The sequence below is a fragment of the uncultured Marinococcus sp. genome (assembly GCF_947493875.1).
Taxonomy (GTDB): Bacteria; Bacillota; Bacilli; order Bacillales; family Marinococcaceae; genus Marinococcus.
In genome coordinates this window covers 111,682-227,024 of the sequence record NZ_CANLSU010000005.1, presented here as the reverse complement: position 1 = coordinate 227,024, position 115,343 = coordinate 111,682, and the positions used below count along the sequence as shown (strand labels likewise).

Annotated in this window: 104 protein-coding genes (2 of these 104 only partly in view); 59 read left to right on the top strand and 45 right to left on the bottom strand. The window is 51.0% G+C overall.

Annotated features, from left to right (window positions below; genetic code table 11):
* Positions 1–749: the 3' portion of a hypothetical protein gene (locus Q0757_RS11580; RefSeq protein ID WP_298787469.1), read on the top strand. 286 nt of this gene lie to the left of the window's left edge; only the last 749 of its 1,035 coding nucleotides appear in the window; its start codon lies off the left edge, out of view; the stop codon is at positions 747–749.
* A 71-nt stretch (positions 750–820) separates the two neighbouring features.
* Here the strand turns inward: Q0757_RS11580 and Q0757_RS11575 are convergent, their stop codons facing one another.
* Positions 821–1,306, bottom strand: coding sequence for a cupin domain-containing protein (locus Q0757_RS11575; protein WP_298787467.1), 486 nt, complete (start codon positions 1,304–1,306; stop codon positions 821–823).
* 117 nt (positions 1,307–1,423) lie between these two features.
* Between Q0757_RS11575 and Q0757_RS11570 the strand changes: the two genes are divergently transcribed.
* The gene (locus Q0757_RS11570) at positions 1,424–2,680 is read left to right on the top strand and encodes a cytochrome P450 (RefSeq protein WP_298787464.1); all 1,257 of its coding nucleotides are present in this window, start codon (positions 1,424–1,426) and stop codon (positions 2,678–2,680) included.
* 18 nt (positions 2,681–2,698) lie between these two features.
* Positions 2,699–3,859, top strand: coding sequence for a lactate 2-monooxygenase (locus Q0757_RS11565; RefSeq protein WP_298787462.1), 1,161 nt, complete (start codon positions 2,699–2,701; stop codon positions 3,857–3,859).
* Positions 3,860–3,905: 46 nt separating this feature from the next.
* On the opposite strand, the gene Q0757_RS11560 is transcribed toward Q0757_RS11565, so the two are convergent.
* Positions 3,906–5,345 carry a DUF2254 domain-containing protein gene (locus Q0757_RS11560; RefSeq protein WP_298787604.1) on the bottom strand — a complete coding sequence of 480 codons (1,440 nt, stop codon included), beginning with the start codon at positions 5,343–5,345 and terminating at the stop codon, positions 3,906–3,908.
* 169 nt (positions 5,346–5,514) lie between these two features.
* Here Q0757_RS11560 and Q0757_RS11555 point away from each other — a divergent pair, with 169 nt between their 5' ends.
* The 3 genes from Q0757_RS11555 to Q0757_RS11545 all read left to right on the top strand — a co-directional run bounded on the left by Q0757_RS11555 (position 5,515) and on the right by Q0757_RS11545 (position 8,438).
* Positions 5,515–6,303: a carbon-nitrogen family hydrolase gene (locus Q0757_RS11555; RefSeq protein ID WP_298787460.1), complete on the top strand. Its 789-nt coding sequence runs from the start codon at positions 5,515–5,517 to the stop codon at positions 6,301–6,303.
* A 42-nt stretch (positions 6,304–6,345) separates the two neighbouring features.
* The gene (locus tag Q0757_RS11550) at positions 6,346–7,563 is read left to right on the top strand and encodes an NRAMP family divalent metal transporter (protein ID WP_298787458.1); all 1,218 of its coding nucleotides are present in this window, start codon (positions 6,346–6,348) and stop codon (positions 7,561–7,563) included.
* 494 nt (positions 7,564–8,057) lie between these two features.
* Positions 8,058–8,438, top strand: a complete 381-nt coding sequence (locus Q0757_RS11545; protein WP_298787456.1) for a DUF488 domain-containing protein — start codon at positions 8,058–8,060, stop codon at positions 8,436–8,438.
* Positions 8,439–8,455: 17 nt separating this feature from the next.
* On the opposite strand, the gene Q0757_RS11540 is transcribed toward Q0757_RS11545, so the two are convergent.
* The 5 genes from Q0757_RS11540 to Q0757_RS11520 all read right to left on the bottom strand — a co-directional run bounded on the left by Q0757_RS11540 (position 8,456) and on the right by Q0757_RS11520 (position 12,374).
* On the bottom strand, positions 8,456–9,346 hold the full coding sequence (locus tag Q0757_RS11540; RefSeq protein WP_298787455.1) for an alpha/beta hydrolase: 891 nt from the start codon (positions 9,344–9,346) through the stop codon (positions 8,456–8,458).
* 121 nt (positions 9,347–9,467) lie between these two features.
* On the bottom strand, positions 9,468–9,938 hold the full coding sequence (locus Q0757_RS11535) for a thioesterase family protein (protein ID WP_298787454.1): 471 nt from the start codon (positions 9,936–9,938) through the stop codon (positions 9,468–9,470).
* Positions 9,928–10,899, bottom strand: a complete 972-nt coding sequence (locus Q0757_RS11530; protein ID WP_298787452.1) for a 3-hydroxyacyl-CoA dehydrogenase NAD-binding domain-containing protein — start codon at positions 10,897–10,899, stop codon at positions 9,928–9,930. Before Q0757_RS11530 ends, Q0757_RS11535 begins: the two co-directional genes overlap by 11 nt.
* 18 nt (positions 10,900–10,917) lie before the next feature.
* A complete protein-coding gene (locus Q0757_RS11525) occupies positions 10,918–11,799 on the bottom strand; it encodes a 3-keto-5-aminohexanoate cleavage protein (RefSeq protein ID WP_298787450.1) in 882 nt (293 codons plus the stop codon).
* A complete protein-coding gene (locus Q0757_RS11520) occupies positions 11,799–12,374 on the bottom strand; it encodes a GbsR/MarR family transcriptional regulator (protein ID WP_298787448.1) in 576 nt (191 codons plus the stop codon). The genes Q0757_RS11525 and Q0757_RS11520 overlap by 1 nt, the downstream gene beginning before the upstream one ends.
* A gap of 272 nt (positions 12,375–12,646) precedes the next feature.
* On the opposite strand from Q0757_RS11520, the gene Q0757_RS11515 reads away from it, so the two are divergent.
* From Q0757_RS11515 to Q0757_RS11490, 6 genes are all read left to right on the top strand, one after another.
* The gene (locus Q0757_RS11515) at positions 12,647–14,128 is read left to right on the top strand and encodes a BCCT family transporter (RefSeq protein ID WP_298787446.1); all 1,482 of its coding nucleotides are present in this window, start codon (positions 12,647–12,649) and stop codon (positions 14,126–14,128) included.
* A 91-nt stretch (positions 14,129–14,219) separates the two neighbouring features.
* Complete coding sequence (locus tag Q0757_RS11510; protein ID WP_298787444.1) at positions 14,220–15,059, top strand: YitT family protein; 840 nt, start codon at positions 14,220–14,222, stop codon at positions 15,057–15,059.
* Positions 15,060–15,071: 12 nt separating this feature from the next.
* Positions 15,072–16,616 carry a CocE/NonD family hydrolase gene (locus Q0757_RS11505; RefSeq protein WP_298787442.1) on the top strand — a complete coding sequence of 515 codons (1,545 nt, stop codon included), beginning with the start codon at positions 15,072–15,074 and terminating at the stop codon, positions 16,614–16,616.
* A 71-nt stretch (positions 16,617–16,687) separates the two neighbouring features.
* A complete protein-coding gene (locus Q0757_RS11500; RefSeq protein WP_298787440.1) occupies positions 16,688–17,140 on the top strand; it encodes a universal stress protein in 453 nt (150 codons plus the stop codon).
* Between the two features lie 153 nt (positions 17,141–17,293).
* Positions 17,294–18,340 (top strand): HD-GYP domain-containing protein, encoded by a 1,047-nt coding sequence (locus Q0757_RS11495; RefSeq protein ID WP_298787438.1) that lies wholly within the window; start codon positions 17,294–17,296, stop codon positions 18,338–18,340.
* A gap of 356 nt (positions 18,341–18,696) precedes the next feature.
* Positions 18,697–19,383, top strand: coding sequence for a peptidoglycan-binding protein (locus tag Q0757_RS11490; protein WP_298787436.1), 687 nt, complete (start codon positions 18,697–18,699; stop codon positions 19,381–19,383).
* Positions 19,384–19,548: 165 nt separating this feature from the next.
* Here Q0757_RS11490 and Q0757_RS11485 read toward each other — a convergent pair whose 3' ends face one another.
* Complete coding sequence (locus tag Q0757_RS11485; protein WP_298787434.1) at positions 19,549–20,109, bottom strand: hypothetical protein; 561 nt, start codon at positions 20,107–20,109, stop codon at positions 19,549–19,551.
* Between the two features lie 202 nt (positions 20,110–20,311).
* Here Q0757_RS11485 and Q0757_RS11480 point away from each other — a divergent pair, with 202 nt between their 5' ends.
* Entirely contained in the window at positions 20,312–21,403 is a 1,092-nt protein-coding gene (locus tag Q0757_RS11480; RefSeq protein WP_298787432.1) for a Xaa-Pro peptidase family protein, read from the top strand.
* 61 nt (positions 21,404–21,464) lie between these two features.
* On the opposite strand, the gene Q0757_RS11475 is transcribed toward Q0757_RS11480, so the two are convergent.
* On the bottom strand, positions 21,465–22,457 hold the full coding sequence (locus tag Q0757_RS11475) for an alpha/beta hydrolase (protein ID WP_298787430.1): 993 nt from the start codon (positions 22,455–22,457) through the stop codon (positions 21,465–21,467).
* Between the two features lie 184 nt (positions 22,458–22,641).
* On the opposite strand from Q0757_RS11475, the gene Q0757_RS11470 reads away from it, so the two are divergent.
* Positions 22,642–23,544, top strand: coding sequence for a cation diffusion facilitator family transporter (locus Q0757_RS11470; protein WP_298787428.1), 903 nt, complete (start codon positions 22,642–22,644; stop codon positions 23,542–23,544).
* Between the two features lie 60 nt (positions 23,545–23,604).
* Here Q0757_RS11470 and Q0757_RS11465 read toward each other — a convergent pair whose 3' ends face one another.
* Both Q0757_RS11465 and Q0757_RS11460 read right to left on the bottom strand, forming a co-directional pair.
* A complete protein-coding gene (locus Q0757_RS11465) occupies positions 23,605–24,495 on the bottom strand; it encodes an alpha/beta hydrolase (protein ID WP_298787426.1) in 891 nt (296 codons plus the stop codon).
* A 95-nt stretch (positions 24,496–24,590) separates the two neighbouring features.
* Complete coding sequence (locus Q0757_RS11460; protein ID WP_298787424.1) at positions 24,591–24,893, bottom strand: hypothetical protein; 303 nt, start codon at positions 24,891–24,893, stop codon at positions 24,591–24,593.
* Positions 24,894–25,216: 323 nt separating this feature from the next.
* Here Q0757_RS11460 and Q0757_RS11455 point away from each other — a divergent pair, with 323 nt between their 5' ends.
* Positions 25,217–26,713, top strand: a complete 1,497-nt coding sequence (locus Q0757_RS11455; RefSeq protein WP_298787602.1) for a potassium/proton antiporter — start codon at positions 25,217–25,219, stop codon at positions 26,711–26,713.
* 59 nt (positions 26,714–26,772) lie between these two features.
* Entirely contained in the window at positions 26,773–27,834 is a 1,062-nt protein-coding gene (locus Q0757_RS11450; RefSeq protein WP_298787422.1) for an AEC family transporter, read from the top strand.
* 55 nt (positions 27,835–27,889) lie between these two features.
* Here Q0757_RS11450 and Q0757_RS11445 read toward each other — a convergent pair whose 3' ends face one another.
* Positions 27,890–29,455: a cation acetate symporter gene (locus Q0757_RS11445; RefSeq protein ID WP_298787419.1), complete on the bottom strand. Its 1,566-nt coding sequence runs from the start codon at positions 29,453–29,455 to the stop codon at positions 27,890–27,892.
* Entirely contained in the window at positions 29,452–29,763 is a 312-nt protein-coding gene (locus Q0757_RS11440; RefSeq protein ID WP_298787600.1) for a DUF485 domain-containing protein, read from the bottom strand. Before Q0757_RS11440 ends, Q0757_RS11445 begins: the two co-directional genes overlap by 4 nt.
* Positions 29,764–30,113: 350 nt before the next feature.
* On the opposite strand from Q0757_RS11440, the gene Q0757_RS11435 reads away from it, so the two are divergent.
* The 6 genes from Q0757_RS11435 (at position 30,114) to Q0757_RS11410 (ending at position 35,881) form a co-directional block, all read left to right on the top strand.
* Positions 30,114–30,473: a Na-translocating system protein MpsC family protein gene (locus tag Q0757_RS11435; RefSeq protein ID WP_298787416.1), complete on the top strand. Its 360-nt coding sequence runs from the start codon at positions 30,114–30,116 to the stop codon at positions 30,471–30,473.
* Positions 30,474–30,683: 210 nt separating this feature from the next.
* Positions 30,684–31,685 carry an XdhC family protein gene (locus Q0757_RS11430; RefSeq protein WP_298787414.1) on the top strand — a complete coding sequence of 334 codons (1,002 nt, stop codon included), beginning with the start codon at positions 30,684–30,686 and terminating at the stop codon, positions 31,683–31,685.
* A complete protein-coding gene (locus Q0757_RS11425; RefSeq protein WP_298787412.1) occupies positions 31,682–32,284 on the top strand; it encodes a nucleotidyltransferase family protein in 603 nt (200 codons plus the stop codon). The genes Q0757_RS11430 and Q0757_RS11425 overlap by 4 nt, the downstream gene beginning before the upstream one ends.
* Positions 32,260–33,126: a xanthine dehydrogenase family protein subunit M gene (locus Q0757_RS11420; protein ID WP_298787410.1), complete on the top strand. Its 867-nt coding sequence runs from the start codon at positions 32,260–32,262 to the stop codon at positions 33,124–33,126. The genes Q0757_RS11425 and Q0757_RS11420 overlap by 25 nt, the downstream gene beginning before the upstream one ends.
* The gene (gene pucD, locus Q0757_RS11415) at positions 33,123–35,399 is read left to right on the top strand and encodes a xanthine dehydrogenase subunit D (protein WP_298787408.1); all 2,277 of its coding nucleotides are present in this window, start codon (positions 33,123–33,125) and stop codon (positions 35,397–35,399) included. The genes Q0757_RS11420 and pucD overlap by 4 nt, the downstream gene beginning before the upstream one ends.
* Positions 35,366–35,881 (top strand): (2Fe-2S)-binding protein, encoded by a 516-nt coding sequence (locus Q0757_RS11410; protein WP_298787406.1) that lies wholly within the window; start codon positions 35,366–35,368, stop codon positions 35,879–35,881. The genes pucD and Q0757_RS11410 overlap by 34 nt, the downstream gene beginning before the upstream one ends.
* Before the next feature lie 98 nt (positions 35,882–35,979).
* Here the strand turns inward: Q0757_RS11410 and Q0757_RS11405 are convergent, their stop codons facing one another.
* Positions 35,980–36,186 carry a hypothetical protein gene (locus Q0757_RS11405; RefSeq protein ID WP_298787404.1) on the bottom strand — a complete coding sequence of 69 codons (207 nt, stop codon included), beginning with the start codon at positions 36,184–36,186 and terminating at the stop codon, positions 35,980–35,982.
* Between the two features lie 779 nt (positions 36,187–36,965).
* On the opposite strand from Q0757_RS11405, the gene Q0757_RS11400 reads away from it, so the two are divergent.
* Positions 36,966–37,394 (top strand): small multi-drug export protein, encoded by a 429-nt coding sequence (locus Q0757_RS11400; RefSeq protein ID WP_298787402.1) that lies wholly within the window; start codon positions 36,966–36,968, stop codon positions 37,392–37,394.
* A 62-nt stretch (positions 37,395–37,456) separates the two neighbouring features.
* Here Q0757_RS11400 and Q0757_RS11395 read toward each other — a convergent pair whose 3' ends face one another.
* The 3 genes from Q0757_RS11395 to Q0757_RS11385 form a co-directional block, all read right to left on the bottom strand.
* Entirely contained in the window at positions 37,457–38,563 is a 1,107-nt protein-coding gene (locus Q0757_RS11395; RefSeq protein WP_298787400.1) for an AI-2E family transporter, read from the bottom strand.
* A gap of 173 nt (positions 38,564–38,736) precedes the next feature.
* Positions 38,737–39,861, bottom strand: coding sequence for an ABC transporter ATP-binding protein (ugpC, locus tag Q0757_RS11390; protein WP_298787398.1), 1,125 nt, complete (start codon positions 39,859–39,861; stop codon positions 38,737–38,739).
* Positions 39,862–40,279: 418 nt separating this feature from the next.
* Positions 40,280–41,014 carry an SDR family oxidoreductase gene (locus Q0757_RS11385; RefSeq protein ID WP_298787396.1) on the bottom strand — a complete coding sequence of 245 codons (735 nt, stop codon included), beginning with the start codon at positions 41,012–41,014 and terminating at the stop codon, positions 40,280–40,282.
* A 110-nt stretch (positions 41,015–41,124) separates the two neighbouring features.
* Between Q0757_RS11385 and Q0757_RS11380 the strand changes: the two genes are divergently transcribed.
* From Q0757_RS11380 to Q0757_RS11360, 5 genes are read left to right on the top strand one after another with little or no spacing between them, the layout of a single operon-like run.
* On the top strand, positions 41,125–41,835 hold the full coding sequence (locus Q0757_RS11380) for a GntR family transcriptional regulator (RefSeq protein ID WP_298787395.1): 711 nt from the start codon (positions 41,125–41,127) through the stop codon (positions 41,833–41,835).
* A complete protein-coding gene (locus tag Q0757_RS11375) occupies positions 41,828–43,012 on the top strand; it encodes an amidase (protein WP_298787393.1) in 1,185 nt (394 codons plus the stop codon). The genes Q0757_RS11380 and Q0757_RS11375 overlap by 8 nt, the downstream gene beginning before the upstream one ends.
* Before the next feature lie 14 nt (positions 43,013–43,026).
* Positions 43,027–44,640 (top strand): gamma-glutamyltransferase family protein, encoded by a 1,614-nt coding sequence (locus Q0757_RS11370; RefSeq protein WP_298787391.1) that lies wholly within the window; start codon positions 43,027–43,029, stop codon positions 44,638–44,640.
* Positions 44,641–44,663: 23 nt separating this feature from the next.
* Complete coding sequence (locus tag Q0757_RS11365; RefSeq protein WP_298787390.1) at positions 44,664–45,221, top strand: chromate transporter; 558 nt, start codon at positions 44,664–44,666, stop codon at positions 45,219–45,221.
* A complete protein-coding gene (locus tag Q0757_RS11360) occupies positions 45,218–45,748 on the top strand; it encodes a chromate transporter (protein ID WP_298787389.1) in 531 nt (176 codons plus the stop codon). The genes Q0757_RS11365 and Q0757_RS11360 overlap by 4 nt, the downstream gene beginning before the upstream one ends.
* Here Q0757_RS11360 and Q0757_RS11355 read toward each other — a convergent pair.
* A complete protein-coding gene (locus Q0757_RS11355) occupies positions 45,740–46,381 on the bottom strand; it encodes a class I SAM-dependent methyltransferase (RefSeq protein WP_298787387.1) in 642 nt (213 codons plus the stop codon). The two genes, Q0757_RS11360 and Q0757_RS11355, sit on opposite strands and share 9 nt — an antisense overlap.
* 37 nt (positions 46,382–46,418) lie before the next feature.
* A complete protein-coding gene (gene manA, locus Q0757_RS11350) occupies positions 46,419–47,387 on the bottom strand; it encodes a mannose-6-phosphate isomerase, class I (RefSeq protein ID WP_298787385.1) in 969 nt (322 codons plus the stop codon).
* A gap of 1,031 nt (positions 47,388–48,418) precedes the next feature.
* Here manA and Q0757_RS11345 point away from each other — a divergent pair.
* The 3 genes from Q0757_RS11345 (at position 48,419) to Q0757_RS11335 (ending at position 51,091) form a co-directional block, all read left to right on the top strand.
* The gene (locus Q0757_RS11345; protein WP_298787383.1) at positions 48,419–49,117 is read left to right on the top strand and encodes a response regulator transcription factor; all 699 of its coding nucleotides are present in this window, start codon (positions 48,419–48,421) and stop codon (positions 49,115–49,117) included.
* The gene (locus Q0757_RS11340; RefSeq protein WP_298787381.1) at positions 49,101–50,576 is read left to right on the top strand and encodes a HAMP domain-containing sensor histidine kinase; all 1,476 of its coding nucleotides are present in this window, start codon (positions 49,101–49,103) and stop codon (positions 50,574–50,576) included. The genes Q0757_RS11345 and Q0757_RS11340 overlap by 17 nt, the downstream gene beginning before the upstream one ends.
* 86 nt (positions 50,577–50,662) lie before the next feature.
* The gene (locus tag Q0757_RS11335) at positions 50,663–51,091 is read left to right on the top strand and encodes a hypothetical protein (protein WP_298787380.1); all 429 of its coding nucleotides are present in this window, start codon (positions 50,663–50,665) and stop codon (positions 51,089–51,091) included.
* A gap of 47 nt (positions 51,092–51,138) precedes the next feature.
* Here Q0757_RS11335 and Q0757_RS11330 read toward each other — a convergent pair whose 3' ends face one another.
* Positions 51,139–51,429: a DUF3892 domain-containing protein gene (locus Q0757_RS11330; protein ID WP_298787378.1), complete on the bottom strand. Its 291-nt coding sequence runs from the start codon at positions 51,427–51,429 to the stop codon at positions 51,139–51,141.
* A gap of 147 nt (positions 51,430–51,576) precedes the next feature.
* On the bottom strand, positions 51,577–53,070 hold the full coding sequence (locus Q0757_RS11325) for a UDP-N-acetylmuramoyl-L-alanyl-D-glutamate--2,6-diaminopimelate ligase (RefSeq protein ID WP_298787376.1): 1,494 nt from the start codon (positions 53,068–53,070) through the stop codon (positions 51,577–51,579).
* A 181-nt stretch (positions 53,071–53,251) separates the two neighbouring features.
* Here Q0757_RS11325 and Q0757_RS11320 point away from each other — a divergent pair, with 181 nt between their 5' ends.
* From Q0757_RS11320 to Q0757_RS11295, 6 genes are all read left to right on the top strand, one after another.
* Entirely contained in the window at positions 53,252–54,853 is a 1,602-nt protein-coding gene (locus Q0757_RS11320) for a sensor histidine kinase (protein WP_298787374.1), read from the top strand.
* Positions 54,846–55,526, top strand: coding sequence for a response regulator (locus tag Q0757_RS11315; protein ID WP_298787372.1), 681 nt, complete (start codon positions 54,846–54,848; stop codon positions 55,524–55,526). Before Q0757_RS11320 ends, Q0757_RS11315 begins: the two co-directional genes overlap by 8 nt.
* A 151-nt stretch (positions 55,527–55,677) precedes the next feature.
* On the top strand, positions 55,678–56,655 hold the full coding sequence (locus Q0757_RS11310) for a tripartite tricarboxylate transporter substrate binding protein (protein WP_298787370.1): 978 nt from the start codon (positions 55,678–55,680) through the stop codon (positions 56,653–56,655).
* A 15-nt stretch (positions 56,656–56,670) separates the two neighbouring features.
* Positions 56,671–57,129 carry a tripartite tricarboxylate transporter TctB family protein gene (locus Q0757_RS11305; protein WP_298787368.1) on the top strand — a complete coding sequence of 153 codons (459 nt, stop codon included), beginning with the start codon at positions 56,671–56,673 and terminating at the stop codon, positions 57,127–57,129.
* An 18-nt stretch (positions 57,130–57,147) separates the two neighbouring features.
* Positions 57,148–58,641, top strand: coding sequence for a tripartite tricarboxylate transporter permease (locus tag Q0757_RS11300; RefSeq protein WP_298787367.1), 1,494 nt, complete (start codon positions 57,148–57,150; stop codon positions 58,639–58,641).
* 95 nt (positions 58,642–58,736) lie between these two features.
* Positions 58,737–59,531, top strand: coding sequence for a PhzF family phenazine biosynthesis protein (locus Q0757_RS11295; RefSeq protein WP_298787365.1), 795 nt, complete (start codon positions 58,737–58,739; stop codon positions 59,529–59,531).
* 63 nt (positions 59,532–59,594) lie between these two features.
* Here Q0757_RS11295 and Q0757_RS11290 read toward each other — a convergent pair whose 3' ends face one another.
* Both Q0757_RS11290 and Q0757_RS11285 read right to left on the bottom strand, forming a co-directional pair.
* Positions 59,595–60,170 (bottom strand): UbiX family flavin prenyltransferase, encoded by a 576-nt coding sequence (locus tag Q0757_RS11290; protein ID WP_298787363.1) that lies wholly within the window; start codon positions 60,168–60,170, stop codon positions 59,595–59,597.
* 110 nt (positions 60,171–60,280) lie between these two features.
* The gene (locus tag Q0757_RS11285; protein WP_366139536.1) at positions 60,281–61,048 is read right to left on the bottom strand and encodes an SDR family NAD(P)-dependent oxidoreductase; all 768 of its coding nucleotides are present in this window, start codon (positions 61,046–61,048) and stop codon (positions 60,281–60,283) included.
* A gap of 305 nt (positions 61,049–61,353) precedes the next feature.
* Between Q0757_RS11285 and Q0757_RS11280 the strand changes: the two genes are divergently transcribed.
* The 12 genes from Q0757_RS11280 (at position 61,354) to Q0757_RS11225 (ending at position 77,195) form a co-directional block, all read left to right on the top strand.
* Positions 61,354–62,748 (top strand): NCS1 family transporter, encoded by a 1,395-nt coding sequence (locus Q0757_RS11280; RefSeq protein ID WP_298787361.1) that lies wholly within the window; start codon positions 61,354–61,356, stop codon positions 62,746–62,748.
* An 87-nt stretch (positions 62,749–62,835) separates the two neighbouring features.
* On the top strand, positions 62,836–63,429 hold the full coding sequence (locus Q0757_RS11275; protein ID WP_298787359.1) for a transglutaminase family protein: 594 nt from the start codon (positions 62,836–62,838) through the stop codon (positions 63,427–63,429).
* Positions 63,430–63,646: 217 nt separating this feature from the next.
* Positions 63,647–65,056, top strand: a complete 1,410-nt coding sequence (locus tag Q0757_RS11270; protein WP_298787357.1) for a cytochrome ubiquinol oxidase subunit I — start codon at positions 63,647–63,649, stop codon at positions 65,054–65,056.
* Positions 65,043–66,053 carry a cytochrome d ubiquinol oxidase subunit II gene (cydB, locus tag Q0757_RS11265; RefSeq protein ID WP_298787355.1) on the top strand — a complete coding sequence of 337 codons (1,011 nt, stop codon included), beginning with the start codon at positions 65,043–65,045 and terminating at the stop codon, positions 66,051–66,053. Before Q0757_RS11270 ends, cydB begins: the two co-directional genes overlap by 14 nt.
* Positions 66,053–67,768 (top strand): thiol reductant ABC exporter subunit CydD, encoded by a 1,716-nt coding sequence (gene cydD / locus Q0757_RS11260; RefSeq protein WP_298787353.1) that lies wholly within the window; start codon positions 66,053–66,055, stop codon positions 67,766–67,768. The genes cydB and cydD overlap by 1 nt, the downstream gene beginning before the upstream one ends.
* Complete coding sequence (gene cydC, locus Q0757_RS11255) at positions 67,765–69,513, top strand: thiol reductant ABC exporter subunit CydC (protein ID WP_298787351.1); 1,749 nt, start codon at positions 67,765–67,767, stop codon at positions 69,511–69,513. The genes cydD and cydC overlap by 4 nt, the downstream gene beginning before the upstream one ends.
* Positions 69,514–69,651: 138 nt before the next feature.
* Positions 69,652–70,926, top strand: coding sequence for a PrsW family glutamic-type intramembrane protease (locus tag Q0757_RS11250; protein WP_298787349.1), 1,275 nt, complete (start codon positions 69,652–69,654; stop codon positions 70,924–70,926).
* 15 nt (positions 70,927–70,941) lie between these two features.
* A complete protein-coding gene (nei, locus tag Q0757_RS11245) occupies positions 70,942–71,763 on the top strand; it encodes an endonuclease VIII (protein WP_298787347.1) in 822 nt (273 codons plus the stop codon).
* Positions 71,764–71,861: 98 nt separating this feature from the next.
* Positions 71,862–73,463: a DcuS/MalK family sensor histidine kinase gene (dcuS, locus tag Q0757_RS11240; RefSeq protein WP_298787596.1), complete on the top strand. Its 1,602-nt coding sequence runs from the start codon at positions 71,862–71,864 to the stop codon at positions 73,461–73,463.
* 1 nt (position 73,464) lies between these two features.
* Positions 73,465–74,175, top strand: coding sequence for a response regulator (locus tag Q0757_RS11235; RefSeq protein ID WP_298787345.1), 711 nt, complete (start codon positions 73,465–73,467; stop codon positions 74,173–74,175).
* A gap of 134 nt (positions 74,176–74,309) precedes the next feature.
* Entirely contained in the window at positions 74,310–76,016 is a 1,707-nt protein-coding gene (locus Q0757_RS11230) for an SLC13 family permease (RefSeq protein ID WP_298787343.1), read from the top strand.
* A 12-nt stretch (positions 76,017–76,028) separates the two neighbouring features.
* Positions 76,029–77,195 (top strand): mandelate racemase/muconate lactonizing enzyme family protein, encoded by a 1,167-nt coding sequence (locus Q0757_RS11225; RefSeq protein ID WP_298787340.1) that lies wholly within the window; start codon positions 76,029–76,031, stop codon positions 77,193–77,195.
* Positions 77,196–77,239: 44 nt separating this feature from the next.
* Here the strand turns inward: Q0757_RS11225 and Q0757_RS11220 are convergent, their stop codons facing one another.
* The 3 genes from Q0757_RS11220 to Q0757_RS11210 are packed head-to-tail and all read right to left on the bottom strand — an operon-like array spanning position 77,240 to position 80,352.
* Positions 77,240–78,388 (bottom strand): thiolase family protein, encoded by a 1,149-nt coding sequence (locus Q0757_RS11220; RefSeq protein ID WP_298787338.1) that lies wholly within the window; start codon positions 78,386–78,388, stop codon positions 77,240–77,242.
* Positions 78,378–79,796, bottom strand: a complete 1,419-nt coding sequence (locus Q0757_RS11215) for an AMP-binding protein (protein WP_298787337.1) — start codon at positions 79,794–79,796, stop codon at positions 78,378–78,380. Before Q0757_RS11215 ends, Q0757_RS11220 begins: the two co-directional genes overlap by 11 nt.
* Before the next feature lie 19 nt (positions 79,797–79,815).
* On the bottom strand, positions 79,816–80,352 hold the full coding sequence (locus Q0757_RS11210) for a biotin transporter BioY (RefSeq protein WP_298787335.1): 537 nt from the start codon (positions 80,350–80,352) through the stop codon (positions 79,816–79,818).
* A gap of 220 nt (positions 80,353–80,572) precedes the next feature.
* On the opposite strand from Q0757_RS11210, the gene Q0757_RS11205 reads away from it, so the two are divergent.
* On the top strand, positions 80,573–82,195 hold the full coding sequence (locus tag Q0757_RS11205) for a PucR family transcriptional regulator (RefSeq protein ID WP_298787333.1): 1,623 nt from the start codon (positions 80,573–80,575) through the stop codon (positions 82,193–82,195).
* Between the two features lie 40 nt (positions 82,196–82,235).
* On the opposite strand, the gene Q0757_RS11200 is transcribed toward Q0757_RS11205, so the two are convergent.
* The 7 genes from Q0757_RS11200 to Q0757_RS11170 all read right to left on the bottom strand — a co-directional run bounded on the left by Q0757_RS11200 (position 82,236) and on the right by Q0757_RS11170 (position 90,676).
* Positions 82,236–82,463: a hypothetical protein gene (locus Q0757_RS11200; RefSeq protein WP_298787332.1), complete on the bottom strand. Its 228-nt coding sequence runs from the start codon at positions 82,461–82,463 to the stop codon at positions 82,236–82,238.
* Positions 82,464–82,477: 14 nt separating this feature from the next.
* Positions 82,478–83,947, bottom strand: a complete 1,470-nt coding sequence (locus Q0757_RS11195; RefSeq protein ID WP_298787331.1) for an NCS1 family transporter — start codon at positions 83,945–83,947, stop codon at positions 82,478–82,480.
* Positions 83,948–84,073: 126 nt separating this feature from the next.
* On the bottom strand, positions 84,074–85,495 hold the full coding sequence (hydA, locus tag Q0757_RS11190; RefSeq protein WP_298787329.1) for a dihydropyrimidinase: 1,422 nt from the start codon (positions 85,493–85,495) through the stop codon (positions 84,074–84,076).
* 15 nt (positions 85,496–85,510) lie between these two features.
* The gene (preA, locus tag Q0757_RS11185; protein ID WP_298787327.1) at positions 85,511–86,788 is read right to left on the bottom strand and encodes an NAD-dependent dihydropyrimidine dehydrogenase subunit PreA; all 1,278 of its coding nucleotides are present in this window, start codon (positions 86,786–86,788) and stop codon (positions 85,511–85,513) included.
* 25 nt (positions 86,789–86,813) lie between these two features.
* A complete protein-coding gene (locus tag Q0757_RS11180) occupies positions 86,814–88,187 on the bottom strand; it encodes an NAD(P)-dependent oxidoreductase (protein WP_298787325.1) in 1,374 nt (457 codons plus the stop codon).
* A gap of 20 nt (positions 88,188–88,207) precedes the next feature.
* Positions 88,208–89,095, bottom strand: coding sequence for a nitrilase-related carbon-nitrogen hydrolase (locus tag Q0757_RS11175; RefSeq protein WP_298787323.1), 888 nt, complete (start codon positions 89,093–89,095; stop codon positions 88,208–88,210).
* A gap of 204 nt (positions 89,096–89,299) precedes the next feature.
* Positions 89,300–90,676, bottom strand: coding sequence for an aminotransferase (locus tag Q0757_RS11170; protein ID WP_298787320.1), 1,377 nt, complete (start codon positions 90,674–90,676; stop codon positions 89,300–89,302).
* Positions 90,677–90,849: 173 nt separating this feature from the next.
* Between Q0757_RS11170 and Q0757_RS11165 the strand changes: the two genes are divergently transcribed.
* Positions 90,850–92,130 carry a Zn-dependent hydrolase gene (locus tag Q0757_RS11165; RefSeq protein WP_298787319.1) on the top strand — a complete coding sequence of 427 codons (1,281 nt, stop codon included), beginning with the start codon at positions 90,850–90,852 and terminating at the stop codon, positions 92,128–92,130.
* 29 nt (positions 92,131–92,159) lie between these two features.
* On the opposite strand, the gene Q0757_RS11160 is transcribed toward Q0757_RS11165, so the two are convergent.
* The 5 genes from Q0757_RS11160 to Q0757_RS11140 form a co-directional block, all read right to left on the bottom strand.
* A complete protein-coding gene (locus tag Q0757_RS11160; RefSeq protein ID WP_298787317.1) occupies positions 92,160–93,644 on the bottom strand; it encodes a tripartite tricarboxylate transporter permease in 1,485 nt (494 codons plus the stop codon).
* A 16-nt stretch (positions 93,645–93,660) separates the two neighbouring features.
* Positions 93,661–94,119 (bottom strand): tripartite tricarboxylate transporter TctB family protein, encoded by a 459-nt coding sequence (locus tag Q0757_RS11155; RefSeq protein ID WP_298787315.1) that lies wholly within the window; start codon positions 94,117–94,119, stop codon positions 93,661–93,663.
* A gap of 75 nt (positions 94,120–94,194) precedes the next feature.
* Positions 94,195–95,232: a tripartite tricarboxylate transporter substrate binding protein gene (locus Q0757_RS11150; protein ID WP_298787313.1), complete on the bottom strand. Its 1,038-nt coding sequence runs from the start codon at positions 95,230–95,232 to the stop codon at positions 94,195–94,197.
* A gap of 167 nt (positions 95,233–95,399) precedes the next feature.
* Complete coding sequence (locus Q0757_RS11145; protein ID WP_298787311.1) at positions 95,400–96,080, bottom strand: response regulator; 681 nt, start codon at positions 96,078–96,080, stop codon at positions 95,400–95,402.
* Positions 96,080–97,654, bottom strand: a complete 1,575-nt coding sequence (locus tag Q0757_RS11140) for a sensor histidine kinase (protein ID WP_298787309.1) — start codon at positions 97,652–97,654, stop codon at positions 96,080–96,082. Before Q0757_RS11140 ends, Q0757_RS11145 begins: the two co-directional genes overlap by 1 nt.
* Positions 97,655–97,801: 147 nt before the next feature.
* On the opposite strand from Q0757_RS11140, the gene Q0757_RS11135 reads away from it, so the two are divergent.
* The 3 genes from Q0757_RS11135 to Q0757_RS11125 all read left to right on the top strand — a co-directional run bounded on the left by Q0757_RS11135 (position 97,802) and on the right by Q0757_RS11125 (position 102,678).
* Entirely contained in the window at positions 97,802–98,803 is a 1,002-nt protein-coding gene (locus Q0757_RS11135) for a zinc-dependent alcohol dehydrogenase family protein (RefSeq protein WP_298787307.1), read from the top strand.
* A complete protein-coding gene (locus Q0757_RS11130) occupies positions 98,751–101,105 on the top strand; it encodes an ATP-dependent helicase (RefSeq protein ID WP_298787305.1) in 2,355 nt (784 codons plus the stop codon). Before Q0757_RS11135 ends, Q0757_RS11130 begins: the two co-directional genes overlap by 53 nt.
* Positions 101,106–101,199: 94 nt before the next feature.
* Complete coding sequence (locus Q0757_RS11125; protein ID WP_298787303.1) at positions 101,200–102,678, top strand: aldehyde dehydrogenase family protein; 1,479 nt, start codon at positions 101,200–101,202, stop codon at positions 102,676–102,678.
* Between the two features lie 43 nt (positions 102,679–102,721).
* On the opposite strand, the gene Q0757_RS11120 is transcribed toward Q0757_RS11125, so the two are convergent.
* Both Q0757_RS11120 and Q0757_RS11115 read right to left on the bottom strand, forming a co-directional pair.
* On the bottom strand, positions 102,722–103,966 hold the full coding sequence (locus Q0757_RS11120; protein WP_298787301.1) for an MFS transporter: 1,245 nt from the start codon (positions 103,964–103,966) through the stop codon (positions 102,722–102,724).
* A gap of 63 nt (positions 103,967–104,029) precedes the next feature.
* Entirely contained in the window at positions 104,030–104,653 is a 624-nt protein-coding gene (locus Q0757_RS11115) for a winged helix-turn-helix domain-containing protein (RefSeq protein ID WP_298787299.1), read from the bottom strand.
* 93 nt (positions 104,654–104,746) lie between these two features.
* On the opposite strand from Q0757_RS11115, the gene Q0757_RS11110 reads away from it, so the two are divergent.
* Positions 104,747–105,265 (top strand): GrpB family protein, encoded by a 519-nt coding sequence (locus tag Q0757_RS11110; RefSeq protein WP_298787297.1) that lies wholly within the window; start codon positions 104,747–104,749, stop codon positions 105,263–105,265.
* 299 nt (positions 105,266–105,564) lie between these two features.
* Here the strand turns inward: Q0757_RS11110 and Q0757_RS11105 are convergent, their stop codons facing one another.
* Positions 105,565–107,175 carry an FAD-dependent monooxygenase gene (locus tag Q0757_RS11105; protein WP_298787296.1) on the bottom strand — a complete coding sequence of 537 codons (1,611 nt, stop codon included), beginning with the start codon at positions 107,173–107,175 and terminating at the stop codon, positions 105,565–105,567.
* A gap of 163 nt (positions 107,176–107,338) precedes the next feature.
* On the opposite strand from Q0757_RS11105, the gene tenA reads away from it, so the two are divergent.
* On the top strand, positions 107,339–108,010 hold the full coding sequence (tenA, locus tag Q0757_RS11100; protein WP_298787294.1) for a thiaminase II: 672 nt from the start codon (positions 107,339–107,341) through the stop codon (positions 108,008–108,010).
* Positions 108,011–108,039: 29 nt separating this feature from the next.
* On the opposite strand, the gene egtD is transcribed toward tenA, so the two are convergent.
* From egtD to Q0757_RS11080, 4 genes are all read right to left on the bottom strand, one after another.
* A complete protein-coding gene (gene egtD, locus Q0757_RS11095; RefSeq protein ID WP_298787292.1) occupies positions 108,040–108,996 on the bottom strand; it encodes an L-histidine N(alpha)-methyltransferase in 957 nt (318 codons plus the stop codon).
* Between the two features lie 2 nt (positions 108,997–108,998).
* The gene (egtB, locus tag Q0757_RS11090) at positions 108,999–110,255 is read right to left on the bottom strand and encodes an ergothioneine biosynthesis protein EgtB (RefSeq protein ID WP_298787594.1); all 1,257 of its coding nucleotides are present in this window, start codon (positions 110,253–110,255) and stop codon (positions 108,999–109,001) included.
* A 151-nt stretch (positions 110,256–110,406) separates the two neighbouring features.
* Positions 110,407–111,291, bottom strand: a complete 885-nt coding sequence (locus Q0757_RS11085; protein ID WP_298787290.1) for an SDR family NAD(P)-dependent oxidoreductase — start codon at positions 111,289–111,291, stop codon at positions 110,407–110,409.
* Between the two features lie 77 nt (positions 111,292–111,368).
* Positions 111,369–113,312 (bottom strand): aconitate hydratase, encoded by a 1,944-nt coding sequence (locus Q0757_RS11080; protein ID WP_298787288.1) that lies wholly within the window; start codon positions 113,310–113,312, stop codon positions 111,369–111,371.
* Between the two features lie 226 nt (positions 113,313–113,538).
* Between Q0757_RS11080 and htpX the strand changes: the two genes are divergently transcribed.
* The 3 genes from htpX to rarD all read left to right on the top strand — a co-directional run.
* The gene (htpX, locus tag Q0757_RS11075) at positions 113,539–114,438 is read left to right on the top strand and encodes a protease HtpX (RefSeq protein WP_298787286.1); all 900 of its coding nucleotides are present in this window, start codon (positions 113,539–113,541) and stop codon (positions 114,436–114,438) included.
* Between the two features lie 186 nt (positions 114,439–114,624).
* Positions 114,625–115,194, top strand: a complete 570-nt coding sequence (locus tag Q0757_RS11070) for a copper resistance protein CopC (protein ID WP_298787284.1) — start codon at positions 114,625–114,627, stop codon at positions 115,192–115,194.
* Between the two features lie 112 nt (positions 115,195–115,306).
* On the top strand, positions 115,307–115,343 hold the beginning of the coding sequence (gene rarD, locus Q0757_RS11065) for an EamA family transporter RarD (protein ID WP_298787283.1). The gene runs 884 nt beyond the window's last position; only the first 37 of its 921 coding nucleotides appear in the window; the start codon lies at positions 115,307–115,309; the stop codon falls past the right edge of the window.

Sequence of the window (115,343 nt, the reverse complement as noted above, 5' to 3'; positions counted from 1 at the left end):
AACACCATAATTCGTTTAATAACGAAGACCAACAGTTGCTTCTTTGGGTGAATAAAGCGCCTATTGATGAAGCATATTATGAAAAAATCACAAAAGAGTTAACGGCGATTAATGAACAACGAGATAATAAGATTATGTTTATAGCGGTAACGTTTAAAGAAATTTGTGATAAAGCAGTAGAAATAACACAAAATCAGCAATTTGGATTGGGAGAAGTAGTGGAGGATTACGCAGCTTTTTGTAATGAAGCGGGACTGATTGATAATTCACACACTAAAATGAGAGTAGTTTTGGCCAGCAAATCTCTGAAGCAAAACATGGAGCACGGAGTGTACTACGCCCCTTCATCCCGGGGCTATCAGAAGCATAAGTACTTAGGTTTGTATGGAAACAAAGCAGTGCGCAGCATCGGCCAAATCACAAACAGTGCCGATATAGAATACGATGAAGCTACCTGTGAACTCTCGGTAATTGCGACGCAAATTGGAGATATTACTGAGGCGCAAAAAAGTATTGTTAAACAAGTTATTCAAGAAGCGAAACGAGAGCAGGGCTTCTTAATTGCCAAGGACCACCGTTTTTTCTTTGTCGATAGGTTTGAAGAAACAGAATACAAAAAACCAACTCCAGGCGGGCTTATGGGGCAGCGATATTTTGATTTGGCAGATCTCCCAGGATTTACTTCTGAATTAAGCACAAAAGAAATAGCTGAATTGTTGGATAATAAAGTATGGGAGATGAAAAACTAAATCCTCCAAAGCGCAAGTTATTAAACTTAAGCCCGCACAGATAAGGTATGTGCGGGCTTTTTTGTGTTTTATCATGTCAGCCGCTTAATGACCTCCCGGTGTTCGGGATAAGCGGTGGTGAGCTCATCGCGTGCAAGCAGCTCAAAGTCGGCAAACTCAAAGCCGGGAACGACGACACAGCTGACCAGCGCGAACTGCTCCGGGGTACGGACTTCAGCGCCGAAAATGACGCCCTTCGGTACGACACCCTGGAGCACCTCGCCATCTGCGGGATTTGGACCAAGCGTTAGGATGCCATGGCTCCCGCTGTCCGGGTGAATCATATGCACGTCAAGAGGAGCACCGGTGTGGTAGTACCACATTTCATCTGACTCCAGTCGGTGCAGGCGCGACGGTTCACCAGAGCGGACGAGAAAATGAATACTCGTATACCTGGCACGGTTTCTTCCGTCAGCTGTCGTAATAGTTTCATCCGATTTCATTGTCTGCCGGAAAAAGCCGCCCTCTGGGTGCGGCTCCAGCTGAAGCTGGTTAATCCAATCGTTGGCAGTGGACACGGGGACCCCTCCTTTTATGTGCAGTTTTCAGTATAATAAACGTTCGCCGGTTTGAACATGCTGCGTACTGGAAACATATACTGTAAATCTGAATTCCAATGGAGGGCGGCACATACTATGCCAGAATCAAAGCAGATACCGCGCGAAGAAGGCATTGAGCATACGCTGGATTTTTTGAAGGAAGGGTATTTGTTTGTTTCCAACCGCAGCCACGGCTTTCAGTCCAATATTTTTGAAACAAGGCTGCTTGGCGAGCCCGTGATCTGTATGCGGGGCGAAGAAGAAGGACGGCTGTTTTACGATGAAAGTAAATTCCGACGCGACGGCGCAGCTCCCAAACGGATATTAAAGACGCTGTTCGGGGAAGGCGGCGTACAGACGCTCGACGGAGAGGCCCATAAACACCGGAAAGCAGCGTTCATGTCGCTGATGAGCGGGGAACGCCTTGAGGAAATGCGCCGGCTGGCCCGGCAGCGCTGGGAGGAAGCGCTCACCCGTTGGGAGCGGCGGGAAGAAATTGTGCTGTACGATGAGGCATTGACGCTGCTGTTTCAGGCCGCCTGCGACTGGGCCGGGGTGCCATTTCGGCAGAATGAAGCGGACGAAAAAGCACAGATGCTCCGGCTGATGATTGAGTCGACATCCTCCATCGGTCCGAACCACTGGAAAGGACGGAGGGCCCGCGCCCGGATGGAAGAGTGGGCCAAGGAGCTTGTAACAGACGTACGGGAAGGTAAGCTTCATCCGCCGGAGCAGACGGCGCTTTATGTATTCGCCTGGCACCGGGAACTGGACGGAGAGCTGCTGGACACGCATACGGCGGCGGTGGAGGTGCTGAACATCGTCCGGCCGATTGTGGCGGTGGCGATCTATGTGGATTTCACCGCCCTTGCCGTGTATCAGCATCCGTTGGCCCGGGAAAGGCTGGCATCGAAAGACGAACTGGAGCTGAAGATGTTTGTGCAGGAGGTACGTCGCTTTTATCCGTTTTTCCCCTTCGTGCCGGCCAGAGTACGGGACGGCTTTACCTGGGAGGGCTACGCCTTTCCAAAAAACCGGCTCGTGCTGCTGGATCTGTACGGAACGAATCATCATCCGGATCTTTGGGACAATCCGGAGAAATTTGATCCCGCCCGTTTTAAGGAGTGGAAGGAGAGCCCGTTCAGCTTTATCCCCCAGGGCGGCGGTGACTACGACTACGGGCACCGCTGCGCAGGAGAATGGATTACAGTGGAGATTATGAAAGAAAGCCTGGATTACCTGGCCAACCGGATGACGTACGAAATTCCGGAGCAGGACGTGAGCTACAGCTTTAACGACATGCCGACGCTGCCGCACAGCAAAATAGTCATGAAGCACGTAACCCGGAAGTAAACAGAAAGGAAGGATGCTATGGCCGGCTACGGCAACGACGTCCAGTTTAAGATTTACCACCCGGAGACAAAAAAGCAGGAGCTGCCCGTATCGTTTGAAGACTGGGAGCAGCAGGCCAGGGAGCAGCTTGCAGACGGTCCGTACCACTACATTGCCGACGGAGCCGGGAGCGGAAACACCGCTGACGAAAACCGGCGGGCCCTCGATAGCTGGCGGCTGCTGCCGCGGATGATGGTAAACACGGAAGAGCGGGATTTGTCGGTGCAGTTGTTTGGGGAGCAAATCCCGTTTCCAGCACTGATGGCGCCGATCGGGGTGCAGACGATTGCCCATGAAGAAGGGGAGCTCGCGGCCGCCCGGGCGGCGAAGCGAATCGGCGTACCGTACGTGGCAAGCACCGCCTCGTCGTTTACGATGGAGCGTATTGCCGAGGAGCTTGGCGATACGCCGAAATGGTTTCAGCTGTACTGGGGCAAGGACGAAGACGTAACAGCAAGCTTTCTGCAGCGGGCCGAGCAGGCCGGCTATACGGCGCTTGTCGCAACGCTTGATACGCAGATGCTCAGCTGGCGGGAGAAGGATCTGGAAAACGGGTATCTGCCGTTTCTGCAGGCGGAAGGCATTGCCAATTACCTGTCGGATCCGGCATTTCGTGCGAAGCTGGAGCAGCCTCCCGAGGAGGATATAGCAGCAGCGGTGCAGCAGTTTGTGGAGATCTTTACAAATGCTGCGCTGTCCTGGGAGGACCTGGCCTTCTTACGCCGGCAGACGGATCTGCCAATTATTCTAAAAGGCGTGCTGGACCCGGAGGATGTAAAAAAAGCTCTTGATTACGATATTAATGGATTAATTGTATCCAACCACGGCGGTCGGCAGGTGGACGGGGCCGTGGCAGCGCTTGATATGCTGCCGGAAATGGTGGAAGCAGCCGGCGGAAGGGTACCGGTGCTGATGGACAGCGGTATCCGCCGCGGTGCGGATGTCATTAAAGCGCTGGCGCTTGGCGCAGAAGCCGTGCTGGTCGGACGTCCGTACATTTACGGCCTGGCCGTGGACGGGGAAAACGGTGCCTGTGAAGTGATGCAAAATCTTTTGGCTGATACCGATCTAACCATGGGACTGACCGGCCGTGCGCGTATTCAAGATATCGACCGTTCGCTGCTCCGACGGCAAAAGTGAGTAGAAAAAACTCCCGGCAAAAGCAATTGTCGGGAGTTTTTCCTGTTTATGAACCTTTTCCCTCTCCATACGAGGCGGGGAGTGTGCCTTTTTCGATAAATTCCTGCACGAGCTTCTGGAAGGTCTGCGGGTCACGGGCTTCAACAGAAAGCGTACGCAGATGAGTGTAAAAAGAGCGCTGCTCGAATTCATAGGCGAATTTCTCCGCGAACGACTGGGCGACCACCTGGCCATAGCTCCAGCAGATTGGTTTTTTATCCTGTGGCAGTGAACGGGCAAGAAGCACGAGTGTCTCAAGCAGCATGTTGGTCAGCACGGGATCGTTTTTAACATACACGCTGATGTGCCCAAACGCTGTGTACAGATAATCGGAAAAATACTCCTGCTTCATAACGACACGCAGCGTATTTTCCCCGTCGGATAAATACGGCGTAAAGGAGGTTACTTTGGCGATGGACAGAAGCAGGTCAATCAGCTGGTAGAGCGTGTCCTTCAGCGTCCCGGGCTCGTCGTTTGAGACCGCCTTTACGGCAATATCCTTCAGCTTCTGAACGCCGAAGCTGAGATCCTGGATTTCGTTCTGCCGGTCCCCGAGAAACAGCATGCGCCGGTATTTCTGTTCATCGATTTCTTCGACCGGAGTTTCCTCGGTCTTCCAGTAGGAAAAAAGCGTCAGGTCCGGAAGCAGAAAATCACCTATGCTACAGTGCAGTTGGAGAACGATGCCGTCCTTCTGTGCTTCCTGGATCAGTTTGCCAAAATCAATAATCTGCAGGTACCCGGACGTTTCGCAGGCCACCTTCTGCGCCTTCTCCTGCTGTTTTTGCGGAAGATAGGAAAGCCGGAGGTGATCCGGATTGTCGGCCCGGTATTTTTCCAGATCGTAGTGGAGCGTGTTTAAAATCCGTTCCTCGGACTGCTTTTTCATATCCGTGGTAATACTCGGTGCCTGCATCCATTTGGTGGCGTGATTAATAAATAAAATAAAGTTCAGCACGGAAAAGGCGGTCGCGAGCAACCCGGCAATCGGGAAAATGGTGTACTGGCTGATCGATGAGTCCAAAAAGAAAAATACGATCAACAGGTAGAAAAAACAAAGGTTAAAAATGCCGATGGCGTGCTGGGTGCGGCGGTTGGAAATGAAATTGATCAGCACCCGTGGCGTAAACTGGTTCGACATATTGGTCAGCACCATCAGCATTGAGTTAAAGGTGAACGCGTTGAGCGTCAAAACCCCGGAGAGCATCGTACTGTACATCGTCTGAGTGAGCGAGTATTCCGTGGTAAACGCCGAAAGAAGCGTCCAGCCGGGCCGCAGGCTGAACTCGATCCAAAATGAAATAATCGATAAAAATACCGCAATGAAAATATAAACAGCCGGAAGTACCCAGAGGCTGGCGCGTGTTTCATGCCAGCGCTGGCGCGAAGACATGCTGAGCAGCCGCTTGACTGGTGCCGGCATCATACGAAACAGCATATGAAGCATCGGTTTCACCCGCTTTCTTTTCTAGGATTTGTATTATTTCTGCTACAGTTAAGCATAAAGGTTTCCGGCGGGAAATGATATGAGTGCCGGAGAATCGATCCTGTTTCTCGGGCAGCGCCCGGTGGTATATTGAAACGTAACAGGATACATAACCAAGAGGAGGAAAACGATGAATATTGCAGTTTACCAAATGGATATTGTAGCGGGAGACCCGGAAGCAAACCGGCAAAAAGTACAGCGGTGGCTCGGGGAGCAGGAGCTCGGCGGTGTAGACCTGGTCATGCTTCCGGAAATGTGGACGACGGCGTATACGCTCCCGGAGCTTCGTGACATTGCGGAGGATCCTGCGGACAGCGAAACGATCCGCTTTTTACAGGACGCAGCTAAGCGCTATCACGTTCATATCATGGGAGGGTCGATTGCAGTTAAGCAAAACGGGAAGGTGTACAACCGGGCCATTGTGATTAATAACAACGGGGAACTTGTTTATGATTATGACAAAATGCATCTCGTGCCGATGCTGAACGAGCCGGCCTATTTAAGTGGCGGACGTGAGCCGGTGAGAGTGTTTGAGCTGGGCGGTGTCAAAATGGGAGTGGTGATCTGCTATGACCTCCGCTTTCCGGAAATCATCCGGAGTCTCGCCCTGCAGGGATGCGAGCTGCTGTTTATCCCGGCGGAATGGCCGGACAGCCGCCGGAGTCACTGGGACGTGCTGAGTATGGCGCGGGCGGTGGAAAACCAAATGTATGTCGTGACGTGCAACCGTCCGGGCTCCTACGACGGCATTACGTTTGCGGGCTCCTCGGCGTTTATTGACCCGTGGGGAAATGTGCTGCAGAAGGGCAGCGTGGAGCGCGAGGAAACGCTCCAGGAAACCCTGGACCTGTCCAACGTGTCCGATGTCCGCAAAAACGTACCCGTTTTCGACAGCCGGGTGCCGGACTTGTACGAATAAAGAAGAAAGCAGCCTATGATAGAAGAAAGGCGGCGGTGAATGATGAGTCAAAACCAAAGCGATCTGTTGAAAAAAGGCGTACAGCGGAGGGTGCTGTGGGGAGCTATTTTTTTAATGGCGACCTCCTCCATCGGCCCGGCATTCTTAACGCAGACGACCGAATTCACGTCCCAGTTTCTGGCGAGCTTTGCCTTTGCCATTTTAGCATCGATTATTATTGATATAGGCGCTCAGTTAAACATCTGGCGGGTGCTGGTGGTTTCCGGAAAACGGGGACAGGACGTGGCAAACATGGTGTTTCCTGGGCTCGGCTATCTGGTTGCAGCACTCATCGTACTCGGCGGTATTGCCTTTAACATTGGGAACGTAGCCGGAGCAGGTCTTGGTATTAACGTGCTGTTTGGCATTTCCCCGGAGGTGGGGGCAGTGATTACCGGCGTGATTGCAATTATCATTTTTACCGTAAAGAGCGCAGAAAAAGTGGTGGATATTCTGATTCCGATTCTGGGTGTAGTGATGATCGTCATGGTAGGCTATGTCATGATCACGACGAACCCGCCGGTTGGGGAAGCCGTGGTTCGCAGCGTGTTCCCGGAGGATTACGCAGCACTCGTGCTTCCGGTCGTAACGCTTGTCGGCGGCACCGTGGGCGGCTATATTACCTTTGCCGGTGCTCACCGGCTGATCGACCGGGGCTTTCAGGGAAGAGAAGCCCTGCCGCTTGTCACAAGAGCCGCGAATTTTGGCATTCTAACGACCGGGGTTATGAGAGTGCTTTTATTCCTTGCTGTGCTGGGTGTTGTGTCCGCAGGGTATACGCTTGATGAAGGTAACCCGGCAGCCTCCGTATTCCAGATCGCTCTTGGCAACGTCGGATATAAAATATTCGGCGTGGTGCTCTGGTCCGCTGCGATCAGCTCCGTGATAGGGTCGGCATATACGAGTGTTTCATTTATCCGTTCCTTTCACCCGCAGCTCGAAAAGTATTATAAATGGCTGATCATCGGCTTTATTGCTTTTTCCACGATAGTGTTCGCTATTGTTGGCGAACCGGTCACATTGTTAATCGTCGCCGGCGCTTTAAACGGGTTAATTCTTCCGTTAACCCTCGGATCGGTGCTTTTGGCTTCCAGAAAAAAGTCCATTGTCGGGGATTACAGGCACCCGGCCTGGATGCTCATATTCGGAATAGTGGCAGTGCTGGTTACCCTGGTGGCAGGGTTTCTATCGCTTCAGGGAATTGCGGATCTGTGGCAGTAGAATTTAAAATGAAGTGCTTTTAAGGTTGGGGCCGGAGGAGCTTGAATAGCTTCATCCGCCTGTGATATAATTTATTTAACAAAAAAACGGCCCGTGCGTGAACACGGACCGCCAGCAGCAGTACTGACCCTTCAAAGGGGTCGGCCATGGGAGAAAATAAACCACAAGAGCCGTTCAACTCAAAGGTGGTTTATTTTTTTTGCTTAAAATAGTCTGCTAACATCACGCTTGCGTAGATCGCTGTTAAAATAGAAGCGGCTACGGTTACGGCGTCTATTAGCATCACGGCATCCCCCCTTTCGTGAGGGAGTGCCGACCACCTTTGAGTTACAGTATGCTGTTACTATAATAGTATCAAAGGCCAATCGATATTTCGAATATTAATGGAAATAAAAACTGGTTTTAAATGGACCGAATTTTTTCGCTTGCACGTTTGCCCGCCTCCCCGGAAAGGGAAAAGACGTTTCATATTATACAAAAGAAGGATGGTATCAATGCCAATATACTGCAAGCGGCTCCATAAGAAAGCAGATACGGACGACGGCTACCGGATTTTCGTTGAGAAGGAATGGCCGAATGAAGTCGAAGAGGTGCGTGCCGATATTCATGAATGGGTCGACGGCGTCGCTCCGTCAAAGGAACTCCAGAAGGCGCTCGATGAAGAGCCGAAAAAGTTCGAGAGCTTCAAGGAAGCGTACAAGGCAGAGCTTGAGCAGGATGAGCTTAAACGCGAAGAAATGCAGCGCCTGAAAGAAATTGTGAGGATGCAGGACAAGGACGTGACGCTCGTATTTTCGTCGGAGGACGTAAAACGAAATCACGCCTGGGTACTGAAGGAAATTCTTGACCAGCAGCCCGCGCATCCAAGAGAATAGATAATACGAAAGCCCGCCTACAGGAGGCGGGCCTGAAGCGTGGAGACGACGAGTCCCCACGCTTTTTTTGCGGTACTTTTTCGTCCCACATGGGTAAATGCATGAAGCGTCTTCGGAAACATCCGATACTCTGCGGGCACGCCTTCCCGTTTTAAGCGCTTCGCGTACCGGAAGGCTTCCTGGGCCAGGGAGTCGTATTCCGGTGTGAACACGAGCGTCGGTGGCAACCCGGCGAGCGATACCGCCCGAAGCGGGGAAATATACGGGTGCGCGGCACTCTGGCTCGTTTCCAGGTAGCTTGCTGGAAACAGGTCTGCTACAAAAATCGGGATCGCTCCCGGAAAGGACGGTTTTTCGCGAGGGTCGGTCGCAAGGTCAAGAATTGGCGAGTCTAAAATTTGAACCGCGGGCATCGGCGCCCCGGTGTCGCGCAAAAGCAGCAGCGTTGATGCTGCGATGTTGCCGCCGGCGCTGTGTCCGCCGAGGGCAAAACGCTCCATATTCAGCCCGAGCCGTTCCTCCCGGGCGTGCAGCCAGGTGAGCACGTCCCGGACTTCAAACATAGAAAACGGAAACCGGCTGCGCGGAGCCAGGTGGTAATCAATATTTACCACTACGCACGGCGTGCGTTCGGCCACATGCCGGCCCCAGCCTTCGTCATCGGCATAGCTGCCCATGAAAAAGCCGCCGCCATGCAGATTCACAAACACTGGGAGAGCTGTGCCTTCGGCTGCTTCCGGATAATAGAGGTGGACGGGCGTTGCGCCGGCGGCCGTTTCGACGATGTAGGAATCGGTGCGGACCGTATCTGCCGCGGGCGGGGTAATGTGGGTCGGCGAATAGCGGCGCATTTGTATTTGAAACGCGCGCAAAAGCGCGGTTAACAGGTAGGTTCTCCATACAGGCATCCGTGCCACTCCTTTCTTCTCTCTACATGCCTATTCCTTCCAGGGCCCGTTGTTAAGCTGACAATTGCCCAATATAAAAAATCAGCCGGCGTTCCCTCGGAGAATACCGGCTGATGCTGCGTTATTTTCGTTTAATCCCAATCGAGCGCCCGGCTTTGGCCGGCCAGTTCTCCGGAAAAAGAACCGGGAGGCCGGTAAAGCCCTGCTGCAGCGCTTCGGGAAACGGGGCGGGACGTCCGGCGGACTGGTCCATTCCCATGACCATCTGTTCACTTGTGGCGATTGTTTCGTTCTGGTCGTTCAGCATTTCAAACCACAGATGCAGCCGCTTAGTGTCCTGGTCGAGGATCGCGGCTGATACAGCGAGCGGCTGGTCCTGGCGGGCTTCCGCCAGGTACATCAGGTGCGTTTCGAGGGTGAATACGGTGTACTGCTCCTGTTCGATAAAGCGGGCGGTCAGGCCGGTGCCCTCAAGCAGCGCGTCCAGCGCGCGGCTGAACACAGCAGCGTAAGCCGCATCGTTCATGTGCCCGTTGTAGTCCACCCATTCCTTGTCCACGCGGCCGTTCCAGACTGTGCGGTTATCTGTCATGGCTCTCGACCTTTTCTGCCGGCCAGTAGCTGCCTTCGTGCAGCAGGTTCATCAGCTTTAAAAGAAACTCATCGCGTCGCTCTTCAAGCTCGGCGACGCTTTTGTCGCCGGACTGCTCCTTGGTTCCTTCGATGACTTTTTCACTCAGCTCCGGGGTGAGCTCCGGTGCTTCGAGCTTGGTCCATGGCGCTTTCAGAGCCGGGCCGAACTGTTCAAGCATGTGGGTCATGCCTTTGTCCCCACCGGCCAGATGGAAGGTCAAGAAAGGTCCCATCAGTGCCCAGCGGAGACCGGCGCCGTAGACGATCGCTTTGTCGACTTCCTCGGTGGTGGCGTGGCCATCGTTCACAATATGAAGGGCTTCCCGCCAGAGGGCTTCCATCAGGCGGTCGGCAATATGGCCGTCCACCTCGCCCTTCATCGCAAGCGGCTTCATGCCGGCAAGCTCATATATCACCTGCGCACGCTCCATTTCGGCACTCGTCGTCTGCTCGCCGCCGGAAAGCTCCACAAGCGGAAGCAGGTACACGGGATGAAACGGGTGGGCAACGATGACGCGCTCCGGATGGTGGGTGCAGTCGGTCTGCAGTGTTGTCGGCTTGTAGCCGGATGTGCTTGAGGCAATGATGGCTTCGGCCGGCGCGTGTTCATCAATCTGGGCGAGCACGCTTCGTTTGATGTCCTCGCGCTCGGGTACGTTTTCCTGAACAAGGGCAGCGTTCGAGACAGCATCTGTAATATCAGTCGTAAATGTAAGCTTATCGATGGAGGCATCGTCGTGCATGCCATTTTCCTTCAGCTTCGGCCACAACGACGTGACGGTGCTGCGGGTTTTTTCTTCGGCGCCGTCCGCCGGATCACAGGCGATAACGTGAAAGCCGTGCGCGAGGAAACGGGCGATCCAGCCGTTTCCGATCACGCCGGTTCCGACGACGGCAATAGTAGTTGTTGTTGGATTCATGAGGTCCTCCTAAGGATTTTAAGATTGTTTCGTCAGGCCGAGCGTATCGCGTGCTTCCTGCGGGGTCATTGGTTCTACGTTCAGCGTCTGCAGCAGCTGCACGGCTTTATCGACGAGCTGGGCGTTCGTTCCGAGCACACCTTTTTCAAGGTAAAGATTGTCCTCGAGGCCGACACGGACGTTGCCGCCAAGAAGAGCCGCCTGGGCGACCATCGGAATCTGCATGCGGCCGATACCGAACGCGGACCAGTTGGCGCCCTCCGGCAGGTGATGCCTCATGTGAAGCATTGTTTCCGCATCAGCTTCTGCGCCCCACGGAATGCCGAGGCAGAACTGATAGAGCGGATCGCCGTCCACGAGGCCTTCGCGGACAAGCTGGTTGGCAAAGCGGACGTGGCCGGTATCAAAGCACTCCATTTCCGCCTTCACGCCGCTCTGCTGAATCAGCGATGCCTGCTCACGCAGCCAGCCGGCCGGGCCGAGGTATACCTGGTCGCCGAAGTTCAGGCTGCCGCAGTCGAGGGTGCATATTTCCGGAAGATATTTTCCGACCGGAAGGTGGCGCTCCTCCGGTGTCTGTATAAAGGTGCCGTCGCCGCCGGTGGCCGGGTGCTTCTGGTCGGGAACAAAATCGCCGCCGCCTCCGGCTGTAAGGTTCAGCACGACGTCGGTGTCGCTTTCGCGGACGCGCTCTACGACCTCCTGGAAGAGGGCGGGGTCAAAGCTGTAGGCTCCTGTTTTTGGATCGCGCACGTGAATGTGGGCGACTGCGGCTCCTGCCTTGGCTGCTTCGATGGCGTCACGGGCGATAGCTTCCGGTGTTACGGGAACATGCTGGCTTTTGTCTGTCGTTTCTCCGGCGCCGGTAACGGCGCTTGTAATAATTGTTTTCTGGCCCATTATTTATCTTCTCCTTTATCATTTCTCTCTATTGGAACAGCGTCGAAAATATCTCCGCTTTCGAAAAATTCGACGAGACGGCTGATCCAGTTATAATATGCGACCCATTCGTCGAGCTCTTTACGGAGCTCGGTAATTTTCTGGTCTACCTCTGGTGAACCGTCGCTCGCAGCAGCGATCTCGTCGATTTCGCGCTGCAGCTTGTTGGCAAACTGTCGGTTTTTGCTGATCACTTCCCGCCAGTTTGTGGTAAACAGGGACACAAACGTCTGCACATAGTCATTTTCCACATTGTAATGCTCCTTGCGGCTGCCTTTTACATGCTCTTTTTCTGCAATGTTTAAGGAAATCATCTGCCGCATCACCTGGCTCATCCGGGTCTTGCTCATTCCGGTCGCTTCGGCCAGGTCATCGAGCGTCATCGGCTCGCGGTTCATATAAATGATGCCGAGCAGCCGGCCGATCGTGGATGATACGCCAAACGTATTCATATTGTCGGAAATGCGGTCGGCAATCTGCCGTTCGGTTTCATTCAATTGTTCAAGCAGCTGGCTTTTATCCCCTGAGGCACTCATGGCGCTCCCCCTTTATCATTCCTTCTCTGTTTTCCACGCGTCTAACTGTATCATGTTTCAAAAAAAAGACAAAAACGCAGGTTGGGCTCACTAATGGCGAAAAAGGGAGGAAATATAAGATACTGAACTATAAACTCTGTGCAATAAAAATTGCATAGATTTTATGGAGGTTTTTGCGGGCTTACGCGTTTTTTCTTTTCAAAGGGCTTTCTCTATAATGAAGGACGTTGTGAACGAGTGCAGCGGAAAGACTATGGAGGAGGTACATACATATGAGAAATATGACGACGGTTTTAAAAGTGTCGATCATTCTTATCCTATTATTCTTAGCGTTCGGCGTATTTTTTACTGCGCAGCTTGAAGCAGCAATGACTGCTGCCCAGGCGTTTGTATTTGTGCATTTTGGCTGGTATTTTCAGATTTTAGTGACGCTTCTGTTAATTTTCGCCGTCTACCTGGGATTCAGTAAATACGGAAAGGTACGGCTTGGTAAACCGGATGAAAAGCCCGAGTTTAACCGGCTTACCTGGTTTACGATGCTGTTTTCTGCCGGTATTGGGATCGGGCTGCTCTTTTACGGGGTATCCGAACCGATCGGGCACTTTTCAAGTCCGCCAAACGGTGAGGGCGGCGCAGAAGGTGATGCCATCCGCGGCGTTTCCTCGACGTGGCTTCACTGGGGGCTGCACGCCTGGGCGATCTATGCGCTGGTAGCGCTGGCGCTCGCTCTGCAGCAGTTCCGCTACCAGGCACCGGGACTGATGAGTACGACGCTCCGGCCGGTGCTCGGCAAATATGCGTACGGCCCGGTTGCAAATATTGTTGATATTATTGCCGTATTTGCTACATTATTTGGGGTCGCCGCCTCGCTCGGGCTCGGATCCCAGCAGATTAACGCCGGGCTGCAGTTTATTTTCGGCGTGCCGTATAATCTCGGCGTGCAGTTCATTATCATGACGATTGTGACGATTATCTTCGTAACGTCAGCAAGCACGGGGATTCAGCGCGGCATCAAGTATTTAAGTAATATCAATTTGAGCCTGACCGGCATCCTGCTGTTGTTTATGCTGATCGCGGGACCGACGCTCTTTTTAATTAACATGTTTGCTTCCGGCCTGTCCGATTACGTACAGAACTTCCTCGGCTGGGGACTGCGGATGGATCCGATCGATGAGCAGGAAGCAGCGTGGACGCAGAACTGGACCGTTTTCTACTGGGCCTGGTGGATTTCGTGGACGCCGTTTGTCGGCATGTTTGTCGCCCGGATTTCGCGGGGACGGACAATTCGTGAATTTATGGCCGGGGTACTGCTCGTGCCGTCAATCGTTTCGTTCTTCTGGTTCAGCACGCTCGGCGGAAGTGCGATCTTCCTCGAGCTGTTTGAAGGACGCGAGGTATCATCGCAGTCGCTCGAAACGGCACTGTTTTATGTGCTTGAAACGTATCCGCTCGGAGGCATTATGTCCGTGTTTGCTATCATCGTGGTGACGATTTTCTTTGTAACCACCGCAGACTCTGCGACGTTTGTGCTCGGGATGCAGACGACCGGGGGCAGTCTGAACCCGCCGGTGTCGATCAAAATCATGTGGGGCATCTTCTTCGTTTCCGTTACTGCGATTCTACTGGTGGTCGGCGGCCTGAGTGCTTTCCAGACCGCGATTGTGGTCAGCGCGCTGCCGCTGTCGGTCATAGTTATTTTAATGTGCGTAGGTATTGTCAAGACCTTAAACCTCGACCAGAAACGCGGAAGATAAGCGCGGGCAGGAACGCAGGCTGCGTTCCTGCTCTTTTTTGCGTTATAATATAGTTTTGTCTGAGAATATATATGTGGGGGGAAAAGAATTTATGAAAAATATAATGTACATTATTATCGGCACCCTGCTGTTTGCGCTCGCGGTGACACAGCTTGCGATGCCAAATTCCATTGCCGAGGGCGGCATTGTCGGGATGTCTCTTTTAATCTATTACGGACTCGACATCTCGCCGAGTATTTCGACACCAATCATTTTTATTCTGCTGCTCGGTATCGGGATTCGTTACCTGCCGCGCCACATGGTGTATAAAACAATTTTTAACGTGGCGCTGTTTTCATTCTTCATCTGGATTTTTGAAGGGGTGTACGCCCAGCCGATGGAGGATCCGCTGCTTGCTGCGATTTTCGCCGGGGCGATCACCGGCGTCGGCTTCGGCTTTATTTATCAGGCCGGAAGCTCCGTCGGAGGCACATCCATTATCGCCCGTGCCTTTAACCAGCAGCTCGGCTGGGATCTGACCGGCATGACGCTCGTTCTGGACGCGCTCGTCGTGATTGCAGGGATTTTCATTATCGGGCCGGTGTCTACGATGTACACCCTGATTACGCTCTACATCGGGAAGGTTGTCACCGACTTTGTGCTCGGCGGCTTTGACTCGAAAAAAGCGCTCAACGTGGTATCCCCGTACTCCGAACAGATCTCGGAGCGGATTACGAAGGAGCTTGCCTCGAGTGCAACCGTTTTTGACGGCAGGGGAGAGTACATGAAAGAACAGCGCCGTGTGCTGTATATTGTGATTCACTCGCACCGTCTGCTTCGCCTGAAACGGGTGATTAAAGAAGTGGATCCGAATGCGTTCATTGTCGTGCACAACGTGAAGGACGTATCGGGCGGCACGTTTTCGATCGGCCACGAGGAAGTACGTTCGTAAAGGAGGATGGCGATGCGTATTGAAAAGCAGGCGGAAAGTCGGATGCGCGACGGAACCGTGCTGCGCGCAGACGTGTACCGCCCGGACGGGGACGGAAGCTGGCCGGCTCTTTTGCTCCGGCTCCCGTATGACAAAACGACCCGCCACTACCGGGAAACATTCGTTGATGCCGGGCGCCTGACAGCGGCCGGCTACGTGGTCGTTATTCAGGACGTGCGCGGCCGGTTTGCCTCCGACGGAGCGTTTTATCCATTTATATATGAAGCCGACGACGGCTATGATGCGGTGGAATGGGCGGCCCGTTTCCCGGGGGTGAACGGGAACGTCGGCATGATCGGTATGTCGTATCACGGCTTCACCCAGGTGGCAGCGGCTGCCGGACAGCCGCCGTCGCTGCAGGCAATAGCGCCGATGATGGCGTTTGCGGATGGCTGGAGCACGATGCGGGGGAGCCGGGGCGTGTTTGAGCTCGGCAAATGGCAGTCATGGGTCGCCGGGTCCATGCTTCCGGATCACCTGGAGCGGGTGGAAGGATACGCCGGCCCGGCACGTATCAGCGGGTATATTGAAGATCTGCCGGGCTGGCTCGGGAAAGGAGATCCGCTCACGTGGCCTCCGGTCACAGCTGCCGGCCTGCCGGGGTACTATAAAGACTTTCTGCTTGGAGACGTTTCTGCAGAAAGCAGGCAATACATGCAGGCAGCTCCGGAGAGCATTAATGTGCCGGCGCTGTTTCTGGCCGGATGGTACGACTGCTTTCTTGAAGAGACTATCGATTTGTATCAAAGAACGGCCGGGCCGGCGGAGCTCTGGATCGGTCCGTGGACGCACGAAGACCAGAGCGGCGAGGCAGGCGATGTGTTTTTCCCGGACGCCCGGATCGACTTGACCGGACTGTTTCTGCAGTGGTTTGACCGTTGGCTGAAGGACGAAAAAAAGCCGCCCCGGGACCCGGTGCACTATTACGTCATGCACGCCGGCGACTGGCGAAGCGGCGCGCAAACACCGGAGGGAGAGGCGGAGTCGGTGTTTTACCTGCACCCAGACGGCCTGCTGTCCGCGGAAGCACCGAAGCAGGAGGCGCCCGGCCGGCGAGCGCGGCATGATCCGGATCACCCGGTGCCGACTAGCGGCGGAAATATTTTAATGAGTGGATTTCCGGCGGGAAGCTTTGACCAGCAGGATATACAGGCGCGGAGCGACGTGCTGGTGTATACGGGTGCGCCGCTGCAAAGCGACTGGGAAATGCTCGGCACCGTGCAGGCGCACCTGCGGATGACATTGAGCCGCCCGGGCCTTCCGATCGGCCTGCGGATAAGCGATGTAAAGCCGGACGGGAGTGCATGGAACGTGGTGGATACTGTGCAGGCCGGGGAGCACACTATCGATATCGGCAGAACGGCGTACCGGTTTTCGGCGGGGAACCGATTGCGTCTGGAAATCTATTTAAGCAGTTTTCCGCGCATTGAAAGCGGGACGAGCCCCGACTGGGCGAAAATCCATGGTACCTCGCAGCTACACGTATCTGCCGGAACGTCTCCTGTTTTCCAGGATTGATGCATACATTTTCCGGTAGATGGGAATAGCGTAATACGCATTCCATATACTTAATAAGGAGGCGTATAAATATGGAACTATATAAAAACATTTTAATTGGCGTACACCCAACGACAGGAGCGCCGGAGCATGTCGTACAAAAAGGCTGTGATCTAGCCGAGCTTCACGGAGCGAACCTTTATTTAGCTGCGATGGTCGAGGAAAAAGGCTACGGCCCGTTTGCCCGCTATGAAGAGGATGTCTTAAAAAAAGCGGAAAAAGAAGCAACCGAAACACTTCACACAGTGAAGCAGAAAGCAGAGTCTCACGGGCACGGAAAGCTCGATGCGAAGCTGATTGTCGAGCACGGAGCTCCGACGCAGACGCTTCTGCAGCGGGTAGTGCCGGATTATCAGATTGATCTGGTGCTGCTCCCGCAGACGAGCAAGAATAAAATGGATCGTACGCTGATGGGCAGCTTCTCGGAAGCGGTCGTCCGTTCGGCCAGCTGCGATATATTGATCGTAGACAGCAAGGAAGAATAGAAGTATCCGCCGGAAGCCAGGGGCTTCCGGCTTTTCTTATAATAATTTGCATATTACATATTGATTTTAATAAGCAACTAAAGTACTGTGAATATATACCTAATATGCGGTCGGAATACTTGAATATTAATACGACAACGGGCGGTGGAGATCATGACGGAGAGGCTGATCAAAGACTTAAGGCCGGAGGACGTGTTGGAGGAGGATGTATATAAAGGAAACGCGCTGGCGTTGAAAAAGGGAATGGTATTAACGAAGGAATGGATCGATAAGCTGCAAAGGTGGGGAATTGAAAAAGTAGAAGTTCATCAGGCTGGTGAAGCGGCCGAACACAATCAGGAAGGAAAGCAGTTAAGTGATCAGGAATTAAAGCGTCTGTTTTTGGACAACGTGATTGGCCTCGGCAATGAATATCGGTTTGGTTTTGCACTGAATGATCTGCGCCGCTATGAATGGCTGGAAAATATGTTCTGCTCGGTAATGAAAATGCCAAAAGTAAAAACGCTGATGGACAAAATAAAGGAGTGGGACCTGTATACGTACCAGCACTCATTTGACGTGTTTATATTAGGAACTCTTCTGGCCTATGAGTTGGACTTTCCGAACATGAGAGAGATAGCGGTGGGCTGTCTGCTGCATGATGTGGGCAAGCTGAAGGTGCCACAGGAAATACTATGGAAAAATGGAGCTTTAAACGGCCAGGAAATGGGGATCGTTCAGGCACATACGCTGCATGGATACACGCTGCTTAAAGAGTGGGAATTTTCAGAACGCGTAGCGCTGATGGCTCTTGATCATCATGAGCGCTTGAATGGCAGGGGTTATCCCCGTGCTCTTGATGAGGAGAAGATACAGGAGCTGGCCAGATTGATTGGTGTGGTGGACATTTTTTCAGCATTATCACTCGATCGTCCGTACAGAGAAGCGCTGAGCCCCCATAAAGCCCTGCGCATTATTGTGAATGAAGAGAGTGTGGACATGAATTATGTGGCCCGGCTGTGTGAAAGCCTGGAAATTTTCCCGACAGGAGCCACGGTGGAGCTTTCAGACGACCGTATTGCCACAGTTATTAAAATTGATGATAAACTCCCAACCTTTCCTCTGCTTAAGGAAGAAGGCACATCAAAGGTGTTTTACGTGCCAACAAACCGCAAGCTCCGCATCAGGCGCATGCTGGTCAGGCAGCAGGCGGGGGATTAGCTGATCCTTTTCAGGGGCAGCTTTTTTTATTTCGAAGCTGCTGGCAGCTGTTATCATGGAAAAAAGCAAAACTCCTGTAATAGTTGGCAAAAAGGATTAGTAATAGAAGAAATAAATCAGCGTAAAGTCTATGCGCTTGAAGGGTCGGCATAAAGCAGCTGTAAGTCCCCAGTAATGGGAAAACTGCTGAAAATAAGAAAAACAGAGGAATTGTTACGGGAATTTATCAACCATTAGTAATAATTACATAGAAATTACAATGTAATTACAATTAACTAATAAGCTTGAAGTCCCCCATGCTGGTTCGTTATAGTTCTTGCTGTGAGAGAAATTCAAACAGTTGGGGGTATTCATATATGTTTTCTGTACGTCAATCGATGAAGTGGGCCGGTGGTTTCGCACTCGGAACAGGACTTATGGCAGCGGCACCGGCCGTGTCGGACGCAGCAGACTTATTAAATAAAGGAGACCGCGGGGACGATGTGTCCGAAGCACAGTCTGTTCTCGAGGATGAAGGCTATTACGATTACGCCGTAGACGGTATTTACGGGCCGATCACAGACAGCGCCGTACGCAGCTTCCAGCGTGATCAGGGACTCGTAGTGGACGGCATTATCGGACCGAACACCCGCGCAGCGCTCGATGACGTGGACGGCGGCGAAGCAGTGAAGGCAGCCTCTACATCCGAATCCTCTGAAAGCGAAAGCAGCAGCTCTTCAGAAGCATCCACCAGCAGCGATGCAGACAGCGGCGGTGAGACCATGACGATGGAAGCTACCGCCTACACGGCTGAATGTGCCGGCTGCAGCGGCATCACTGCAACAGGCGTTAACCTGAACAACGACCGCGACGCCAACGTAATTGCCGTAGACCCGGACGTGATTCCGCTTGGCTCCACCGTGAAGGTCGAAGGCATGGGCACGTATGAAGCAGCCGACACTGGCGGTGCGATCAATAACGACCGCATCGACATCCACGTACCGACGAAATCCGATGCTTATGCATTCGGGCGTCAGGACGTAGAAGTAACAGTAGTAGACTAATCAATGGATAAGCACTACCCGTCTTCCTCCTAAAGGAAGGCGGGTTTTTTACGGTCTGAGGCCATAAAAAAAAGAGCACCGCCAGTGCTCCTGTTAAACAGCCTTCATATAGAGCTGTGCGCCAACTTTATATTATTGAAGAAAATTTTCTGTTGCGGGCTTTGCTTACAGTGTTTTAATATCGGAGGATTCAAAGTCGTTTAAGCGGAACATGCAGTAGGCGAGGGTGAGAAATTCCGGCGTTGTCACGCAGGAATCCTGAATTTTATTGACGGAGGCTGAAACCTTCCAGCCGGAGTTTTTAAATGTAATCGTAGCGACAGTTGCTTTTTCGCACCGTACGATCAGCTGCTCATGGCGGGTCTGGTAGATTTCGAGCTGTTCATCATTAATGCTTCCCTTTACATGAAAACGAAAGTAAGGGAAAAATATCTGGTCGCGCAGTTCGATTTCCTTTTCTCCGCTGCATGGCTGAAACATATAATGGTAGCGGAGGCGCCGGTGCATCTTGCCTTTTTTCACACCCATGGCCATCCGCGTACGGCCGTAAGTATCCTTAAACCGGTAGGCGTCCCCGGTACGCATATGATCGGTGTTAACTTCGATGGATTTGGCGTCGGCACGCTCAAGCAGGCCGACGGTTTCCCCTCCGTGGTTGTAAACTGGAACTGAATTGCGGGAGGAAAAGAAAAGTATATCGTTAAAGATCCATTCCTGGTTCTGCATAGATGCTGTCCCCCCTTTATGGTTTGCGCGGCATGCGCGAAACCACCCCGCTGTTTTATCTATGTATGTGTACGCAGTCAAAAAGGCAGTCGTTTCACTTATCACTTTTTCCCTTTTTTTCCTTTGGGCAAACCCTGGTAAAGGAAACGACTGGAAACCATCTGAAAAATTATGCGATACTAAAGAAAAAGGAGGCTGAAAAATGATAACGGTAATTGAAGCATGGACCAGGGAGTTAGCAGCACGGGAGGAGGACGCAGCCGTTCTCACGAATCCGGCTGATATTTACTATGCGAGTGGCTTTTATTCGGATCCGCATGAACGGCTGTTGCTGCTTATTCTTTTTCAGGAGGGAGAGCCGGTGCTCGTCTGTCCGGAAATGGAAAGAGCGCTGGTGGAAAAAAGCGGGTGGCACGGAAGCATTGTTACCTACACGGACAGCGAGGATCCATGGGTAATTGTGAAAAAAGCACTTCACAGGCAGATGCCTAATCCTTTCCGGATGGCATTACAAAAAAACCATTTGTCCGTGGCCCGGTTCGAAAAGCTGCAGCAGATTTACCCGGGCGTCCACTACACAGACTTTGAGCACGTGGTTGTGAAGAGCCGCCAGGTGAAATCGCCGGAGGAGCTGAAGCAGATTCAGCACGCAGTGGATATTACTGAACGGGCGATTGAAACCGTTGCGGAAGGACTTTGGGAAGGAGTGACCGAACGGGAGGTCGTTCATCAGCTTGAAGAGGTGATGAAAAAGCAGGGAGCAGACGGGGCAGCGTTTGATACGATCGTCCTGTTCGGAGAAAAAAGCGCCTATCCGCACGGTGTTCCTTCAGAAGCCCGGCTGCAAAAAGGGGACCTGATTCTGGTGGATCTCGGTGCGCGGTACGGACGATTCTGCGCCGACATGACACGAACGTGGGTGTTCGGCGGAGCTGATGAAGTGACGCAGGAACGCCTGGAGCTCGTGTCGGAAGCGAAAGCAGCGGCGATAGATGCATGCCGTCACGGCGGAAGAATTGGGGACGTGGACAAAGCCGCCCGGGACGTGCTGACAGAAGCCGGCTTCGGCGATCATTTTATCACCCGTGTCGGTCACGGCCTCGGTATGGATGTGCACGAGGCACCGTCGATTCACGGCAGCAACGACGAACTGCTTGAAGCCGGGATGGTGCTTACCATTGAGCCGGGCATTTATATTGAAGGCTGGGGCGGCATCCGTCTGGAGGACGATGTGGTCGTCAGCGAACACGGCGGGGAGATCATGAACCGCCTCGGGACGCTGTTAAACATGTAGTACTCGATACACAAAAAGGGGGCCTGAGCGCTATTTATGCGCAGCAGGCCCCTTTCATCGTTTACGTACGACTGTACGTATCAATAAAAGCAGTCAGGGAACGGAACGTCTGCCGGGCGGCAGGCTGATCCATTTTAAATTGATATTCGTGTTCGACCGGTGTTTCATCCTTATCGTAAAAAATGTCCCGGACGGGTACGCGGCGGCTTAACAGAGCGGCGAGCCGGCGTCCCTGGGTATCGAAGGAGTTTTTATTGCCATCTGTAATAAAGGTCGGCGCGAATTTTTCCGGCGGGCGCTGCAGCATCGATATTTCCGTCAGTGCTGGAGCGTCCTCCCAGTTGTACGTGCCAATGTACGACCAGCCGATACGCTTGAACAGGAAGCGGTTGAACCAGCCGAGCGGTGCGCCGGCGATCTGACGAAGGTCATAAGGACCGCAGAAGAGCAGCACTCCTTTAATATAAATTGGATCAATATGCCGTCTTACCGGCACCCATGGGGAGTACCCCTCGTTCAGCTGGATGGCCGCATACTGGGAAACGATCTGTGCGCCCGCAGAGTCGCCGGCGAAAAAAATATTGGTCAGGTCGATGCCGTAGTCATCGGCGTGCCGTTTAATATAGCGGTACGCTTCATCCAGCTGGATTAATGGCGCCGGATAGGCGGCGGCCGGGGCGAGTGCGTAATTAATATTGATCACATTGTAGCCGGAGGCAGCCAGATAGGTGGCGTATTTGGAAGCATCCTGCTTGTCGCCTGCGACGTAAGCGCCGCCGTGCATCCAAAAAACGACCGGCGTTTTTTCTTCTTTTTTCGTTGTTAAAATGACATCCAGCCGCCCGTTACGGTATTGGGATTCGTAGTCAATATCCTGGTACTGGACCGTTTGTTCGGCTGCTTCGGCAAAGTCGGGGGCTTCAGTTTCAAGCCCGCCCTTAAAGGCCTGTTTTACGTACCAGGCGGCCGGCCGCGGTGAAAAGAATGCATAGGCAGCGGCTGCAGCGATCAGCCCGCAGGCGCCAAGGCCTGCCTGTTTGACTAGTTTGTGCATAAACATCTTCTCCTTGTGTAGGTTTTATAAACGTTAACTTCTACGTACGTTACTGTATTCCCTTCTAAAGAAAAATTTAGACATTTTATTATTCAAAAGAATGTTTGAATAAAAGAGTGAAAGTGGTATAATATAATCAAAAGATGATTTGAATATAGAAGGAAAGAAACAGGGAGGAGACACTATGTCGCATGAAGGACACAGCCATGATCATGGAACAACAAACCAAACGGCCCTGAAGTGGTCATTTATTTTAATTACTGTTTTTATGGTCATCGAAGTGATCGGGGGCCTGTGGACGAACAGTCTGGCGCTGCTTTCTGACGCAGGGCATATGCTGAGTGATTCAGCGGCGCTCGGCCTCAGCTTTGCAGCCATATGGTACGGCAGCCGCAGTGCGACCTCGTCGAAAACTTACGGCTACCGCCGTTTTGAAGTGCTGGCTGCATTTATTAACGGTCTCGCGCTGATGGTGATTGCCGTTTATATTACGTACGAGGGCATTCAGCGTTTAATGGATCCGCCGTCTGTGGTGAGCACGGGAATGCTCATCGTGGCCACCATCGGTCTGATCGTCAATATTGTGGTGGCCCGCATTCTTCACAGCGGAGACAATCATGAAAATTTAAACGTCCGGAGCGCGTTTCTGCACGTGCTTGGAGATCTGCTCGGCTCCGTCGGTGCCATTATAGCGGCGATTTTAATCATGCTGTTTGGCTGGAGCCTCGCCGACCCGATCGCAAGCATGATTGTTGCGTTGCTTGTCTTCATCAGTGGTCTGCGTGTGCTGCGGGACTCGGTGCACGTACTCATGGAAGGGGCGCCGGAGGGAATCGATACGAAGCAGATAAAAGAACAGCTGCTGACCGTCGATCATGTGAAGGATATCCACGATCTGCACGTCTGGTCGATCACGTCAGACTTCCCGGCTCTCAGCTGCCATTTGGTCGTTAAAGAAGGCACGAGCCAGCAGGAGGCGCTGAAAAATGCCAACGAGCTGCTGCACAGGGAGCACGGCATTCATCACACGACGATCCAGATCGACATGGAAAACCGCGACATCTGTGAGGATACGATCTGTAACTAAAAAAGCCGCCCCGGTGAAGGGCGGCGCATGAACCGGCCGTTATCAAACGGGCGGTTTCTTTTATTTAAAGGCACGCTTGAGCGCGTGGATAATCGTAGCCCACGCTTCGAGCGCGGTTTCTTCGTTCCCCATATGCGTAAATCCGTGGCTGGTCGCAGAAAATGGATAATGCTGCACCGCGACGCCGGCTTTTTCCAGGCGGCTCACGTACTGGGCCGCTTCTCTTGCGAGCGAATCGTATTCAGCAGTAATGACGAGCGCCGGGGGCAGGCCTTCGAGTTGTTCAGCATATAACGGCGAAACGTAAGGGTGACGGGCGTCCTGTGGTGTCTGCAGGTAGCTGTCGTTAAAAATCTGCGCAATATAAGGCGGAATGGCAGTGGAATACGACGGCTTTTCGTAGGGATCCGTCTGCAGGTCGAGGACGGGATAGTCAAGAATCTGCAGCTTCGGCAGCCTGTGGCCGGTATCACGCAGCATCATGCTCGCCGTGGCGGCAAGATTGCCCCCGGCGCTGTGGCCGCCGAGCACGTAGTTGTCCATCTGCAGCGAAAGGCGCCCGGCTTGCGCGGTCAGCCATTCGACAATTTCAAACACCTCAAGCACCGGAGCCGGGAAGCGGGTCTTTGGCGCCAGGTGGTAGTCAATGTTTACCACCACGCAGGAGACCTCAGCGGCAATGTATCTGCACCAGCCCGCATCTTCACCGGAGCTGCCCATCACAAAGCCCCCTCCGTGCAGATTGATATACACCGGAAGCTTTTTGGAAACGTCCGCGATCGGGTAATAAATATGTACCGGCGTGGCTCCAGGGGTCGTTTCGACCAGATAGGAGAAGGTGCTGACCGAATCAGCCGGAGGCGGGGTAATATACGACTGGGACTGCTGGCTGACGCGTTTTTGAAAAGAGCGCAGCATTGCTGCCTGCGTAGACGTTTTCCATTTGGCCATAAGTAACTGCTTCCTTTCCTGAAAAGTATTAAAAGACGTATTCCTGTTTTCAGGCAGAAATAAACAAAACACGCCTATGTGAGGCGTGCCCCGCTTTAAATTTCTTTTTCGCGTTGATATCCAAAGGCTTCAACAAGCAGCCAGATGCCGGTGAGAATGTGCATAAACATACCAACAATTGGAATATAGGCGACGACGGAAGTGATAATGCCCAGGATGTTGCCGGTTTTCTTTTGCTTATCATAGATAGACGCAATAAGAGCGATAATATGGGCAACAAGCATAATCTGCAGCGGCAGGTACCCTGTGCCGACAATGATGATTCCGCCGATAATCGGTATACCGAGAAACAGTTCAATCCCGCCGGTGACCCATTTGAGTATCCGGGACGTTTCCATGAATAGTTGCCTCCTTTTGGTGTGCGTATACTACTATACGTCCTTTCCCTGTAAAAGGTTTCGTTACGCATACAAACGTAAAAGGGCTGATTGCTATGGATAATAAAAAATCAATGTTAAAATAAAAAGAGTATATTATTATGTACCATTTTCCCCGTTAGACGCAGGAAGTGTTCTGCGTTCTTCAGTATCAATTCCCGACGCGCGCTTTCTGAAGCAGCGGTTTTCTTTTCCGCAGCCGGCGCGTATGCTCTCCTATCAGAACACCGTAAAACTATAAAACATAACGCATGCAAAGGCATGTGTCATGAAAGGAACGAAACATATTGGATTTTTTGGAAGCAAACGATGGAGTCGTTCTGCTTGTCGGTTTACTGCTGGTGGCCGGCATTGTTGTGGCTAAATTTTCGAACCGGCTCGGGCTGCCGGCCCTTGTGCTGTTTATTCTGATCGGCATGCTGATCGGAAGCGACGGCCTGGAAATCGTTTATTTTGATAATGCCGAAGTAGCCCAGCTGGTCGGTATATTTGCCCTCGTGATTATTCTGTTTGAGGGCGGACTTCAGACAAAATGGTCTACGGTGCGCCGGGTGGCGGTGCCGTCCATTTCGCTTGCGACCGCAGGCGTGGTAATTACTTCCCTGTGTGTGGGGGGTGCGGCGTACCTGCTGCTCGACTTTACCTGGTATGAAGCACTTCTTCTCGGGTCCATTGTCGGATCCACCGATGCGGCAGCCGTGTTTGCTGCTCTGAAGGAGAGAAATATTAAAGCCAAGCTCGGGGCAACACTTGAAGCCGAGTCGGGGACGAACGACCCGATGGCTGTTTTTTTAACAATATCTTTTATTGAACTGCTTACAAATGCGGATGCCAACATCTGGATGCTCATTCCGTCATTTTTCTGGCAGATCGGCGCCGGCATTATTCTGGGTCTGCTGTTCGGCCGCTTCGCTTCGTTTGCGATTAACCATATCGGCCTTGAATCAAGTGGTCTGTACCCGATCTTTTCGGTGGCCTTTGCGCTTCTGGCTTACAGTGTGACGGCGGCAGTTGGAGCGAGCGGGTTTTTGGCTGTATACATAGCTGCGCTTGTAATCGGCAACTCCGAGCTTACGTTCCGCTATTCGATCTTTCAGTTTAATGAAGGATTCGCCTGGATGAGTCAGATTCTGATGTTTATTATTCTCGGTCTGCTTGCTTTTCCAGGCCAGGTGTTTACGGCAGACGTGATGCTTGCCGGTATTGCGCTCTCCTTTGTTCTGATGTTTGTCGCACGGCCGCTCGCTGTCTTTATATCTACGGCATTTCTCGGCTATACAATGAAGGAGCGGACCTTTTTATCCTGGGCGGGGCTTCGCGGGGCGGTGCCGATCGTGCTCGCAACATTCCCTGTCGTCGCTGATCTTGACAATGCCCAGCTGATTTTTAACCTCGTATTTTTTATCGTATTGACGTCCGCGCTCATTCAGGGCTCAAGCATTTCCTACGTGGCGAAGCTGCTGCACCTGGTTGGCCCGAAAAAAGAAATACCGTACCACTCCATCGAGCTCGTCAGCATGGGATCGGCAAATGCGGAAATGGTGCAGTTTGAAGCGAGCGAGGAATCGGCGATTGTCGGAAAACAGCTGTATGAAATCAATTTTCCAAATGACGCGACTGTAAGCGCCATGGTGCGTAACGATGAACTCGTAACGCCAGGCGGAAACACCGAGATCCAGGAAGGGGACTTTCTGTACATTCTCGTATCCAGACAGCAAAAGGACGATCTGCGTCGCCTGTTGAATCGCAAGAAGCATCCGGAGCCTAAGACGACCTCGTAACGGCCTGCTGCCTTCCAGATGGAGGGCGGCTTTTTTGCGGGAAAAGAGGAAGCGTTTGCATGAAATTTATTAATACAGCAAGCTTTCATTCGTTTTCATTCGAGTCGATTTATATTAAGATAGAACACGTGCAGATTCAGGAAAATTATGAAAGAACCGAGGCGAGACAAATGTCTATTATTGATATAATAACGCCGGTGTTTATGATGACTGTATTGATAGCAATCGGTGTGATCACCTCTAAAGTGATTGATGTGTCGGTGGAAACGCGCCGTTTTATTTCCTTTGTAGCTATTAATTTCGCGCTTCCGGCCGTGATTATGTACAGCATCTTTCAGCTCGAGTTCAACAGCTCCACATGGTCGTCATTTGCAATGATCTACGCATGTGCGCTCGGGCTCACGTGGACAGGCATGGCTGTCGGCTACGGCGTTGGCCGTTTTTTTCATTATACAGACATAGAAGCGCGGCAGCTGGCAATTGTTGCGGGCTGCAGCAATTCGGGCTTTATCGGCATTCCGCTCATTACGATTTTGTTTGGTCCCGAAGCAGGGTCCTATGCAGCAGTCTATGATGCCGGCACGACGACGAGCGTATTTACTATTGGCATCCTGCTGTTAAAGCCGGGGCGGTTTTCGTTCAAACAGCTTACATCGATTTTAAACACGCCGTTTCTAACGCTTGTATGCTCTGTGCTGCTTGCATCTGCGGGATTGGTGCTGCCAATGATATTTCTTGAAACGGTAAATACCATTTCCGGACTCGCGGCTCCGCTTGCGATGATTTTGATCGGTCTGCTCATACCAACCATTACTTCAGCCAATTGGAAGATGGTGAAAACAGGGTACAAGCGTTTCATTGGCTCCGCTGTAATCGTAAAGGTGCTTGCCGTTCCAGCGGTCGCCTGTCTACTAGTATGGCTGCTTCCAATTCCGGAGATTCTCGGTAAAATTATTATTGTGCAGTCATCCATGCCGACCATCACGCTGGCAGCTGTGCTGTTTGAACGCTACGTGCACGGAAGGTCTAACCAGCTCGGGATTGTCGCATTAATCGCAACGACCATCTTCAGCCTGCTCATGCTTCCACTAACCGTATTCATTGCCCAGCAGATTGCCTGAGTAAAATTGAAGAACGCAAAAAAACACCGGAGCAGATCCGGTGTTTTTTGTATGGTTAATCTTCACCTTTTTTTATGGCGCGACCCTGAAGGTCGTATTCGCGGTAGCCGGTGTTAGCTTTAAATAGTACCTTGTCGTAACGCCCGGATTCCGCTTCCTTGGAAACAAGCGTACCGATCCAGCCGCCAAGAAAGCCGAGCGGTACGGATACGATCGCCGGGTTTGTGAGCGGAAAGATCGCCTGGGCGGCAATGAATGCGCTGCCGTCAGGGTTCATGACGTTCGGGCTGATAATTACCAGTCCGACGGAGCTGATCAGACCGACTGCAATCGCGGTAATCGCTCCATTCGTATTAAAGCGTCTCCAGTAAATCGTGTACACAATAACCGGCAGATTCGCGCTGGCGGCTACACAGAAGGCGAGTGCCACGAGAAAGGCAACGTTTAAGTTCTGCGCGAAAATCGCAAGTGCAATGGAAAGCACGGCCACTGTCAGTGAAGCAGTACGGGCTGCAACTACCTCCTCACGCTCGGTCACTTTGCCTTTTTTAACAATCTGTCCGTACAGGTCGTGGGCAAAGGCACTGGCTCCGGAAAGAACGAGGCCTGCCACAACGGCGAGAATCGTCGCGAAGGCTACGGCACAGACAAAGGAGAACAGCAGATCGCCGCCGAGAGCCTGGGCAAGAAGCGGTGCAGCCATGTTTCCGGCCGGGTTGGCAGCAATAATGTCGGAGCGGCCGACAAAAATGGCAGCGCCAAAGCCTAAACAGACCGTTAAGACGTAAAAGATACCAACAATCCATGTAGCTGTAACAACCGAACTACGGGCTGTTTTCGCGTCCTTTACAGTAAAGAAACGCATCAGAATATGTGGAAGACCGGCTGTACCAAGTACGAGTGCAATCATGAGGGATAAGGAGTCAAGCGGAAGCTTATCCTGCTGTCCCGGGTTCAGGAAATTAGTTCCGGCAGGTGTTGCCTGGCCAGCTTCCCGGAACATGGCAATGACGTTAAAGTTGAACTGCCATAAAACCATAATGGAAATGATCAGTGTACCAATCATCAGTAGTACAGCTTTGGTAATCTGCACCCAACTGGTGGCGGTCATGCCGCCAAACAGTACATAAATGGTCATCATAATGCCGACGAGAATAACGGCCCATGTGTATGGAAGCCCGAACAGAAGCTGGATTAATGCCCCCGCCCCGACGAGCTGGGCAATCATGTAAAAAATAACGATGGTGATGGTACTGAAGGCTGCGGCACCGCGAATTTTTTTAGCATCAAAGCGGGCGTTCAGCATATCAGCAAGTGTGTACTGGCCGAGGTTACGAAGCGGTTCAGCGACCACAAACATAACAACGAGGTAAGCTACTAAGTAACCAATGCTGAAAAGAAAGCCGTCAAAGCCGTATAGGGCAATGGCGCCGGCAATCCCTAAAAAGGAAGCGGCTGATAAGTAGTCCCCTGAAATCGCGAGGCCGTTCTGCCAGCCGGTCAGGCCGCCACCGGCGGTGTAAAAGTCACTGGCTGAGCTGGTTTTTTTCGCTGAAAAGTACGTAATAACGAGGGTAAGGCTGACAATTATAAGAAATAGTGTAATGACTGTTGCATTCATGAATGATCCCCCTTCGCCTTGCGTTCTTCTTCTTCGATGATTGCTTCGGCATCTTTATCAAATTTTGAGGATTTACGTACGTAAAGAATACAAAGCGTCCAGGTCATGGCAAACTGCGCAAACGCGAGTACCCATGCCCAGGTGATTGGTCCGATCGCCGAATTGTTCAGCACATCCGACGTAAGAATTAAAACCGGAAGAGCCAGGTAAAATAGCAGGAAGAACACCGTTAACGGTGCGATGAATTTTCTTTTTTTCGACATGAGGTTTTTAAAAGCAGGGTTTTCCACGGCCTCGGAATATTTCACTCCTCCGCCAGAGGTAAAGGTTTCGTTAGTCGTATCAGATTCTTTTTTGACAGCCACATTTTTTCCTCCTTTTTCAAATAAAGTTCAGTCAGCGCAAGTAAGATAAAAGTATCGGCAACAACGACATGCAGCAGAAAGGAAGGAGACAAATTAAACTTATAATATGAAAGCGCTTCCGTCAATCGAAAATGTCAGAAAAAATCCAAAATTGTTGCATAACAGTAGATGAGGAACACAAATTAGTTCAAAACTACTAGTTAATAATTCGGGTGATAAAAAATCTTTCATGAAAATAGGCTGGGACCGCGTTATTCGTTATAATAAGTCATGAACGAAAGGACGGGGTAAGTGTGTGGGAAGAACAGTTTGGGAGTGAAAAATGGCTCAAGCAGCAAATCGCTCAGTTGTACAACAGCGTGAACCAGGAGATGTATGATGTTGGAGTGAAAACGTTAAAGGTGGAGCTGTTACAGCACAAGTGCATTATTTTTGGGGAACACAAAAGAGTGCCCGCGCTGCGGGCGCTCGAACAGCGTAATGAAGCCCTGACCAGCCAGGTGGACGCGGCGCTGGTGGACGAATTTAAGAAGCGGCTGCATCAGTTGCTTGTCCAGGAGCTGGGCCTTCCGGTGCGTACTGTACTGAAGGATTTTGATCCTGTCTCCGGGGCTGCGGCGACCGTCATTTACCTGGAAGAAAAAAAGCGTTAGATTATATGACATTCTTCCTTACAAGCAGCCTGGATATAAGTAAAATAAATACAAACAGTTAAGAAGAGGATCTGCTGTAGACCGGCAGCTCTTCTCTTTCCATCCAGACGGAGGCTTGATTCCTGTTAGACGGGAATGAAGAGGCCGGAGAAACGCAGGAGCAGATACCTGTGCCTTTCTCCGGCTTTTTTTATAAAAGGAGCGAGATGCATGGACCATTTGCATGATATTATTCCGCAGCTTTCTGCAGATGAAAAACAAATAATGGCGACGATTACGAATGTGGAAGGATCGGCGTACCGCAAGGAAGGCACGGCCATGCTGCTGCAAACAGATGGAGATTCTATCGGCATGCTGAGTTCCGGCTGCCTTGAAGGGGACCTCCATCACCGGATTGACGACGTGCATGCTGAAGGTGCGCAGGTGGTTTCGTATGACATGAGGGGCTACGGAGAGCTTTCCTGGGGAGAAGGCACAGGGTGCAATGGAGTGATTGAAGTACTGCTGGAGCCGGTGACGGAAGAGCTGGCTGCGTCTATGCGCAGAATGCACGATGCCGTAAACCAGGGAGAAACAGTGCTGAGGTGGGCCACGACCGAAGGCAGCGGGTGGTTCATCCGCGGCGCGGAACCGGACGGACAGACAGTGCAGCTAGCCGGGCAGGCAGCTGCCATGAAGCGCGGAAGCGGCCGTTCTTCCATTTCAGACAGCCGGGGTGAAAAAATATTTGTCCAGACGATCCGCCCGAGGCCAAGACTGTTTGTTTTCGGCGCCGGACCGGATGCGCGTCCGCTCATGCAAATGGCGGTGCGCTGCCGATACGAGGTTACGGCTCTTGACTGGCGCCCGGCCGCTCTTGAGAAAGTAAAAAATGAGATTCCGGAGGCCAAAAGGGCACTCGGATACCCTCATGAATGGTGGGCAGAAACAGCGTTTCGCTCCGGAGACATGGCGGTGATTATGACTCATCATTTTGAAAGGGACAGGGAGGCGTTGATGCATCTTTTGCAGCAGCCAATGGCATATATCGGTGTACTCGGTTCAAAGACAAGAACAAAGCGCCTGCTGCAGACAGAGACTCTGCCGGAGATGGTTACAACTCCGATTGGTTTGTCCATTGGAGCAGAAGGGCCTGAAGAAATTGCGGTGAGCGTGATCAGCCAGCTGATAGCTCTTCAAAACGCCGTAAAAACCGGAGAGGTGATGGCATGAAAACAGCAGTGATTTATTTAGCAGCCGGGAAAAGCTCCCGCATGGGCCACAATAAACTCGAAAAACCGTGGAAAAATACGACGCTCGGAAGCAGTGCGCTGCAGCAGGTGCTAAAGAGCAGGGCAGAGGAAGTTATCGTCGTGACGAATCAGTCTGTATGGATAGATAACAGAATATTCGAACAAAACAAGCGGACGGTACGTCTGGCGGCCAGTCCGCAGGCTGTGAAAGGGCAGGCGTATTCCCTCCGGACGGGAGTGAACGAAGCGGTTCGTATCGGGGCAGAAGCGGCCCTCGTCGTACTCGCTGATCAGCCCGGCCTGAGAGCGGAGACGATCGACCGGTTAATAGCGCAGGCGAAAACGCAGACGTGCGATTTCACCGGTATATGGACCGGGCATCATTACCAGCCGCCTATGCTGTTTAAAAAACAGATGTTTGCTGCTCTGCAGAGCGTGGAGGGTGACCGCGGGGCCGCTTCTATTCTGCGGAAGGAGCACACGTGGACAGGAAGCCCGTACGTGGGCTTTCAGCAGCTCGAACAGCTTGACGTTGACACCGAGGAGGAATATAGATGGATGCTGCACACAAGCCAGTAACACCGGTGGTATGGATGCCCGAAACGGTGCAGGAAGCGTTTGCACTTTATCAGGAGCATTCCCCGGATGCGGAATGGATTGCCGGAGGCACATGGCGGCAGGTCGAGCGGGAAAAGGGAAAAGCGTTCGCCGGCAACGTGATTGTACTTGAGCGTATTTTCGGGCTTGCGTCCTGGCAGGAAGAAGAAAAGTACGTGCGTATCGGTGCCTGTATGACCCTCGAACAGTTAATAGAGGAGCCGGTCATTTCCCGGGAAATACTGGGGGAGGCGATGCGGCGGATTGCTGCTCCGGCTGTGCGCACGCGAGGCACTATCGGAGGCAACATTATGTACGGACACGGAGACATCCTGCCGGCGCTGATTGCGATGCAGGCGGAGCTTGAAATCTGGAACGGGGAGTCATATGCCCGTATTCCGGTGGAGGAAGCAGCTTCCTATGACGGTGTATTTTTATTAACGGCTGTGCTGCTGCCAAAAACGCCGGAAGCCGGGTCGGATGAATTGCATTTTTTTGAAAAAATCGGCCGCCGGGAAGCCTTCACCGCATCGCTTCTTGCTGTGAGCGGCTGCGTCCGCAGGCAGGAGAACGGAAGTGCATGGGCGAGGCTGGCGTTAGTAGGCGGAAAAGACGCCCCGGTGCGGCTTCGCCGTGCAGAAGCATGTGTGGCCGAACCAGGGTGGACTCCGGAAGCGTTCTTCGAAGCGCTTGCAGCTGATTATCAGCCGGAGGATGAACCATTTTCTTCAGGAAACTACCGTCTGCAGGCAGCCGCTCATTTATTTTTATCCCACCTGTGGCTCGACGGTAAGGCAGAAAAGGGAGGCGTGCATAAAACATGAAACAGCCAGAGCATCAGCGCCGGCCGGACGCTGCACCGAAGGTAACCGGATCCTTAAAATATTTAACCGACCGCTTTGAAGAAAATATGCTGATCGGAAAGGTGCTGCGAAGCGAGTACCCGCATGCCCGTATCAAAAATATCGATACGTCAGCGGCTGAAGCGGTTCCGGGTGTTCATGCGGTGCTGACCCATCATGACGTACCGGGGTTAAATCGCTTTGGTATCGTTATACCGGACCAGCCCGTATTTTGTGAAGACAAAGTACGCTATACAGGGGATGCAGTGGCCGCGGTGGCAGCAGAATCAGCGGAAGCGGCAGATCAGGCTCTGGCCGCTGTAGCAGTGGAATACGAGCCGCTGCCTGTGCTTGATGCGGTCGAAAAAGCGCTGGCTCCCGAAGCGGTGCAGCTGCATGAAGCTGGGAACATCCTGCATGAAGCTTCCTATACACGCGGGGATCTGCAGGAGGGCTTTGCGGAATGCACCTGTATTGTCGAAGAAACGTACCAGCTCCCCCGTCAGATGCACGGCTACATGGAAACAGAAGGCGGACTGGTTGTCCCGGAAAAAGACGGAGGCATTTCCGTATACATGGCTACGCAGCACGGATTTAAAGACCGCTTTCAGCTGTCGAGAATTCTGGACGCCCCGGAAGAGAAAATACGCATCATTTCGAGTCCGATCGGCGGATCATTTGGCGGCAAGGATGAGCTGAATCTGCAGCCTTACGGAGCAATGCTGGCACTGAAAACAGGCCGTCCTGTCCGGCTGCACAACACCCGGGAGGAGTCGGTGCGGGCAGGATTGAAGCGACACCCGATGGCGATTACGATGCGGACCGGAGCAGATGCAGGCGGCCGCGTCCTGGCGCATGAAACGACAATTCATGCGGATACTGGGGCTTATGCCACACTTGGTCCGGCGATTCTGGAATTTGCTGTTGAGCATGCAAGCGGGCTGTATCCGATCCCAAACATTACGACCACCGGAGTTTCCGTGTTCACCAATAACGGTGTTGCCGGTGAGTTTCGCGGGTTTGGCGGCAATCAGGTCACGTTTGCGCTTGAGGGGCAGATGGACCGGCTGGCTGAAAAGCTTGAAATGAAGGGAACGGAGCTGCGTGCCAGAAATATGAGGAAGCCCTCCGATGCCGGTCCGCTCGGCCAGGGAATTGCTCCGACGGATGGCGGACAGATGATACTTGAAGATGTCACCGCCTGGCAGCAGCTGCCGCTGAGTAACACAGAAGAAACTCCGTGGGTGAAAAATGGCCGGGGAGGCGCGGTCTCGATGCATGGAGGCGGTCTTGGCTACGGACGGCTGGATCCTTCCGGCGGGCGGCTTGCCCTCACAAAGGAAGGAAAGCTTGAAGCTGCTTTCGGATTTGAAGAATGCGGCCAGGGCATTGTAGCGGTAATTGAAAAGGTGATGAAGGACACATTTTCCTGCAAAAAAGAGGATATAGAAATTACGATCGGTGATACGAACAAAGTGCCGGTCTCGGGGTCAACGACCGCTTCACGCGGAACGAGCATGGTTTGGACAGCGGTGGAAAATATGAAGGCATCCTTTCGCAGACAGCTGCTGGCAGAAGCATCGAGAGTGACCGGGACGCCCTCAACGGATTTATATCTGGGGGCAGGTGGTGTCCATAAAAGAGGAACAGAGCCCTCGCTCTTTTTAAGCTACAGGGCGCTGGCGGAATATGTACAGGACGGGGACATTGAAACGCACACGTCGTTTGATTTTCCGGTGACGCCGGATGAAATTGACTCCGGTCATTATTTGTACTCCTTCGGCGGCGTAAGCGCAGAGGTGGAGGTGAATCTTTTAACCGGCACCATACGGGTGCTTGATTTGAAACAGTCTGTGTCTGCCGGCCCAGTCATGTATCCGCAGGGGTACAGAGGACAGATTGAAGGCGGCGGCATCATGGCTCTTGGGTACACGTTAATGGAGGATGCTGTGATGGACGGAGGTCACTATCAGACGGAAAATTTCGATACGTATCTGATGCCGGGAATAAAGGACCTGCCGGATCATGTGACGGTCAAGCCGCGTGAAGAAGTGATGGAAGGGGATATTCACGGACCGAGGGGTGTTGGGGAAATAGGGACAATTGCGGTGGCGCCGGCCATTGCGGAAGCAGTTTACCAGGCCATTGGGGCCCGGCCGGCAAAGCTTCCTGTTTCCAGAGAATGGGTACTGCAACAGATTCAGCAAAGGGGGCTTCTGCCTTGGAACAAACCAGAAAAGATTCCCGGGGCATAGAGCACCGGGAGGGCAGGTATGCGTGCACCTTCCGCGTCAACGGGGAAGAGGTGACTGTCGCTGCTTCTCCCATGGACCGGGTTGTCGATCTTTTAAGAGACCAGCTGCATGAAACAGGCACGAAAATTTCCTGCGGTATCGGCCGGTGCGGAGCTTGTTCGATCTGGGTGGATGGCCGGCTTACAAGCTCCTGTCTGCTGCTTGCCTACCAGGTGGAAGGCAAAGAAGTAACGACCATCGAGGGCATGGGTACAGAGGAGCGCTGCAGTATAGTACAGGAAGCATTTATGAACGAAGGAGGCTTTCAGTGCGGCTACTGTACGCCGGGCATGATTATGGCCGCGGAGTCGCTTCTGAGGCACACACCGGACCCGGATGATGAAGAAATCCGGGAGGGGCTGGCCGGCAACATATGCAGGTGTACCGGCTACAGTGGTATTATCCGGGCGGTAAAAGCTGCGGCCGCCAATCTTCAGCAATAAATCAGCCCCGGGCTTTTTACATAGCGAAGGGCGGCTGAAACACCATACAAAAAGCCGGCGCTCACAAGCTTGCCGGCTTCCCCCTGTTATATCTTTATTTATGTTACTTTCCGGAGTGGTACGACGGTTTTGTGCCTTCGTGACACGGTGTCATAGGCCTGCAAAAGTCTTCGCATCACTTCCACTTTTTTCTCCGAGTCGACGCCCTGATCCAGAATCGTACGGGATAAATCCATGAAGCTCCGATGCGGATCATCAGAAGACTCAAGCAATTCCACGTAAAGCGTCTCATTTTTCTCCGACACTGCCATTCGCCCCCTTAACACTTTTTACACCATTGTCGAAAGGAAAAGTTCGTTACAACCACCGTACCACGATACAAATATGGAAGAAATCCTAAATAAGTAACAATTCTAATTACAGATACCTCACCTGAGAGGTTTACAGTCTGATAAGAAAGATAGCAAATACATCACAAATTTGGAATTTACAATAAAATACATGCTTTAAATGCTTTAGTATCAACACTTCACTGTTTTAGAAGAAAATGGAACGCGGTAATGATAAAAAACGGGGACCGGTAGCGAGGTCCCGCTTTCAAGAATAAAGACCTATCTTTTATCGATCTCTCCAAAAAGAACTTCGACGTGTAGATAAAGGGTGAAAGTGCTGCTGTGTAAGTAATTGTTAGCCATCGTAATAAAATAATGGTGAAAAAAGTATTAAATATGTATTTAAAAGGACTATTTACCTGTTTTTGTCTCTCCTTTTATCGAAAAAATCATTAGAGGGAGATTTTTTACCGGATTTTGTCTAAAAAAGAACTATTTAGTTAAAACGTGCAAAAAAATTACATGCTTTATTGCCATAGAAGAGAAAGCCATCAAAGGATGGTTCCGGAAGCAAAGCCCTTCAACGAAAGCATTTATATAAAAGATACATACAGTTATACTTAGTAATTAAAACATATGAATACATATAAAGAGTTAATTTCATCTTAATAGGTTTTTTCGCTTCCCAACCGAAATAACGAGTGCTAAAATATTTTTTGTGTGAAATTTTTGGTAGGGAAGGGGGAGAAATAATGGAATACATCTCGATGGCTTCGCTGGCCTGGTTTATGGGGTTTTTTCCACTGTTTGAAATTTACATTGCTGTACCTGTAGCAATGGGAGCGGGATTTGATCCCGTATCGGCTGTCTTGTGGGCGGCTGTAGGAAACTTCATGGCGGTGCCGACCGTAACGCTTTTTTACCGCCAGCTCGAGAGAGTCAGCTTCTTCTCCAACTGGATGGAAAAACTGGCTGCCAACCGGTTCCGTAGTAAAATTGAGCAGTACGGAGGATGGGTTATCCTGCTGCTTACGCCGATTGCGGGTGTCTGGGCCATTTCCGTGATTGCCAAAGCCATTGGTATGTCAAAGCGGACATTATTTCTCTCCACCGGTACGAGTATTCTAATTTACGGTATTGCTATTGCCGGGTCGATACAGCTTGGACTCGGCTGGTTTTAATATATGACGGCGCAAAAAGCCGGCAGCACGCAAAATGATGCGGCTGCCGGCTTTTTTTATGGTTAAATCATTTCTTCGCGGCGGTGTTTGTTCCCGCGGCGGTTGACCTGCCAAATACGGTACAGATTGGTGACGACTACTTTTATTAGGGCGTACGCAGGTATTGCGAGAATCAACCCGAGCAGTCCGAACATGCCGCTTGCAAAAAGCAGAACGAAAATGACGGTGACGGGGTGTACCTGCAGCACCCGTCCCATGACCTGCGGCGAGATCAGGTTGGATTCAAACTGCTGGATTACAATGACACCGATAATAACAAACAGTGCAGTAATTGGAGCGTCGAATAAAGCTACTATCACAGCTGGTATGGTACCGATAAACGGTCCAACGAATGGTACGAGATTCGTCAGCATGCAGATAATACCGAGAATAAGCACGTAGTCGAGACCGATAATCCAAAAAAGGATCATGGAAAGAATACCTACGATAAAGCTGACGGTAATTTGTCCCTGAATATAGTTGGCAAGTGCGCGGTCCATGTCCTGAAGGATTTTATGAACCTCCGGACGGTGTTCACGGTCCACAAATTTCAGCATAAAGCCTGGAAGCTTGTGGCCTTCGCGAAGAATATAGAAAAGGACAAACGGAATAACAAACAGGATAACAAAGAAGCTGACAATGGCGCTTCCGATTGAAACGATTGTGGAAACAAGAGAATCCGTAATCGTGCTGGCCGAATTCTGCAGCTGGGAGCCAATAGAATCCATGGAAATATCATTTCCCTGCATGATCGGCTGGATGGCCGGATGATTCTGGTTGTTCATGATAAAGGACTGTACCTGTTCAAAGTACTTTGGAATCTGGTTGATCAGCTGATTAAACTGGCTGGCAATAATCGGGCCGACCAGGTTTACAATCAAAACGATGATGCCAATAAGCACGCCGTACAACAGCAGAATAGACAATGAACGGGGTATGTACTTGGAGAGGAGGACCACAAACGGCCGGAACAAATAGCTTAAAATGCCCGAAATGATAATGGGAGCAGCAAGTGTTCCTACTAATACGAATAATGGCTGGAAAATGTAGTCCACCTGACGGGCCATAAAGGCAATGGCTAAAACGACTAAAATACCTAAACAGACACGAAACCATTTGTATTGATACATGTTTTACAATCACCACTCTTTTCTTAAATAAGGAATAAACGAAAATCAGGACGTTTGTACACGTTCCCTTCATTATACAGCCGGAAACATAAAACTGGTTCATGAATTTACAAAAAGCCATGAAAACATAAAAAAGCACCCGCCCCGTATGGGAGCAGGTGCCAAAGGCTATTTTACTGAGTAGCAGAAAGTTCTTTTAATTCCGGAGTGAGAACTTCTTCAGTGTCCGGGTTAAAGAAGTGGCAGCGATCCATGTTGAAGAAAAGATCGAGTTTATCACCGGCATGGATGCTGCTGTTCGCATCTACCCGGGCGATAACCTGCTTGCCGTTGACGCTTGTGTAAAGAATTGATTCGGCTCCGTTCATTTCAGAAACTTCGATATCAAGATTCAGTTTATTCTTCGAGGAAGTGGTTCCGCCCATCACATGGTGAATATCTTCCGGACGAATGCCGAAGGTTACTTTTTCATTTTCAAAGCCCTGATCGCGGAGAATCTGCATTTTGCTCTCTGGAATTTCGAGCTTGTGCTCTCCGAGTTCAAGGATGGTGCCGTTGATTTGACCTTCCAGGAAGTTCATCGCCGGAGAGCCAATGAAACCGCCTACAAAAACGTTCGCAGGATGGTCGTATACTTCCTTAGGAGACCCAACCTGCTGCACGACGCCGTCCTTCATAATAACGATACGGGTCGCCATGGTCATAGCCTCTGTCTGGTCGTGCGTTACATAAACGGTCGTACTGTTTAAGCGGCGGTGAAGCTTAATGATTTCTGTACGCATCTGCACACGGAGCTTCGCATCCAGGTTGGAAAGCGGCTCGTCCATAAGGAATACTTTAGGGTCACGGACAATGGCACGTCCAAGAGCAACACGCTGACGCTGCCCGCCGGAAAGCGCTTTTGGTTTACGGTCAAGATAGTCTGTCAGTCCGAGAATATCGGCTGCGTTTTTCACACGCTGATCAATGTCATCTTTTTTGAACTTACGGAGCTTCAAGCCAAAGGCCATATTATTGTATACGTTCATGTGCGGATAAAGGGCGTAGTTCTGGAACACCATCGCGATATCGCGGTCCTTTGGAGAAACATCGTTGACGCGCTCATCCCCAATGTATAAATCGCCGCCCGTAATATCCTCGAGACCGGCAATCATGCGGAGGGTAGTCGATTTCCCGCAACCGGAAGGACCGACGAAAACGATAAATTCCTTATCCTCAACATCAAGATTAAAGTCATCTACTGCAGTAACGTCACCATCGTATGTTTTTGTAATGTGATTCATACGGATACCAGCCATAATAAGTTCGCTCCTTTTGAAGAAGGTTTATGTTATCTGTTGTTTATATTAAAGAAAACGCTTTCAGATTAATATAGACAACCTGAACAAAGTTAACATAAGAAACATTGTGCAACGTGAATAGAAAAGCGTAGGGTGTTTGGTCACCATCCCTGCCGGCTCGTCGGTTTCAGACGGATTGAGACGCAGTCGCAAACGCTCTGAAATCACGAACGGACGGGGATGATAACACCCGAAGCTGGACAAATAGAAAAGCGTAGGAAGCCGTTCAGCGGCATAGGCTCTGGAGGAGCTTTGGATAAAGGGGCTTTTTCCCTTTACCAAAGGTCTGAAGAGACCCGTCTCCGCTGGCTTCCGGAGCTGGACAGAGAAAAGCGAAAAATAGATGTTAATCGAACTGATCCGTATCGTGCCGGCCTTAGCTGCGCAAAAATCCGCCTTCGGAGTGAATCACCTGACCGACGATCCAGTCTGACTCGTCCGACAGCAGAAAGGCAATTGCTTTGGCCGCGTCTTCCGGCTGTCCAATCCGGCCTTTGCTGAATTTTTTCGACAGCTCTTTTTCCATGGCAGGGTCCATCCACCCGGTGTTAGTCGGGCCCGGATTGACGGCGTTAACGTTAATATCATACGGGGCGAGCTCGGCGGCAAGGGATTCGGTAAATGCCCGAACCGCTGCCTTCGTCGATACATAGGCGATTTCGTTTACCATCGGGCCGAGATCCTGCCCGGAGGTCAGGTTTACAATTTTTCCGCTGATGCCAAAATCAATCCACCGCTGGGCGATTTTCGTACTAAGCAGAAAAGGAGTACGCATATTAACGTAATAATGCTCGTCAAGCGATTCCCCGTTCAGGCGTTCGTAGCTGTCGTTGGCCGAATAGGCAGCGTTATTGACGAGCGCGGTTGGAAACAGCGGCAGTTCGTTCAGCTGATCGATAAGCTCGTCCGGTGCGCCAGGCTTCGAAAAATCGGCTTCGATATAATAAATTTCGATGCCGTGATTTTCGAGATGCAGTTTAAATTCTGCCGCCCAGTCGATGTCTGAGCCCCAGGTAGTGAAAATAATATTTTCCCCGCGCTCGGCAAGCAGACGGCAGACGGCAGCACCGATTCCCTGGTCATGGCTCACTCCGGTTACTAGTGTTGTCATTGTATCGTCCTCCTTGAGGTTCTCTTCTATTAAATATGAAGGAAAGGTGCCGATAAAGTAAACTAAAAACTAGTTTGCAGAAGAGGGTTTTTCTGCTAGAATAATAAAAAATGTTTGTGATCACAGATCACAAAGGAGCGAGTGATGTGAATCAACCGTCTTTGCACGTCTCAACGTTACGTACAGAAGTATACAAGCTGCTGAAGCAGCAAATTATTCAGGGAGAGCGGCGTCCGGGAGAGAAGGTAACCATCCGGAAGATTGCTGAGGATTTCGGGGTGAGCACGATGCCGGTCCGGGAAGCGATCACGACGCTGAAAACTGAAGGGTTTCTGTTTGAAGAAAAACGAAGCGTTTATGTAAGCCGACTGTCTGCCAGCGAAGTCCGTGAGCTGTTTGCCATTCGTAATAAGCTCGAAGAACTGGCGGTGGCATGGGCCTTTGAACAGATGAATGAAGAAAACCTGCACAGGCTGAAGAAGCGAATCGCGGAGATGGACCGGCACGCTTCGGAACCGATGGAGTGGAGAAAGCAGAATCGTTTGTTTCATCAGATATGGTATGAGGCTTCCCGCTCGGAGCCGCTGATAAAATCGCTCGAATACGTATGGAGCCGGATTGAAGCGTACATGAACATCTATACAAATATTGAGTCAGACGTGCATTCGATCCACATGTCCCAGGAAGAACATAAACAGATGCTTGCTCTGCTGCAGGAGAATAAACGCGAAGAACTGCTCCGTTTAAACAAAGAGCACGCGGAAAAAACGGCGGAAGCCATTATTCAGGCCATTTCCGAGGAGGATTCAACAAATGAATAAACAGGAAGCGTTTATGAATAAAAAGCTGCGGCTCGAACCTACGAGGAGCGGAAACCTTTCCGGCTATACGTTTGCCGTGAAAGACGTGTTCGCGATTCACGGCGAAAAAACGTCTGCGGGCCATCCAAAATGGCTTCGAACCCATCCGGAAAACACAGCTACTGCGCCGTCGATTGAACGCCTGCTCCGGAGCGGAGCGGCACTGACTGGAACGACCATCAGCGACGAATTAATGTACAGCCTGCACGGTGACAACGTCCATTACGGCATGCCGGTCAATCCGGCCGACCCGGAAGCAATACCAGGCGGTTCCTCGAGCGGGTCGGCGTCAGCGGCGGCTTCCGGCAGCGTCGATTTTGCCCTTGGCACCGATACAGGCGGCTCGGTGCGCGTGCCATCGTCCTATTGCGGCCTGTACGGCATACGTCCGACACACGGAGCCGTCTCCCTTGAGGGTGTCGTTACACTAGCTCCAAGCTTTGATACCGTCGGGTGGATGAGCAGGGACCCCAAGGTTTTACAGCAGGTCGGGGAGGCACTGCTTCCATCAGGGGAAGCAGAAACACCGTACCGGACGATCTGGTGGGAGGAAGAGGCTTGGGCTGATTATGCCGATGAACATAAGCAGGCGCTTGGAAAAGTATTTTCTGCAGTGCAGGCGCAGGCAGAAACACTAAATGAAAACAGGCTGGCTGAGGATTCGCTCGCCGAATGGGCCGAAGTCTTCCGGCTGCAGCAGGCCGTGGAAATTGGAGAGGTGCACCGGGAATGGATCGGGGAGCACAAACCAGCATTCGGACCCGGCGTCCGGGACCGTTTTGCATTTGCCACCGACACCCGGCGGGAGGATTATCCCCATATATTTGAAAAACGAAAGCAGCTGCAGCACGAGGTGCAGCAACGACTTGGGAATGACACGGTGATGGTGATCCCGACTGTCCCCGGGCCGGCGCCGAAAATTCAGACCGGAGAGAGTGAGATCCAGGCGGTGCGGAAGCGTACGATGCAGCTGACCTGTATTGCAGGTATCGGCGGGCTGCCGCAGGTGACCATTCCGGTGGAAGGACCGGGTGGAGCCCCGATCTCGATTTCGATTATTGCAGGCCGGCACGATGACCGCCGGCTGCTGTCCTTTGTCCAGCATGTCGTCCGGCATCTTCAACATTCTGAATTATAAAAGGAGCGATTGTTATGATTTCATTTGATCCGCACCATCATCCCTACGCCTCCTACCGCACGCCAACGTACGGTAAAAAAGGCATGGTCGCCACATCGCAGCCGCTTGCTTCCCAGATAGGTCTCGACATTTTAAAAAAAGGAGGCAACGCTGTGGATGCAGCCGTCGCTGTGGCAGCAAGCCTGACTGTGCTCGAACCGACCTCCAACGGCATTGGCGGGGACGCCTTTGCACTCGTCTGGATGGATGGTGAGCTTCACGGCCTGAATGCCAGCGGCTATGCGCCGGAGGCGCTTTCCATCAACGGGCTGTATAAAGACGGCTACGATGAAATGCCAAAGCGGGGACCGGTACCGATCACCGTGCCCGGGACTCCGGCCGCATGGGCAGAGCTCTCACGTGCTTTCGGGAAGCTTCCATTTTCCGAATTGATCGCCCCGGCTGTGGCTTACGCTGAGGAAGGCTATCCGGTAGCTTCGACGCTCGCAACGCTGTGGGATTCTGCCTTTGAGACGCTGGAAAAGGAGCTTGATCCAACAGTGTTTGCCGACTGGAGCCGGGTGTTCGCCCCGGACGGCCGCACACCGGCAGCGGGGGAGCTGTGGAGATCCAAAGGGCATGCGGAAACGTTAAAGGAAATCGCTGACACAAAGGCAGAATCGTTTTACCGCGGAGATCTGGCAAAAAAAATAGATACCTACATGAGAGAGCAGGGGGGCTATCTTCGTTCCAAGGATCTGGCGCTGTATAAGCCGGAGTGGGTGAATCCGATTTCGGTGCATTACAAAGGCTATGACGTATGGGAGATTCCGCCGAACGGTCAGGGGATTGTGGCGTTAATGGCACTGAACATATTAAAAGGGCATGATTTTCAGGAGCGCGACAGCGTTAACACCCTTCATCATCAAATGGAGGCGATGAAGCTTGCGTTTGTGGACGGAGAGAAATATGTGGCCCAGTCGGATGCCATGACCCGGAGCACAGAAGAACTGCTCTCTGATGCTTACGGAGAGGCCCGGCGCGGTGAAATTGGAAACGAAGCGAAGGTCCCCGAAGCAGGGGACCCATACGGCGGCGGCACGGTATATCTTGCGACTGCGGACGGGGAAGGCAATATGGTGTCGTTTATCCAGAGCAATTACATGGGATTCGGCTCAGGAATGGTCGTTCCGGAGACCGGAATTGCCCTGCATAACCGGGCGCACAACTTTTCCATGGATGAAAAGCACGCCAATGGCCTGATGCCCGGCAAGCGTCCGTACCATACGATCATTCCCGGCTTTTTGACAAAGGGAGACGAACCCGTCGGCCCGTTCGGGGTGATGGGGGAGTTCATGCAGCCCCAGGGCCACATGCAGATGATCATGAATACGATTGATTTCGACCTTCATCCGCAGGCCGCCCTGGATGCACCGCGGTGGCAGTGGAAGCGGGATACCCTGATTACGGTGGAGCCCGACTTCTCCAGGGCAGCCGCTCAGGCGCTGATCCGTAAGGGCCACACGGTAAAAATAGAAACAGAGTCCTCGAGCTTTGGCCGCGGACAGATTATATGGAGAGATCCGGACACAGGAGTGCTCTGCGGGGGCAGTGAATCCCGCACAGACGGCAATGTAGCTGCCTGGTAATAAAAAAAGAAGAGGTGGAAGTGATGCAGTGGAAAATTTTTCTGGCCTTCTTCCGGGTTGGCATTTTTGGCTATGGGGGAGGCCCGGCGTCGATTCCACTTGTGCAAAAAGAAGTGGTGGAGCACTATAACTGGATGACCGACGAGGAGTTCGGCGATACACTCGCGATTGCCAATACGCTGCCGGGACCGATCGTCACCAAGCTTGCCGGTTATATCGGCTACAGCCGCGGCGGCATTCTTGGGGCACTGAACGGAGTGACGGCGATCGTCGCCCCGACGGCGTTGTTAATGATTTTGTTTTTCAGCATCCTGTCCCAGTACCGGGACGCTTCATGGGTGAGCGGCCTGGCAAACGGAGTGCTGCCTGTAGTGACGGTGCTGATGGGGGTGCTGACCTGGGGATTTATTAAAAAATCCGGCGGCGACCTGGGATGGGTAAAGACGATTGCATTTATCATTGGGGCCGCTGTGGTGCTTGGTGTGCTCGGAGTGCATCCCGCAATCGTCATTGCCGTGCTTCTGATTGCAGCACTGGTGCAGAAGGATCCGGCTAAACGAGAGGAGGACACCTCCACGTGATTTACTTAGAGGTTTTTATGGCGTTTTTTATCCCGGGGATTCTCGGTTATGGAGGCGGGCCGGCGTCTATTCCGCTTATTCAGCACGAAGTTGTGAACCGGTACGAATGGATGAGCGTGAGTGAATTCAGTGAAGTGCTGGCCATCAGCAACGCCCTGCCGGGGCCGATTGCCACAAAAATGGCCGGCTACATCGGGTATGAAGTTGCCGGCTGGCCGGGGCTTGCTGCCGGTCTGTTTGCGACCGTTGCCCCGTCATTAATTTTAATGATTGTCCTTATGGGCTTTTTATACAAATACCGGAATTCCCCGAAGGTAAAACGGCTGACTGCCTACGTGCGTCCGGTCATCGGGGTCCTGCTCGGCATATTAACGCTGCAGTTTTTCACCAGTGCCTGGGAGGGTGCGGGCGGCTGGCAGACAGCCGGCATGCTGGTGGCAAGCTACCTGCTGCTTGAAAAGACGAAGCTGCATCCCGCGCTGGTCATTGTGCTTGCGATCATCTACGGCATTTTGTTTTTAGGATGACGGTTCTGAAGGAAGAACCGCCTGCATGGATAGTAAAAATCCCTGAAAATAACTGTCGGTTCCAGTGATGCTCCATCCGGCCTGTTCAATGTATGAACGGGTGGGCCGGTCGAGGTGGCAGCCGTCGCAAAAATGCTTCCATACCGGCGTTATATTGTGCTGCAGCTTGGCTGCGGCGGGTTGTGGCATCTGGACGTGCTCGAGAAAGTAGGCTTCGGCGCCTGGTTTACATACTCGTTTTAACTCCTGCAGCACCCGGAGAGGATCGCCTACAGAACAGAGCACGAGTGTACAGGCAAGACTGTCAAAGGTGTTGTCCTCGAAGGGCAGCCGTTCAGCCGAAGAGCCGAGCGTACGGATAGGAACCTGTGCGTGCAGCTGCGCCGGCAGAGACAGCAGGCGCATTCGGTCATTTGGCTCGATGGCAGTTACTTTGGTGGCTGCCCTGTAGTAAGGAAAATTTGCGCCGGGGCCGGAGCCGATCTCGAGAACATGGCCGGAGAGAGAGGGAATATGCTTCTGCCGGAGGGCATAAAGAAACTGATTTTCCACCGGCTGCATGATCGGAGTATACAATAGAGGAAAGATGTTCATCGTACCGCCGCCAATCTTTGTTTTTTTATAGTATAACAAAACCACCCTCTGCCGTGCAGAAGGTGGTTTTCTGTATTTAGGAGGAGTGAAGGGAAGCATTCGGATGGGACACAATGCAGGTCACATGGCCATCGATCGTAAAATCGGTTACGTGATTCGGGACGAGGAAATGGTCCCCTTTTTGAATTGGGGCGCTGTCGGTCAGATTATCGACCGTTCCGCTGCCTTCAATAACGCTGCAGAGCAGAAACGGTGCTTCGCACGTAAACGAAGCTGTGCCGTGCACCTCCCATTTGTAGACGGAAAAGTAGTCTTCCTCCACAAAGGTGGTGACTTCTGCCTCGCCGTCGGATTCGACGGAGGGTTCCACTTTCGCATCTTCATGAGGGAAATGAGTCACGTCGAGGGCCTGCTGCAGATGAAGCTCCCGCTTGTTCCCTTCATTATCGGTCCGGTCGTAGTCATAGACGCGGTAGGTGACGTCCGAGTTCTGCTGGGTTTCCAGAATGAGCACGCTCTCGCCAATGGCGTGCATCGTGCCGCTCGGTACGTAAACAAAATCACCGGGTTTTACCGGTACTTTCCGTAAAAAGGCGTCCCATTCGCCGGCAGCAATAAGCTCTGTAGCCTCCGATCGGCTGTCGGCGTTGTGCCCGATTACTAGCTCCGCGTCTTCATCGCAGTCAATCACGTACCAGCATTCGGTCTTGCCGTATTCGCCGTTTTCGTTAGCAGCGGCGTACTGGTTGTCTGGATGTACCTGTACGGAAAGATCCCTGGCCGCATCAAGAATTTTGGTCAGCAGTGGGAAACGGTCGCCTTTTAACGAACCGAACCACTCCCGTTTATCCTGCCAGAGGTCCATGAGCGTTTTGCCCGCATAAGAGCCATTTGCTACGACGCTTGAACCGTTCTGGTGGGCGGCAAAGACCCAGGCCTCCCCAGTCGAGGCCGACGGGATATCGTAATGAAAATGAGTATGTAGTTTATCGCCTCCCCAGATGCGTTCCTGAAAGATTGGTTGAAAAAAGATAAATTGATCCATGTTCAGCCTCCGTTTATAGTTGTGTCTCTCTTATTTAATATGACAAAGAGCAGAATGCTTTGCAATTCCTGTGTGAATGTTTATGAAAATCCGTACGTAAATTTTTTCCGGCTTCAGCGGAAATACGACCGGCGGACCACCCTATTATAGGATATAGTAAAGGTATAGAAAACGGGAAAAGGGAGGCATTGCTGCCTATCGAACTTCTATAAAGCATGCCTACACTTTTTTTAATTGTCCAGCTCCAAATGTTACCGGCTGCGGTCCGTTCCGCGTTGTGATTAGAGACTCCTGTAAATAGATGGGCGTTTTTCGAATCCAGTTTCGACATGCAGCCGTTCAAGCCGTTGGCTTCATCCTGAGGTCATCGTCTGCGACGATTCCTCTCAGGCTTACGCCAGCCGGTTGAAGCGTCTGGGCAGCATGTCTCCACTTTTTTTATAAAAAATTTTCTTTTGACATTTTGCTGACACACAAACCACTTATAGTAATAAATGTAGAGGCCGCCACGGCTTATAACACTTCCGCGCCGCACCATGATTAACTTCTTAGAAAGCGGAGTGAAAGCCGGCTTCTGATACAGTTGCCACGTAAACGGCATCGAATCATCATTTTCTTCCGCCCTATATTTGCTGCATTGTCGAAAGGGAAAGTGCAACAAATGGCTGGCACACTTGAAGAAAAGGTGAGGATATGCAGCTTACTGGTTACCAGGACCTTAAATATGTTGACCCCCCTAGAACAACGATTGATCGTCCTGTAACTGCAGAAGAAGCCGAAAAGCCATGTGGATACGATGGCCCTATGCAAACAATCCAATTGTGTTTTAGCTGGGTATTATTGCTCGGCTTAAGAGCTGCACTCACTCGGGTAGTGCACTCTTCATGGAATTACCCCCTAGATTCATATAGCTGTACGCCCTCGTTCCCCCGCGAGGGTCTTTTTTTTGTACCGGACCGCAGGGAAAACCCGTTTGTTCCTGCGCTTCGTTGATTTATAATGAAAGTACATAGAGAAAGGAGAGAGCATCTATGAGCTCGATTCTTGTAATTGAAGACGAAACATCAATCAGTCAGGTGCTTCGGGCCTATCTTCAGAAGGCGGGCTTTGAAGTGACTCAAATATATGAAGGAAACGAAGCCGTGGAGACGTTCGACCGCGGAGCATTTGATTTGGCCTTAATTGATGTCATGCTTCCGGGCCGGGACGGCTGGGCGGTGCTTGAACATATCCGGAACACGAGCGACTGCCCGTGTATAATGCTGACTGCTCTCGGAGATGTGGACTATCGTTTAAAAGGATTCGACGGCGGGGCGGACGACTACATTCCGAAGCCGTTTGAAGGAGATGAAGTGGTGGCCCGCGTCCAGGCTGTACTTCGGCGCAGCGGTAAAACAGCTTCTTCAGCGGAAGAGGAGCAGTACCTTAAACGATTCGGCAGCCTGGTCATTGATGAAAAGGCGTACGCCGTGACACTGAACGGCCTGCAGCTGGACCTGACACCGCGGGACCTCTCATTGCTTATTTTTCTGGGCAATCATCCAAATCAGTTCTTTGACCGGGAGCAGCTGATTTCCCATGTATGGGGCATCGATTACGAAGGGAGCGACCGCGCAGTGGACCTGGCCATCAAGCGGATCCGCCGGTCGCTGAAAAACTGGCCGGTGGAAGAAGGAGAAATCAGAACGCTCCGGGGAGTGGGGTATCAGCTCAGTGTTAAAGAGGAATAAAGATAAAAAAGTTTCGCTGCTCCGCTACTGGACGACACGCTATTTTATTACGCTGTGCATCGGTTTAATTATCGTTGGCCTGATTTCATTTTTCTGGCTCCGCTCCTACAATCTTGAACGGGGACTGAATGTTACCTCGTTTCTGGCGGATGAAATTTCAGAGGATTTAGCAGGTGCAGAAGATAATTCGATTGGCTTAAATGCCGATCTTGCCGCCTACGTGCGCGAGCGCCAGCAGGCATTCGATATTGAAACAGAGCCGCTTGTTTATGTCGTGGATAATAACGGAAACATCGTGTCCAACTCGTTGTTCGGAAATTCCCTCTATCAGGATCCCGTTGTATTTCCGGATTCATTTCTCGAGTCCGGCCCGCAGACGGTGAAGGTGCAGCAGGGGAGTCTGGAGCAGTACCTGGTAAAATCACGTATCCAGAACGACAACGGTTCCTTTGAAGGATGGGTGGTCATTGTCCAGCCGGCTGATTCATTAATTAAAGTTGGCGGCCAGTACCAATTGGTCGGCATTCTGCTGGTGAGCCTGGCCATATTGGGATGGCTTACAATTTACATCCTTTCCAAGCGGATGCTGCGCCCGATCAAGCAGATTGCTGAAGCCTTTCAGCGTGTGAAAGAGGAAAAGTACGCGATACGCATCGATACTGAAGCGAAGGAACGGGAGGTTGATGAACTGGTTACCGGCTTTAATGATATGACTACGAGGCTGGGCCAGCTCGAGAGCATGCGGACGGAGCTGCTTGCCGGTGTTACGCATGAATTAAAAACGCCGGTTACTTCCATCAGCGGGATGGTCCAGGCAGTCAAAGACGATGTAGTGACGGGAGATGAGGCAAAGGAATTCCTGAGCGTGACGCTGGCTGAAACGGGGAGAATGCGCAACATGATCGCTGACCTGCTGGAATTTAATACCTTTTCCTCTCAGGGTGTGCCCACAGACATGCAGCCGTTGACGCTGGAGTCGCTGTTGAACGAAGTTATTCACCAGTGGTCGATTTCAAATGACACGGACCGGCTGGATATCCAAAAGCTGTACGGCGAACAGACACATGCGGTTTATACTGATCCCATGCGCTTTCAGCAGATTATGGTCAATCTTTTAAATAACGCAAACCAGGCAATGAATAAAGAAGGAACTTTAACTATTCAGTGTAGAGAAAAAGACGATCAAACGGTGGCAATTGAAGTAATAGACAGCGGTATGGGAATTGACGAGGAGGAACAGCTGCTGGTGTTTGAGCGCTTCTACCGGGGAGAAAATAAAAAGTACAGCGTGCACGGCCTCGGTCTCGGCCTGCCGTTCAGTAAACTCATCGCCCAGGGGCTTGGCGGTGATCTGTATCTGCAGTCGAGCCGGCCGGAAAAAACAGTGTTTGTATTTGAACTGCCGCAGGACTTCCCGGACGAGGAAACGAATCATGAAAAACAAACAGATGTAATGTAAAACCCTCTGCCTGACTTCTTCCTGACATGTTTCACTTATAAGATGAAGTGAGAATTCACTCTATGGATAAAAAAGAGGTTGAACTGATGAAAAAATGGATGTATGCCATCATTACCGCCTGTATACTGTCGAGTGTGGCCCTGCCGGCCAATGTATCGGCGCAAAAAAGTGAAGCCGAAATAGAACGGATGGGCACAGATATCCGGGAGAATGATTTAATGGAAAAAGCAGAGCGTTACGGCATAGCTATTAAGGATAAGGATGAACAGACCGTAATTGATGAAGTGCTTCTGTCGGAATGGAAGGAAAAAGCAGCCGTTTACGGCGTGGATGTTACTGAAGATGTGTCGCAGATGATGGCGGACGTAAGGGAAGTAGAAATTACCCAGGCCGCTCAGGCGCTCGGTATTGAGGCAGAAGGAAAAGATGCAGAGGATATACTTGAAGAAATTTTAAACAACTATGCCGATGAAGCTGAAGCAGAGGGACTGTATCCGTTTGAACAGGAGCTATAGATGTAAAAAGCAGCGTTCTCCCGAAGGAGGACGCTGCTTTAATGCGGTTACGGGGTGTACGTCGGGTCAAATGTCGGCAGCTTCAACAAATTGTCTGTCGTTGATTGATCCGGATGGGTCCGGAGATAGGCCGGCGTGTTTGGGTCTTCCGGATGGACGGTGTCCACGCGGACCTTGTCCCCGCCGTCTACGCGGTAATAGTAATCCTTGCCTTCATCAATGCTTGCGATCGCTTTTTCAATTGTTTCCTCGGTACCGTCCACCAGCTGTATATGCGTAATGTGCTCTTCCTTTTCCCGGCTGCCGCCTATATGAATGGCAGTAATTTGATAATCCATGAAAAGCCTCCTTATATTATTCGTATATTATGCGTGTTTCCCGAAATATAAATTTTTAATCCGGGGGGGTTTCTGCCTCAGAATTTTATTTACTAATGAAAGAAGGACCAGGAGAGCTACAAACTCTCCTGGTCCTTTTAAAAATATTTATGATAATTGCCGGTCTTCCTGAAAATAAGCATCAATCACTTTAAGTTCATCGTAGGGCACATGCTGATCGTTGATCACCTGATAGCCGCCGAACCCAAGGCCGGTAATCACGACCAGGTCACCAGTTTCAGCCAGCGAGAGCGCCGTATGAATGCCGTCCTCGCGGTGCTTTCTTTTGTATACATTTTCCGCTTCGGGATCCTGGAAGCCCGAGGCAACGTCATCGACGATCCGCTGCCGGTTATACGGGCCGGGGTGGTCGACCGAAACAATGATATGATCTGCTTTTCCGTCCACCGCTGCTGCCATTTTCGGACGTTTGGCCGGGTCCCGGAGACCGATCCCGGTGATCATGAGGATAAGCCTATTATGGGGCAGGCTTTTGACCGTCTCCACGACCAGCTCCAGCGCGTCAGGCGTATGGGCGTAATCAAGGATAATCTGCTTACCCGGGTAATCGGAGACAATCTGAAAACGTCCTTCCGCGCCCTGAATACCTGGAAGAGAGGACAAAATTTCGGATACCGTGTAGCCAACAGCAAGACACGATCCCACCGCTGCCAGTGTGTTGGAGATATTATATTCACCAAATACCGGAGCTCTGGCTAAGTAGGAGCGTCCCTGCACAGTGAGCAGAAAGCTTGAGCCGCCTGCATCCGTGCGGATGTTGCTCGCCATAATGTCTGCAGGACGCCGGATACCGTATGTCCAGACCGGGCCTTCGAACATGTTTAAAATGTCCTGGGCCATGCCGTCATCATCAAGGTTCACCACGGCCTGGCGCGATTGCTCAAATAATTTTAATTTTGCCCGTTTATAGTTCTCCATCGTGCCGTGAAACTCCATATGCTCGGACACGAGATTGGTGTGCACGCCCACCTCGAATTCGAGGCCGTGCAGCCGTTTTAAATCGATGGCAATAGAAGTTGCTTCCATCGCTACTGTACGTGTACCTTCTTCATAAAAGGAGGCGAAAATATCATGCAGGTCTGCCGCTTCCGGCGTAGTAGGGGTGGTGGGCTTAAACGGGTGCTTGTTGTTTTTAGACCATACTCCAGCTGTTCCTATAATGCCCGCAGGCTCTCCTAAATTGTTCAGCATTGACCGTATATAAGCCGTAACGGTAGTTTTTCCGTTGGTACCTGTTACGCCGAAGAGGTTCATTTTTTTGTGAATGTGATGGTGCAGATGCGCTGCGTAGTCAGCCATCGCCGTTTTGCTGTCCTCCACGAGAACGAATGTGACGGCCGGAAATGAGGCAGCATAGTGGATCAGTGTATCATGGTCGCTTCCTACGATGGTGGACGCTCCGTTACGGACAGCATCCGGAATAAACGTATGCCCATCGATATTTTTGCCCGGTATCGAGACAAAGCAGCCATTTTCCTGGATTTTCCGGGAATCATAAGTGACGTGAGTGATTGTCGATTCAATTGGGCCGAAAACATCCTGAAAAGGCAGAGAAGTATTTTTTTTCCAGTTCCATTTCATCTATTAGTTTCTCTCCTTTCTGCTTATAGTCACAACTACCGGGGCAGGAAGTATGTGTCATACCCCATTCCCTATCAAATGGATAATTAATCCTTGTTTCCTGAATACATGTTTTTCTATGATAGGATAAAAGATATTTCACATTTGGAAAAAATAATTGAAGACGGAAAGGAGGGCCAAGTTGAACCGCAAAAAATACAAATTGCAGACAAAAATTGGATTCCTGGTATTTCTGCTTTTGCTGCTGGTAATTGTTCTTGCAAACAGTGTTTATGCCTGGAATGAATTCCGTCAGGAAACCAACGATGCCAGGCAGCTTGCCCTGCAGACCAGTCGATCCGTGGCAGGGTTCCCGGCAGTGGAAGATGCTTTTGAGAATGGGGAAAAGCAGGAAGCAGATGTGATTAGTGAACAGATACGCATGCAGGTGAACGCAGACCAGGTATACATAATTGATCGAAACAGCGAGGTAATTGCAGGGGATGGCAAAGAACCTGATCCTGATTCGGGGGATGCGTATACAGCTTTAGTATTCGGCGGAAGCTACGTGAGAGAGGGGAGCACAGATAATGAAGAAGTCATCCGGAGTCATGCGCCTGTTTCAATAGACTACGGCGATTATACCTCTGTGGAAGGAGCGGCTGTTGTTGAATATTCCAAAGCTGCCATCAGGGGAGATGTTTGGAAACAGACGGGCCGGACAGCTGCCATTTCACTGATTGTTCTGCTGATCGGAGCTGTTTGTACCGTATGGCTATCCAGAAGTATCCGCTCGGATACGCTGGGACTGGAGCCTTATCAGATTGCTGATCTGTACCGGGACCGGGCGGCTATTATTGGCTCTGTGCATGAAGGGATTATTGCGGTGGATAATAATGATCGGGTGACGATGGTTAATAAAGCTGCGGAGGAGCTTCTGCAGCTTCCCCGAAATCGTGAGGGGCTGCTGATTGAAGAAGTATTGCCCTCTTCCCGGGAAAGGAAGATGCTAAATGACAGCTCAGTGATTCGAAACGAAGAAATAATAACGGCTTCAAAAACCTTAATTGTAAATGAAAGTCCAATAGCCCAATATGGACAGAGGGTGGGAAGGGTGTTCACGTTCCGGGACAAAACGGAGATGAAGCAGATGATAGAAGCATTCTCTGATGTGAAAAAATATTCTGATGATCTGCGGGCCCAGTCCCATGAGTTCACGAATAAGCTTTACGCGTTAATGGGTCTTTTGCAGCTCGGTTATTATACAGAGGCAGAACAGATGCTGATGGATGAATCCAACGCTCAGCAAAAGCATACGAAGATGGTGGTAGACCAAATCCGTGATGAAAAGCTTCAGGCTGTGCTCCTCGGAAAAGCAGCCGCCGCTTCAGAGAAAAAAACCAATTTTGTTATTGATTCAGAATCTTTTCTATCCAGTATGCCAAAGCATGTGACTTTAACATCATTAATTATTATTGCCGGGAATTTAATCGATAATGCAATTGAAGCAGTGAATGGCCAAAAGAAACGGGAAGTAAGCTTTTTTGTAACGGATATTGGCAATGACATTGTCATGGAGATAAGAGATAATGGGCCTGGGATGCCGGAGGATCTTCAAACAGACCTTTTCCAGCAGGGTGCTTCTTCGAAGGGAGAGGGCCGTGGCTATGGCATGGCAAACGTTAAAAATGAAGTCGACGAGCTGGGCGGAATGATTGAAGTATATTCAAACCCGGAGGAGGGCACTGTTGTAAGTGTGTTTATTCCCAAAGAAAGAAATAAGGAGGGGGTACGTGATGCGTAAGGCATTAATCGTGGAGGATGATTACCGGATAGGCATGCTGCACGAGAAGTACCTGGAAAATATTAATGGTATAGAATCCGCGGGTCACGCTCTGAACGCGAAGGAAATGTGGGAGCTGCTCAAGGAAAGACAAGCTGACGTGCTGCTGCTTGATATATATCTTCCGGACAGTATGGGAATACATTTACTTGAGGACCTTCGTCACTTTTATCCTGGCACAGACATTATTATTATTACGGCAGCCACGGACCGGGAATACCTGGAGAAGTCGCTGCGCGGCGGTATTGTTAACTATCTGATTAAGCCGGTGACCATTGAAAAATTTGAACAGACAATAAAGGATTATTTATCGAAAAGAGACTCCATGGATGCTGTGCAAAATGTGAACCAGCAATTCATTGATGATTATCTGTCCCAGCCGGTTGAATCGAAGCCTGCTGCAGATAAACGAAAGCTTCCGACCGGTATTGATTACTTGACCCTTGAAAGTGTAGAAAAGGTTTTACGCGAGGCTCACGGAGGACTTACTGCAGAGCAGGCGGCGAATAAAATAGGCGCTTCCAGAACCACGGCGAGAAGATATTTAGAATTTATGATCTCCGAAGGAGAAGCAGAAGCCCGGCTGGAGTACGGCATTGTAGGCCGGCCGGAGCGACACTATTATGAAATTTAAAAGAGTTCCTTTCCGAGCTCTTTTTTTGTGCACAAAATGAACAAAAAGCACCAAAAGAATTAAAAATGAGTAATTTTGAAAACGATTACAATTTACAGAAAAATCTATAAGATTGTTGATACTATAACGAAAAGCGTGAGGAGGGGAATCATTGAAAAAATTAGTGCTGTTGTTATTATCCATTGCTTTTATCAGCGGCTGTTCCGCAGAGCAGTCCCAGGGTGAAGAAAGTGATTATCCGCCGGACTTAATTGAATTTGTGGCTCCGGCTACGCCTGGAGGGGGCTGGGATCTGACTGCCCGGTCAATGCAGAGAGCCCTGAATAATAATGATCTGGTGGAATCGGACATTAATGTAGTGAATAAACCCGGAGGCGGAGGCGAAGTGGGTTTTCAGTATTTAAAAAACAGAGACAGCAACACGCTGGCTGTAAACTCGAGCCTTTTATTCACCAATAATGCGTTAGGGCTAAGTGAATTATCCCATGAAGATTTCACGCCACTGGCGATTTTAGCTACAGAATGGCAGTCCATCGCGGTTGGACCAGACTCGGACTATCAAGATTTAGAGTCCGTGATGGAGCAGCTGAAAAAGGATCCGGAATCATTAAAAATAGGAGTGGCGCCGGGGCTTGGCAACGATGACCATCTTTCATTTATACAGGCTGCCCAGGAATATGGTATAGACCCGTCAAAGCTGGACTTTTTAGTTTATGAAAGCGGTGGCGAAGTAGTTACCGCCCTGCTGGGTGGTCACATTGATGTTGCGACGATGTCAGTCTCGGAAGCAAGTGAACAGTATAAAGCCGACCGGCTGGATATTGTGGGAGTCTCTTCGGAGGAACGCCTGGATGAACTGCCGGAGGTGCCGACATTCAAGGAGCAGGGTGTAGATCTGGTCTTCCCCCATTGGCGCGGGGTTATGGGTCCTCCTGATATGACTGAGGAAGAGATTGCTTATTGGGACGAACGCCTGCAACAGATGGTTGAAACGGAGGAATGGCAGACGATTCTTGAAAACAATCAGTGGGATGATTATTACATGGACGCAGAAGAGACAGAACAATTCATGGACGAACAGGAGCAAACGTATGAAGAGCTTCTGACGAACGCTGGTTTGACTGAATAGAAAGAGGTGCTTTGCATGACAGTGGTTAAATTATCGCTGCCGGCGGTGTTTATACTAACGGCAGTAGTTTTTATCATTGCGACATTAAATCTGGCTCAGGCCCAGCTTGGAAATGCTTTCGGGCCGCATTATTTTCCAATGGGAGCCTCCGTGCTGCTTCTCGTTTTGAGCGTCTTTTATTTCATTCGCTCCTACAAGGAGCGTCACCAGGAGCACAAGGAAGACGAAGATATACAGGCAATTGCTCAGGGCCGTACTCCTTATATTATCGTGGGAACGCTTGTTTTCGGAGTGGTTTATGCGCTTATATTTGACTTTGCCGGCTACATTATTGCCACTCTGCTGTATTTGGGAGTACTTATGTTCATTATTAACGGTAAATCCAGATGGCTCATCAATATACTTACAACACTTATTTTCACTTTTATGTCCTGGTACATTTTTGCGGAAATGCTGAATATCAGTCTGCCATAACGAACAGGGGGAAGAAAAATGGATTACGGATATTTTATAGACGGTTTAATGAATGCAATAACCCCCCTTAATTTACTTTTTGTCTTTTTAGGAGGACTGCTGGGTACGATTGTGGGGATGCTTCCTGGGCTGGGGCCGGCTACAGGCGTAGCGGTATTGATCCCGGTTACTTTCGGCATGGAACCGATCAGTGCGATGATTTTATTAATTGCCATTTATTACGGAGCTATGTATGGGGGCTCGAGAAGCTCTATTCTTTTAAATACACCTGGGGATGCATCAGCTATTGCTGCCTCGTTTGACGGATATCCGATGGCCAAAAACGGCCAGGCTGGCCAGGCCTTAGCGATAGCCACAATAGCTTCCCTGGCTGGAGGAACAGTAGCGGTCGTAGGATTTACTTTCCTTGCCGGGCCGTTGGCTGATTTCGCCATACGCTTTGGCCCGGCCGAATACTTTCTGCTGATGCTTTTTACGCTTTCAGCGATTGTGTCCCTCTCCCGGGGCGATATGCTGAAGGGGTTTATTTCTATGCTGTTCGGCTTAGTGCTGAGTACGATCGGGGTGGACGCACAAAGCAGTGTGTACCGTTTTACAATGGGGCTGCCGCAGCTGACTGAGGGCATTGATTTTCTTATCGTTATCATCGGCATCTATGCTGTCGGGGAAGTATTGTATAATTTTATTGCTATTAATCGGCCGCCGGAAAAGAAAAACAAGGTGGAAAGCCTGTGGTTTACCAAAGAACAGTGGAAGGCCTCCAGAATGCCAATCATTCGAAGTGCTCCGCTCGGTTTTTTAATTGGAGTACTGCCTGGCGCTGGCGGATCAATCGCTTCGATGCTTGGCTATACTACGGAGCGGCAGTTATCTAAGACTCCGGAAAGATTCGGCCAGGGAACGGCTGAAGGAGTAGCTGCTCCTGAATCAGCAAACAACAGCGCTTCTGTAGGGGCGTTGATCCCGCTGTTAAGCATGGGCATACCCGGATCCGGAACGACAGCTGTATTATTAGGGGCGTTGGTTATGCTTGGCATCCAGCCCGGCCCGCTGTTGTTTGAAAGTGAACCAACAACTATTTGGACACTGATCAACAGTATGTTTATCGGGAATCTGTTTCTGGTAGTGATTAACATCCTTTTAGTCGGCCTATTAATTAAAGTGCTTGATACGCCGTCCCATATTCTGTATCCACTGATACTGATGCTTGGCTTTGTCGGGGCCTATACACTCAGCTACAGCACGATCGATTTTTACATCCTACTGGCATTTGGCGTGCTCGGACTGGCCTTTAAACTGCTGCGCTTCCCGATCGCTCCTTTAATTCTGGCGTTGATTGTCGGACACGACATGGAGCAGAATTTCCGTAAAAGTTTAATTGTGTCCGATGGCAGTCCTTCGGTGTTCTTTTCTTCGCCGATCAGTATCGTGCTGATTATTATGATTATTTTATCGATCAGTGTTCCGTTCATTCTGACCGCAGTAAAAAATAATAAAGCAAAGCAGGCATAATTCACGTAAAGGGCACGGACTCAGAGGAGTTCGGTGCCCTTTTTTTCAACCTGTGCTACAATGCAGGCAGAATAATAGTGATAAGGAGAAAAAACATGAAGATATATACGGTCGATGCTTTTACGAATGAGGCTTTCTATGGTAATCCGGCAGGCGTGTGCCTGATGGAGGGAATGGATCAGAAGTCCGAGGCGTGGATGCAGCAGACAGCTGCAGAAATGAATCTTTCCGAAACGGCTTTTTTGTTCAAAAAGGAAGAAGGCGAATACGGCATACGCTGGTTCACCCCGTCCGCTGAAGTGGATTTATGCGGTCATGCGACACTTGCCTCCGCGCACGTGCTGTGGGAAGAAAAGGAAGTATCAGAAACGCAGACGATTACGTTTCAAAGCGCGAGCGGGCCTTTGGCTGCCTTTCTAAAAGAAGGATCCATCTGGCTTGATTTTCCGTCAGAGCCGCCCGAGCCTGCGCCTTTAAATGGAGAACTCCTGCAGGCTCTTGGAGTGGAGGCGCCTGCCGTGGAGCAGAACCGGATGGATGTTGTTGTAGAGGTCGACTCCGAGGCGGCGCTTCGAAATATCGTACCGGATATGGAAGCATTAGCGGAGCATACAACACGCGGGTGCATAGTTACATCTTTATCGGAAGAGGAAGGAATCGACTTTGTGTCACGCTGCTTCTTTCCAGCCATTGGTGTGGAGGAGGATCCGGTGACGGGCTCGGCGCACTGTGCGCTCGGCCCGTATTGGGCAAAACGGATGGCAAAGCAGAGCTTCACGGCCAAACAGGCGAGTAAACGGGAAGGGATTGTGGAGGTGGAAATGCACCGCAGCCGCTGTCATATCGGTGGCCGGGCAGTGACTGTTATGAAGGGCGAGTGGCTGGCCTGATACTGTCTAAAGAGAACCGAATCCAGAAATAAAAGCGGACGCCCGGTCAAAAGGCGTCCGCTTTTATTTGGGTTTCGAAGATGGCATGCCTTCCCATCGATCAGCTTCCTCCATATGAATGCCGAACTGGTCGAGCGTGCGGTAGGCAATATGGTCGACCAGTTCATTGATATCTGCCGGCTGATTGTAAAAGGCAGGCATCGGCGGAGCAATAGTTACACCGAGTCTGGAAAGGGCGAGCATGTTTTCCAGGTGAATGGTGTTAAGAGGCGTTTCCCGTGTCATCAGCAGCAGGTGCTTGCGCTCTTTTAAAACTACATCCGCAGCGCGGGCAATAAGATTGTCCGCAAAGCCGTGACGGATAGAGGCGGTCGTTTTCATGCTGCACGGAGCGATAATCATGCCCTCGGTACGAAAGGAGCCACTGGATATGCGGGCGGCCTGATCCTTCGAGGAATACGAAACGTCGGCCAGCGCCTCCACCTGGGCCACGGTGTACGCTGTTTCAAGCGGAATCGTAGCCTTTGCCCAGGAGGATAAAATCAGATGGGTTTCGATGTCGGTGGATTTTAATATTTCGAGCAGGCGGATGCCAAAAATGGCGCCCGTTGCGCCGGTTATACCAATAATTAATTTCAAAAAAAGAACCTCCTTCATGCAGGCCGTCGGAAGACCCTGTTCGCTCGTTTGATTGTATCACGAGTGAGAGCGAACGCGCATGAAGGAGGAGGTTATACAGAGAGGGCAAATTAATCGGCCTGCATGCCTCCGTCAACGTTATACAAGGAACCGGTAACGAAGGAGGCCCGGTCGGAAGCGAGAAAAAGTACGACTTCCGCGACTTCCTTTGGAGTGCCAAAGCGTTCGGCGGGTATGCCTTGACGAATTGCCGCTGCCGCCTGTTCCGGATCGTCCGGCGAAAGGTTGCGCTGAATACTGGTAAGCATTTGTGTGTCAATGGCAGCCGGTGCTACAGCGTTCACCCGGATATTGGCTGAAGCGGCTTCCAAAGCGGCCGTTTTCGTCAGGCCGGCCACAGCATGCTTCGAAGCAATATATCCAGCCATTCCCGCTGACCCGATATAGGCAGCGTTGGAAGCGGTATTAATGATTACCCCGTATTGCTGCTTTTCCATTTGCGGGATCATATGCTTCAGCCCAAGGAAAATGCCAGTCGTATTTATATTCATGATTAAGTCAAATTGTTCCTTATCCAGATCCCTGATAGGAGTGACGGGGCCGTTAATGCCTGCATTATTAAAGAAAATGTCTATTTTCCCGAAGCTCTCTGCTGCTTGTTTAACATAATTTTCGACGTCCTCTTCCTTTGTTACGTCTGCCTGGATAACAGTGACTGTCTGTTCCCCGCTCGTTAAATCATTTTTAGCGTTCGTTAAAGCTTCTTCATTCACATCCACAAGAACAACGTCCGCTCCGTTATCGAGAAACAGCTCAGCTGTTTCTTTGCCAATCCCGCCGGCGCCACCTGTGATTAAAGCTGTTTTACCCTCCAGCATCGAAACCCTCCTAATAGTATTAAAATACGTTCGGTAGTGAAGTAAGAAGATATACCTACAGTATAATGATAGCGCTTCCAAAAATCAAACCAAATGACTAAATTCTTCCAATGTCAGAAAATATACATTGCAGATGGTATAAACCATCCATTTTTAGCAATAATGCACAGAGAGGATACTGAATTTGTGTGATGTTAAACAATGATCCGGTGCGTGCTTCTCCGATAAAATAAAATTAATCATTAAACGAATGAATAAATAAAGAAGTCAAGAATTGTTCGTTTTTTATTTAGGAGGGAAATATAGTGCAGGCACGGCAGGATCTAAGACCAATCACTAATGAAAAAGAAAGAATCCTCGGCCCGAAAGCTTACGTAGCGATGTGGTGGGGCGATACGATCATGATCGGTACCTTTATGCTTGGTTCAAGTCTGATTCCGCCGTTTGGCGATCTGAATCTTTACCAGGCGGGCGCGGCCCTGCTTCTCGCAAATATTATGGCTGCTCTGTTGTTTTCATTAAATGGATATGTAGGATGGAAGCACGGAATTCCGATGGTGGTTCAGCTTCGTTCGTCCTTCGGCCCGATCGGGTCAAGAATTCCTGCCCTTTTACGCAGCATTCCGGCTTTGTTCTGGTTCGGGATCCAGACGTGGCTCGGGGCGCAGGCGTTGAATCAGATTGCCTCGGGCTTTATAGGCTTTGAAAACGTATGGGTATGGTTTTTCGGCTTTCAGGCCCTGCAGATTTTTCTTTCGGCTAAAGGCATTGAATCTATCAAATGGGTCGAAATTGTCGGCTCTGTAATTATAATGGGCGGTATCATCTACTTAATTTTCCTGTTCTTAACAACGTTTGGGTTTGAAGTGCAGGCAGCGGCAAACGTGGACGGCTCCTGGGGCATTCCGCTCTGGCTTGCAATGACCGTTCTGGTGGGACAGTTTGCAGCTCTTTTGATCAACGTCTCGGACTACACAAGATACCTGCCGAAAAAGACAAAGACGTCCACCTATATTAACGCTCATCTCGTGGGCATGGTGCCGCCCAGCATTCTGCTTCCCTTTATCGGAATGCTCGGAGCGGCTGCGGTAGGAATTTGGAACCCGATTGATGTTATTTCCGAATATATTCCTTCCACTGTCGCAAGCATTATTGTATTGATTTTTATCGCGATTGCCCAGGTGACCACGAACTTAATGGCTAATATTATGCCGCCGGCGCTCGTGGCGATGGATCTGTTCAAAATTTCGTGGGCGAAGTCATGCATTATCATCGGCATACTTGCCACGTTCACATGCCCGTGGTGGCTGATGAATGCTGCATATTTTACAACATTCATTGCGATTGTCTCCGCCTTTTTAGGACCGGTGTTCGGCGTGATGATTGCAGACTTCTTTTTCGTGCATAAACGCAACTACAACGTGGCAGCGCTGTACGAAAAAAACAAGCTGTTCCAGGCTTTTAAAGGATGGAATCCGGCCGCAATTATTTCCATCGCTGTTGGTACTGGCATCTCCTTTATTAATATCGATGGCTCCTGGTTTATCGGAGGAGTGCCGGCGCTTTTACTTTATACTGTATTAATGAAATACTGGATCGCTGGGCACGAACCGTACGTTCAGGAAGGAATGAATCAAAGCTTTAGCGACGAAGAGATCGGCGACGAAAAACCAGTTCCACAGTGGATAAAGGATTCGTAATACGAGAAAAAGAACAGGCGGCGGCCTGTTCTTTTTGTATTTAAATGCTTATATAAGTATAATTATACAATGAGAGATGGTGAGCATATGAAAGTATATTTACAGGCAACCTATGATGTTAATTATGGGGCGGAGAGCATTCAGCAGAAAGCGGCAGAATTGTTTTGTCCAGAAATGAACGAGAAAGAAAAGATAGAAGCTGCCTACCTATTTGTACGTGATGAAGTCAGCCATTCGTGGGACATTCAGGGAAAGACGGTCACCCGGAGAGCCTCTGAGGTGCTGAAATACCGGGAGGGGATCTGCTGGTCCAAGTCGCATCTTCTGGCGGCGCTTCTCCGTTTGGAAGGGATTGCCTGCGGCTTCTGCTACCAGCGGTTAACACTCTTCGAGGAACCGGCAGACGGCTACTGTATCCATGCGTTAAATGCCGTCTATCTTAACGAGGAAGACAGATGGGTGCGGCTGGACGCAAGAGGCAATAAACCAGGCATTGATGCTCAATTTTTTACCGATAAAGAGCAGCTGGCCTTTAGCGTGGAGACGGCAAAGGACGAGCGGGACTACCCGGAGGTATATGCGAACACCCCGGAAGAGCTTCTGGATGTCCTGGACCGTCAACGGGATCCGGTGTATATGTACCGGTACGCGCTTCCGGAATCGCTTTGTAAAGGTTTTTAAGCATTTTGGACCTCCTGCAGAATCAATTCGAAAATCGCTCCGTGTCTCACCGTTCCGGAACGATTTTGATAATTGCCATATTTTTGCCACAATATGTTAATAGCTTTGTCATAAATAGTATGTGATTTTTATCACGTTCAGGAGCATAATAATACCAAGTCATGTGAATGATTTCACTTAAATTTGTGAAATATTGAACAGAGGAGGGAGCTTCATAGTGGATGAGCTGATTTTAGCCAGAATGCAGTTTGGGTCGACGACGATTTTTCATTTTTTCTTTGTGCCTTTATCGATTGGGTTAGTTTTTATGGTAGCAATCATGCAGACATTATATTATTTTCGCGGTCAAGAAGTGTATTTGAAAATGACAAAGTTCTGGGGCCATCTGTTTTTGATTAATTTTGCGATCGGGGTGGTCACAGGTATCATTCAGGAATTTCAGTTTGGCATGAACTGGTCGGAATATTCCCGTTTTGTAGGCGATGTGTTTGGGGCGCCGTTGGCGGTGGAGGCCCTGCTTGCCTTCTTTATGGAATCGACCTTTATCGGCCTGTGGATTTTTGGATGGAACCGTCTGCCCAAAGGCATTCACCTGATGTGTATTTGGCTTGTGGCGCTTGGCACGATTCTTTCGGCCATGTGGATTCTCGCAGCCAACGCTTTTATGCAGGAGCCGGTCGGTTATATTCTGCAGAATGGACGGGCGGAAATGAATGATTTCTTTGCTCTTCTTTCCAATCCTCAGTTTTTAGTGGAATTTCCGCACGTTATATTCGGTGCTTTTGCCACGGGGGCCTTTGTTATAGGCGGCGCGAGTGCTTATAAAATGCTGAAGGGAGAAGAGGTTCCCCTGTTCAGGAAATCGTTCGCCCTCGCGATGGCGCTCGGTCTGGTCGGCGGTATGGGAACAGCATTCAGCGGCCACGTGCAGGCGCAGCATTTGATGGAGTCACAGCCGATGAAAATGGCAGCCAGTGAAGCTCTATGGGAGGATAGTGAAGACCCGGCGGGGTGGAACCTATTTGCCTGGATGGATGTTGAAGCGCAGGAAAACAAAGCTCAGCTGGAGCTTCCGTATCTGCTCAGTTATCTTGCCTATGAAGAATTTGAGGGCTCCGTGCCGGGAATGAAGACACTTCAGGCAGAGTACGAGGAAGAGTATGGACCTGGGAACTACATTCCGCCGGTGAACGCCACCTTCTGGAGCTTCCGGATTATGGTGGGTGCCGGAATGACTATGATTGCAGCTTCGGCGCTTGGTCTCTGGTTTTTATTCCGGAAAACGCTCCTTGAACGCCGCTGGTATTTAAAGCTGATGATGGCACTTATTGCCTTCCCGTTTATAGCAAACACCGCCGGATGGATTATGACGGAAATCGGCCGGCAGCCGTGGACCGTTTTTGGTTTAATGACGACTGCGGCTTCGGTCTCGCCAAATGTTTCAGTGGGATCGCTCTTATTCTCTATCATTACATTCACTACAATTTACCTGCTGCTTGGCGTTGTGATGGTTTATTTATACATTAAAGAAATTAAAAGGGGCACGGAGCACGACCCGGAGGATGAAGATCAGGATCCGGCAATAGATCCCTTTGACAAGGAGGCATATGAACATGGAGCTCAGTGAATTTTGGTTTTTGCTGGTGGCTGTTTTGTTTGTTGGATTTTTCTTCCTGGAGGGATTTGATTTCGGGGTCGGCATGGGCACAAGAGTACTGGCCAAAAGCGATCAGGAGCGCCGGGTGCTTATCAATACGATCGGCCCATTCTGGGATGCAAACGAGGTTTGGCTGATTACAGCCGGAGGAGCAGTGTTCGCTGCGTTTCCACACTGGTATGCTACTATGTTCAGCGGCTACTACATCCCATTTGTATTTGTCCTGCTCGCTCTTATTATCCGGGGCGTGGCATTTGAGTTCCGGGGAAAAGGCCGTCATATGTACTGGAAAAAAACATGGGACTGGAGCATTTTTCTTGGAAGCCTTATGCCGCCGTTTTTGTTTGGGGTGTTGTTTACGAGTATGCTAAAGGGCATGCCAATTGATGAAACGATGACAATGCGGGCGGGGTTTACCGATTTTGTCAATATATATTCGGTGGCCGGCGGCCTCACTCTCGTTATTTTATGCTACTTGCATGGCATGATGTTTTTGACGCTGAAAACAGTTGGAGAAGTGCAGGGACGGGCGCGTAAGCATGCAGGCCGTTCTGCAACGGCGGTTTTCGCTGCGCTGATTGCTTTTGTGGTGCTCTCTGTTTTCAATACTGATATGTACGTGGTTAAAGGCGGCTGGGTAGCAGGCATTACCGTTGCTACTGTAACGAGCTATGCTGCTGCATTTCTTTTCTCCATGCGGGGCAGAGACGGGTGGGCATTTGTCTTTTCCGGTATTGGGATAGCCTCTGTCGTCGCTTCAGTTTTTGTGGCTCTGTTTCCAAGAGTCATGGTGAGCTCTCTTTCATCATTAAATGACTTAACGGTATACAGTGCTTCCTCGGGGGATTACTCTCTTCGGGTTATGTCAATCGTAGCTATTACACTTCTACCATTTGTACTTGGCTACCAAATATGGAGTTATTATGTGTTCCGCAAACGGGTCACCGGAAAGGATCTGACCTACTGATGGGAAAAGACCTGCTGAGGTACCGGGGGGTAAAAGCCTGTTTCAGCTGGATGATTGTGCTGACGATTTTTCAGGCAGCAGCAATTGTGATGCAGGCTTACTGGCTTGCCCGGGCTATTGTGCCATTATTTGAACAACAAGGCTTGTCGGCTGCGTTAATGCCTGCTGCGTGGTTTACAGCTGCGCTGATTTTACGCTATCTTCTGCAGTCCTGGAAAGAGGCTGTGGCTGCTTCCTTTGCCAGTAAGCTGACGGGGGAAAAGCGTGATGCACTCTTTCAAAAAATCGGCCGGCTCGGCCCGGGCAGTACTGTCCGGGGCACGGGAGGCGCAGTAACAACTTTTGTGGAAGGGATGAGTCAGTTTCAGCGCTATGTTGAGCTGTCGCTTGTGAAAATTCCCGGTGTGCTCATTATTCCAGTTGTTACCGGAACGGTAGTATTAAGCCAGGACGTACGTTCCGGGATAGTTTTATTCACCGCTTTTCCCATCCTGATTGTATTTATGATTCTTCTCGGAGTGGCTGCGAAAGCAAAGGCGCACAAGCAGTGGCATTCCTACCAGCTGTTATCCAATCATTTCATTGACTCCGTGCGGGGACTGAAAACGCTGGTATATTTAGGGAAGGCGCGGGGCCATGACCAAAACATCCGTAAGGTGAGCAACCAGTACCGGAAAGCGACAATGAGCACACTGAAGGTGGCTTTTTTAAGCTCGTTTGCCCTCGATTTTTTTGCCATGCTTTCCGTAGCAGTAGTAGCTGTTTTTCTTGGTTTGAGCCTGATTGAAGGCCAGGGGGAGCTGCTTCCAGCGCTATTTGTTCTTATCATGGCTCCGGAATTTTTTATGCCAGTACGTGAACTTGGAAGTGATTTTCATGCAACGCTCGACGGTAAGGAAGCTGGAGCTGCTGCCGAACAGTGGCTGGCGGAGAAGGAGAACAACCAGGAGCCTTCGCTTCTGCACAGTTGGACAGAAGAGAGCCGGTTAATACTCAAAAATATTTCCGTGACTCATGCCGGAAGCGAAGCGAATGCACTCAATGAGGCTTCCGCAGTTTTAGGCGGATTTGAAAAAATCATGATTGCCGGAGACAGCGGCTCAGGTAAATCTACGCTCATTCATCTTCTGGCCGGGTTTCTTCCGGCTTCAAAAGGAGCGGTGATTATAGACGGAGAGTGGCGCACCCATTTACAGCAGGAGGGATGGCGGCAGCAGATTGCTTACATTCCTCAGCACCCCCATATTTTTGCAGGCACTATTGAAGAAAATATCCGCATGAATAAGCCGGGAGCATCAGAAAAAGAAGTTGACGATGCAGTCAGACAGGCAGGCCTTGAAGAATGGATAAAAAGTCTTCCAAAGAAAGAAATGACGGTCGTAGGTGGAGGAGGCCGCGGTATCAGCGGCGGGCAGGCGCAGCGTATAGCAATCGCACGCGCGTTTTTAAGCGGCCGGCCGATTCTGCTGATGGATGAACCCACCGAGCATTTGGATATAGAAACGGAATATGATATTAAACAGCGGTTAAAACAGCTGTTTGAAGGAAAGCTAGTCATTATGGCGACACACCGGATGCACTGGTTAAATGATGTCGATCGGGTGATTTTTCTGAAAGAGACCCGATTAGCTGAAGACGGGCGCCCGGAGAGTCTGATTAGAAACAGCGCGGCTTTTCAGGAATGGATTCGGATGCAGAGGAGAGAAGCAGAATGAAGGGGCAATGGATACTGCCTTACGTAAAAAAATATAAGCGGGGTATCGCATGGACGGCCTTCTTTGGGCTTCTTGCCTCCGTATCAGCTGTGGCTCTGCTGTTTGTTTCAGGCTTTTTGTTAACCAAGTCGGCCACACAGCCTGAAAATATTCTAATGGTATACATTCCGATTGTTGCTGTCCGGGCTTTTGGGGTCAGCCGGGCCGTCTTTCGTTACTCAGAACGGCTGACAGCACATCAGGCAGTACTAAAGATTTTATCTGATATGAGAGTTCGTTTATACAGAGGGCTGCTTCCTGTGGTGGAAAAAGGGTCCCATCTGCTTCATGCTGGAGACACGCTCGGGCTTCTGGCTGAAGACATCGAGCGCCTGCAGGATATTTACATTAAAACCGTCATGCCAGCAGTAAGCGCGCTCGCTCTGTATCTGCTGTCAGCACTTTGGTTTGGATTTTTTTCCTGGGAAATGGGCGCTTTGGCAGCTTTGTATACGCTCATCTATATGACTTTGGTTCCGTATTGGTCCTACAGACGCGCCGTCTCATTTGTGCAGGAATGGAAGCCAAAACGGGCGGGGCTGTATAAAGAAACATCAGAGGCGGTATTCGGGATTGGGGAATGGCTGTTGAGCGGTCGTTTCATGGAGCTTGCCGGACGTTTTCGCCAGGCGGACGAGGCTATGCGTTCAGTGGAGTGGAAATACAGCCGGTTTATTCGCGCCCGCGGGATATTTTTACAGACAGTGACAGCCGGGCTTGTGCTCATTGTTTTGGCGTGGGCCGGATCCGGGGCGGAATCGGGATCGCTTGCCCCAACGCTCGTGGCGGCGTTTGTCTTGTTTATATTTCCACTCACAGAAACGCTAATCCCAATTTCTGATGCGGTGGGCGAGCTGCCGAGGTACACGCATTCGACAGAGCGCCTAAACAGGCTCGAAGCGGAAGAGGATCTGCAGGATTCGCAGTCGTGGAAGCCGGAACACGAGGGAAAGCATATTTTCTTTGGTGATGTTTCTTTTCATTATGAAGCTTCACAGCCCGTGTTGAAGCATTTGCAGGCAGAATGGAGACCTGGCTGCCGTGTAGCTCTTTTAGGGCCAAGCGGAGCCGGGAAATCAACAATGCTAAACCTGCTGCGGGGCGTGTGCTTTCCTTTTCACGGAGAAGTGGTTGTGGAAGGGCGGCCGGCTTCTGCCTGGGGCGAGAGAATTACGGAAAAGATTGCCGTATTGAACCAATCTCCGTATTTATTTTCGACTACGGTAGAAAATAACATAAGGCTTGGCCGCCCGGACGCCTCAATGGAAGAAGTAAAACAGGCGGCGAGACAGGCGCAAATTTATGATGCTGTAAATGCGCTGCCGGAAGGATTCCATACGAATATGCAGGAGGCGGGTGCTCGTTTTTCCGGCGGCCAGCGCCAGCGTATAGCACTGGCGCGGGTGCTTCTGCAGGATACACCAATCGTCATTTTGGACGAGCCTGCGGTGGGGCTCGATCCCCGAACAGAACAAGCATTAATGGAAGACGTGCTGGAGGCGTTAAAGGGTAAAACGGTAATTTGGATTACTCATCATTTAAGCGGCCTCGAGCAGATGGATGAAATCTGCTTTCTGGATCAGGGCCGTATTACAATGCGTGGCACTCACGAAGAGCTAATGCGTACAAGCCCCCGGTATCAGAGGCTTTACGGGCTGGACCAGCCGGGAGCAGTTCACCGGGAAAAACAAACAACAACAAAATAGCCAAAAAGAGCCAGTCCTGTAGAAAAACAGGCTGGTTTTTTGTGCCTGGGGTTCCATCCGGAATGTATAGGGCTTATGATTTGTGGCATTCGGGTAAAATAAAAGTAGTCAAAGAAGCAGAAGCAGGAGGGGGAATCTATGGATTACTGGTACTACAGGCAGAACGAAAAAGAGCACGGGCCGCTGTCGAGTGCGCAGATGCGGGCGTTAATCGATGAAAAGCAAATTGGTGCTAAAACGCTGGTATGGTCGGAAGCCACCGGGGGGCGCTGGCTTTCGCTCAGCCGCACGATTCTCGCCGAAGCGCTTACAGAAGAAGAGCATCCTGGCGACCAGGCGAGAAGTGCCTTTATCCGTGCTTCCACCCGGATTAATCAATATGTCGGGGAAGAAGGGTCGGCCGATTTCCATTTGAAAAATTTGTTTTCGGACGTATTCAAGCGGCACACGAGGGAGGAAGCAGAGCTGGTGTTTATTTCCGGCACCTCCCTGACGACGCCGAACGAGCAGGAGATTCCGCTTTCTTGGCCTAAGCCGTGGCTGTTTTCACGAGTGCTTCTGGTGCTTGCGGTAACATATTTGATTTTGTATGGATGTACGCTGTTTTTCGGCAATGTGCTGACTATCCCGGGCATGATCGCCATCGGTTCATTTGCTGCCCCTTTTGCGCTCGTTGTATTTTTTTATGAACTGAACGCTCCGAGAAACATCAGTATGCTTCGCGTGCTGCAGATGTTTTTCGTCGGAGGGGTGGCGTCAATTTTTGTCACGCTGATTTTGTATTCCTTTATCCCCATCGGTGAAATCGGGTTCTTCAGCGCTATCGTTATTGGTGTTGTCGAAGAAGTGGGAAAGCTGATTATTATTGCGTACTTAATAAAGAAAACGCAGGTGAAGTATATTCTGAACGGGCTCTTGATCGGTGCTGCTGTCGGCGCAGGCTTCGCTGCCTTTGAGTCCGCCGGCTATGCGCTTAATTTCGGCCTGCAGTATGGAACCGGCGTAATGATCGACGTTATTTTCGAACGCGGCTGGCTGTCGATTGGCGGGCACGTTGTATGGGGCGCCATCATAGGTGCTGCTTTACTGCTCGTAAAGCGCGGCGGGCCGCTGCGGAAAAAGCATTTGACGGACCGGCAGTTTTTGAAAATCTTTATTATTCCAGTGCTGCTTCATGCAGTATGGGATATGCCGATTGCATTGTTTCCTGACAGCCGTTTCGTGCAGCTGATTTTGATCGCTGTGGCCTGGTATTTGATTTTGACGATGATCCAGGCTAGTCTGCGTCAGATTGCAGCTTTGCATACAAATGGAAAGAAGCCGGAGCAGGTCGGTGAAGACGAACTGGAGGTTCAAACGGTCTCGCGGGGACAGACGATGTCACGCATGGGTCGGAAAGATAACAAGGAATAAGGAGCGAACAGCGACATGCCTGAAGGACCAGAAATACGGCGGGAAGCCGATAAAGTGGAAAAAGCCCTGCAAAAAGGGCCGATCAGCGAGATATACACGGCATTTGAGCGATTAAAGGCTTACGAAAATCTGCTTTCGGGCTCAGAGGTCAATGAGGTGGCTACAAAAGGCAAGGCGATGCTCATTCATTTGAATAGCGGCTATACCATCTACTCCCATAATCAGCTTTACGGAAGATGGTATGTTAAAAACAGCTACACGTACCCGAAGACAAACCGCAAGCTCCGTCTGGCCCTGCATAATGAAAAGAAATCCGCCCTGCTGTACAGCGCCTCGGATGTGGAGATTATGCCGACTGAAGAAATCTGGGACCACCCATTTGTCTCCAAGGTTGGACCGGATCCGCTCAGCGAGAAAGTAACAGTGGATATGATTGTGGAGCGCGCCCTGGATAAAAAGTTCCGGAACCGGCGCCTGACATCACTTTTGCTTGATCAGCATTTTATTGGGGGCATCGGTAATTACCTTCGCAGCGAAATACTGTTTGCTGCCGGTGTTTATCCGGATCAACGGCCCGCTGATCTGGATAACGGACAGGTCCGGCAGGTGGCTGAAGTACTGCTTGTATTGATGGAGCGCTCCTATAAACAAAAAGGAATAACAACGGATGAGTCAGTCGTCGAGCGTGCAAGGGCAGAGGGGAAAGCTTACAGCGAGTACCGGCACTGGGTGTTTAACCGCGGCGGCGAGCCCTGCCGGGTGGACGGGACGGAAATTATCCGCTTCACTGCCGGTTCAAGACGCTGCTACTACTGCCCGACCTGCCAGCCAAAATAAACGCCAGAGCCCCTGTCACCTTCGTTTGAAAAAACGGACAGCTCCCTGCATAATAAACATGTTACTAAACATAAGTATTTGCAGCAGTGATGGGGGATATGGTGGGGAAAAAGCGAACTAAACCGTTAAAGCTCGTAACATGGATTACCTTGTTAATTTCTGCAGTGATGCTGATTGCGCTTTGCATTACCGGCATTATCGTTGCCGTGGATACAGCTGACGATGTCCGGGATCAGCAGGCAGAAAAAGCACTGAATATTGCCCAGGCTGTCAGCCGTTCACCGGAAGCAGCACAAGCGCTGCAGGCCGGCGGCCAGGGAGGCAGCCTGCAGGAATATACAAAAGAAGTACAGGAAGCAACGAATATGGAATACATTGTCGTTATGGATATGAACAGCGTGAGGTATACGCATCCGCGCGAGGACCGGATCGGAAAGAGATTCGCCGGGGGAGACGAGACAGAGGCCTTGAACGGCCGTACGTATGTATCCACGGCTGAAGGAACGCTCGGTGTGTCCATGCGGGCGTTTGTACCGGTGATGGCCGGAGGGGAGCAGATCGGCGTCACCTCCGTGGGCATTCTGACCGACAGCATTCAGGAGGATATCTGGGCAGACCAGAAAACTCTGGTGCTCGGCAGTGGTATCGGTCTGGCCGCCGGCGTACTTGGCGCCTTCTGGCTGGCCCGCCGGATCAAAAAAACGATGCACGGCCTCGAGCCGCTTGAAATATCGCAGGTGCTTGAACAGCGGGAGGCAATTATGTCCTCTGTACGGGAAGGCGTACTTGCCGTCAACAGCAACGGCACAGTAATTCTGGCCAACGATGCGGCCAGGGAACTGTTCGCGGAAGCCGGCGCCGAAGAAGATCCGATGGGAAAGGATATATCCCATTTCTTTGCTGATTCCCTTCTGAAAAGAGTGCTGCAGACAAAAGAGCAGGAGCTCGACCAGATCCAGCAGCTGAACGACGTAGAAATTATCGTGAGCTGCATGCCGGTCGTTTCAAACACAACCCTGCTTGGTGCTGTGGCAACCTTTCGCAACAAAGATGAGCTAACGCGGCTCGTCGAGCAGCTGTCCGGCGCCAGAACCTATGCGGAGACGCTCAGGGCCCAGTCCCACGAGTTTATGAACAAGCTTCACGTCATTTCGGCCATGATTCAGACAGAATCATATGAAGAGCTCGATGACTATGTGATGAGCATTTCAAGCAACTACCGCCAGGAGGTCGGATGGGTGACCGCTTATGTGAAGGATCCGGTGCTTGCCGGCTATTTAATGAATAAAATATCCAACCTGCAGGAAAACGGTATCGAAGTGGAGCTCTCGGGAAGCGGGATGTGGCCGGCGATGGCTGATCCTGAATGGACCGACCATATGATCACAATTATCGGCAATCTGATCGACAATGCCCGTGACGCGATGAAGCAAACGCCGTCCCCTCATTTGTTTATGCATATTTACGTAGAAAACAGCTATCTCGGCTTTCAAATCGAAGATAACGGGCGGGGGATGGATGAGAAGACCCAGGCAGAACTGTTTGAACGGGGGTACTCGACGAAGGGCGAGGGCCGGGGCTTTGGCATGTACAATACGAAGCGTTCGCTTGAGACGCTGCAGGCGGACGTGTTCATCGATTCCCAGCCAGGGGAAGGAACGGCCTTTGACGTGCAGATACCAATAAAGAAGGAGAACTGAAATGAGAGTATTAATGGTCGAAGATGACCCAATGGTAGCTAAATTTAACCGCATGTATGTCGAACGTGTTCCCGGGTTTGACGTAGCGGGGCATGCGGAAAACCTGACGAAGGCAAAAGAAATGCTTCATGCAGAAGCGGTCGATATTGTGCTTTTGGACGTGTATTTAAATAAAGAAAACGGCCTTGATCTTCTAGAGGAGCTGCGAAGAGAACAGATCCCGGTGGACGTGATTGCGATTACGTCGGCGAACGACACCTCGTCCCTGCAGCGGGCCAAACGGCTTGGCTGTACAGATTACCTGATTAAACCGTTTCATTTTGAGCGTTTCCGGGAAGCGTTAATCAATGTCAAGGAATGGCAGAAGGCGTCCGGGACGAAAAAGGAGTGGGGGCAGGAGGATGTGGATCAGCTGTTTTTAGCCAACAAGGGAACACAGGAGGAGCACGAGCTGCCCAAGGGGCTTACGACAGAAACCTTCCGGATTGTCGGCGAAGAAATTCTGCAGCATGCGGGCAGTACCTTTACGACGCAGGGGCTCGCAGAAAGCACGGGCATATCGAGAGTGTCCGTACGGAAGTATCTCGCTTTTCTGGAGGGAGAAGGGGTGCTTAAAATAACGATGAACTATGCGGGAAGCGGCAGGCCGCTGCAGCAGTACACGATGCCTCCGGAGCAGGTGGAAATACTTAAAGACTGGATGGAAAAGTAAGGAAAAAGGCTGAAGGTTTTGGTTATTTTGTTTACAAAAGTATGTGCTTACTTACAAAATGTATACAAGGAATCAAAACTCTATTATATTAATCAGCAAGCGCTTTCAATAATCTGAAAAAAGAGGTGAGAAGGATGAAGAATACGGTTGCTTCCGGCTGGAAATCATTGTGGAATTCCCACAGGCAGACCAAAAAACTGCTGAATGTGTTCCAGACGGACCGGTCACCAACGCGTCATAAGGAAGAAGAGATCCAGGATCCTTCTACTGCAGGACGCAAGACCAATCGTGGCGGAGACGACGGAGGAGGAAACAATGGAGGAGACAGTGGCGGGCAGGACCCAGCCTACAAACGTCCCCAGCTCGTAGGACTTATTTTAGGGCCATTATTATTTCTCATTACCATGTTATTTTTGGATCCTTCGGGGCTCAGCTATGAAGGAAAAGCAGTCCTTGCCACCACGCTTTGGATCGCCACCTGGTGGATTACAGAAGCGATCCCAATTCCGGCGACCTCGCTTTTGCCGATTGTCCTTCTGCCTATTACCGGGGCACTGGACGGCGACACGGTCGTTTCTTCCTACGGTAACGATATTATCTTCTTGTTCTTAGGTGGTTTCTTTATTGCCTATGCGATGGAAAAATGGAACCTACATAAGAGGATCGCGCTGTTTATTATCGCGGTTATCGGGACAAGCACCAACCGGATTATTCTCGGCTTTATGGTTGCCACAGGCTTTTTATCCATGTGGGTCTCCAATACAGCGTCAACCATGATGATGCTACCAATTGCGCTTGCGATTACGTATCAGGTATCGGAAGCCCTCAAGGAAGAAAAGGATTCCGAAAAAGAAGTGAAAAAATTTGAAAAGGCGCTTATTTTCGGTGTTGGTTACGCCGGAACGGTCGGCGGGCTCGGTACACTGATCGGAACGCCGCCACTCAGTATTCTGGCCGCGCAGTCGGAGGAGCTGTTCGGACAGCAGATTTCCTTCGCCCAGTGGATTATGTTCGGTGCGCCGATTGTAGCTGTCTTCTTACTGATTGTATGGTTCTATCTGACCCGTTTTGTATATAATGTCGGCTTTTCCACTATACCGGGCGGCCGTGACATGATTCAGTCCGAGAGAACAAAGCTCGGCGCGATGAAATACGAAGAAAAAATTGTAATGGCCGTATTCGTATTTGCCGCTGTGATGTGGATTACACGTTCCTTCTTCTGGGAAAATGTGGTTGGGATTACTGGTCTCAGTGACGGAGGAATTGCCATGATCGCCACCGTGCTGTTGTTTTTGGTGCCTGCCACAAAAGAACAGGAGGACCCGCGGGTACTCGTCTGGAAAGATTCCCGGGAAATTCCGTGGGGCATTCTGCTGTTGTTCGGGGGCGGTCTCGCGATTGCGGCCGGCTTTAGTAACACAGACCTTGCCGAATGGATTGGTAACAGCTTAACTGTTCTTGAAGGCGTGAATATCATTCTTGTGATTCTTGTGTCTGCTGCGCTTGTATTGTTCTTAACGGAAATTACGTCCAACACAGCGACAGGCACCATGATTATTCCGCTGGTGGCCTCTTTGGCACTCGCGATTCAGGTGCACCCGTTCGCACTGATGGTGCCGTGTGCCATGGCTGCAAACTGTGCGTTTATGCTGCCGGTTGGTACACCGCCAAACGCCATTATTTTCGGGAGTGGGAAAATACGGATCATCGACATGGTGAAAAACGGTTTCTTCCTGAATATATTTGCGATAATACTAATTACGGCATTAGTCTACCTGGTTCTGCCGACGCTTTGGGGCATCGATTTGACTACCGTACCCGACTCGTTCCGTAACAACTAAGGAGGATCCGTGGTGAAAATTGTACAGGTGGAAGAGCAGGCGGTGCCGATCAAATCGGACATCCGTAACGCGTTTATTGATTTTAGTAAAATGAATGTTTCTGTCGTCGCGGTCAAAACCGATGTCATAAAAAACGGCAAACCGGTTGTAGGCTATGGGTTTAACTCCAACGGCAGGTATGCACCGAGCGGACTTTTGCGCGAGCGGTTTATCCCGCGTCTGCTTGAAGCATCTGAACAGGAGATTACAAGTGATGATGGGACCAACCTGGATCCCTTTAAAATTTGGAGCATATTGATGACCGGCGAAAAGCCCGGTGGTCACGGCGAACGCTCTGTGGCTGTCGGGGTCATTGATATGGCGATATGGGATGCGGTGGCAAAAATTGAGGAAAAGCCGCTGTATCAGCTGCTTGCCGAAAGGTATGGAAGCGGGGAAGCAGACAGCAGTGTATTTGTATATGCTGCCGGGGGCTATTACCAGCCCGGAAAAGGACTCGATGCCCTTCAGCAGGAGATGCGCACGTATTTGGACTCCGGCTATTCGGTGGTGAAGATGAAAATAGGAGGATCATCGATTGAGGAGGACATTCAGCGCATTGAAGCAGTCATTGAGGTGACCGGCGATCCGGGAAAGCTTGCAGTGGATGCAAACGGGCGCTTTGATCTGGATGAAGCGATTGCCTATGCGAAAGCGCTCGAACCATACGGGCTGTTTTGGTACGAGGAAGCGGGCGACCCGCTTGATTACGCTCTGCAAAATACATTGAGCCGCTACTATTCCCATCCGATGGCCACTGGCGAAAACCTGTTTTCCATGCAGGATGCACGGAATTTAATCAGCTATGGCGGTATGCGGTCGGACCGGGATTACCTGCAGTTTGACTGTGCCCTCAGCTACGGTCTGGTGGAATATATGCGTACGCTTGATATGCTGGATGCAAACGGATGGTCGTCAAGAAGGTGCATTCCGCACGGCGGTCATCAGATGTCACTAAATATTGCAGCCGGACTCGGTCTTGGCGGCAATGAATCCTATCCGGGTGTCTTTGAGCCATTCGGCGGATTTGCCGATGACTATCCGGTGGAAAACGGCTATGTGCAGCTGCCGGAGGTTCCCGGCATCGGCTTTGAAGCGAAAAATAATCTTTATACGCTGCTGCGATCCGTGCTGCAGTAAAGAATAGCCTGCATTCATCCTTTGATGAGTGCAGGCTATTTCTATTACAGGAGCCGGTACAGGCTGGCGAGCCCGAGCCCGCCCCCGATTCCGATCGTGGCTACCCCGAGTGGGAGGTCGCCGTTTTGCATCAGCCGCATGAGCCTTGCTACAAGAATTGCTCCCGAAGCACCGTACGGATGCCCCTGGGCGATGGCGCCGCCGGCTGTATTCAGCCGCTCCGGCGGAATGCCGAGCTGATAGGCCGAGGCAAGCACCTGAGAGGCGAATGCTTCATTGCATTCCCACAAGGAAATGTCCTGTACAGACAAGCGGTTCCGTGCAAGCAGCCGGCGTACAGCAGGCACCGGGCCAACCCCTGGCATCGTCGGATCAACGCCAACGGATACGGCATCGACGATTTCAAGAACAGGCACGAACCCGTGCTGCCGGCAGGAGGATTGACTGGCCATCAGTGTGAGTGCCGCTCCATCGCTGATCCGGGAGGAGTTGGCGGCGGTGACCGTCCCATGCTCTTGGAAAACAGAGGGTGCCCTGCGGATGATTTTGTTCATTTTATCTGGAGAACGAAGCTCAGCGTCTGCCTGGATGGTGCTCACCGGAACAATTTCCCGGGAAATATCCGGTTTTGCTGCTTCCTCCCACGAAAGCCTGTAGCTGCGTTCGGCAAAGGCGTCCTGATCTGCGCGGGATATGCTGTAGGCTTTCGCCACCGTTTCCGCAGCTTCTCCCATATCAGGATCTCCGATAAACCTTGGAGAAAAGCGGGCTCTTTCCTGGGTGGAGGAAACTGGATAGGCTTCCGAGGCGAAAAAGGAGCGTTGCGGGGCCCGACTTATGCTTTCAACCCCACCGGCAAGAACGGTCTCCGACGCGCCGGCCTGCAGGTGCCGGAACCCCTGATGCACAGATTCAAGGCCGGAGCCGCACTGGCGGTCCACCGTTACACCGGGCACAGACGTGTCATATCCAGCTTCAAGCAGGCTGAGGCGGGCGAGGTTACCGCCTGGGCCAACTGCATTTCCCATAAATACTTCGTCAGTCGGTACACGGTCGTTTATTCCGTGATGGCACTGAAAGTGCTTGTACAGCGGCGCCGTCAGCTGTTCCGGCTCCAGCTTTGAAAACGTCCCGTTCACATGATGGACAGGGCTTCTTTTGGCATCAATGATATAGACAGGCTCAGTCATCATTACCGTTCTCCTTTGATAAGGCTTCGTAATACTTCTGTGCGCGCAGCCGGTCGATTTTTCCGTTGCCAAGAACCGGCAGAAGGTCTATCTGCAGGCATACAGGTAGTTTATAAGCGGGCAGCCATTGGCGGCAATGTACATGCAAGTCGTGTGCAATAACGTTTCCAGTATAAAGCGCAGCAATCTTTTCCCCCTCGAAAGCATCAGGCACGCCAAATACAACTGCCTGTTCAACATTGGGATGGCTCATGAGCACCTGTTCAATTTCTTCGGAATAAATATTTCGACCGCGGCTGACAATTTTTCCGCTCCGGCGGCCGGTAATATAAAGGAAGCCTTCCTCATCGACAAAGCCAATATCTCCGGTGGCAACCGACCGCGGGTAGGATAAGGACTCGTCTTCAGCATAGCCACTGAATAAAAATGGACTTGTTACGACTAATTCCCCGGTATCTGGTGAGCTCTCGGCTTCTACCATGGGAAACAGGCGGCCGGTGCAGGATGGGCTGACCTGTTCTGCGCGGTGGTTCAGGGCGCTTATGAAGCTGGTTTCTGCGCTGCCGTAGAATTCATACAGCGCAGCCGTGGGAAAGCGGGCGAATATATTTTGATTATCAGCAGGGAACCATTTTTCTCCTCCCGTAATGATTAGTCTGACCGAGGGAGAGGGGGAAGAAGAGTGGCGGAGAAGCCAGCGGAGCGTTGTAGGCACAGCGTACAATACGGTGACCTGCTGTTTAACCACCATCCGGGCAAACACCCGTGGTGAGTGCCTTACGGGCAGAATAACGGTGTGGCCGTATTCGAGCATGCGGACGGCCCCGTATAAAAAGAGGGAGTGGGACAGCCTTCCGGTGATCAGGACGCGTTCCTCCTCCTGAAATGGAAAAAGCTGCTCGTCCGCCTCAAAGCTTTTCAGCCAGGAACGGTGGCTTCGCAGACATGCCTTTGGTGTTCCGGAGGAGCCTGACGTGCAGGCCCCGTAAAACAACTCGGTTTCCTCGCAGAATGCCGCAGGCACAGACGGCTGCGCCCCAGCTCCGGTAATATCTGCAAGCGTCAATGAAGGCACCGCTAGTCCGGCTGCGTCAGTGTCTGCGATAAAAAGCGCGGGCCTGGAAGAGAAAAGAAAAGAAGCTATCGAATCATTGTCCAGCGTTTCATCCACCGGAACAGCAATGCCGCCTCCAGACACGACCGCAAAGAACATATACAGCTGCTCGAGGGGATCCTGAAGCGCAAAAGCAATCTGCTTTTGAAAAAACGGACCGGCAGCTGCATGCAGCTGTTTCCGCCGGAGGTTAATGGATTCATGCAGCTCCTGCCAGCTGATCGAACGATCCGAGTATTCGACCGCCGTCTGCGCTGGACGGGAAGCAGCGTACCGGGCGATAGACTGGCCGATCATGGAAATCCCCCTTTCGGTGCTACAGCCTGATTTTGTGCTGCTTGTTCAGCCGGACTGCTACAAAGCCGGCAACGACCGCTTTAAAAATATCTCCCGGCAGAAAAGCGAGTGCCTGAATAGCGGCAGTTGTCCACGGTATGTTTATTAAAAACGATAAATAAGTAACACCGCCGGCATAAATGACGAGAATTCCGCCGATAATATTAGCAAACAGATACTTTGGAACCGATGGTTTTTTAAAAGAATGGGCGATCCAGCCAATAATAAATGCCCCGACCGGCCAGCTCAGAATGTAGCCGCCGCCTGCGCCGAATAATACACCGGCTCCGCCGCGTCCGCCGGCGAGCAGGGGAAGGCCTATCATTACGAGCACTACAAACAAGAGTATGCTGAGACCGCCGTATCTCGCGCCGAGCAGAGAGCCCGCCAGCATAACACCCAGGGTCTGCAGGGTGATTGGGACCGGACTGAATGGAAGCGGGATGGGCGGAACAATGCCTAAAGCTGCCATGATTGCTGCAAATAAAGCCGTATAAATAATTTTTTGTATACGCATCAATGTTCACCTCACTGACTTCTAAGAATAAAAAGAAATCAGTTATTTGTCAACTTTATTTTAAAAAAGGTTTACGAAGTATGGTCAATTTGTTAAATCGGTACTGGCAGGCGATGAAGGAAAGAAGAAACAGTGTAACAAAATGTCACACTAAGCCGTTGTAGTGTCAGCAAAACAATTATAATAAAGAAAAAATACACTTTTAGCAGGAGGAATCGCTGTGCAGCAAGTATATGAAGCGACTGCCGCCAAACAGATTACGTTAAAAGAAATATTGCAGCGGCCAATATTTCAGAATATTACGTTTATTGGAAGCGAAGAGGCTTTAAAACGCACAGTTGACTGGGTACATGTCATTGAAGTAGCTGAGGTAGAGCAGCTGCTGAACGGAAGGGAATTGATTTTAACGACTGGGGTGGGCTGGCATAACGATGAGGGGCTCTCCCTGTCTTTTTTAAATCAGCTGATTGAAAGCGGTGCTGCAGGACTTTGTATCGAGCTGGGTACATATACGAACCGGCTGCCGGAAGCGATGGTCCAAACAGCAAAGGCCTGGGATTTCCCCCTGATTTTATTTCATGAGCAGGTGCGTTATGTAGACATTACGCAGGAACTGCATGCATTTTTTATTCATAGGCAGTATACGCTGATGCGGGACTTGGAAATATTGTCCCAGACATTTAACCAGATGCTTTTGCATGGCCGCGGGGTGAGGGCCCTTCTGCAGGAGCTTCGCGCCCAGACCGGACTGGATTTATTTTATCTTCCGGTGCAGGGGGAAAGTGAATTCGTTCCGGAAGTAACAGCGGCACGCGAGCAGCAGTTCGTCCGCCGGTGGCTTGAGAGCAAAACAGAGGACAGGGAATTTGTTTTACACAAGCCGATCATGGTACTCGATCAGTATTTTGCTGATATTGTTGTGTACGGAAACGGCCGGGAGCTTACGTCGTTTGAAGAACTGGCCGTGGACCGGTGTGCGACAGCAGTGGCCCAGGAGGTAATGCGCACAGCTTATATGGAGGAGCGCAAGCGGTACCGCGATGAGATGTGGATCCACGAATGGCTGAGCGGCGATCACCATGAGGAAAAGCTGCGCCGTCATCTGATCAGCCATTACGGCCGCGAAGAGTTCTCCGAGGCCTGTGTATGTGTGATGGAAACGTCGCATCTATCACTCTCTTCGTCAGCACTTGAAGCCTGGTACGTCCAAAAAGCGATGGTGGCAAGAGCGGCCTTTGAGGAAAAACAGATATTGTTTTTGTCCACCGTTCTGCCGCAGGGGCCGGTGTACGTGCTGCTTGATACCGCCAAATCAAAACGGGAATCATTTTCCAAACGGATGTATAAAGCGTTTGAGCAGCTGCGGAAAACAGAGGCACAGGAAGAAAAACAGCTGTATGATTTTGCAGCGTTCGGGAAGTGTTTAAAACAAACATCTCAAATATGGCGGAGCTTTGAGACGGCGAAGGAAACGATGGCGATTCAGCGGAAAATCGGCCGGCTGCCGATGCCATTTTATGAAAACCTTCATCTTCTCCGGACAGTACATTACATGGAGGAGCAGGGAGATCTTGAGGATTATATTCAGGATTATCTTGGTGAGGTGATCTCATACGATGCTCAAAAAAATGTTCGGCTGCTGCAGACATTAAAAGTATATCTGGAGTGCTTCGGATCAAAGCAGGCGACAGCGAAGCGGCTGTTCGTCGTCCGCCAGACGCTGTATCATCGGCTGGATAAAATTCAGGAGCTGCTCGGGGAGGACATTCTGGAAGCGCCGAAGCGGCTGTCGATTGAACTGGCCATCCATGCGTATGAATACAAATACGGAAGTGTTGAATAACGTAAAGAAGGAAGCCGCGGCTTCCTTCTTTTTGATCCTGCTACGATAAACTTTCCGATGAAGCACTGGCGGCCCGCTGCTTTAACAAAAAGGCAAAGTACTTGCGGGCATCCGGACTTTCGAGATGAAGAGTAAAGGTTTCCGCTTCCTTTGTAAAGCGGACGAACGTGCCTTCAAGGTTTTCCGTTACACCTCCAATGGAAAAACCGTCGTCCAGCAGTCCGTCAATCTGATCTTTTTCAATTAAAAAGTGATCGTGTTCTTTCATGAGCAGCTCCCCTCCTATTTCATGCTGGCAACTTCTGGTTTGGCTTCTTCTTCTGCTTCGTCTGCGGGGACCTCCCAGTCTCTTCCAACGGTGATGCCGAGGTATTTATCGTCGCTTGGATCTTCAATTTCCACCTGCTTATACTTTTTGAACCACCAGTATTTGGCGAGGAAGTAATAGCAGACACCGCCGGCAACAAACCCGGCAATAAAGGAAAAGTTGATGAAGAAGATAGCGACAGCACCTCCGACGGCCCAGGAAATCAGGCCGGCTGCGTTGATTCCTTTAAAGTAACGATACTGGCCGGTATGCTTGTAAAGGTCCGGCACGTTCACCCGGCGTTTTCGCAGAACATAGTAGTCTGATACTAAAATACCGACGACGGCGGAGAGGACGCCGCCTACTACAAGAAGGACGGTATCAAGCACACTGAAAATCAGCCACGGCTGGGCGGCAGTCCCGATAATGCCTGCCATAAACACACCAACAAAGAAGGGGATTTTCGGCCCGCCGACGTTGGAAAAAATCGTCGCTGCGGGAATAACGTTTGCACTGGTGTTGGTGGACCACTGGGCGAGCACGATCATAAGCAGAAGCACCGCGAGCACGAGTCCGCCGGCTGTCTGCTGAAGAGCGACGACCGGATCAAAATTGCCGAGAGCAATAAAGCAGATGGCGCCGATGACTACCATGAAGGTCTGCACGAGTGGAAGAGCGATCATGCTTCCAACCATCGTGCCGCGGTTTCTTTTAAACCAGTTACGTTCATATTTCGGGGCTTTAATAAAACGGCTCAGCGAAGGGATGTCTGTCGCGAGCGTACTCCAAAATCCCATGTTGGCAAAAATAACAATAACAAAAGCAGTTACGGCAGAGCCGGCTCCGGCCTCGATGCCGTCCCAGTTCCATACGTTCGTTCCCTGGGCGGAGGCCTCTCCGGTAAGCACAATGTACATCCATATCGAAATCAGGATGATCGCGGGAGCGGCAAAGTCAGCAAATCGTTCCACGGCCTTGATGCCGATAGCCGTATTGACCAGCTGGGCGCCGGCAAACAGAGCATAACAGACGGCCCAGTTATCAAAGCCGGTCAATATATTTAAAATGCCGTTCATCGCGGTAGAGCCGAAGTATGTGTTGATCCCAAACCAGAAGGAGGCGGCAATCCCCCTGGTCACAGAAGGCAGATGGGTACCGATCGTACCGAAGGGGGCCCTCATATAGACAGGAAAGGACAGCCCGTGTTCAATGCCAATATCCCCGACGATTGTAATAAACAATCCGATAGCCACACACCCGATCAGGGAAGCGAAGATGACCCAGCCGAGTGGAAGGGAGGAAACGCCTTCTCCGCCAATGGCGAAGGCAGCCAGGACGACCGCCATCCCGACCCACATAACGGCAAAGCCGAAGGTGCTGATTTTTCGTTTATCATGACCCACCGGCATCAGGTCCGGAGATTTTAAGTAGCTGTTATCTTTCATGAGTCATTGTCATCCTTTCTGCTTCTTAAAATTTTTACCTGCGGGTAAACAACACACCAGCGTCATGGACGATCACCAGTCCTAAAGAAACAGAGGACGAGAGGGAAAAAGAGTTCCCCGATTACATTAAACGGACGTGGAGGCAGCAGTTTTAGGGCTGCTTCCTAAAGCGAAGGGCTTGCGTTTCATGTATTTCCCGTAGCCAGGTTCAGCCTCCAGCTTCCGGTCGCGGACAACAAACTGGCCGCGTACCATGGTAGACTCAATCACGCCCTGCACCTCCATGCCTTCAAAGGCGTTATAATCAACCGCCATGTGCTGCGTTTTGACTGAAATAGTCCGGCTTTCATCCGGATTGAAAAGCACAAGGTCAGCGTCTGCGCCAACGGCGATTGTTCCTTTATCCGGATAGAGACCGAACAGCTTGGCGCTTTTCGTCGAGGTAATATCAACAAACTGCTGGCGCGAAATTCTTCCTTTGGCCACTCCTTCCGAGTAGAGAATACTCATCCGGTCTTCAATCATCGGGCCGCCGTTTGGAATTTTTGTAAAGTCATCTTTACCGAGGTCCTTCTGGCCGTTAAAGTCAAACGAGCACTGATCGGATCCGATGGTCGACAGATCTCCATTTTTAATTGCCGTCCATAGCTCCTCCTGATTCCATTTTTCACGAAGCGGCGGGCTCCATACATACTTGGCGCCTTCAAATCCAGGCTGGTCCATGTAGCTTTCATCAAGCACGAGGTACTGCGGGCACGTTTCACCCCAGACGTTGGCACCTTTACGTCGTGCTTTGCGGATTTCTTCCGCGGCATCGGCGCAGGAAACATGCACAACATACAGCTGAGAGTCGGCAAGCCCGGTAAAGCGGGCCGCGCGGCCGGTCGCTTCCCCTTCGATTTCGGACGGTCGGGTGCGGGCATGGTAAATAGGCTCGGTGTTTCCGGCAGCAAGTGCTTCTTCTGTTAAGTGCTGAATCACGTCGCCGTTTTCGGCATGGACCATGACGAGCGCTCCTAGCTCTTTGGCAGCAAGCAGCGTGCGGTAAAGCGTTTCGTCATCGGCCTGGAACACATTTTTGTAGGCCATAAATACCTTGAAGGAAGTAATTCCGTCGTTTTGAATGATTGAAGGAAGCTGATCAAGCACGTCGTCATTCATTTGAGTAATCATCAAATGAAAGCCGTAATCAATCACGGAACGTCCCTGGGATTTATCGTGCCATTCCTGAATGGAGGAGCTGAGCGGCCTGTCCTTGCTTGTCAGGCAGAAGTCGATCACGCTCGTCGTGCCGCCAAAAGCGGCAGCGATGGAGCCGCTTTCGAAGTCATCCTTGGAGACGGTTCCTCCAAACGGCATTTCGAGGTGGGTGTGCGGATCCACTCCTCCCGGGAAAATGTACTGGCCGGAGGCGTCGACAATTTCTGCCCCGTCTTCCTGAAGATCCTTGCCGATAGTTGTGATTTTTTCATCTTCGATCAGAATATCTGCCTTGTATTCATCGCTCGCTGTTACAACGGTTCCGTTTTTGATAATCGTTTTTGCCAAAATAATCTCCTCCTGTTATTGATTAGATCCGGCACCTGCCATCAGCTGCTGGCGTTCGTTCCATGTCATCGGTTCGTCGCCGACCTTTCTTGCGACTTCGACCATGTCGATGGCGCCATCCACCGGACAGACGATAGAGCACAGATTACAGCCGACGCAGTCATCCTCGCGCACCCGCAGTATATCGTTGCCGTCCTCATCCTTTAGCATATCGATGCACTGATGGGACGTATCTTCACAGGCAATGTAGCACTTGTTGCAGTTAATACAGACATCGTTATTGATTTTAGCGGCAACACGGTAGGTAAGATCGAGGTCGCCCCAGTCGGAATACTTCGGCACGGTCTGCCCGATCAGCTGGTCGAGAAAGACAAGACCCTTTTCGTCCATGTAGTTGCTGAGGCCGTCGATCATATCTTCAACAATACGGAAGCCATGATGCATCGCCGCCGTACACACCTGGACGTTAGAAGCGCCCATCAGCATAAATTCCGCGGCTTCCTGCCAGCTGGACACGCCGCCCATGCCTGAAATAGGCACGTCGATGCCCGGCGTTCTGGCGCATTCCCCGACCATATTCAAAGCGATCGGTTTAACGGCGGGACCGCAGTAGCCGCCGTGAGCACCCTTGCCGTCCACGTTCGGAATAGTATTCCAGGAATCAAGGTCGACGCCGGAAAGGCTGTTAATCGTATTGATCATGCTGACGGCGTCGGCTCCGCCCTCGACGGCGGCTTTAGCCGTGAACGTAATGTCTGTAATGTTCGGTGTTAGTTTGACGATCACCGGCGTCTGGGCTACTTCTTTCACCCAGGCCGTCTGCTGGCGGACGAGCTCCGGCACCTGGCCGGACGCTGAGCCCATTCCCCGTTCGGCCATGCCGTGAGGACAGCCAAAGTTGAGTTCGAGGCCGTCGACCCCTGCTGCTTCGACTCTTTTAACGATTTCATGCCACTTGTCCCGGTCCGGTTCGACCATTAATGAGCCGATAATTGCATGCTCCGGGTAAAGACGTTTCGTTTCTTCAATTTCCCGCAGGTTCACTTCAAGCGGCCGGTCGGAAATCAGCTCAATATTATTGAATCCGGCTACCTGGTTTCCACCGAACGACACGGCGGAAAAACGGGAGGAAACGTTCAGGATAGGGTCACCCATCGTTTTCCACACAGCACCGCCCCAGCCTGCTTCGAAAGCGCGCTGTACCTGGTACCCACTGTTGGTTGGAGGTGCGGATGCGAGCCAGAAGGGGTTCGGGGAACGGATGCCGGCGACATTGGTCGTTAAATCTGCCATGAAAACACTCCTTTCAGATTATGATTCAGCCTGCTGCCTGAGTATCTGCCGAAAGCTGCTGGTGAATGGTATAGGCTGCCTGCTTTCCCTGCTCCGCTGCACTGACAACCATCGCTTCTCCCTGGCCGCTGCCAAATACGACGTCCCCGACGGCAAAATGGTTTGGTTCAGAAGCGGCGTAGGAGGCGTCGACAGTCACAACGCCGTCCGTGTGATCAAGGCCGAACATGGCAATTGTATCCTGCAGCCGCTCCTGGCCGATGGCCCGTATAACGACATCCACATCCATCATAAAATTGGAATTCTGGATGGGTACTGGTCGCTGCCTTCCGTCCTGGTCTGCTTCGCCAAGCTCCATCTGGACGCATTCGAGACCGTTGACTTGCCCCTGGTCATTTTTTTCGATTTTCACCGGGGAAGTAAGCCATTGAAAGACGATGCCGTCCTGCTTGGCAAATTCAAATTCGAACGGGTAGGCGGTCATTTCATTTTTCGTCCGTCTGTAAACGATACTGACGTGTTCAGCACCGAGGCGGGTCGAGCAGGTGGCTGCGTCAACGGCCGTGTTGCCGGCGCCGATAACGGCCACCCGCTTGCCGGCAAGATTATTGGAAAACGTGCCGTCTTTGGTGGAACGCACAAAATCAACAGCGTCATATACGCCGAAAGCGTCCTCTCCTTCCATATGAAGCTCCGGAACGCTTCCCATACCGACAGCGATAATGATGGAATCAAACTGCTCCCGGAGCTCTTCCGGGGAAATGTCTTTTCCGACTGCGGTGTTCGTGCGGATGGTTACGCCCATATTCACAATCTGGTTGATTTCCCATTGCACGATATCAACCGGGAGGCGGAAGGAAACAATACCGTAACGGTTCAATCCCCCGGGTTCGTCGTCGGCTTCAAAAATGGTCACCTGATGGCCAAACCGGGCGAGCTCCCGGGCCGCTGCCAGACCGGCGGGGCCGCTGCCGACGATTGCGACATGTTTGGACGTCGAAGGGCCTGCTTCAAACAGCACCTGCTCATTGCGGATAGCCCAATCCGTGGCGTAGCGCTGCAGATCGCCAATCATGATCGGCTCTGATTCGCCGTTTAATACACAGGCTCCCTCGCATAATTCCTCGGTCGGGCAGACACGTGCACAGCTCGCTCCGACGGGATTTGCATCCATAATAGTGACTGCGGAGCCTTTTAAATTGCCGGAGGCTATTTTTTTAATAAAAGAAGGAATGTCTATGCCTGTCGGACAGGCCTGGATACAGGGCGCGTCGTAGCAAAACAGGCAGCGGTTCGATTCCTTGACCGCATGGGTCGTTGAAAGAGGGCTGTTCACTTCAGCGAAATTCTCCTGCAGCTGTTCGGTGGAAATCCATGCATCCGAGCGGTGATTGGACATGGTAAAACTCCTTTCGGGTTTTAAAGTAGGGCGCTCATGGATCCGTATGTTTCGGGCCGGCGGTCGCGGTAGAACTGCCAGGCGTTGCGCACCTCCCGGATCATTTCTTTATCCATATCTGCGACAAGAACTTCATCCTGATCACGGCTTGCGATGCTGACAAAGTCACCACGGGGGTCCACTACGTAGGACTGGCCGTAAAATTCACCCATGTTCCACGGGGCTTCGTAGCCGACCCTGTTGATCGCAGCCAGGTAATAACCGTTCGCCACGGCGTGGGCCGGCTGTTCGAGCTTCCAGAGGTATTCGGAGGTGCCGGCGACTGTAGCCGATGGATTGAAAACCACTTCGGCGCCGTTCAGCCCCAACAGCCGGGCGCCCTCCGGGAAGTGCCGGTCGTAGCAGATGTAGACGCCGACCTTCGCATAAGCCGTGTCAAATACTGGATATCCGAGATTGCCCGGTTTAAAATAGAATTTTTCCCAGAAACCGTAGCCTTCGTTGCCGACAGCAACATGAGGGATATGATTTTTCCGGTATTTTCCTAAGTACGAGCCGTCTGCATCGATGACGGCGGCGGTATTATAATAAGCAGCGATGCCTTCGCGTTCATAGACAGGAAGCACAATCACGGTGCCAAGCTCTTTAGCGAGATCCTGAAATATTCTTGTAGTTGGCCCTTCAGGAACCTGTTCGGCTGCTTCGTACCACTTCATCGACTGTTCGGAGCAGAAATAAGGCCCGTAGAATATTTCCTGAAGCCCGATAATCTGTGCTCCTTTGGCGGCGGCCTCACGAACCATGCGTACATGTTTTTCAATCGCTTTGTCTTTATGCTCTTGAACTGAAGCACTGCCCTCGACATCGTTGGAAGCCTGGATGATTCCTATACGGACCTGATCTGTCATGCAATCAATCCCCTTTCGGTTTGTTTTTTCAATAGTATAGAATTTTCTGAAAAAAACATGTGACATTCCGTCGGATAATGGAGGACCTTGTTGGACAAAATGTAAATAAGCTTTGTACGGCAGGGGATGGGACGGTCACAAAATCTTACATACAAATTAGTAAACCGACTTTAAGCGGAAAATAAAAAGACCACCCGGAGGCGGTCAGGCGGACGGTGAGGCGTGGATAATTGCTTCACGCAGCGTCGCCACGATTGTATCAATCTGTTCATGGGAAATAATAAACGGGGGAGAGATGGTTAACACGTTGTTATGCTCAGGAACGGTATCGCTGTTTTTGCCGATCATGACCCCGTGCTGTTTACAGTAGCCGAGCACCTGCTGCATGAATTCCGGAGGTGCCGGCTCCTTCGTTATTTTATCGCTCACAAGCTCGATGCCTGCCATCAGGCCGAACGTGCGGATGTCTCCAACGGCAGGGAAATGGTGAAAGGATTCGAGCTGCTCCCGTAGGTAGCTGCCGGTGCTTTTGGCTTTTGCGACAAGGTCTTCGCGTTCGAGAATATCGATGTTTTCGAGCGCGACGGCACAAGACATCGGGTTGCCTCCAAAGGTATTCACATGCCGGAAATGACTTTGGGGAGCACCGGATTTGAACGATTCATATAAATCATTGGAAACAGCTGTAGCAGATAAAGGGGCGTAGGCGCTCGTTATCCCCTTCGCCATGGTAACGATGTCAGGCTGCACGCCGAAATTTTTATGGCCGAAGGCTTCTCCCGACCGCCCAAACCCGCAGATAACTTCATCAACTATTAAGAGAACATCATGCTTTTGACAGATTTCCTGTACCTTCTGCAGGTAAGACTCAGGCGGCGTGATGACGCCGCCACCGGTAATTACCGGCTCCACAATGACTCCGGCGACTGTATCAGCGCCTTCCCAGATGATGGTCTGTTCAATGGAAGAAGCGCATTCGAGCGAGCAGCTGTCCGGCTCTTTGCCAAACGGACACCGGTAGCAGTAAGGCGGGGCTGCGTGGCGGAAGCCTTCGGCGACCGGCTCGTAGCTTGCTTTCCGGTCAGCCTGGCCGGTTGCGCCCAGAGCACCCATCGAATTTCCGTGATAGGCCCGGTAGCGGGAAATGAATTTATATTTTTTCGGCTTGCCGGTCTGGGTGAAATACTGCCTGGCAATTTTAAAGGCGACTTCGTTGGCATCGGAGCCGGAATTGGAAAAAAAGATGCGGTAGTGGCCGTCAAGCCAGTCGTTTAATTTTGCCGCCAGCTGAATGGCCGGCTTGTGGCTGTTGGTCATGGGCGTAAAGGGCATCGTACTGAGCTGCTTTGCCGCCGCTTCCGCGATGGAAGTTCTTCCGTGGCCAACATTTACACACCAGAGTCCGGCCATCCCATCAATGTAGGAGTTGCCGTCGATATCTGTAAGATACACATTGTCGCTTTCGGTGAAAATAGCCGGGTGATCATTGTGAGGAGCCATATGGTGCCATAAAAAGGCACGATCCTGATCGAGAAGCATTTCTTTTTCTGCGGAAACGGTCTGTTTATCGGTATGATTCATGTCGTGAAACGCTCCTTTCATATGCCTGCATAATAATATGGTAGCTCGAAAGGCGGAAAAAAGCATGATACAGATTGTGTAAAAGAAGTCAGAATAATTTAACATTTTGTTGTACGCCCTGGGAAAAGAAAACCGATAAAATAAAAGCATGAAGTCTGGAAGGGGATGAACCAATGGGAGTTAATACAGCACGTCTCACGACACGCGTGCATGAGCTTGCAGAGATTGGACGGATTGGGGAAACGGGCGTGCGGAGGCTTGCCCATTCGAAGAAGGACCAGGAGGGGATGGCTCTCGTGGAGTCCTGGATGAAAGAGGCCGGACTTGCGACGAGGATCGATGAAGTGGGAAACCTGATGGGCCGGCTGGAGGGCCGGGATTCTTCCCTCCCGATCTTTATGCTCGGCTCGCATATTGACAGCCAGCCCTATGGCGGCCGCTTTGACGGAGCCATAGGGGTGCTTGGTGCCCTGGAGTCGGTCCAGACCCTGGTGGAAGAAGGCTATACATTTGAAGGGCCCATTGAGGTGATCGCCTTCAGCGATGAAGAAGGCTCCCGGTTTAATAAAGGGATTTTCGGCTCCCGCGGATTGATCGGCGAACTTGAAGAAGGCGAGCTCGAACGGGAAGATGAAGACGGAATCACAAGGCGGCAGGCGCTGGAAGAAATGGGGCTTGATCCGGAGCGGGTTCATCTCGCTGCCTATGATCCTGAGCAGCTTTTCGCGTTTCTGGAGATGCATATTGAACAGGGCCCGGTGCTTGAAGATAAAGGAGCAGCGGCGGGTATTGTAACCGGGATCTCGGGTCCGCTCTGGCTCACGGTCACCTATAAAGGATTCGCGGGGCACGCGGGATCTGTGCCGATGCATCTCCGACGGGACGCCCTCCTGGGTGCCAGTGAGGCGACAACGGCGCTTAATACCATTGTCGGAAAACGGCAGCCGGCCCCAACGATCGGCACGGTTGGGAACATAAAAGTGTTTCCGAACTCCCGAAATATCATTCCCGAAGAAGTAAAGTTTACGGTCGATCTTCGCGATATTGACCTTGAGCGGCGAAATGAGTGCGAGAGCGAATTGCGTGTGGAGCTTGAAGCTATTGCCGCAAGGCACGGCCTGGAGCTTGATATTCAGGAGGATACAAACAGCGATCCGAGATACTGCGCAGAGTGGATCCAGAGTATCATGGCAGAGCAGGCCGGACGCTTGAAGATGGAAGCGCCGAAGCTGATGAGCGGCCCGTTTCATGACGCGATGCCAATATCGAAGGTGTGCGACTACGGCATGATTTTTGTGCGCTGCAAAGACGGCATCAGCCACAATCCGCTTGAGTACAGCACAGATGAAGATATTATCGAAGGTACGAAGCTTTACTATGAAACAGTGAAGCAGATTGCTGGAAACATGAAGGAGTATCAACTGAAGCATGCAGCGGATAAAATCAACAGCTGACGCAAAAAACCCGGAAAGCCCGGGTTTTTTTATGCAGAGGTTGTCTTTTTCTGGCGAATGATTGGGACGAGGAAGGAAAGAAGAGCGACAATCATCATGCTGAGGGCGATCGGCCGGGTGAAAAAGACCGTTAAATCGTCATTGGCGATAGTCATGGCCTGCCGGAAGGATTCCTCCATCATCCCGCCGAGGATAAATGCCAAAATCAGCGGGGCTGCCGGGAAATTGTACAGCTTCATCAAATAGCCGAGCACACCAAACGCAAGCAGTAAATAAAGGTCAAACGTGCTGAAGCTGATGGAGTACACCCCGATCATGCTGAACATAATCACGAGCGAAATCAGCATCGGGCGCGGAATCAACAGCACTTTAGCAATGTATGGAATAAGCGGCAGGTTCAGGATCAGCAGAAATACGTTGCCGATATACATACTGATGATAACGCCCCAGAACAGGTCAGGCTGCTCTTCGATTAACAGCGGCCCCGGCGGCACATTCAGTACAAGCAGAGCGCCGAGCAGGACGGCTGTCGTTCCGGAACCGGGAATACCGAGGCTGAGCAGAGGTACAAACGCACCACTTGTAGCGGCGTTATTGGCGGTTTCCGGAGCAGCGATACCCTTCACTGCGCCTTTCCCGAATTCCTCGGGACGTTTGGCGATTTTCTTTTCCGTAATATAGCCGATAAACGACGCAATGGTAGCACCAGCCCCGGGGAGCACCCCGAGAAGGAATCCAAGGAAGGACTGACGGGTCATCGGACCGCTCATGTCCTTGAAGTCCTGTTTGGAAAGCTTCAGGCTTCCAATATTGCCCTGGTTTTTAAGTGTCTTTTTCCGGTTGACAATCAGATTGCAGATTTCAGCAATGGCAAACAAGCCTAGAGCGATCACGAGAAAATCAATGCCTTCGAGCAGATTCGGATTATTGAATGTAAACCGCGTCGTTCCTGTCTGGCTGTCCATGCCAATGGTGACAAACATGAGCCCGAGTACTGCCGAAATAAGTGCTTTAATCGTCGAGCCGTCGGATAAGCTCGCTATCGCGGTTAACCCGAGCAGCATCAGGGCAAAGTATTCGGGCGGGCCAAACACAATGGCGACGCTTGCCAGAAGCGGAGCGAACAGCATCAGCAGAACAACACTCACTGTACCGCCGGCAAAGGAGGAAATGGCTGCAATCGCAAGCGCTTTTCCCGCTTGGCCGTTCTGGGCCATCGGGTAGCCGTCAAAAGCGGTAGCGACGGTGCCCGAGATTCCCGGGGCATTCAAGAGAATGGAGGAGGTGGAGCCTCCAAACACAGCGCCGTAATACACACCGGCCATCAGAACGAGAGCAACGGTGGGATCCATATTGTATGTCAGCGGAATCATGATGGCGATTGCACTGATCGGCCCAAGCCCGGGCATCATTCCAATAAATGTTCCGGCGAAAACGCCAATCAATACAAACAGCATTCCCTGTACACTGAAAGCGACACTGAGGCCGCTTAAAATTCCGTCAAAAGTTCCCATGCGGTCAACCTCCTTTCTACAGCGGCAGAATGCCCGGAGGCAGACTTATATTTAACAGCTGTGTAAACAATAAATAAAGCGTTAAAGGAAAGGCAATGGATGTAACAGCATTGATGATATGCTTCCGGTAGCCCATGAACAGGCTGCACAGAAATATAAATATGGTGGACGTTAAAATGAAGCCAATAGGTTCAAGCAGAGTAATATATATAAGAATCATTACTGCCACGCCTCCTAAGTAAAAAATATGCTGTCCAGCTTCCTTGCGTTTTTCCCGGTCTTCTTCACCTTCGCCTTCTTTAATAAAAAACAGAAAGATGCTGAGTACAATCAATAAAAAACCGGCTGCTTTCGGCATAGTGGATGCAGTAATCATCCCCGTAGCAAAAGCGGGAATCTGAAAGGCCAGGTACAAATAGAAAACAGCAGTTACGATCAAAATTATGCTGACAATTTTATTTGCGGAGCGAAGCATATGGGTCACCTCTTTCGACTGCTTTTAATGTAGGAAGGCTCTGGACGCAGAACGTTCAGAGCCCTTCGTAAGCTGTTACTCGCCGCCCCGGTCGATGCCTACTTCATCAAGCAGGTCCTGCATGGATTCTTCTTCCTCAGCTAAAAATTCTTCAAATTCTTCGCTGTCCATGTAGTTTTCTTCCCAGGCGTAGGACTGGCGCGTTTCCTGCCAGTACTCAGATTCACTGAGTTCCTTAAACGTTTCTTCGTAATAAGCAATTTCGGCATCACTCATGTTTGGCGGTCCCAAAAATCCGCGCCAGTTGACGAATGTTTCTTCGATGCCCTGTTCCATAGCGGTTGGGAATTCACTGACCGTGTCACCTTCAAGACGCTCTTCGGCTGTAATGCCGAGTACTTTGACATCTCCGGCTCTGACCTGCTCGACAGTTTCTGTAATGCCGGTCGAATATACATCCGCCTGGCCGTTTAAGAGGTTGGTCAGGGCGCTGCCGTCCTGGGCAGATACGTATTTAATCGTCGAAGGATCAACGCCGGCGCCGGCTGCAATTTTGGCAAACTGCATATGGTCCATGCTGCCCGGGGAGGATTCGCCAACAACGGTAATGTCATCCGGATTTTCCTTCATATCTTCAAACAGGTCATTTAAGTCATTCCACTCTGAATCCTCCGTAACAGCGAACGCACCGTAGTCGGCAATCATATTCGACAGAGGGGTGAAATCTTCATAGTTGTATTCCGACTGTCCGTTCAGCGGCACGAGAAGAAGGGGAGGAGACGCTACAAAGGAATATTCCGGGTTGCCTTCCTGGTTATAAATGTAGGACCAGCCGTTGGCTCCGCCGCCGCCTTCCCGGTTAACGACGCCGATACCCTGATCAACGATGCCTTCTTTTTCGAGGCCTTCAGCAGCGGAACGGGCCACGGTGTCCCATCCGCCGCCAGCACCGGCGGGTGCAACAATTTCAAGTGAGGAATCCGGCTCGTAGTTTTCTTCTTCGCCTCCGCCGCCATCGCCGCCTGATGAACTGTCCCCGCCGCCACTTCCACAGGCACTTAAAACGCTAAGCGAAAGTACTCCGGCACCAATCCAATATTTCGAATGCTTCATAATATGTAGCCCCCTTTTTTATATTGATGTAAGCGTAACCAAAAAAAGTTTAAATGTAACCGTTTACAATTTAAAATGTATATCTTTCGTTTATTGTATTTATTTCATAAATGTCACGAACACAAATAAACCGGCTGCACGTTTTGGCTGCAGCCGGGGTGAAAGGTTTATTTTTTAAAATATCTGCGTTCGGGCCGGCCGACAATTCCATAAATGGGCCGGACTTCGATTTCGCTTGTGGATAATAAATATTTAAAATAGCGGTGCGCGGTGGTGCGGGAGGCGCCGAGAAAAAAAGCCATTTCATCGGCGGTTACTCCGTGCTCTGCCTGCTGGATATGGTCTTTCACCTGATCGAGCGTGAATGTATCGATGCCCTTTGGCAGATCTGCTTCTGGTTTGGTTTCCACTGGGACGGAAGAAACAGAAGAGGAGAAGTAACGATCAATTTCCTCCTGGGTTAGATCCCCTTCCGGACGGGCCGCCTGCAAAGCCTGGAATTTTTTCAGCGATTCCTCGAGTCTTTTAGGCGAAGCGGGTTTAATAATATAATCGATCACACCGGACCGATAAGCCTTCTGCACGTGTTCGAGATCATTTGAAGCTGAAATAATAATAATGTACACATCATGGCGGTCCAATATTTGCCCGAGAATGTCTGTGCCAAGCTGGTCGGGCAGATAAATGTCGAGCAGCAGTACATTAACCGGTGTGTGCTCCATCGTCTCGAGCAGCTCCTTGGCGGTGCCGGATGTGAACCTGCAGGAGAACCCTTCAATTTGTTCAATCAGCTGTCGGTGAATATCTGCAATGCGAAAGTCATCCTCGGCAATACCAACGTGAATCATCAACTACCCCCTTGCGGCAACGTTTTGGGCAGGTAGACCGTAAAGTAGGCGCCCTGGTTTTCATTGTTGCCAAATTCAAGCATTCCCTCTAGTTCATTAATCGTTCTTTCGACGATCGAAAGTCCGTATCCTCTTGGCTGGTTGCCGGATTTTGTAGAGGCCCCCTGGGAAGTAATATTTACACCTTCCGGCAGCCCGTGCCCATTATCGATCACTTCAAACATAATCTCCTCCTCCATTTCGGTGACAAAAAAAGTCACTTCCGGTGCCGGACGTCCTGCTGCGCTGTCGATGGCATTATCGATAAGGTTGCCTAAAATGGAAACAAGCTGAACCTTCTGAATGTGGTTCGGAAGACTCCCCAGCCGGCTTTCACTGTCAATGTGAAAAGCTGTCTTTTTCTCGGAAGCCCGGGCTGCTTTTCCGGTCAGAATCGCCTGTACGGTCGGATCCTGAATCTGCTGGAAAACTACGGAGTGGGTTTTGCGCTGCTGGGACGTTTCTTCTTCGACAAGCTGCACTGCCTCATCATATTTCCGGAGGTGCAGATACCCGGACAGTGCATACAGCTTATTCAAGTATTCATGGTTTTGCGAACGCAGGCTGTCCGAATAGCGCTGAATGTCAGAAAGCGTATTGGCCATCTGCATCATCTCCGTTTTATCCCGGAACGAAGAAACAACTCCGACGAGCTGTCCGTCGATAGTGATTGGCTCCCGGTTAACAATGTAAGGAGCACCGCGGAGCATTAATTCCTGGTCGTATTCCGGACGTCCGTGCTTCAGTACCTTTGGCATTTCTGAGTCTGGCAGCACGTGATGGATATTCTGCCCCTCGATCATCCCGTTAATGGCAAGCATGTTTCGGGCCGACTCGTTCATCATGGTGATCCGCCCCTCTGTATCAATCGCAATAATTCCCTCCCGGATGGCCGTTAGCACGCTTTCTTTTTCCTGGTACAGCTGGCCAATTTCGTGAGGCTCGAGCCCAAACATATCATTTCTAATATTTTTTGAAACCATCATGCTGCCGATGACACCCAGAGCAAGAAGGACGAGCGAGAGTACAAACAGGAGGCCAAAGCGTTCCCAGATAGCCGCACGCACATCCTCCAGTAGAAAGCCGACGGAAACGATGCCGACAATGTCCCCGTCTTCATCACGGACCGGTGCTTTGCCGCGAAGAGACGGGCCCCGGGTGCCGGTTGCGATTGATACGTAAGACTGCCCCAGCTCAAGAGCGCGCGCGTTGTCACCGCCAACCATGGCTTCGCCGATTTTCCATTCGTCGGGGTGGGCATAACGGATGCCTTCGGTATCTCCAAGCACCACAAATTCAGCACCGGCTTGCTCCCGGACTCGTTCGGCGTATGGCTGGAGCACCGAGCTTGGGTCCTCGGAGGCATAAGCCCCCTGGACGACCGGAGAGCTCGCTATGTAGGTGGCTGTACTTAGGGCTTTATCTCCAAGCTTTTCTTCGATATCATTATATTCTAAATAAGCAAACACGCCGAAGGAGCTTATCGTAATAAAAGCGACCAGCCCGACCACGAGAATCATGATTTTAGTCTGCATCTTCACATTTTTTCTTATAGAAGGTCCCTCCTTCGAAGATAACGCTTTCAAAAAATTAGTGACCGTATTTTAATATGTGGAAATACGAGTTGTTCAAAGAGTAGCACATCGCAGTTTCAACAGCAATTAGGTGTAAGGAGGGAAAAAATGGCTCCTATCAGCATGAAAGCGTACGTGGAATCTTTCGGGATGCCTTTTGAACAAGTAGGTATCAGGCGTGAAGAAAAAAAGGAATTGAGGGCGGATGAGGTGGAGGTACGCATGCGGCGGTCTCCGGTGAATCCCTCGGATCTTATCCCCATTTACGGCCGTTATGCTCACCGGGTGACGCTGCCGCTCGTGCCGGGCTATGAAGGCGTCGGAGTGATCGAACGGATTGGACCAGGGATAAGCGGAGCATTAATAGGACAGCGTGTACTGCCTTTGCGGGGAGAGGGCACATGGCAGTCACTGGTTCATGCGCCGGCAGCCTTAGCCGCGCCGGTGCCGGACAGCCTTTCCGATGAAACGGCTGCCCAGATGTATATTAACCCGGTGACGGCGTACATTCTTTTAACCGAAAAGCTGAAGATTCCCTCCGTTGGAATGCTTGTCATCAACGCGGCTAATTCTGTAATGGGAAGGCTTCTGATTCAGCTGGCCTCCCGGATGAATATTCGCGTAGTGGGCCTTGTACGCCGAAAAGAGGTAATAGGCGAGCTGATGCAGCTCGGGGCAGAAAAAATAGTGGCAGCCGGAGATGGGGAAGAAGCGTTCCAGCTGGAGGACGCCTTGCAGGGAAAAAAAGCGGATGCAGCTGTTGATATGGTGGGAGGGGTGTCTGGAACAGCCCTTGCCCGGAGTGTTAAACCCGGGAAAACTTTACTGGCGCTCGGCCTCCTTTCCGGCCGGCCGCTCGACTGGCCATATATTACGGAAACGCTGGGAGTGAAGGGAGCGATGTTTCATCTGAGGCACTGGAACGCCTCCATTTCGGCTGCGCGCTTCCAGCATGTATTTCAAACGCTGTTTCACATGGTGGAAGGCGGAGAGCTCTTGGTGCCGCGTGTCCGCCGTACGTACCCATTCGGGCAGGTCCAGCAGGCGTTATGGGACTATGAAAGCGAAAAATTCAGTGGCGGCGGAAAAATACTGCTTGGCAGACCGTGACTGCCTGCTCTATACAAGAGCGGCTGTCCCGATTTATAATAAACATATTCAATCCAACAGAAACGGTGAGAAACTTATGCGGGAATTTTCTTTTTATTCGACTCCCTTCGGTGTAAGCGGAGAAGAAGTACCATATGCAGCAATCGCCAAAGCTACCACAAGCAGGGAGCTCGTATCGGATCAGGAATCCGATGCCTTTTATTTTCGTTCGCTTGAAGCGGACGGTATTTTTTTGAACGAAGCCCAGATTGAAGCCGTACGCTTTGGCAGCGGACCGCTGCTTGCGCTTGCAGGTGCCGGCTCGGGCAAAACGTCGGTGCTTGTCTGCCGGGCCGGCTATTTAATGGCGGTCAAGCAGGTGCCGGCAGAATCCGTGCTGCTGATTACATTTACAAAAAAAGCAGCGGAGGAAATGAAAACGAGAGTGATGAACCTGCCGGGTATCGGTGAAACAGCCAGCAATCTGCAGGTGCGCACGTTCCACGCCTTTTTCCTGCTTCTGCTCCGGCGCTACGGTATCCGACAGGAAATTGTTTCAAGCGAGCGCAAAAAGCAGCTGGCCGTTAAGCTTCTGATGAAGGACATGGGCCTTGAAGACGTCTATCAGCCGGAGGCAGTTTTATCCTTTTTGTCCTATCATAAAATGAACGACACCGCCGTCTCGGATCTTCCTGAAAAAGAAACGAGCCAGAAGCAGTTAAAACGTATCTGCCAGGCATACGAAGACTGGAAGCTCGAGCGCAATTATATTGATTTTGATGATATTTTAATGAAGGCCAAAGCATTGATGGACGAGGACCCGGCTTTTCTGCAGCAGCTTCAGGACCGTTTTGAATATGTAATGGTCGATGAATTCCAGGATACCAACTATCTTCAGTACCGACTTGTGCAGATGATCGTGGAAAAGCACCGCAATTTATTTGTGGTGGGCGATGACGATCAGACAATTTATTCGTTTAACGGAGCCCGGCATGAATTCATTCTGGAGTTTGACCAGAAATATCCGGAAGCACAGACGATTGTGCTCGACGTCAACTACCGCTCCCATAAAGCCATCGCCGGTCTTGGAAACGAAGTAGTGCGCCACAACAAGCAGCGAAAATCGAAAACGCTTCAGGTGATGAATGCGGAAGCTTCTTCGCCCTTTTATTTCCGTGCTGCCTCCACCGACGAGGAAGCAGAGCAGGTGGTCGCAGACATGAAACGTGCTGTGGCAGAGGGAGAATGCGAGTGGCGTGATATGGCTGTGCTGCACCGGACGATCAGTGTCAGCCGCGCTATCTTTGAGCAGCTCACAGCCCAGGATGTGCCGTTTGTGCACCATTCCCTCGGCAACCAGATGTTTTACGAGCAGTGGCCGGTGAAAGCCATGATGGACTACCTGCGGCTGAGCCTGAATCCGACGCTGGTGGAGGCAATGCCCGAGGTCGTGCCGACTTTATTCATTTCCCGGGAACGCGGCATGCGTCATATTAAAGAGCAGGAAATATTTTCACCCCGCAGCGAGCCGCTGCTTCATTTAACTGACATGCCGGGCATCCGCCCGTTTCAGCGTAAAAAGGTGGAGGAGCGGCAGAGCATGATTCAGAAGCTGAAGGAAAAACGTCCGGAAACGGCGATCCGCCAGATGCGGCGCCAGTTTTACGACGGCTATCTGGAGGCCGATGAGCAGCAGGTAAGCATGAAAAAGGAAACGCTAAAGGAAACTCTCGATGAACTCGAGTCCTCGGCGAAACGGTTTGAGAGCGTCTCATCGTTTGTATACTTTGTCGACGACATGCTCCGCACGTTCCGTGAAATGAAGGAGCGCGAGAAGGATCCCGATGCGAACCACGTTTCGCTGATGACGATCCACCGGGCCAAAGGCATGGAGTTTCCGGTCGTCTATGTTATCGGCGCTTCGGAAACGATTATGCCGCATGATTCTGCGCTAAAGGCTGACCGGATGAAGGACCTTTTATACGGTGAAAAAGCGGAAAACAAGCAGACCCAGGCACTGGAGGAGGAACGGCGGCTCGCCTATGTAGCGATAACGCGGGCGAAAAAGAAGCTGTGCATCAGCTCGCCGGCGTTTTACCGCGGCAAGGAGGTTGAAGTATCACGCTTTCTGCTCGAAGCCTTTCCGGGGGAAACACATACCGGGGAAAAGCAGGAAACGGAAACCATCGATGCGCTCGTCTGTGAAGAAGCGATGTGCCCAGCCTGGATACGTCTGTCTGAAGCGCCTGATGTTACTGAAAAAGAGTGCCCGATGTGTAAAGGCAAAATGGTGCCCGGCACCAAACAGGTCATTAAAAAGTAACGCCTGCAGCTGCCTCAGCGAAATAGTTGAATAATCACGTGGTGCAGGCTACGATGAATGATAGATAAAAATGTTTCTAAGGGGGAGCTAGGCAATGGCAGACGAATCAGTAACATTATATGCATGGATTAACGGAAAAAGGGTCGATGCTGACGAATATATGGAAAGAGAAAACCCGGCTGACCCACAAAAAATCGTGGCCTACGTGCCGAAAACGACGACCGGGCAGGCGGCTGAAGCGATTGAAGCAGCCCGTGCTGCTTTTCCTGCGTGGAAGGAAGTACCGGTGGAAGAGCGGATCGAGCGGATGGAGCGGGCAATTCAGACACTGAAGGACCGCACCCCGGAGCTGGCTGAAACGCTGGCGGAGGAACACGGCAAGCCGATTTATGACGCCCAGGGCGAAATGGCGGTTTCAATCATGTGGATGGAACACGCCTGCCAGACGGTCAAAGAAACAATTGCCGATCAGGTGGACGAAGGCGAGGGCGGTAAAACAATCGTCCGTCAGGAGCCGATAGGCGTGGTGTCCGCCATCAGCCCGTGGAACTATCCAATTGCGCTCTCCACCATCAAAATTGCTCCGGCGATTCTGACAGGAAACACCGTCGTTTCAAAGCCGAGCCCGTTTGCTCCACACGCGGTCAGCCTGGTGGTTGAAATGATGGCGGGTGAATTTCCGGACGGCGTGCTGAATCTTGTCCACGGGGAAGCGGAGGTCGGCGTAGAGCTTACCTCCAATAAACACGTGGATAAAATTGCCTTTACCGGCGGTACGGAAACAGCGAAGAAAATTATGAAATCGGCGGCGGATACGATCAAGGATATGACGCTTGAGCTTGGCGGTAACGATGCCGCTGTAGTGCTTCCGGACTTTGACGTAAATGATGAGCGCGCGATGCGCCGCATGGTTATCTCCAATTTCCTGACCGCCGGCCAGATCTGCATGATTGCCAAACGCATCTACGTACCGCGTACTCTCTACAATGAGTTCGTGGAAAAGTATCAGGAGGCGGCCAATAAATGGGTCAAAATCGGCAGCCCGTTCGATGAACAGGTCACGACCGGACCACTCAACAACAAGCAGCAGCTCGATTTTGTGAAAAACCTTGTGGATAAAGCGGCTGAAAAAGGTGCCGACGTTATTCCGCTCGGCCACATTGTGGATAACGAGCTGTTTGAGCAGGGGTACTTCCTGCAGCCGACCCTGGTACTCGGCGCTGACCAGCAGGACGACATTGTGAAAGAAGAACAGTTTGGACCAACAGTGCCGATCGTTCCATACGACACGGTGGATGAAGCGGTAGCAATGGCGAACGACAGCATTTACGGCCTCACAAGTTCGGTATGGGGAGAAGAAAATCACGCCATCGAAGTCGCAGCCCGCATTGAAGCAGGCACGACGATGGTCAATACCGCTGCTGTGCAGGGGCTCGATGTCCGCTATCCATTCGGCGGAGTCAAGCAGTCCGGCATCGGCCGCGAATACGGAAAAGAAGGCCTTCTCGGCTATGTCACCCCTCACGTCATCAATGTACCAAAAATGCGGGACCTGCCTTATATTCCCGAATAAACGAAATCAAGCAGCTGCCCTGGAAGTCTCCAGGGCAGTTTTTTTATAGCTGCTGGTCTTTATCCAGCGGAAGTCGAAAAGTGTCTGCTGTTATAGCAGGAACTGGCGGCAGACGATACAGAAACGGGTGAAAAAGCCAGAAACCCCCGAGTATGAAAAAACCAAAGCCGGTAGAAAATAGAATCCAGTATGGGGATGTCCATGAGGCGAGAATACCGCCGGCCAGAGCACCGGCAGGCATAAAAAGAGTAACTATACTGGAAATAGCTGCACGGGTCCTGCCTAAAATATAATTAGGAACAGCGCTTTGTATGACGCTTGCAAATAGTATATTCGAAAGTCCGACCGGGAGCCAGGCAATTCCAAACAGGACAGCAAAAGCGACAGGCGGGAGCTGCATGGCGAGAAGCCAGCACAGACTGCTTAATAAAAAACCACAAGCGTAAATTTTACCGAGAGGAAGACGTGCACAAAGTGGGGCTGCCAATGCGCCGACAAGAACGCCGGCGCTGACAGCTGTTAATAAAAACCCATAAAATTTCGGCCCCTGAAAGGCATCAGCAAAGGCAGGAAGAACAGCATACATAATGCCAATGGTGCCGTTGACGGTCAGGGCACCTATTAACATGATCCAAAATTTTGATCTAAAAATGATGTAAAATCCCTGCTTAAGGTCAGAAGCATATCCGGTTCGCGGCTCCCTGTGCTGGGCAGCAGATTTACCGGGAAGCTGGAGCGAAGAAAATAAAATGAATGCAATTAAAAAGGAGAAAGCATCAATCCAATATAAAAATACCGCACCAAATATGGAAATCAGAATGCCGGAGAGCGCAGTAAATAAAATGTCGGTGCCCTGGTGAGCCAACGCAAACAGTGAATTGCCCTGTACAAGCTGGTGAGGAAGCACAGTAAGGGGGAGGGCTTTTTCCTGGGCCGGATACATAATTTGATCAAGCATGGCGAGCAAAGGCATGATAATTAATACGGCGCCAGCGGTAAGAAGCTCAAAGAGGTCAAGCACGGGGATAATTACAACAAGTATGCATTGAAGCAGCTGAGTAATACGCATAGTTTTGGCGGGCGGCCAGCGATCGATGAATGGACCGGCAAGAAACTGCAGGTTTTTAGGAAGCAGAGTTAGAAAGCTGGCAAGCCCTGAGAAAAATGGGTCGCCCGTAATATCAAAAACGAGCCAGGCAGCTGCAATAAAATAAAGACTGTCCCCAATGTTTGTAATCAAACGGCCGAAAAGAAGAAGCATGAAGTTTTGCTGGTACCAGATCGACATAAATACACTCCTTAATAATAAATTTACTCGAGTTAATTTATTTACTCATATATTCAAAAAAATTTAATTGTCTTTTTGGTCTTTTTTAGTATCTGTTTCAAATGCCGGATAATCAATTTCAAAAGCGGTGCTGTGAAAATAGTATAGGCTGGCATTCTCACGGGAGGTTTGGTTTGAACGTTCGGAAAATTCCTCCATGAGAGCAAAATATCTTTTTTTCCATTCGATAAAGTCTTCTTCTGAAAGGTGCATCTGAGACATATGACCAACGAGGGGCCATTCTTCGTAATCTGAAGCACTGCTTAGTGCTTGATCCACAAACGCGTCGGAAGGAGCAGATAAAATTACGCGCCGTTCTTTTTCTGCCATGCGAAGAAGCATCTGGCGGTTAGATTCGCTTACTTCTTCCGTGTTGGGGAATAAAGAAGGGTCCGGATAAAATCCTGAAGCCGAAGCCCGGTAAAACTTCTGCAGTATACCTCCTTTTTCCTCTGTATAAGAGAGGTCAACAAGCTCATGCTTTTGCAGTTCTTTTAAATGATAATGGATTTTTGCGCGTGGAAGGTCAAAATACTCAGCCAATTGTTGGCCGGTCATCGGTTTTTCAATCAAAAGCATTAATATTTGGGACCGGAAAGGATCGCTGACAGCCTTTAGCTGCTCGTAGGTTTCTAGTGTTTTAATCATATTGCTATCGCTCCTCTTAGTAAAAAAATTTACTTGAGTAAAATATACTTTTTTAGGAACATATAGTCAAGAGCTTTGAAAAGGAGTGATCCGATGCAGACGATACAGGTCGTGCCGTGGAAACAAGAGTGGCAGAATTATTTTTTCCATGAGCAAAAGCTGCTGGAGCTTGAAGCGTGCGGTAAGGGAGATCATATTTATCATATAGGAAGCACGAGCGTTCCGGGTCTCGCGGCAAAGCCAATCATCGATATTCTGATTGAAACGCCCGAGCTTTCCCTGTGGACTGAGGAGCGTCTTGAAGGATTGGGATATACGGGGAAGGGAGAGCACGGCATTGCAGGAAGGGCTTTTTATTACAAAGGAGAGCATGTCCGCCGCTTTCACGTGCACGTGTTTGAAAAAGAAAGCGAAGGGAGCGGGCGTCACCTGGCCCTCCGCGATTACCTTCGCTCCTTTCCGGAAAAAGCGAAGGAATATGAACTCATTAAAAAAGAGGCGGCGGCCCGGCATCCGCACAGTCCGTCAGAATATATGAACGAAAAGCATGCCGTCGTGCAGAAGCTCGAACAGGAGGCTCTCTGTTGGAAACGAACAGAAGAAGAAAACTAACGAAACCATCCACAGACATATACACAATGGGGATGGTTTTCAGTTGGGCACAGAAGATGAAGAGCTCAGGAAGGAATTTATCCACAGGCTTTGGTACACCATAAAAAAATTATCGTCGTATTTCAGCAGCATGAACGGGAATTTACGGAAAAAAAGACATAAAAAATCGAAGCACCTGCTTCGATTGAAGGTATTGCTTATAAATAATTTACTGAATTGAAGAACCGGCTTGTGGATAATGCTTGAAACAATCCGGCATTTCCACAGCCGGCCGAAAAATGGAATTTGGTTGGAGAAAGCTACTGATATAAAGCGGTGTGGATTTTTCTCATCAGTCGCCCGGTACGTACCGGCTGCTCGGCAAAAGCAACATAGCCGTCCGGACGTATGAGCACAGCTGAAAACGTTGGCAGCTTCCATTTGACGGCAAGGTCACGGCGGTAATCAAACAGATGGTGGATGTTTGGCTTCGAGGCCCGGAGTATGCCCTTGCGCTGAACAACGAGAATGAGAATGGATGGGCCGTACTGCCGGCGTATCTCCTGGATGCTTTCATCGAGCTGACGGAGCTCCTGCTCGTCTTCGATATAAAACAGGCAGGTAAACTGCTGGATGTGGAGAAAATCCATTACGTCTGCGTGTTCTCCTTCCTCGGTAAGAACCCGTGCCGGCAATGCCCGGGAGCCGGCCGGAATCAGTTCTCCCCGGTGCTGGAATTTCGCAAACGAAGCCCTGTGCTGATAGCTGATGTCAATATTGGCGAGTCGCTGGGTCAGCATGTTCTGCAGCGAACTGCTTTTGCTCAGCACACTGACAGGGTTCGCCAGGAGGCGCGGAATAAGGGTGTGGGAGTGGGTCATCACCTGCATCGCCGTATTGGTCATTCGAATGGTCTTGCGTCCGACCGCGTACCGTTCTTCTTCATACGTATCGAGAAGGGCAGGATCCGAACGGCCGCGCAGCACCCACGCCAATTTCCAGCAGAGGTTGACCGCGTCCTGCATGCCAAGGTTCATCCCCTGGCCTCCAAATGGGCTGTGCAGGTGGGCAGCATCGCCGGCGAGAAATAGCCGGTTGTCCCGGTAGGCATCAGCCTGATGGTGGGACGTCCCGAACTGGGACAGCCAGGAGGCATGGGGGAAATGTACCGGCTGCTGGGTAATACGCCGCACGCTTTTCTCAAGATCCTCGAGAGGGAGATCGTCCCGGTGCTCCCGGTTCTGTTCGGCATGATTGATGGTAATTACCCGGTACGTTTCATCACGGAAGGGAAAGAAGGCAGCTACGCCGCGCTCGGTAATGAATGAGGAGATATCTTTGGAAAGTGGGAGTCCTTCCACCGTGACGTCCCCGAGAAAATAAATGGTTTCATGCTTGCCGCCCGGAAAGGACACGTTCATGTTCTCACGGACTGTACTGTGGGGCCCGTCACATCCGATCACATAGGAAGCGCGGATTAATTCGTGCCCATTTTCGGTGGAGCATTCCACCTCTGCGTAGTCACTGTGCTGGGTAATCCGCTCGCAGTGAGTGTTCCAGTCGATAAACTGGCCAACCTCCCGTAGCTGTTTCTTCAAAATATGCTCCGTATCTGACTGCGGCAGCATAAGCATGAAGGGAAACGGCGTATCGAGCGAAGCAAAAGAGGCTCTGGAAGCCCGTTTGCCTTCAGGCTGAACAGTTGCATCAGTAATGGGGAAGCCTTCCTTTAGGAAGGGACGGAGCGCCCCGATCAGGCTGAGCATTTCAAGGGTGCGCGCCTGGATGCCGAACGCTTTGGAAAAGGGAGAAATAGAGCTTTTTCTGTCTAATATCCGGACGCGGATGCCGAGTGCTCTTAATGTATTGGCAGCAGTCAAGCCTACGGGGCCTGCCCCAACGATGCATACATCGGTATTCGTGGTTTTCATGGATTCATCACGCTCCCTTCGTATACTTGTAGTATACCCTGCGGAGCGCTGCCTCATGCACGTGTTGCCGGCGGGAGGCAACTGTGTTTGAATATGAGAAAATGCTGCTGTTGCCTGAGGTCCGGAGCCAGCTTAACTCTTATTAAGGGAAAGGAAGAGATTAATGTCATTTACTCATGATTTAAAGGAAAAGCTGCTTCCGGTATGGGAGCAGAACCACACACATCCGTTTGTGGAAGAGCTTGGGCGGGGGACCCTTGATAAGGAAAAATTCCGTTATTTCATGGTTCAGGATTATCTTTATCTCGTGCAATATGCAAAATTGTTTGCGATTGGCGCTGTTAAAGCCGAAGATGTGGAAACGATGGGGGCTTTTGCGAAGGTGATGGATGTCACCATGAATGAAGAAATGAGTCTGCACCGCCAGTACGCAAAAAAATTTGGGATCACCGAAGAGGAGCTCGAACAGGCAGAACCGGCTCCGACAACACTTGCGTACACAAGGTATATGCTGCATGAAGGACAGAACGGGGGTCTCGCTGAGCTGCTTGCGGCTGTGCTCCCGTGCATGTGGAGCTACGCAGAAATCGGCAGAAAGCTCAGTACGTGGCCGGGAGCACTGGAGCATGAGCTGTACGGTGAATGGGTGCAGATGTACAGTGATGACGAATTTCAACAGCTCGCAGACTGGGGCATCAGCATGCTCGACCGCCTGGCAGAAAACAAACCCGACGCGGAAAAAAGAAGGATTGAAAATATATTTTTAACGACCACCCGGTTTGAGTATTTGTTCTGGGAAATGGCGTACCAGCTGGAAGGCTGGCCGCAGACATGAAAAAGCCCCCGGTACGCCGGGGGCTTCGTTTATAGGCGTGGGGAAAGCGTAAATACGCCAAACCATTCGTTTTCATCGGTCCACCAGTCGTTGGTTTCCCAGGAGGACTGGCGGGCCAGGTGCATAAATTCGTCCGGAGTGAACTTCCGGCTGTTTTCTGTATGGATCGTCTCGCCGGCACGCATTGTAAACGTTTCTCCGCCGATTGAGAACAGGGAAGGCTTTTCGGCGCGCAGGTGCATTTCGATCCGTCCGAGCCGTTCATTATAAAAAGCCTCGTGTTCAAAATGGCCGGTGTTAATACCGGCGTCAAACTCGCGATTCAGGCGGTGGAGCAGATTCTTATTAAAGGAAGCGGTAATGCCTGCTTCGTCGTTATACGCCCGGTGCAGCACAACCGGATCCTTCTTCAAATCAACGCCGACTACGAGACTGTCCTCCGGATTCATTTGGGACGCGAGCTTTTGCAAAAATTCCGAAGCCTCCTTCGGATCCAGATTTCCAATCGTGGAGCCGAGAAAAAAGACAGCTGCGGGCTTATTTCTGCCGCTGTTTAAAAAAGACATCGTTTTCGTATAGTCCGCACATACACCAAAGACCTGCATGGCAGGCACGGCCTCCTTCACGCGGGCTGCGGTGTCGTGCAGGGCGCTAAGCGAAATGTCGACAGGAGTATAGCTAATAGCCTCCGAAAGAAAAGGAAGCAGGCAGCGGATTTTATCAAAGCTTCCGCTTCCAAGCTCAATCAGGGAGGAAGCGCCAATACTTTCAGCAATTTCTTCCCCGTAATCGGACAAAACAGATGCCTCGGTCCGGCTGAGGTAATATTCCGGCAGCCGGGTGATTTCATTAAACAGCATGCTCCCCCGTTCATCGTAGAAATGCTTGGGGGGAATGCTTTTTGGCTCGGCAGTAAGGCCAGTGCGAACATCTTCAGCCAGGGAGGACAGCGAAGGCTTTAAATCCAATACAGTATAATCAGCCATGGCTATTTCTGCACCCCGTCCTTGGCGAGCCGGAGCCCGCTGAACTGCCACCGTTTTTCCGGAGGGAAAAAGTTACGGTAGGTGGAGCGGATGTGCGACTGCGGAGTCGCGCATGAACCGCCGCGCAGTACCATTTGGTTACTCATGAATTTGGCATTGTATTCTCCCATGGCGCCCTCCGGCGGACGGTTGCCTGGGTACGGGGAATAAGGACTGCGTGTCCATTCCCAAACGTCCCCGTACGCATTGGGAGATGACTGGAGGGGTCTTGGGTGATAGCTTTCAGACTCAAGAAACGTGCCGTCTGCTTCGGAGCCGCGAAAAGCATACTCCCATTCCTGTTCAGTAGGGAGGCGGGCTCCGGCCCAGCGGGCATAGGCATCTGCTTCATAGTAGCTGATATGGGCAATAGGTTCATGAAGGCGCACTTCTTTCAGTCCGTTCATCGTAAAGTAAAACCAGATACCGCCCTGCTTCTGCCAGTAAAGCGGTGCTTTCCAGTCCTGCTCCTGGACAATGCCCCATCCTTCGGAAAGCCACAGCTCAGGATCTTCGTAGCCGCCGTCTTCAATAAAACGAATATATTCTTCGTTGGTCACGGGCCTTGAGGCGATAGAGAACGCGTGCAGATAAAATTTATGCTCCGGGCGTTCGTTATCGAAGGAAAAGTGCAGATTATCGGTGCCGATAGTCGTCAGCTCGTCTTCATAGGCGTGCCATTCCAGCCTGGGCGTCTCTCCCTGTTCGGCAAAAGAATCATTTTCCAGATAGGCGGGGTTAAGTGGGTTCATCGAAAAGTTGAATTTTGTGTCGGTGACTAACAGCTCCTGATGCTGCTGCTCGTGCTGCAGGCCGGTTTCCATTAATTCAGCGATCTCTTCGTTCCACGGGCCTTCCTGGAGAAAGCGTTCCATGGCCTCTTCCACATGACGCCGGTATTCCATGGTCTCTTCGGTGGTCGGACGGGAAATCAGACCGCGGTACTGCTTTGGAAAGGGCTTTCCCTGGGTTTCGTAATAGGAATTATACAAGCCGTTGGAGAATTTTGAAAACTCTTCATAACCGTCAGCATACGGCTTGAGAATGAACTGCTCAAAAAACCAGGTCGTGTGGGCGAGGTGCCATTTCGCGGGGCTGACGTCAGGGTGCGCCTGAATCATAAAGTCTTCGGTGTACAACGGTGCGGTCAGCTTCATTGTCTGCTCACGCAGGGATGTAAAACGTTCGGTAAAGTTAGCTTTTGCCTTCGCCTGTACGATAGGGAATTCCTCCTCAAATAAATAGAATGGTGCATAAGTATATGCACATGAAGGTTAAATACCCGCTTCAAAACAGGGCAAAACAACGCGAACGGCCGGAAAATCAAAAAAAAGAATGCCCGCAAAGGCATTCCATCAGGCATATATATTATTAAGCTTCTTTTTGAAGCTCTCTTCCGGTGTAGTGATAAACAAGCTCTTCACTGATTTCCCGGAGCCTTCTTTGATTGGCTGTAGAGTAGGAATCACTCGAAGAACTGGTAATTCCTTTTTTCGTAAAGTATTTGCCGGTTACCTGAGAGCCTCGGGCGCCTGAACCAAGCGATACTTCCAGGTCAGCTCCTTCTTCGGGAGAGTCGCCGAACTTACTGGTGAACTTGTTCAGGCCGCGGTAAAAGGCATTTTTATTATTCAGGCCGAACCCGGTGGAAATGTTGCCCGGGTGGAGGGCGTTTACTTTAATATTTTCATAGCGGAGTCTCTGGGCCAGGTCATACGTATACAAAAGCAATGACAGCTTCGCGAGTCCGTATTGCTTCAGGCCGTTATACTTCTGCTCCCCCTGCAGATTCTGAAAATTCATTTTCGATAAGGCATGTGCAGCAGAAGAGACATTCACTACCCGCCCGTCAGAGCTTTCACGAAGAAGAGGAAGAAGAAGCTCCGTAAGGTAAAACACCCCAAGGTAATTCAGGGCAAAGGTGCGTTCAAGATGCTCCTCCGTCCAGACGCGGGAAGAGTAGACAGCGCCGGCATTATTAATCAGAGTGTCGATCTGGCCATAGTCCCGTGCTACGTTCTCTGCAAGCGTCTCGATTTCATGCAGAAGGGAAAGGTCAGTCTGATAAAAATGAAGCTCTGTATTTCCGGTTTTCTGCTCCAATTCGGTAATCAGTTCTTCGCCTTTCCATTCCTTGCGTCCAACCAGCAATAAGGTATGCCCTTCGGCCGCCAGTTTTTCTGCGACGATTCTGCCGATCCCGTTTGTGGCACCGGTCAGCAGGATAGTTCTTTGATTTTCTACTTTATTTTCCATCAATGAAGGCCTCCCTTAATCATCAAACATAAAGGAGCAGCGCTTCCAGGAAAGAAGCGTCTGCCCCGCCGGTACTTTTATTGTTTAGCGCGTACCCAGTTAATCAGGCCGCCGCGAAGCATCATGTCAATCTGGCGCCTCGACATTTCATGGCGCACGGTGATGGTTTCGTTTTTGTTCTTGATGGCAGCTTCAAACGTATTGTGATTCTGGATATTTTCACGCAGATTCTCAAGCACAATAGTATCGCCGGCATCGATTTTCATATAGTCTTCAGCATCCTCAAACGTGATTGGAAGCACGCCGAAGTTCACCAGGTTCTGCCAGTGAATACGGGCGAAGTCCTGGACAAGTGCAACACGCAGGCCGAGGTAGCGTGGGGCGAGGGCTGCGTGTTCACGGCTTGAGCCCTGACCGTAGTTGGATCCACCGATAATAGCGTGGCCGGTGTCATCTTTAATTGCCATGGCCCGGTTGTAATAGTCTTCATCAGTAATTTCAAATGAAAACTTGCTGATTTCCGGAAGGTTACTGCGGTACGGAAGTACGCGTGCGCCGCCGGCAAGAATCTCGTCTGTGGAGAAGTTGTCGCCAAGCTTCAGCAGTACCGGTACTTCAATGCGGTCCGGCAGCTCTTCCATTTCCGGAAGGGTGGCAATGTTCGGGCCTTTTTCGATTTTTATATTTTTCGCTTCTTCGTAAGGAAGCGGCTCCTGCAGCAGCCGGAAGTCCACGGTTGGCTCATCCGGTTCACCCACCTTCGGATAGTCCATATCAAGGGTCCGCGGATCGGTAATTTCGCCGTAAAGAGCCGAAGCAGCAGCTATTTCAGGGCTGCAAAGAAAGACGCGGTCTTCCTTCGTACCGGAGCGTCCCGGGAAGTTCCGCGGGGTAGTCCGCAGGCTGTTTTTGTGGGTGGCTGGTGCCTGACCCATGCCGATACAGCCGTTACAGCCTGCCTGGTGAAGCCGGCCGCCGGCGCTTAGAAGATTGGCAATATGGCCGTTGGACACGAGGTCTGTCAGCATTTGCCGTGAAGACGGATTAATATCAAAGCTTACATTTTCATGCACATTTTTGCCTTTGACGATTTCAGAAGCAATCGCAAAATCCCGGTATCCAGGGTTTGCGGATGAACCGATATACGCCTGAAAAATAGGTTCGCCGGCGATTTCCCGGACGGGTACAACGTTGCCCGGACTCGACGGTTTGGCAATCAGCGGCTCGAGAGAGGACAGATCGATCTCTTCATCGATGTCGTACTGGGCGCCGCGGTCAGCCTTCAGCTCCTGCCATTCGTCCTCGCGGTCCTGGCTTGCCATGAAACGCTTCACTTCATCGTCTGATGGAAATACGCTGGCGGTGGCGCCAAGCTCGGCTCCCATGTTCGCAATGACGTGACGGTCCATGGCACTCAGGTCTTCAAGGCCGGGGCCGTAGTATTCAATGACTTTGTTGGCGCCGGCTTTTACATCATGGCGGCGGAGAAGCTCAAGAATAACATCCTTGGCGCTTACCCAGTCAGGAAGCTTGCCGGTAAGCTTTACTCCCCATACCTGAGGCATTTTTACGAAGAATGGTTCTCCTGCAATGGCCATGGTTACTTCAATGCCGCCTGCCCCCATGGCAAGCATCCCCATACAGCCGTTGGCACATGTATGGGAGTCCGATCCAAGAAGGGTACGGCCGGGACGGGCAAGGCGCTGCATGTGTACCGGGTGGCTCACGCCGTTACCCGGACGGCTGAAATACATGCCGAAGCGTTTTGCTGCTGTCTGAAGAAACAGGTGGTCATCCGGGTTTTTGTTATCCTCCTGAATGATATTGTGGTCTACGTATTGGGCGGAAGCTTCTGTCTGAGCCCGCTCAACCCCCATGGCTTCAAGCTCAAGCATCACCATTGTCCCGGTTGCGTCCTGGGTGAGTGTCTGGTCGATTTTCATTCCAATTTCTTCGCCCGGAGTCATATCTCCGGAGACGAGGTGTTCTTCAATTAATTTTTGTGCGACGTTTCGTGCCATAATGGTGTCCTCCTTCGTCAGAATTCCAATTGTGTTAATTCTTTCTGAATGAAAACATGCTCTCTATGTTTATACCTGTTAAGAAAAACTTGTAAACAAGAAATCTTTCTTTTCGTGTAATTTTTAATGTGTGATATTATTAAGGAGAATGAAACCATTCCAGGGACACCTGCGTATAAATAATTGTATAAAAGAAAATTTGAACCGTTAAGAAGGAGAGAAGGCCATGGGTAAAAGAATCATGCTGTTTCTGTTAACGAACATGATGGTGTTGTTAACAATTGTCATCGTGTTTTCAATACTAAGTTTGTTCGGTGTTAACCTGGGTGCTTATAACTACGGTGCCGGCACGTTGAATCTGGTGCCGCTGTTAATTATCAGTGCCGTTATCGGCTTTGCCGGGGCATTTATTTCACTGGCAATGTCGAGATTTATAGCGAAAAAAGCAATGAATGTCAAGGTGATTGACCCGGATAATCCGGGGAGCCAGGCTGAAAAAATGGTTGTGGAAAAGGTTCACCGTCTCTGTCGGCGGGCTGGGCTCACTCATATGCCGGAGGTTGGAATTTACCAATCTGCTGAAGTAAACGCGTTTGCGACAGGGCCGACAAAAAAACGGTCGCTTGTTTCTGTTTCAACCGGTCTGCTTCAATCGATGGACGATGACGCCGTAGAAGGTGTTATTGCCCATGAGGTGGCCCACGTGGCCAATGGCGATATGATCACCATGACCCTTCTGCAGGGAATCGTGAACACGTTTGTGGTGTTTCTGGCCCGGGTCGTTGCCTTTGCGGTATCGAGGTTTGTCAACGAAAATATGCGCCCTATTATCCACTTTCTGGCGATTATCGTTTTTCAAATTCTCTTTTCGATTCTCGGAAGCATCGTCGTCGCCGCCTACTCCCGTTACCGTGAGTACCACGCTGACCGCGGCGGGGCAGACCTTGCCGGAAAAGACAAAATGGCTCATGCTCTGCGCTCTCTGCAGAATTATGTGGACCGGGTGGATACGGAGCAGTCATCCATGCAGACGCTTAAAATCAACAACAAGCCGTCAGCTGCTGCGATGCTCTTTTCGTCGCACCCTCCGCTTGAAGACCGGATCCGCCGTTTAGAACAAAGCTGAATATAAGTACCTTCCCCGGATGCGCTTCCTGCGTCCGGGTTTTTTGTGCCGGGTGTACGCCAGCAGAAAAGAATATTGCCCGGGAAATATAAAATTGACACAAAAACGTAAATGATATCGTTCGAATTTGGCTTTATATCATGATATAAAGAGTAGAGTGATTTATTTATTGAAAGGAGAAGTCCTATGAAATATAGATTTTTTGGCCTTCTCGCGGTTTTATTTTTCATTACTTCACCTTACCAGGCGTTTGCAGCACCTGCGCTGGAATCCTCAAGTCCTGAAGATGGAGATTCTGTTTTAGAAGTGCCCGAACGCCTTGAGCTTACTTTTGATACAGAAATTGACCGTGTGGAAGACATGTATCTGCTTGTAGAAACCGGCGATGAGATTGAAATGTCGGAGCCTGAAATTAGTGAAGACGGCCGTACTGTAGTTTCCAGCATGGAAAGTGTACTGGAAAATGGAAACTATGTGCTGAATTACAGCGTAACAGGCGAGGACGGGGAAACAGTGCAGGGGGGCACGAATTTCAGCCTGAACAGCAATAAGCCCCTCGAGGAAAGGCAGCAGGAATTAGAAGCGCGGACGGGAGAAAGCTCTCTTTCTGAAGCCGAACAACAGGCTGCAGCAGAAGCAGAAGAAGCAGGGCCGAATATTCCTGGCATGGTGTTTATGGGAACGCTCGGAGTGGCTATTGTTTCCGCATTTACGATCATCCTATGGAGAAACAGAGAGCGTAAAAATAACAGCTGACAGCTTCGATACCCTCGAAGCTGTTTTTTTATGGACAGAAAAATTTCAACGGCTTCAGCCGTTCCTGTTTGCCAGAGAGGCACCGTTGTCCGCTATAATGGGTGAAGAGAGGATGGAGATGCAGATGAGAGAGCAGCAGACAGGCATTG

Coding starts and splice junctions, on each gene's coding strand:
- Q0757_RS11430 (WP_298787414.1), top strand. CDS start 30,684: ATGGACCATTTGCATGATATTATTCCGCAGCTTTCTGCAGATGAAAAA.
- Q0757_RS11145 (WP_298787311.1), bottom strand. CDS start 96,080: ATGATTCACGTTGGTATTGCCGAGGATGACTTTCGCATTGCAGATATT.
- Q0757_RS11115 (WP_298787299.1), bottom strand. CDS start 104,653: ATGATTAAAACACTAGAAACCTACGAGCAGCTAAAGGCTGTCAGCGAT.
- Q0757_RS11485 (WP_298787434.1), bottom strand. CDS start 20,109: ATGCAGAACCAGGAATGGATCTTTAACGATATACTTTTCTTTTCCTCC.
- Q0757_RS11140 (WP_298787309.1), bottom strand. CDS start 97,654: ATGCAGACTAAAATCATGATTCTCGTGGTCGGGCTGGTCGCTTTTATT.
- Q0757_RS11105 (WP_298787296.1), bottom strand. CDS start 107,175: ATGAAAACCACGAATACCGATGTATGCATCGTTGGGGCAGGCCCCGTA.
- Q0757_RS11215 (WP_298787337.1), bottom strand. CDS start 79,796: ATGATCGGCCAGTCTATCGCCCGGTACGCTGCTTCCCGTCCAGCGCAG.
- Q0757_RS11525 (WP_298787450.1), bottom strand. CDS start 11,799: ATGGGCCAGAAAACAATTATTACAAGCGCCGTTACCGGCGCCGGAGAA.
- cydD (WP_298787353.1), top strand. CDS start 66,053: ATGGGAAAAGACCTGCTGAGGTACCGGGGGGTAAAAGCCTGTTTCAGC.
- Q0757_RS11520 (WP_298787448.1), bottom strand. CDS start 12,374: ATGAGTGCCTCAGGGGATAAAAGCCAGCTGCTTGAACAATTGAATGAA.
- cydB (WP_298787355.1), top strand. CDS start 65,043: ATGGAGCTCAGTGAATTTTGGTTTTTGCTGGTGGCTGTTTTGTTTGTT.
- Q0757_RS11480 (WP_298787432.1), top strand. CDS start 20,312: ATGATAACGGTAATTGAAGCATGGACCAGGGAGTTAGCAGCACGGGAG.
- Q0757_RS11130 (WP_298787305.1), top strand. CDS start 98,751: ATGAAAGCGAAAAATTCAGTGGCGGCGGAAAAATACTGCTTGGCAGAC.
- Q0757_RS11325 (WP_298787376.1), bottom strand. CDS start 53,070: ATGAAATGGAACTGGAAAAAAAATACTTCTCTGCCTTTTCAGGATGTT.
- Q0757_RS11450 (WP_298787422.1), top strand. CDS start 26,773: ATGAAATTTATTAATACAGCAAGCTTTCATTCGTTTTCATTCGAGTCG.
- Q0757_RS11275 (WP_298787359.1), top strand. CDS start 62,836: ATGAAAGTATATTTACAGGCAACCTATGATGTTAATTATGGGGCGGAG.
- Q0757_RS11315 (WP_298787372.1), top strand. CDS start 54,846: ATGCGTAAGGCATTAATCGTGGAGGATGATTACCGGATAGGCATGCTG.
- Q0757_RS11475 (WP_298787430.1), bottom strand. CDS start 22,457: ATGCACAAACTAGTCAAACAGGCAGGCCTTGGCGCCTGCGGGCTGATC.
- Q0757_RS11335 (WP_298787380.1), top strand. CDS start 50,663: ATGAAAAAATGGATGTATGCCATCATTACCGCCTGTATACTGTCGAGT.
- cydC (WP_298787351.1), top strand. CDS start 67,765: ATGAAGGGGCAATGGATACTGCCTTACGTAAAAAAATATAAGCGGGGT.
- Q0757_RS11295 (WP_298787365.1), top strand. CDS start 58,737: ATGAAGATATATACGGTCGATGCTTTTACGAATGAGGCTTTCTATGGT.
- Q0757_RS11540 (WP_298787455.1), bottom strand. CDS start 9,346: ATGCCTGTATGGAGAACCTACCTGTTAACCGCGCTTTTGCGCGCGTTT.
- Q0757_RS11420 (WP_298787410.1), top strand. CDS start 32,260: ATGGATGCTGCACACAAGCCAGTAACACCGGTGGTATGGATGCCCGAA.
- Q0757_RS11495 (WP_298787438.1), top strand. CDS start 17,294: ATGACGGAGAGGCTGATCAAAGACTTAAGGCCGGAGGACGTGTTGGAG.
- Q0757_RS11175 (WP_298787323.1), bottom strand. CDS start 89,095: ATGACAGATCAGGTCCGTATAGGAATCATCCAGGCTTCCAACGATGTC.
- Q0757_RS11305 (WP_298787368.1), top strand. CDS start 56,671: ATGACAGTGGTTAAATTATCGCTGCCGGCGGTGTTTATACTAACGGCA.
- Q0757_RS11560 (WP_298787604.1), bottom strand. CDS start 5,345: ATGCTTCATATGCTGTTTCGTATGATGCCGGCACCAGTCAAGCGGCTG.
- Q0757_RS11150 (WP_298787313.1), bottom strand. CDS start 95,232: ATGAAGCATTCGAAATATTGGATTGGTGCCGGAGTACTTTCGCTTAGC.
- nei (WP_298787347.1), top strand. CDS start 70,942: ATGCCTGAAGGACCAGAAATACGGCGGGAAGCCGATAAAGTGGAAAAA.
- Q0757_RS11380 (WP_298787395.1), top strand. CDS start 41,125: ATGTTTGTGATCACAGATCACAAAGGAGCGAGTGATGTGAATCAACCG.
- dcuS (WP_298787596.1), top strand. CDS start 71,862: ATGGTGGGGAAAAAGCGAACTAAACCGTTAAAGCTCGTAACATGGATT.
- Q0757_RS11195 (WP_298787331.1), bottom strand. CDS start 83,947: ATGAAAGATAACAGCTACTTAAAATCTCCGGACCTGATGCCGGTGGGT.
- Q0757_RS11425 (WP_298787412.1), top strand. CDS start 31,682: ATGAAAACAGCAGTGATTTATTTAGCAGCCGGGAAAAGCTCCCGCATG.
- pucD (WP_298787408.1), top strand. CDS start 33,123: ATGAAACAGCCAGAGCATCAGCGCCGGCCGGACGCTGCACCGAAGGTA.
- Q0757_RS11125 (WP_298787303.1), top strand. CDS start 101,200: ATGGCAGACGAATCAGTAACATTATATGCATGGATTAACGGAAAAAGG.
- Q0757_RS11170 (WP_298787320.1), bottom strand. CDS start 90,676: ATGAATCATACCGATAAACAGACCGTTTCCGCAGAAAAAGAAATGCTT.
- Q0757_RS11490 (WP_298787436.1), top strand. CDS start 18,697: ATGTTTTCTGTACGTCAATCGATGAAGTGGGCCGGTGGTTTCGCACTC.
- Q0757_RS11220 (WP_298787338.1), bottom strand. CDS start 78,388: ATGATGACTGAGCCTGTCTATATCATTGATGCCAAAAGAAGCCCTGTC.
- htpX (WP_298787286.1), top strand. CDS start 113,539: ATGGGTAAAAGAATCATGCTGTTTCTGTTAACGAACATGATGGTGTTG.
- Q0757_RS11400 (WP_298787402.1), top strand. CDS start 36,966: ATGGAATACATCTCGATGGCTTCGCTGGCCTGGTTTATGGGGTTTTTT.
- Q0757_RS11135 (WP_298787307.1), top strand. CDS start 97,802: ATGGCTCCTATCAGCATGAAAGCGTACGTGGAATCTTTCGGGATGCCT.
- Q0757_RS11235 (WP_298787345.1), top strand. CDS start 73,465: ATGAGAGTATTAATGGTCGAAGATGACCCAATGGTAGCTAAATTTAAC.
- Q0757_RS11070 (WP_298787284.1), top strand. CDS start 114,625: ATGAAATATAGATTTTTTGGCCTTCTCGCGGTTTTATTTTTCATTACT.
- Q0757_RS11565 (WP_298787462.1), top strand. CDS start 2,699: ATGGCCGGCTACGGCAACGACGTCCAGTTTAAGATTTACCACCCGGAG.
- Q0757_RS11570 (WP_298787464.1), top strand. CDS start 1,424: ATGCCAGAATCAAAGCAGATACCGCGCGAAGAAGGCATTGAGCATACG.
- Q0757_RS11345 (WP_298787383.1), top strand. CDS start 48,419: ATGAGCTCGATTCTTGTAATTGAAGACGAAACATCAATCAGTCAGGTG.
- Q0757_RS11200 (WP_298787332.1), bottom strand. CDS start 82,463: ATGAAAGAACACGATCACTTTTTAATTGAAAAAGATCAGATTGACGGA.
- manA (WP_298787385.1), bottom strand. CDS start 47,387: ATGGATCAATTTATCTTTTTTCAACCAATCTTTCAGGAACGCATCTGG.
- Q0757_RS11375 (WP_298787393.1), top strand. CDS start 41,828: ATGAATAAACAGGAAGCGTTTATGAATAAAAAGCTGCGGCTCGAACCT.
- Q0757_RS11550 (WP_298787458.1), top strand. CDS start 6,346: ATGAGTCAAAACCAAAGCGATCTGTTGAAAAAAGGCGTACAGCGGAGG.
- Q0757_RS11395 (WP_298787400.1), bottom strand. CDS start 38,563: ATGTATCAATACAAATGGTTTCGTGTCTGTTTAGGTATTTTAGTCGTT.
- Q0757_RS11470 (WP_298787428.1), top strand. CDS start 22,642: ATGTCGCATGAAGGACACAGCCATGATCATGGAACAACAAACCAAACG.
- Q0757_RS11110 (WP_298787297.1), top strand. CDS start 104,747: ATGCAGACGATACAGGTCGTGCCGTGGAAACAAGAGTGGCAGAATTAT.
- Q0757_RS11385 (WP_298787396.1), bottom strand. CDS start 41,014: ATGACAACACTAGTAACCGGAGTGAGCCATGACCAGGGAATCGGTGCT.
- Q0757_RS11180 (WP_298787325.1), bottom strand. CDS start 88,187: ATGTCCAATCACCGCTCGGATGCATGGATTTCCACCGAACAGCTGCAG.
- Q0757_RS11370 (WP_298787391.1), top strand. CDS start 43,027: ATGATTTCATTTGATCCGCACCATCATCCCTACGCCTCCTACCGCACG.
- Q0757_RS11230 (WP_298787343.1), top strand. CDS start 74,310: ATGAAGAATACGGTTGCTTCCGGCTGGAAATCATTGTGGAATTCCCAC.
- Q0757_RS11535 (WP_298787454.1), bottom strand. CDS start 9,938: ATGACAGATAACCGCACAGTCTGGAACGGCCGCGTGGACAAGGAATGG.
- Q0757_RS11210 (WP_298787335.1), bottom strand. CDS start 80,352: ATGCGTATACAAAAAATTATTTATACGGCTTTATTTGCAGCAATCATG.
- Q0757_RS11445 (WP_298787419.1), bottom strand. CDS start 29,455: ATGAATGCAACAGTCATTACACTATTTCTTATAATTGTCAGCCTTACC.
- Q0757_RS11300 (WP_298787367.1), top strand. CDS start 57,148: ATGGATTACGGATATTTTATAGACGGTTTAATGAATGCAATAACCCCC.
- tenA (WP_298787294.1), top strand. CDS start 107,339: ATGTCATTTACTCATGATTTAAAGGAAAAGCTGCTTCCGGTATGGGAG.
- Q0757_RS11285 (WP_366139536.1), bottom strand. CDS start 61,048: ATGCTGGAGGGTAAAACAGCTTTAATCACAGGTGGCGCCGGCGGGATT.
- preA (WP_298787327.1), bottom strand. CDS start 86,788: ATGGCAGATTTAACGACCAATGTCGCCGGCATCCGTTCCCCGAACCCC.
- Q0757_RS11160 (WP_298787317.1), bottom strand. CDS start 93,644: ATGGGAACTTTTGACGGAATTTTAAGCGGCCTCAGTGTCGCTTTCAGT.
- Q0757_RS11120 (WP_298787301.1), bottom strand. CDS start 103,966: ATGTCGATCTGGTACCAGCAAAACTTCATGCTTCTTCTTTTCGGCCGT.
- Q0757_RS11165 (WP_298787319.1), top strand. CDS start 90,850: ATGGGAGTTAATACAGCACGTCTCACGACACGCGTGCATGAGCTTGCA.
- egtD (WP_298787292.1), bottom strand. CDS start 108,996: ATGGCTGATTATACTGTATTGGATTTAAAGCCTTCGCTGTCCTCCCTG.
- Q0757_RS11365 (WP_298787390.1), top strand. CDS start 44,664: ATGCAGTGGAAAATTTTTCTGGCCTTCTTCCGGGTTGGCATTTTTGGC.
- Q0757_RS11505 (WP_298787442.1), top strand. CDS start 15,072: ATGCGTATTGAAAAGCAGGCGGAAAGTCGGATGCGCGACGGAACCGTG.
- Q0757_RS11530 (WP_298787452.1), bottom strand. CDS start 10,899: ATGAATCCAACAACAACTACTATTGCCGTCGTCGGAACCGGCGTGATC.
- Q0757_RS11510 (WP_298787444.1), top strand. CDS start 14,220: ATGAAAAATATAATGTACATTATTATCGGCACCCTGCTGTTTGCGCTC.
- Q0757_RS11330 (WP_298787378.1), bottom strand. CDS start 51,429: ATGGATTATCAAATTACTGCCATTCATATAGGCGGCAGCCGGGAAAAG.
- Q0757_RS11515 (WP_298787446.1), top strand. CDS start 12,647: ATGAGAAATATGACGACGGTTTTAAAAGTGTCGATCATTCTTATCCTA.
- Q0757_RS11085 (WP_298787290.1), bottom strand. CDS start 111,291: ATGGAAAATAAAGTAGAAAATCAAAGAACTATCCTGCTGACCGGTGCC.
- Q0757_RS11500 (WP_298787440.1), top strand. CDS start 16,688: ATGGAACTATATAAAAACATTTTAATTGGCGTACACCCAACGACAGGA.
- Q0757_RS11155 (WP_298787315.1), bottom strand. CDS start 94,119: ATGCTTCGCTCCGCAAATAAAATTGTCAGCATAATTTTGATCGTAACT.
- ugpC (WP_298787398.1), bottom strand. CDS start 39,861: ATGGCTGGTATCCGTATGAATCACATTACAAAAACATACGATGGTGAC.
- Q0757_RS11250 (WP_298787349.1), top strand. CDS start 69,652: ATGGATTACTGGTACTACAGGCAGAACGAAAAAGAGCACGGGCCGCTG.
- Q0757_RS11555 (WP_298787460.1), top strand. CDS start 5,515: ATGAATATTGCAGTTTACCAAATGGATATTGTAGCGGGAGACCCGGAA.
- Q0757_RS11545 (WP_298787456.1), top strand. CDS start 8,058: ATGCCAATATACTGCAAGCGGCTCCATAAGAAAGCAGATACGGACGAC.
- Q0757_RS11465 (WP_298787426.1), bottom strand. CDS start 24,495: ATGGCCAAATGGAAAACGTCTACGCAGGCAGCAATGCTGCGCTCTTTT.
- Q0757_RS11080 (WP_298787288.1), bottom strand. CDS start 113,312: ATGGCACGAAACGTCGCACAAAAATTAATTGAAGAACACCTCGTCTCC.
- Q0757_RS11460 (WP_298787424.1), bottom strand. CDS start 24,893: ATGGAAACGTCCCGGATACTCAAATGGGTCACCGGCGGGATTGAACTG.